The organism is Kocuria rhizosphaerae (assembly GCF_044462265.1).
Lineage (GTDB): Bacteria > Actinomycetota > Actinomycetes > Actinomycetales > Micrococcaceae > Kocuria > Kocuria rhizosphaerae.
The window spans coordinates 1-111,606 of record NZ_JBISWL010000021.1 but is presented as its reverse complement, the minus strand read 5'-3'; the positions used below and the strand labels follow the sequence as shown (position 1 = coordinate 111,606).

Below are 111,606 nucleotides of genomic sequence, written 5' to 3'. Positions count from 1 at the left end.
ACGTGGTGCCCGGGCGACGGGGACACGGCGTGGGCCGGGCGCTGCTGAGCGCCGTTCTCGAGCGGGCCCGCGCGGCCGGCGCCGATCTGGTGGACGTGGCGACGAGCGAGGACGACGTCGCGGCCCGGGCGCTCTACGAATCGGTGGGCTTCACCCGCTTCGAGGGCGGGGACGGCGGGCTGACCTTCTCCTACGAGCTGGAGCTCTGAGCTCTGACGCGACGCCTCAGGCGAGCCGCACCACGGTGCGGGCGTCGGCGTCCCAGCGCCGCACGGCCACGGCCCGCAGGGGCGCGGGGTGCGGCTCGAGGACCTCGAGCGCCGTGGCCACCTGCTCCGGACGCATCCGCCGGGCCAGGGTCACGTGCGGGGTCCACGCGCCGGGGTAGGAGGTGCGGACCTGCCCGCGCACGGTGCCCACGGCGGTGCAGACCCGCCGGTGCAGCTCGAGCAGCTCCGGAGTGGTCACGACCTGGCGCACCACCACGTAGCCGCCCCGGCCCGGCCCGAACAGCAGCACTCCCGCGGTGGCCAGCGGCAGGTCCACGAACCCGGCGGCCGCGGCGACCCGCTCGTCGATGCCGGGGACCGTCTCCGGCGCGAGGGAGGGCGCCGCCACGAGGGTGATGTGGGGCCTGTTGGTGTCGGAGCGGTGCCGCCCGGAGCTGGGCAGTCCGGCCTCGACCAGCCGTTCCCAGTCGGCGCGCACCGACGCCTCGGCCGCCTCGCCGAGCAGCAGCTCCAGGCTGTGCATCGCCCACCTCCTCCGTGCGCGCCGGGCCCGTGTGCGGGCCGTCCCGGTGGACGCGAGTCTAGCGGGGGGCTCCGGAGGCGCGCGCCTATACTGGCCGGACGCCGAGGGGAGGATCTCCATGACCGACATCGCGATCCGCTTCGACGGCGCCGGCAAGACGTACCCCGACGGGACCACGGCCGTCGACGCCCTGGACCTCGAGATCCCCCGGGGGTCGCTCACCGTCTTCGTCGGTCCCTCCGGCTGCGGCAAGACGACCTCCCTGCGGATGATCAACCGCATGGTCGAGCCGACCTCGGGCACGATCACCGTGGAGGGCCGCGACATCGCCTCGGTGCCGGCCCACGAGCTGCGCCGTTCCATGGGCTACGTGATGCAGCAGTCCGGGCTGCTCCCGCACCGCACCGTGCTCGACAACATCGCGACCGTTCCCCGGCTCAACGGCGTCCCCCGGAAGCAGGCGCGGGAACGGGCCCGCGAGCTGCTGACCACAGTCGGTCTCGACGCGGCGCTCGGCGGGCGGTACCCGGCCCAGCTCTCCGGCGGGCAGCAGCAGCGTGTCGGGGTGGCCCGGGCGCTCGCCGCGGACCCGCCGGTCCTGCTGATGGACGAGCCGTTCTCCGCCGTGGACCCGGTGGTGCGCCAGGACCTGCAGCGCGAGCTCCTGGACCTGCAGCAGCGCCTGCACCGCACGATCGTCTTCGTCACCCACGACATCGACGAGGCCGTCCTGCTCGGCAACCGGGTGGCGGTCTTCGCCACGGGCGGTCGCCTGGCCCAGTACGCCACCCCGGAGGAGCTGCTGCGGGCGCCCGCCGACGACTTCGTGGCGGACTTCGTGGGCCGCGACCGCGGCTTCCGCTCGCTGACCTTCGACCCGGCCCACGACATCCCCGTGCGGCCGGTGGCCACCGTGCGCCCGGACGGCGGCCACGGCGTCGCGGGGCCGGGCGCGGACCCGCTCCCCGGGGGGTGGGTGCTGCGGGTGGACGACGACGGCGCCCCGCGCGGCTGGGTGCGCGGCGGCGCCGAGGACGAGCCCGTGGTCGGGGGCACGCTGCACCGGCCCGGAGGCTCCCTGCGCAGCGCCCTGGACGCCGCGCTGTCCTCGCCCTCGGGGCTGGCGGTGGTCGTCGACGACGACGGCCGGGCCGCCGGCGTCATGGAACCGGCGGAGATCGTGGCGGCCATCGAGGACGCGCGGCTCGGCGGGCGGACGCCGCGATGACCTGGACGGCCCGGAACTGGCCCTACGTCCTGGAGCTCACGGGCACGCACCTCGTCCAGTCCGTGCTGCCGCTGCTGTTCGGGGTGCTCGTCGCGGTCCCCGTCGCCCGGCTCGCCACGCGAAACCCGGTGCTGCGCCCGGTGCTCGTCACGGGCTCCTCCCTGCTGTACACCATCCCCTCACTGACGCTGTTCGTCGTCCTCCCCCTGGTCCTCGGCACGCAGATCACGTCGGTGGTCAACGTCGTCGTGGCACTGACGGTCTACGTCGTGGCCATCCTCGTCCGGTCCTCCGTGGACGCCTTCGAGTCGGTGGACCGGGACGTCCTGCAGGCGTCCACCGCGATGGGCTACCGTCCCCTGCGGCGCTTCCTGGCCGTCGAGCTGCCGCTGGCCGTCCCGGTGCTCGTCGCCGGGCTGCGGGTCGCCTCCGTCAGCAACATCTCGATGGTCAGCGTGGGCGCCGTGATCGGCGTCCGCTCCCTCGGCACCCTCTTCACCGACGGGTTGCGCCGGTCGATCCTCGAGGAGATCGTGGTCGGCATCGTCCTGACCGTGGTCCTGGCGGTGCTCGTCGACCTGGTGCTGCGGGGCACGGGACACGCGCTCACCCGATGGCAGCGGGCGGGGACCGCCCGGAGGCCCCTGCCCCGCGTGCGGCGGGGGGCGGAGAGATGAGCTTCCTCGGCTCGGCGGTCGCCTGGCTGTCGGACCCCGGGAACTGGTCCGGGTCGGGTGGCATCCCGGTCCGGCTGCTCGAGCACCTGGGGTACAGCGGCGTGACGCTGGCCGTGGCCCTGGCCGTGGCCGTCCCGCTGGGCCTGTGGGTCGGGCACACCGGGCGCGGCTCCGGCGTCGTCGTCGGCCTGGCGGGGGCCCTGCGGGCGCTGCCCACCCTGGGCCTGCTGACCCTGTTCACCCTGCTGCTGGGCCTGGGGGCCGTGCCGCCGATCATCGCGCTGGTGCTGCTGGCGATCCCGCCGATCCTCTCGGGAACCTACGCGGGGATCGCGAACGTGTCCCCGGCCCTCAAGGACGCCGGCACCGCCATGGGGATGACGGGGGCCCAGGTGCTGGCCCGCGTCGAGCTGCCGAACGCGCTGCCCGTGATCCTCGGCGGGATCCGCAACGCGGCCCTGCAGGTCGTGGCGACCGTGACCGTGGTCGCCTACATCAACCTCGGCGGACTGGGCCGCTACCTCATCGACGGCCTGGCGGTGCGCGACTACGACCGGATGCTGGGGTCCGTGGTGCTCGTGGCGCTGCTCGCGCTCACCGTGGACGCGGCCCTCGCCCTCGCCCAGCGGCTCGCCACCTCACCCGGCCTGCGCCCGGCCGCCTGACCCCCGACCCACCCGACCGACAGGAGAACCACCATGACCACGCCTTCCCCCACCGTCCTCCGCCGTGCCGCCGCACCGGCCCTGGGTGCCGCCCTGGTCCTGGGGCTGACCGCCTGCGGCGGCGACCCCCTGGCGGAGGACGGCGGCACGGCCGACGGCACCACCGGGACCGTGACGGTCGGCTCCGCGGACTTCCCCGAGAGCCAGATCGTGGCTGAGCTCTACGCCGGGGCCCTGGAGTCCGCGGGCATCGACACGGAGACCTCCCTCGGCATCGGAGCGCGGGAGGCCTACGTGGGGGCCGTGCAGGACGGGTCCGTGGACGTCGTCCCGGACTACTCCGGCAACCTCCTGCTCTTCGCGGACCCGGAGGCCACGGCGAGCTCCGCCGAGGAGATCATGGACGCGCTGCCGGACGCGCTGCCGGAGGGCCTCACCGTCCTGGAGCCGGCCGAGGCGCAGAACAAGGACGCCATGGTCGTCACCGCCGGGACCGCGCAGGAGTACGGGCTGACCAGCATCGCGGACATGGCGGAGGTCTGCGACGAGCTGGTGCTCGGCGGTCCCCCCGAGTTCGCGGAGCGGGCCTACGGGCTGCAGGGCCTCGAGGAGAGGTACGGGTGCGTGCCGCAGTCCTTCGAGCCGATCAACGACGGCGGCGGGCCCCTGACGGTCCAGGCGCTGCTGGACGGGGACGTGGACGTGGCGGACATCTTCACGACCACCCCGGCGATCGCCGACAACGACCTCGTGGTGCTCGAGGACCCCGAGAACAACTTCATCGCCCAGCAGGTGCTCCCGCTGGCCTCGGCGGACCGGCTGCCGCAGGAGGCCGTGGACGCCCTGAACGAGCTGTCCGCCGCGCTCACCACGGAGGACCTCCTCGAGCTGAACCGCAAGGTCAGCGGGGACGACCCGGTCAGCCCGGCCGACGCCGCGCAGGAGTGGCTCTCCGCCAACGGGTACTGAGCCCTGCCGCAGGTGACGCCCCGGGACGCGAGCGTCCCGGGGCGTGTCCGTGTTCCAGGGGCGACGTCGTCGTCGGGCCACCTCGGCAGCCGTCCTGCACAGGGTTCTCCACACCCGTCGAACGGGTCCCGCGGGCCCCCTCGACGCACCGGGCCTGCTCGGGCGGGGCCGGGGGCCGGAACTCACCACGCGTTCCCGGGAGCCTGTCCACACCTGTGGACAACTCTGTGCACAGGGATGTGGAGCACGGCATCGGTCCTGTCGGAAAAGCCGTGGGCGCATCAGTATGCTGTGGTGCGGAGCAGTCCCGCCGTCCGGCGGGGCGGTGTCCGTGACCATCCGAGGGCTCGTCGTCAAGGAGGATCTCGAGCTCGGAGACCGCGCCCGCCGCTGGTGCGGACGACCGAGGGAGCTAGTGTGTCCAACACCGTTACGCCCGGGATCCCGGGCCTGTCGCCGGAGAACCAGGCGCGTGTCGTCACGGCGAGCGTCCGCGACCGGATGCGTGAGCGACGTCCCGAGGCGCCCGGACGAACCGGGTGGGAGGACTTCGACCGGCGGTTCGACGAGCACTTCCCACGGCTGACGCTCCTGTTCGCCGAGATCTACGGGCACCGTGAGGACTTCCTGGACCAGCTCGCCGAGCTCGGGCTGCAGCTGGCGCGCTCCTGGGCCGAGCGCCCGGAGGACCTGAAGGCCCTCGACGCCCGGCGCGAGCAGGATCCGTCCTGGTTCGGCTCGCGGCAGATGCTCGGCGGCGTCTGCTACGTGGACCGCTACGCCGGCGACCTCCAGGGCATCCGGGACCAGATCCCGTACTTCCGGGAACTGGGCCTGACCTACCTGCATCTCATGCCCCTGTTCGAGGCGCCGGAGGGCAACTCGGACGGCGGTTATGCCGTGTCCTCCTACCGTCGCGTGGACCCCCGGCTGGGCACCATGGAGGAGCTGGCGGACCTGAGCCGGGAGCTGCGCTCCCACGGGATCAGCCTCGTGCTGGACTTCGTCTTCAACCACACCTCCGACGAGCACGAGTGGGCCCGGCGGGCCGCGGCGGGGGAGCAGGAGTTCGAGGACTACTACTGGATCTTCCCTGACCGCACCGTCCCGGAGCAGTTCGAGCGCACCACGCGCGAGATCTTCCCCGACGACCACCCCGGCTCCTTCACCCGCGTCCGCGCGAGCGAGGACGACCCGCGCTGGGTGTGGACCACGTTCTACTCCTTCCAGTGGGACCTCAACTACACGAACCCCGCGGTGTTCCGGGCCATGGCCGCCGAGCTGCTGTTCCTGGCCGCGCAGGGCGTCGAGGTGCTGCGGATGGACGCCGTGGCCTTCATCTGGAAGCAGCTCGGGACCGCGTGCGAGTCCCTGCCCCAGGCGCACGTGCTGCTGCGCGCCTACAACGCCGTGTGCCGCATCGCCGCGCCCTCGGTCCTGTTCAAGTCCGAGGCGATCGTCCACCCGGACGAGGTCGTGCGCTACATCGAACCGGGCCAGTGCCAGCTCTCCTACAACCCGCTCCAGATGGCCCTCACCTGGGAGGCCATGGCCACCCGGGAGCCGAAGCTGCTCGCCCAGGCGCTCGCGGAGCGCCACTCGCTGCCGCCCGGCACGGCATGGGTCGACTACGTCCGGGGCCACGACGACATCGGCTGGACGTTCTCCGACGAGGACGCCGCCCGGCTCGGCCTCCAGGGGCACGACCACCGGCGCTTCCTCAACGCGTTCTACACCGGGCGCCACCCCGGCAGCTTCGCCGACGGCGTCCCGTTCCAGGAGAACCCGCGAACGGGCGACTGCCGCGTCTGCGGGACGACGGCGTCCCTGCTCGGCCTGGCCACGGACCCCGGCCCCGCGGTGGACCGGATCCTGCTCGCGCACTCGGTGGCGATGAGCACCGGCGGCGTCCCGCTGCTGTACCTCGGGGACGAGGTGGGCCAGCTCAACGACCCCGCGTGGGACCAGGACCCCGCCCACGCCGGGGACGCCCGCTGGGTGCACCGGCCGCTCCGACCGGCCGAGGACTACGAACGGCGGCACGAGCTGTTCTCGGTGCAGGGCCGGATCTTCGGCGGCATCCGCCGGATGGTCGAGCTGCGCCGCAACGCCCCGGAGTTCGACGGCAACGCCCTGATCCCCTTCGACGCCCGCAATCCGCACGTGCTGGGCTACCAGCGGCCGGGGTCGAACACCATGGTGCTGTGCCTGGCGAACTTCTCGGACTGGTCCCAGTTCGTCACCGGGGAGACCCTCTCCGGCTTCCTGCCCCTGGCCACGGAGCTGCAGGGGGACGACGAACTGGACCTGCGCCACGGTCTGCTCCTGGACGCCCACGGGTTCCTGTGGATCCGCGTCGTCCCGAAGCACTGACCCCGTGGGGGCGTGGACCGTGCTCGTGCTCTCGGGCGTGCTCGAGGCGGTCTGGGCCTCCGCGCTGGCCGCCTCGGACGGCTTCCGCCGGCCCGGCCCGGTCGTGGTGTTCCTCGTGGCCGCGGCCGCGAGCCTGCTGGGCCTCGCCCACGCCATGACCACGCTGCCCACGGGCACTGCCTACGCCGTGTGGGTGGGCATCGGTGCCGCCCTGACCGTGGCGTGGTCCATGCTGACCGGCCGCGAGGCCGCGACGCTCGTCAAGGCGCTTCTGGTCCTCGGCATCGTCGTCTGCGTGATCGGGCTGCGTCTTGCCGGTTGAGCGGCCGCCGGCCGGGTCGTGCCGGGACGAGCGCTCCCGGGCCTGGGGGCTGCTGGTGCTCAGCGGGGTGCTCGAAGCGGTGTGGGCCACCGCGCTCGGGGCGTCGGCGGGCCTCGGCCGGCCCGGTCCCACGGCCCTCTTCGCCGTGACGCTCGTGCTGAGCATGCTCACGCTGGCCCGTGCCGCCCGGGTCGTGCCGATGGGCACGGCCTACGCCGTGTGGACCGGGATCGGCGCCGTGCTCACGGTGGCCTGGGCGGTGGGGACCGGGCAGCAGGTCCTCTCCTGGCTCCAGGCGGTGTTCCTGGCGGGGATCGTCGCGTGCGTCGTGGGCCTGAACGCCGCCGAGCACCGGGGTGCCGCGCAGCACCGGGTCGTCGGCGAACGCCGGAGCGTCGAGGAGCCGCCGTGACGCCGGTGTCCGGCGCGGCCGCTCCGAGGGCCCCCGGCGCCAACCTGATGCTCGTGCTCGTCTCGACCATGGCCGTCGGTCCGGTCCTGACCCACAGTCTCTCGGCCATGGCGCCGCTGGTCATCGAGGACCTGGCGATCACCGAGGCGCAGTTCGGTCTCCTCGCGGCCGTGACGTTCTTCGTCGCCTCGGTCACGGCCGTGCGCACGGGCCGGTGGGCCGACCGTCTGGGCGCGCGGACCCTGCTGGCCGTCATGTTCGGCGGCGCCGCCCTGGCGATGCTCGTCTCCGCCGCGGCGCCCGGCTACGCGGTGCTGCTGGTCGCCATGGTCCTCTCCGGGCTGGGCCAGGTCATGGCCAACCCTGCCACGAACCGGCTCATCCGGCTGCACGTGCCCGCGTCCCGGCGTGCGAGCTGGCTCGGGATGAAGCAGGCCGGCGTGCAGGCGTCACAGTTCGTGGCCGGACTCGTCTTCCCGGTGCTCGGGCTGGTCCTCGGCTGGCGGATCGCCGTCGCCCTGGCCTCGGTGGCCGTCCTGGGGCTCCTCGTGCACGGCTGGTTCACGGTCCCGGTCAACCACGGCGGCACCCCGGCGCCGACGTCCGCCCGCGGCCGGGCGGCGACCCGGGGCCTGCCGGCGATCCTCGGGGGCCGGACGGCCTCCGACCGGGGCCGGGCCCGGATGCCCGGTGTGGTCCACGCGTACGCGGCCGCCGCCGCGCTCATGGGCCTGGGCATGCAGGCGTCCAACGTCTACCTGCCCCTCTTCGCGCACCGCGCCCTCGGCCTCGACCTCGTCACGGCAGGGGCCACGGTCTCGGTGGCGGCGCTGCTCGGCATGGCGTCGCGGGTGCTGTGGGCGCGCGTCATGGACCGGCCGGGGGCGGACGGCTTCGTGCTGCTGCTCGTCATGGCCCTCGGATCCGGGGTGGGAGCGGCGCTCATGCTCGTGGCACCGCTCCTCCCGGTCCTGGCCTGGACGGTGTGGCCGGCCGCCGTGCTGCACGGGAGCGCCGCCCTCGCCGCGAGCGTCGTGGTGATGTCCGGGGCGATCCGGGCGGTGAGCGCGGAACGGGTCGGCGCCTCCTCCGGCGTGGTGACCATGGGCCTCTACGCCGGCTTCTGCACCGGCCCGCTGGTCATGGGCGGTCTGCTCCAGGCCACGGGCTCGTTCGCCGTGGGGTGGGGCGTGGTGCTCGTCTGCTACCTCGCGTGCGCGGTGCTCGCCCTGTTCGTCCGTTCCCGGTCGAGGAAGCGCGGCGGCTGACCTCGGCCCGGAGGTTCCCGCCGCGGGGCCCGGGTGGCCGCGCGGGATGTTGCATGACATGTCGATGCTGCTTCTCAACAGGTTCTCCACAGCCCTTGTCCACAGCGTGGAAAACTTCCACGGGTGGAATTACGTACCTCCCGCACCTTTTCGCCCGGTGGTGACCAGGGGCGACAGCGGAGGGCACCGATCAGGGGTACACACGTTCTATTTCTTCACAGGATCGTCCACACCTGTGGACAACCTTCTCCACCGGCTGTGCACCACCGGCTCCCGGCTCCGGTGTCCGGGCCGCTCACTACAGTGGTGCGTGCGGCAGGAGAACATCCCCACTCCGCCCGTGCCGCCGGCCCGTTCCGGGCAGGGCCCTGGGGACACGGAAGGAACGAGAATGACCGGCTCCCCGACGTTCCGGCTGGTCGACACCGTGGTCGTCGCGGCGGACCCCCGGCTCGTGGAGCGGTTCCTGCTCGATCCCGGGTGCTTCGCCCGGTGGCACGGCATCCGGGACGAGAACTTCCACGTCAGCACGTCCGCCCTGCAGATCGGCACGTCGATCGAGTCGGTGGTCCGGCTGGGGCCACTGCGCTTCGGCTACGTGAACATCGTCTCCGAGCACGTCCCCGGCCGTCGACTGGGGATCCGCACCACGCGCGGGCTCGCCGACCTCGACGCGTGCATCTCGTGGGAGCCGGCCGAGGGCGGGACCCGGATCGAGAAGGTCGTGGACGGGCGTTTCACCGAGGCGAAGGCCTGGCTCTGGCCGCTGCTCGCTCCCGCGGTCCGGCACCGGGCCCGGAAGGTCCTGGAGGACCTCAAGGTGCTCGTCGAGACGGGCGACTACGTCTTCACGGTCCCGTCCCAGCTGACTCCGCACCCGCCCCGCTGTCCGCACGAGCACCCGCCCGACATCATCTGAGACACGCGCGCCACCGTCTCCCCGCGGAACCGTACGCTGGTGGCGGAACCTCCTTGACCCCCGCGCGCGCGTGGGACGAGTGTGGAACCACACGACAGCTATCGAAAGGATTCTCCTATGGCCGAGAAGTTCACGCTTCCCGATCTTCCCTACGACTACGCGGCGCTCGAGCCCCACATCTCCGCGAAGATCATGGAGCTGCACCACGACAAGCACCACGCCACGTACGTGGCCGGTGCCAACACCGCCCTCGAGAAGATGGCGGAGGCCCGGGCGAACGGCGACGGCGCCGCCGCGGCCAAGCTGTCCAAGGACCTGCAGTTCAACCTGGGCGGTCACGTGAACCACTCGGTGTTCTGGCAGAACCTCTCCCCGGAGGGCGGCGACAAGCCGACCGGCGAGCTCGCCGCGGCGATCGACGAGTTCTTCGGCTCGTTCGACGCCTTCCGCAGCCATTTCACGGCCGCCGCCACCACGATCCAGGGCTCCGGCTGGGCGATCCTCGCCTACGAGCCGGTCGCGGGCAACCTGGTCATCGAGCAGATGTACGACCAGCAGAACGGCGTCCCCGTGGCGACCATCCCGCTGCTGCAGCTGGACATGTGGGAGCACGCCTTCTACCTCGACTACCAGAACGTCAAGGCGGACTACGTCAAGGCCTTCTGGAACATCGTGAACTGGGCCGACGTCCAGACGCGCTTCGAGAAGGCGCGCAGCGGGGCCTCTTCCATCATCTGATCCCGCTCCCGCCCGGCCGGCGTCCCGCGCCGGCCGCACAGGGCCCCCGGACCGCACGCGCGGACCGGGGGCCCTGTGCTGTCGCGGAGGGGTCGTGCCCTCGCGGGGGAGCCCTGTGCCGTCGCGGAGGGGGATCCACCGGCCGCGCACGATGCCCAGTCACCCGCCCACCGGCTCCGTGGGGCACAATGTCGGGGAACCTGTTCGCACTCAAGGACGAGAGCACGAGGACCACGCATGAGCGACGACACCCAGCAGCCCGGCCCGATCACGCACGAGGAGATCTTCCGCAACCACGAGGGCGGCAAGCTCACCGTGGTGTCGAAGTTCCCGTTGAAGACCCGCCGCGACCTGTCCATCGCCTACACGCCGGGGGTCGCCGAGGTGTCCCGCGCCGTCCACCAGGACCCCGCCATGGCGAAGACCCACACGTGGGCCGGACGCCTGGTGGCCGTGATCTCGGACGGGTCCGCCGTCCTGGGCCTGGGCGACATCGGCCCCGCGGCCTCCCTGCCCGTGATGGAGGGCAAGTCGGCGCTGTTCCGGGAGTTCGGGGGCCTGGACTCCATCCCGATCGTGCTCGACACCCAGGACGTCGACGAGTTCGTGCGCACGGTCACGCTGCTGCGCCCGACCTTCGGGGCGGTGAACCTCGAGGACATCTCCGCTCCGCGCTGCTTCGAGATCGAGCAGCGGCTGATCGAGGAGCTCGACATCCCCGTGATGCACGACGACCAGCACGGCACCGCCGTCGTCGTCCTGGCCGCCCTGCTCAACGCGGCCCAGCTGGTGGGCAAGGACCTGGCGGGCCTGAAGGTCGTGATCGCCGGGGCCGGAGCGGCCGGGATCGCGATCACGGAGATCCTGCTGGCCCAGGGCATCGCCGACGTGGTGCTGATGGACTCCCGCGGGATCGTCTCGAGGGAGCGGGACGACCTCAACGCGATCAAGGCAGACTACGCCGCGCGCACCAACCCGCGCGGGCTGATCGGCGGGCCGAAGGACGCCCTGGAGGGCGCGGACGTGTTCGTGGGGGTCTCGGGCGGGAAGATCCCCGAGGAGTTCCTGACCGAACTGGCCGAGGACGCGGTCGTGTTCGCCCTGGCCAACCCGGACCCGGAGATCATGCCGGACGTGGCGGCGAAGTACGCCTCCGTGGTGGCCACGGGCCGGTCGGACTTCCCGAACCAGATCAACAACGTCCTGGCCTTCCCGGGCATCTTCCGCGGCGCGCTGGACGCCGGGGCGCGGCGGATCACCGCGGCCATGAAGCTCGAGGCCGCCCGGGCGATCGCGGCCATCGCCGCCGAGGACGGACTGAGCCCCGACTACATCGTGCCCTCGGCCCTGGACGGGCGGGTCGCACCGGCCGTGGCCCAGGCCGTGGCCCGGTGCGCGCAGGAGGACGCCAGGTCCTGAGGATCCGGCCGGCCGGCCACGAGATGCCGTGGCCGGCCGGGACGGACGTGGTCGCTCGCGGGGCGGGCCGCCGGCCGCGGCGGCTCAGGCGTAGAAGCGGTTGAGGAAAGTCGCGACGACGGCGGGCCGCTCCTGACCTTCGATCTCGATGGTCCCGTCGGCCACCAGGTGCAGGCCGTTGCCCTTGACCTCCTGCACGTCGGTGATGGTCACGGTCATCCGGATGCGCGAGCCCACCGTGACGGGAGAGGTGAAGCGGACCTTGTCGAGGCCGTAGTTGACCTTGGTCTTCACCCCGGTCACGTCGAAGAGCTCGGACCACATGGGGATGAGCAGGGACAGGGTGAGGAAGCCGTGGGCGATCGGGGCGCCGAACGGGCCGTCCTTGGCGCGCTCGGGGTCGACGTGGATCCACTGGTGGTCGTCGGTGGCGTCGGCGAAGGTGTTGACCTGCTCCTGGGTGATCTCCCGCCAGGCGGAGTGGCCGAGGTCGGTGCCGATCAGGTTCTTGACCTCGTCGAAGGCGACGACGGTCCGGGGCTGGCTCTGTGCGGTGGTCATGGCATGTCCTTCGTGTGCTGTGGGTCGGTCGGTACTGGTGGAGCGGGCGGGCCGGTCGGCGTTCAGACGAACGCCCCGGTGCCGGTGATCGAGCGGCCGACCACGAGCGCGTTGATCTCGTGGGTGCCCTCGTAGGAGTACACGGCCTCGGCGTCGGCGTGGAACCGGGCGACGTCGTGGGCCAGGGTGATGCCGTTGCCGCCCACGAGCTCGCGGGCCAGCGCCACGGTCTCGCGCATGCGGAGGCTGATCCACATCTTCGCCAGGGCGGAGTCCTCGTCCCGGTAGACGCCCTCCTCCTGGCGCTCGGCGAGACCGGCGACCATGGTCAGCGACGCCGTGACGTTGCCGAGCATGCGGGCCAGCTTCTCCTGGACCAACTGGAAGCCGGCGATCGGGCGCCCGAACTGCTCGCGGGCCCGCACGTAGCGCAGGGCGGCCTCGTAGGCTCCGGCCTGGATGCCGGTGGCGATCCACGCGACGTCGGAGCGCATGGCGCGCAGCATGGCCGCGACGTCCTTGAACGAGTTCACGTTGCCGAGCCGCTGGGACTCGGGCACGCGGGCGTCGTCGAGGCGGATGTCCGCGTTCTGCATCATGCGCAGGGAGGTCTTGCCGTGGATCTTCTCCAGGCGCACCCCGGGGGCCTCGCGGTCCACCAGGAAACCCTTGACCTGCCCGTCGGCCTCGTCGCGGGCGAAGACGGCCAGGTAGTCGGCGGTGAAGGCGCCCCCGATCCAGCGCTTGGCGCCGTTGAGCACCCACCCCTCGCCCTCGCGGCGGGCGGTGGTGGCCAGGCCGCCGGCGATGTCGGAGCCGTGCTCCGGCTCCGTCAGGCAGAACACGCCGGTCATCCCGAAGGAGCGGATGCCCGGGTCCCACTCGGCGAACTGCTCGGGCGTCCCGCCCACCCGGCAGGCCGTGCGGAACAGCCCGGCCTGGGCGGTGTAGAACGTGGCGATCGACGCGTCGGTGCGGGCCAGCTCGAAGATCCGGAACCCGTGGTAGAGCGAGCGGGGAGCCCCGCCCTCGGCGGTGAGCTCGGGCGGGGCCATGAGGTCCAGGCCGTACAGGGCGGGGGCGATCTGGTACGGGAACTCGCCCGCCTCCCAGTACTCGGCGAGCAGGGGCCGCGCCTCGTCCTCGAGCACCCGGCGGAGCCGGCGCAGCGGGGCCTTCTCCGCCTCGGTCAGTTTCCCCTCGATCCCGTACGGGTCGCAGTCGGGGTACAGCCGGGCGCCCTCCGCGGCCGCGCTCATGCCCGGTCCAGGCCGAGCAGGCGCACGGCGTTGTCCTTGAGGATCTTGGGGCGCACCTCGTCGGTGAAGGACTGGTGCTGGAAGTCCCCGAGCCACTTCTGCGGGGTGATCAGCGGGTAGTCGGTGCCGAAGAGCACCTTGTCCTGGAGCATCCGGTTGGAGGCCTTCACCAGTGACTCGGGGAAGTACTTCGGGGACCAGCCCGAGAGGTCGATCCACACGTTGGCCTTGTGGGTGGCGATGGAGTTGGCCTCCTCCTGCCACGGCACCGAGGGGTGGGCCATGATGACCTGCAGCTGCGGGAAGTCCGCGGCGACGGCGTCCAGCAGCAGCGGGTTGGAGTAGGCGAGCTTGATGCCGCCCCCGCCGGGCAGGCCCGCGCCCATGCCGTTCTGCCCGGTGTGGAACAGGGCGGGCACGCCCAGGGCCTGGATCGCCTCGTAGAGGGGGTAGAACGTCCGGTCCGAGGGGTCGAAGCCCTGCAGGGAGGGGTGGAACTTGAACCCCTTGACGCCGTGGCCCTCCACGAGCTTCTTCGCCCGCTCCACCGCCGCGGTCCCCTGGTGGGGGTCCACGGAGCCGAAGGGGATGAGCACGTCGTTGTTCCGGGCCGCGCCGGCGGCGATCTCCTCGATCGAGTTCGGCTCGTGGCCCAGGGCGGTGGTCGCGTCCACGGTGAAGACCACCGCGGCCATGTTCCATTCGCGGTAGCGGGCGGCGATGGTGTCCAGGGACGGGGAACGGTCCTCGCTCTTGAAGTACTTGGCGGAGGCCTCGGTGAGTGCTGCGGGCAGGGACGGGTGCCCGTGGTCGGAGCACTCGATGTGGACGTGCATGTCGATCGCGTCCAGGGACGCGAGGTCGAGACCGTATTCGTAGGCCATGGTGGTCCTCCTGGGTGGTGGGGCGGTCTACTGCGCGGCGGACTCGGACTTGAGCTCCTCGGGCAGCGGGGGCAGCTTCTCGCCCACCGGCTGGAGGTTGCCCTCGATGATGGCCGGGAACTCCTGGCGCAGGGCCTGGAAGGTCCATCCGCCGTCGCGGTACTCGGTGACCACCGGGCGCGGGTGGCTGAACACCTGCAGCCGGTCCCCGCCGGCGCCGATGGCCTGGCCGGTGATGCCGGCGGCGTCGTCGGAGGCGAGGTAGGCGATCAGGCCCGCGACGTCGGCGGCGTTGCCGAAGCCGAGGTCCTTGCGGAAGAAGTCGGGCATGGGCTCACCCCGGCGGTCGGCCTCGACGGCGGAGCGGAAGAACGGGATGGTCTCGGTCATGGCGGTGGCCGCGACGGGGATGACGGCGTTGGCGGTGACGCCGGCCTTCTTCATCTCCAGGGCCCAGGTGCGGACCATGCCCACGATCCCGGCCTTGGCGGCGGCGTAGTTGGTCTGGCCGAAGTTGCCGTACTGGCCGGTGGGGGAGCCGATGGTGATGATCCGACCGGCGACCTCGTTGTCCTTGAACCACCGGAACGCCTCGCGCACGCAGGTGAAGGTCCCGCGCAGGTGCACCTGGACGACGAGGTCGAAGTCCTCGTCGGTCATCTTCAGCAGGGACTTGTCGCGCAGCACCCCGGCGTTGGTGACGAGGATGTCCAGGCGCCCGAACGCGTCCACGGCGCCCTGCACGAGCGCGGTCGCGGTCGCGGTGGAGCCCACCGGCGCGACGACGGCCACGGCCCGTCCGCCGGCGGCGGTGATGGCGGCCACGGCGCGGTCGGCGACCTCCTGGTCGACGTCGTTGACGACGATGTCGGCGCCCTGACGGGCGAGCTCCTGGGCGTAGGCCAGGCCCAGGCCCTGACCGGAACCGGTGACGACGGCGACCTTGCCGGTCAGGGGGGCGGTGCTCTCGGAGGGGGTGCTGTCCTGTGCCATGGAAGTGCTCCTTCGGTCTCGGGGTCGGTCTCGGGGTCGGTCTCGGGGTCGGTCTCGGGGTCGGTCTCGGGGTCGGTCTCTGTGGGCGGGGCGGGGTGACGGCCGTCACCTTCCCGTGGTCTCCTCATCATTCCACCGGTATTCGTTGATAATGTCAATGGTTAAGAAAGTCCATCTATGCTGGGGTCACGGGTTCCGTAGACTGGGACCCCCGGCTTGAGGAGCGACGTCATGACCCCATCCCCCGATCCCCCTGCCGGTCTCGAGCGGCTCCTCGGGACCGACCTGACGGCGGAACCGGTGTTCCTCATGGCCCGTGCCGCCTCGACGGGCTCCTCGGCGGCCAACAAGCAGCTCGCGGAGCTGGACCTCAAGGTGCGGCACTACTCGGTGCTGGCCCTGGCCTGCGGCGAGGAGCGGCTCACCCAGCGCGAGCTCAGCCAGTTCCTCGTGCTGGACCCGAGCCAGATCGTGGCGATCCTCGACGAGCTGGAGCGGCGCGGGGCGGTGGAGCGCCGCACCGATCCGCGCGACCGGCGTTCGAAGGTCATCGCACCCACCCCGGCCGGCCGGAACCTGTACGCGCAGGCCAAGGCGCTGGTGGGGGTGTCGACGTCGGAGTCGCTCTCGCCCCTCTCGGACGAGGAGCGGCAGGAGCTGTCCCGGCTGCTGCGCAAGGTGGCCTTCTAGTCCCTCCCGTGCTGCCGGCAGGGCTCCCGGTCGGCCGGGCACCCTGGACAATGTGAGCCAGATCTCTCTATCCTGGGCGAAAGATAGTAGAATTTTTCAACTATTGGGTTTGAAGACTACTGGCTCGACGCCTGAGGAGGCGACCGCATGCGCAATCAGGGAATCGGATCCTGGCTGGTCCGGAGGCTCGAGAAGTCCGGGCCGAAGGTCGCCGTGGTGCACGGCGAGCGGACGCTGACCTACCGGGAGCTGCACGACCGCTCGCACCGCCTCGCCACGGCGCTGTCCGGCCGGGGCGTCGGACCCGGCGACAGGGTGGGCTTCCTCGGGGAGAACAGCCCGGCATACCTCGAGACGATGTTCGCCGCGGGCATCCTCGGAGCGGTGCTCGTCCCCCTCAACACGCGGCTGGCCGTGCCGGAGATCCGCTACCAGCTGGAGGACGCGGGGGTGTCCGCGCTCGTCCACGACGCCGCCCTGACCGGCCTCGCGGAGCCCGCCGCCCGGGAGCTGGCGGACGTGACCCGCTGGGTCGTGGCCGAGGAGTCCGCCGACGGGACGCCCACGCTGGAGTCCGTGATCGCCGCGGCGGAGCCCTGGACCCAGGACGTCCCGGTGACCCTGGACGACCTCGCGGTCATCCTCTACACCTCCGGAACCACGGGCCGGCCCAAGGGCGCGTGCCTGACCCACGGCAACTTCACCTGGAACTGCTTCAACGTGCTCGTCGACTACGACGTGGCGGCGGACGAGGTCGCCCTGATGATCTCCCCGATGTTCCACGTGGCCTCCCTCGGCATGGGCGTGCTGCCCACCCTGCTCAAGGGCGCGACGCTCGTGCTGGAGTCCAAGTTCGAGCCCGGCCGCGTGCTGCGGCTCATCGAGCAGCACCGGGTCACGTGGCTGTCGGGCGTGCCGACCACGTACCAGCTGCTGTGCGAGCACCCGGACTGGGGATCCACGGACCTGGGCTCCCTGCGCAAGCTCACGTGCGGCGGCTCGGCCGTGCCGATGCGGGTCCTGGACGCCTACGAGGACCGGGGCCTGGCGTTCACGGCCAGCTACGGCATGACCGAGACCTCCCCGGGGGCCACCAACCTGCCCGCGTCCAGGTCCCGGGAGAAGGCCGGCTCCTCGGGCCTGCCGCACTTCTTCTCCGACGTGCGCATCGTGGACCCCGCGGGGGAGCCGCTGGGTCCCGGCGAGCAGGGCGAGATCCTCCTCTCCGGGCCCAACGTCATCGGGCGGTACTGGAACCGCCCGGACGCCGCGGACTCCTTCGAGGGCGAGTGGTTCCACTCCGGGGACATGGGCTACCTGGACGAGGACGGCTACCTGTTCGTCTCCGACCGGATCAAGGACATGATCATCTCCGGAGGGGAGAACGTGTACCCGGCCGAGGTCGAGGCGCTGATCCTCGAGCTGCCGGAGGTCGCCGCGGTGGCGGTGATCGGCGTGCCGGACGAGAAGTGGGGCGAGGTGCCGCACGCCGTCGTCGTCCCCCGGGACGGGGCCGAGCTCACGGCGGAGAGGCTCCAGGAGCACCTGGCCGGACGGCTCGCCCGGTACAAGATCCCCAAGACCCTGACCCTGGTGGCGGAGATGCCCCGGACGGCCTCGGGCAAGATCCGCAAGAACGTCCTGCGGGACGAGATCGCCCGCTGACGCGGGCGGGCCCCGGGGACGCCCGCGGAGGCCGGACAGCGGCGGTACGGCGGCGGTACGAAGGCAGGACGACGGCGGGGGCGCGCGGGTAGTCTGTCCCCACCGCGAGCCGCCGGCACGTCCGGCGGCCGGGACGAAGCCGCCGACCCCGCAGGAGCGCACGATGTCCCCGACTCCCGGATCCTCCCGTGCAGGTCTGCGCACCGCTGCCGTTCTCGTGGCGGCGTCCCTGGCCCTGTCCTCCTGCGGCGTCGACCCGGCCCCGCCGCCGGCTCCGGAGGCCCGGACCGGGGCGACCCCGGACGAGGACCGGGCGACGTCGGAGGCCCCCTCGCCCCCGGGCGAGTTCGCCGGCGTGTCGCTGGAGCCCGTCCCGGGCTCGGACGGAGCGGTGCGCCGGACCGTCCTGGACTCGTCGAACGAGGGCGCGGTGGACCCGTACGACGCCGAGGTGCAGCAGGCGGTCGCCGACACCCTCGCGGAGCTCGCCGCGGAGGAGGAGCCCGCCCCGGACGCCCCGCTGCTGGTGCTGAATCCCTACGGGACGAGCACCACGGGCATCTGGGCCCGGTTCGCCACCCCGCAGGACGGAACCCTGACCTACACGGTCTCCGCTCCCGGCACGGAGGACTGGACCCGGACGGCGGTCGACGCGTCCGCCGATCCGGGCGTCTTCGAGACCCAGCTCGTCGGCGTGGTCCCCGGCGCGGAGAACACGGTGACGACGAGCTTCCGCCCTGCGGACGGGTCGGCGCCGGTCGAGCACGAGGTCCGCCTCACCGCTCCGGCGGCGCGGTCGGGCCACCCCGGCACGCTCGAGCGATCCGGCGGGGAGGCGGACGCCCGGGAGCTCACCGAGGGCCTGTTCGTGCTCTCCGGCCTGGACGGCAGCAAGGGCTCCAACCTGCTGGTCGACAACTCCGGCACGGTCCGCGGGGAGATCACGGGCCGGAGCTACCGCGCGGACCGCATCGAGTTCCACGACGGCACCATGGTGGTCCCCGTGGACCTGTCCACCCTCGCGCAGATCGACCCCCTGGGGCGGGCCGTGCGGATCCACGAGCTGGACGGCCTCAAGATGCACCACGACTTCGTGCTCACCGGCGCCGGTGAGGCGATCCTGCTGGTCGACGACGGGTCCAAGGACAGCGTCGAGGACGTCGTGGCCGTGCTCGACCTCGGGACGGGCGAGTCCCGGGTGCTGCTGGACTTCGACGACCTCATGGGCTCGTACAAGGAGCAGACCGTCGAGTGGGCGTGGGGCGAGGACGACGAGGAGAAGGACATGGACTGGCTGCACTTCAACTCCGTCGACCTCCTCGACGAGGACTCGCTGGTGCTCAGTGCCCGGGAGACCTCCTCGGTCATCACCGTGGACGACTTCCGTGGGGAGCCGACCGTCGCCTACCTGCTGGGCGAGGACGATGTGTGGAAGGGCAGCGACTACGAGCACCTGGCTCTCGAGAAGCGGGGTGACTTCCCGGACCACGGGGGCCAGCACACGGTCGTCGGCGTCCGGGACGAGTCCCTCGGGGACGGGCGCCACTGGGTGGAGCTGTTCGACAACAACTTCTGGCAGATGCGCAGCCGTCCGGACTACGAGGGGGAGATTCCGGCGGGCGCGTCGACGTCGTTCACCGGCGAGGACGGCGACGTCTCGCGGGTGCGCCGGTACCTCGTGGACGAGCGGGCGCGCACGTACGAGCTCGTGGACGAGTTCGAGGTCCCCTACTCGTCCATCGTCAGCAGCGCGCAGCGCCACGACGGCAACCTGGTGGTGGCCTCCGGGATGGCCAAGGTCTTCGGGGAGTACGACGACGACGGCACGCTGCTGGCGCAGTACACCGTCGACACCGAGGAGCTGTTGGTCTACCGGGTGCTCAAGTACACCTTCGAGGACTTCTGGTTCGGGACGGAATAGGCGCACGGGCTCCGCGTCACCTGACCTGAAGATGTCGCCCCAGGTCGGCCCGGGGTCACAGATCAGTCACGGTCCGCCTCCCGCCCCCGCTCGTGCATTAGCGTTCGGGAAGGCGGTCGTGGGGGCCGCTCCGGGGATCGGACGACGGGGAGCACATGCAGAGGTTGATCGCGGTCCTGGCCGCTCTGGCGGCGGTGGGGGCGACGATCGGGCTGTCCGGCCCGGTCTGGCCGGTCTCGGCGCTGCACGACGACGGGACCGGCTTCGTGTCCGGCGCCGACGTCCAGGCCGCGACGGGCTGGGACGGAGCCACGCTGCAGGCCAACGCGGCCGCACTGCAGTTCGTGGCCGAGACCGGATCGGTGACCGAGATGACCTGGGACTGTGTCGACACCGGGACCTCCACGGTGCTGTCGCAGCGGACGGATCTGCTGGTCACCGAGTCCCGGGGGATCGCGGCCTCGCCGAAGGTCCTGTGGTGGGGCACGGTCGTCGGCTTCCGGCTGGAGGGCTTCGACGGCACCGGCGCCTCGAGCGCCGCTCCGGAGGGACCGGCCCCGAACTCGTGCCCGCCCGGGCCGTGGACGCTGGCCCCGGGAAGCGCGCAGACCGTCGAGACGACCGGTGGAACCGTCCTGATGGCCGTGCACGGGGGCCTCCAGCACCCGGTGCCGATGCCCTGAGCGCTCAGGCGTTCGGGCCGCTCAAGTGTTCCGTCCGTTCAGCCGCCCGACGACGTCGCGCGTCGCCTCGACGACGGCGTCCACCTGCTGCTCGGTGATGTCGGCCGGGAGCGTGAAGCGCACGGCGGTGGTGGCGACCTCGGGGGGGAACCCCATGGCGGTCAGCACGTGGGAGGGCTCGGTGTCCCCGGCCGAGCACGCCGAGCCCGAGGAGACGAGCAGGCCCCGGGCCTCGAGGTCCACCAGGACCGTCTCGCCGTTGACGCCGGGGAAGCAGAAGGACGCGTTGCCGGGCAGCCGCGACCCCGGGGCTCGCCGGGGGTCCGGCCCGGTCAGGATCGCGGAGGGCACGGCGGAGAGGATGCCGCCGATCAGGCGGTCCCGCTGGGCCGCCACCCGTGCCGTGCGGCTCTCCCGCTCCTCGGCGGCGATCCGCAGGGCCGTGGCGAGACCGACGGCCCCGGCCACGTCCGAGGTCCCGGAGCGGCGTCCGCGCTCGTGCCCGCCCCCGCTGAGCAGCGGCCGCAGGGGAGTGCCGCGGCGCAGGTAGAGCACGCCGACGCCCTTGGGTGCCCCGATCTTGTGACCGGCCAGGCTCAGCGCCGCCACGTGGAGCGCTTGTACGTCCAGATCCAGCGACCCGGCTGCCTGGACCGCATCCGTATGGAACGGGACGTTCCGCGCCCGAGCCACCGCAGCCATGTCGGCGATCTCCTGGACCGCACCCGTCTCGTTGTTCGCATACATCACGGATACCACTGCGGTGTCCGGACGAACAGCCCCCGCCAGCGTTCCGGGGTCCACCAGGCCCTCGCCGGAGACGCCGAGCTCGGTGGCCTCGAAGCCGTCCCAGCGCGCCAGGTCGCGCGCGGAGTCCAGCACGGCGTGGTGCTCCACGGCGCTCGTGACGACGTGCCGCAGCGCGGGGTCGCGGTCGCGACGGCCCAGGGCGATGCCCTTGACGGCGAGATTGTCCGCCTCGGTCCCGCCGGACGTGAAGATCACCTCGGCCGGCCGGCAGTTGAGCACGGCGGCGACCGTCTCCCGCGCCCGGTCGAGGCCGGCCAGCGCACGCCGGCCGGCCTCGTGGTGGCTCGCGGCGTTCCCGAACTCCTGCGTCATGTACGGCCACATGGCCTCGAGGACCTCGCGGCGCACCGGCGAGGTCGCGGCCGTGTCGAGGTAGAGCACCGTCAGCCTCCCGCGGGGTGGGGACCGGAGCCGGTGGCCGGCCCGGCGGCGGGAGCGCCGTCGTCCCCGGTCGCTGTACCGGGCGATGTGCTGGGCGATGTGCCGGGTGCCGCGCCGAGCGCGATGTCGAGTCCCAGGTCCAGGCTGCGCGCCGAGTGGGTGAGCGCGCCCACCGAGATGACGTCCACACCCGTCGCGGCGATCTCGCCGACGGTCTCCAGGCTCACGCCGCCGGAGGCCTCGACGGTCGCGCGGCCGTCGATGATCGCGACCCCGCTCACGAGGTCGTCCACCGAGAAGTTGTCGAGCATCACCGTGTCCGCCCCGCCGGCGAGCACGGCCTCGATCTGGTCGAGCCGGTCGACCTCGACCTCGAGGTGCACAGTGTGCGGCAGGCGACGGCGGAGCTGCCGCAGCGCGCCCGTCACGTCGGTGCCGTCGGCCGTGAGCAGGGCCAGGTGGTTGTCCTTGGCCATGACGGCGTCCGAGAGGGAGTGCCGGTGGTTGTGCCCGCCTCCGCTGCGCACGGCGTGCTTCTCGAGGACGCGCAGGCCCGGGGTCGTCTTGCGGGTGTCGGCCACGCGGGTGCGGGTGATCGTGCCGTAGGGGAGGTCCGCGGCCTTCTCGACGCGGGCGACCGTCTCCTCGACGGCGGCGACGTAGCGGGCGGTGAGGGTCGCGATGCCGCACATCCGCTGGGTCAGGTTCAGGGCGACGCGCTCGCCCGTCAGCACGGCGCGGGCGGGGCCGGTCACCACGGCGAGGGTGTCCCCGGCCTCGAAGCGCTCGCCGTCCTGCTCGACCATCTCCACGGTCACGGCGGGGTCCACCGCGGCGAACGTGGCCGCGAAGACCTGCCCGCCGGAGAACACCCCGGCCTCCCGGGCGACGAGCTCCGCCCGGGCCGAGGCGTCGGCGGGGATGAGGTGCTCCGAGGTGATGTCCCCCCAGGGGGCATCCTCCACGAGCCCTCGTTCCACGACCTCGGTGATGGCGGCTCGGGTCAGCATGCGGGGATCCTCTCGAACATGTCGTTGACGGCATATGTGCCGGTGGTGCGGGAGTCGAGCGTCGGGGCGACGGCCCGCTCGAGGCGCCAGGCGGTGCGGCGGGCCTGCTCCGGGTCGGGTGCCGGGAAGTCCTCGCGGAAGTGGGCGCCCCGGGACTCGGTGCGGTGGAGCGCGGCGGCGACCACGGCGCGACCCACGGTCAGCAGGTTCCGGTTCTCGAGCTCGGCGCGGGCCGGGGCGGGTGCCCCGGGGACCGGGCGTGCGGCCGGGGTGCGCAGCCCGGCCAGGTGGCGGTCCAGCGCCTCGAGTCCGGCGCGGTCCCGCAGCACGCCGGCACCGGCCCACATCGCGGCCTGGAACGTCCCGCGGTCGAAGTCGGCGCCCTGCTCGGACGGAGCGGCCAGGAGGCCGGGCTCGGCGCCGCGCACCACGAGGCGGGCGGTGCCGGCCACGGGACGGCGGAGGTCGGCGGCGAGGACGTCGGCGGTGCGCGCGCCGAACACCGCGCCCTCCAGCAGCGAGTTGGAGGCCAGGCGGTTGGCGCCGTGCACTCCGGTGGCCGCGCACTCGCCCACGGCGTAGAGCCCGCGCACACCGGTTCGCCCGCGGTCGTCGGTCGCCACGCCGCCCATGACGTAGTGAGCCGCCGGCGTGACCGGCACCGGCTCCCGGGACCAGTCGATGCCGTGCGCCCGGACGGCGGCGTCGATCGTGGGGAAGCGCCGGGCCAGGAATTCCGCGGTCGTCCCGTCCCCGGCCACGCCCTCCCTGGCCATTCCGGTGCAGTCCAGCAGCACGGGGCTTCCCTGGGCGAGCGAACGGCGGAAGTTCTCGCGGGCCACGACGTCCCGCGGGGCCAGGTCCGCGAGCGGGTGCACCTCCTCGAGGAAGCGCCGGCCCGTGCCGTCGCGCAGGACGGCGCCCTCGCCGCGGACAGCCTCGGAGACGAGGAAGCACCCGGGCACCGCCAGGGCGGTGGGGTGGAACTGGACGAACTCGAGGTCCGCCACGGCTGCGCCGGCGCGCAGCGCCGCGGCGATGCCGTCGCCGGTTGCCACCCGGGGGTTCGTGGTGTGGGGGTAGAGCTGCCCCGCGCCGCCGGTGGCGAGCACCACGGCGTCGGCGGGCAGCGGGCGGACCGGGCCGCCCGCAGCGTCCACCACGAGGGCGCCGGCCACCCGGCCGTCGGGGGTCAGCAGCAGGTCGGCGAGCATGGTCCCGCGCAGGATGCTCAGCCGGCCGTCGGCCTCGGCCGCCAGCGCGGCGCTCACGAGGGCCCGCTGGATCTCGCGGCCGGTGGCGTCCCCGCCGGCGTGCAGGATCCGGGGCACGGAGTGGGCTCCCTCGAGTCCCTCGACCCAGGGGGAGCCCGCTCCGCCCGTGCGGTCGAAGCCGACACCGTGCTCCACGAGCTCGGTGATCGCGGCGGCCGAGTCCCGCACGAGCACGCGCACGACGTCGTCGTCGCACGTCCCGGCCCCGGCCACGAGGGTGTCGCGCACGTGCAGGTCCACCGAGTCGCGGGCCTGGCCGCCGGGCAGCGCGGCGGTCATGGCGGCGATGCCGCCCTGGGCGTAGGTCGTGTTCGCCTCGTCGAGGGCGTCCTTGCTCAGCAGCACCACGTCGAGGCCGCGGCGGACGGCCCGCAGGGCGGTGGTGAGCCCGGCGATGCCGCCGCCCACCACCACGGCACGGACGGGCGCCCCCGGCCTCGTGCCGGCCTGCGCTCCCAGGTGCGTGCTCACCGCGGCAGCGCCGCCAGCATGCGCTCGAGGGCCACCTCGGCGTCGCCGGCGGTCTCCGTGTCGACCGTGATCTGGTTGATCACCCGGCCGGCCACGAGCTCCTCGAGGACCCAGGCGAGGTAGCCGGGGTGGATCCGGTACATGGTGGAGCACGGGCAGATCACCGGGTCGAGGCAGAAGATGGTGTGCTCCGGGTGCTCGTCCGCGAGCCGGTTGACCATGTTGATCTCGGTGCCGATCGCGAAGGTGCTGCCGGGTTCGGCCGCCTCGATCGCCTTCCGGATGTAGTCGGTCGAGCCGTTCTCGTCGGCGGCGTCCACGACGGGCATGGGGCACTCGGGGTGCACGATCACGCGGACACCGGGGTGCTCGGCGCGGGCCTGCTCGATCTGCGCCACGGTGAAGCGGCGGTGCACGGAGCAGAAGCCGTGCCACAGGATCACCTTGGCGTCCTGCAGGTCCTGCGCGGTGTTGCCGCCCAGGTCCTTGCGCGGGTTCCACATCGGCATCTGCTCGAGCGGGATGCCCATGGCCTTCGCGGTGTTGCGGCCCAGGTGCTGGTCCGGGAAGAAGAGCACGCGCTGACCCCGCTCGAAGGCCCACTCGAGGACCGTGGCGGCGTTGGAGGAGGTGCACACGATCCCGCCGTGGCGGCCGCAGAAGGCCTTGAGCGCGGCGGAGGAGTTCATGTACGTGACGGGCAGGACGGTCTGGAGACCGTCCTCGGTGGTCTCGCCGAGGAGGTCCATGAGCTGCTCCCAGGCCTCCTCGACGGAGTCCTCGTCGGCCATGTCCGCCATGGAGCACCCGGCGGCGAGGTTGGGCAGGATCACCGACTGGTGGCTGCCGGAGAGGATGTCGGCGGTCTCGGCCATGAAGTGCACGCCGCAGAACACGATGGCCTCGGCCTCCGGCTTGGACCTCGCGGCGCGGGCCAGCTGGAAGGAGTCGCCCAGGAAGTCGGCGTGCTTGACGATCTCGTCCCGCTGGTAGAAGTGGCCGAGCACCACTGCGCGCTCGCCCAGGGTCTCCTTGGATGCGGTGATCCGCCGGTCCAGCTCCTCGGCGGACGCCCGCTGGTACTCCTCGGGAATGACCGGCTGGGCGGGTGAGCCGGTGGGGACGGCGTCGTCCTCGGACGCGCCGGGACCGTAGCCGGCGGACACGGTGGGCGCGAAGTCCCAGGGGTCCGTGGCGAGGTCGGTGCTGCACGTGCTCGTGGCCGGCGCGGTGCCGGGCAGGTTCGCGGGCGGTGCGCTCAGCAGCTCGATGCGGGTGGCGACGGAGGTCATGGCTTCTCCTGGGTGGTGCGGCCGGCCGGGAAGAGGTCGGCGAGGTCGAGGTCGGTGTTGTAGCGGTAGAGGCGGGGAGGGCGGTGGGGCGTGCCCTCCAGGCGGGTGCCGGTGTCGAGAACGGCGCCGGACGCCAGGACGTGGCGCCGGAAGTTGGCCGGGTCCAGCGGGGTGCCGAGGATGGCCTCGTGGACCTCCCGCAGCTCGGCGAGGGTGAAGGTCTCGCCGAGGAACGAGTAGGCGACCCGGCTGTAGATGACCTTGTTGCGCAGCCGGTACAGCGCGTACTCCACGATGTCGCTGTGGTCGAAGGCCAGGGGCGGCAGCTCGGAGACCCGCATCCACGCGACGTTGAGGTCGGCGTGGAGGTCGGAGGTCTGGTCGGCGCGGATCGAGGCCCAGTAGACGATGGAGACGACGCGCTCGTCGGCGTTCGCCGACCGGGTGAGCCCCCCGAACGCGTAGAGCTGCTCGAGGTAGCCCGGGTGCAGGCCGGTGGTCAGCTGCAGGGCGCGGGCGGCGGAGGCCTCGAGGTCCTCGTCCTCCAGCAGGGGTCCGCCGGGAAGCGCCCACATCCCCCCGAAGGGTTCGCGGATGCGGCGCACCAGCGGGACCCAGAGCTCCTTGCGGCCGTCCGGACCGGTGTCCCGGGCGGCGAAGATGACGGTGGACACGGCCAGGGCCACGGTCTGTCCGTTCATCGTCACCTCCCGGTAGCTCGTACATCTTCTGGTGCAGTTGACTATAACACTCTTCGGGTCAGTGTGACATTAACGAGGTCGTGACAACGAACGCCCTGACCAGGCCTCATGCAAACGCGTATTGAGGGCTGTCCACAGGCGTTGCTCTTCCGTGGGGCAACGCCCTTACGATCTGACGCATTCACCCGGCCCGTCGGGCCGCGGCAGAGCGAAGCGGGGAACTCCATGGTCCGGTCCTGGTCAGTCGGTGCGTCGATCGGGGGCGCCGCCCTGGCGGTCACCCTCCTCGCGGGGTGCGGAGCCGGAGGCGACGACGCCGCGGCGTCGCCGTCCAGCACCGGGTCGGCCGGCTCGTCGGGAACCGCATCGGCGACGACGGAGCCCAGTCCCGGGGAGACTCCCGCGGACTACGTCCCGGCCTCGCTCGACGGGCCCGCTCAGAACGTGCCGAAGCCGGTCCTGCCGGAGCTGGCGAAGGAGGAGTCCCGGGACGGGGCGCAGGCGTTCCTCGACTACTGGTCGGACGCCATGTGGTACGCCTACCAGACCGGTGACACGTCGCATGCCCGCGAGATCATCAGCCCAGCTTGTGAGGTCTGCATTCAAGAATTGGGCGAAGTCGAGCAGGCGTACAAGGCAGGTCAGTGGCTAACCGGCGGGCGTCAACAACTGGAACTGCAAGATTTCGCTATAACGAGGGCTGCGGACGGCGTTTACAAACCTGTTGTGAAGTATCGAAACGACGAAGTGCAGCTAATTGACGCAAGCAGGATAATGGACACTGTGCCCCCCGATCCCAATTTCAACGAACCAATTCAGGTCTACATGGACTATTCCGATGGTTCGTGGGTATATATCACTATGGCTCCATTGTCAGGGGGATGAGATTGTCCAGGCTATTGGTGCCAACGGCCTTTTTGGTGACGATGCTCTGGGCTGCGGCGGCGGGATCTCAGCCCTCAGCGGCTACCAATCAAGAAACTGGCCTGACTTCTTTGAAGTCAATTAATCGGGGACGTGAACTTTCTTCGCGAGCTTCCACGTCGGCCGAGGCCGACCAAAATCGGATCGATCTAAAACTCGTCGATGATGGGGCGCCGTCAAGACTGGAATCATCTGAGCCTGAAGACATTGGCAATTTGCCAATCAGCGCCGCCCCGGTCGCCTACGACCCCGACGAGGATCCCGAATTCCAGAAGGCCCTCCGCCAGTACCTGGCGGACCAGGGGATCGATCGGCCCTACAGCCCCGAGTCGATCGCGCGGTCCAGGGAGCAGACCTTCGGGCTGCAGAACCCCTGCACCAACAGGACCGGTGAGCGACTGGAGACATGCCTCGCGGAGCGGGTCTGCACGACGGACGACGGCGGCACGGGCGTCTACATGAACGTGGTCGTCAACCAGGGCACCGACATCAACACCCCGTGGGGTGAACCGATGTGCGTGTCCACGGCCGAAGCAGAGGCGGGGGAGGAGGTCATCGAGCTGCCGACCTTCACCCTGCAGGACTTCCGTACGCTCAACGTTTCCCCGGCGGCCGGCGTGGTGCAGCCCGCGCCGGACACCCTCCGGGGCTTGAACACCAACGTGTACGCCGAGGCGGTTCCCCAGCAGTTCGCCACCGAGCTCGGTGGATTCCCCGTGCAGGTGCGGGCGGTGCCCGTCCAGTACCTGTGGGACTACGGCGACGGGAGCACCTTGGGCCCCACCGAGCTCACCGGCACGCCGCTCGAGCCCGGGGCATGGGACGTGCCGACCGACACCAGCCACGTCTACACCGAGACCGGGGACTACGCCGTCGTGCTGACGACCTTCTTCTACGGCGAGTACTCCGTGGCCGGCGGCCCGTGGCTGCCCGTAGCGGGGCTCAACGACGTCGTGAGCGAGCCCGTGCCGATCAGCGTCTGGCGCTCGACCGTGCGCAACTACGCGGACAACTGTCTCGAGAACCCGCAGGGTGCCGGCTGCTGACCTCCGGCGCCGCGGGCCGCTTCGGGGATCTGTCATGAGGGGCCGTGCGTCGCGCGCCGTCACCGACCCGGAATCCGCGGGAAGCACAGGAGAAATGCCGGACGTGGACCCGGCCCCCCGCCGAGGGGCGACGGGGAGCCGGTGACTGTGGGGGCGGAACTGGTCCGCCGGTCATCCGCACCACGTCGTACGATCCCTCTACGGTACGCCTGGGAGTTTGGTTCTGACCAGAGCCGGGCCCGGAGGAACGGCCGGGCCGTCTCGTCGTGACATGCTTCGTCCGCGTGCGCTCGGACGGGGACGTCGTCGTCGCCGGGGGCCCGAAGATCACCGGCCGTTTCGGGTGCCGCGGGAGGCACCGACTACCCTGCCTGGGAGACCGCATCCCACCCCCTGGCCGGGGTCGTCACCCGGGCCCGTCCCGAGGAGTCCGATGACCGACCTGTTCGCACCGCTGACCGTCGGGAGCGTGGAGCTCCCCAATCGCGTGATCATGGCGCCGCTCACCCGCGTGCGCTCGGGCCGCGACGGCGTGCCCAACGCCCTCAACGTCGAGCACTACGCTCAACGTTCCTCGGTGGGGCTGATCGTCACGGAGGGCACGTATCCCTCCGTGGTGGGCCAGGCCTTCCCGTACCAGCCGGGCATCGCGACGACGGAGCATGTCGAGGGCTGGCGCCGGGTGGCCGACGCGGTGCACGGTGCCGGTGGCCGCCTGTTCATGCAGGTGATGCACGGCGGCCGGATCTCCCACCCCGGATTCAACGGCGGGCAGCGGCCGGTCGCGCCGAGCGCAGTGGCCGCGCCGCAGAGCACGTACACGTACGAGGGCAAGGAGCCGCTGCCCGTCCCGCGGGCGCTGGCCGCCGAGGAGCTGCCCGGCGTCGTCGAGGACTTCGTGCAGGGCGCCCGGAACGCCGTCGAGGCCGGAATGGACGGCGTGGAGATCCACGGCGCCAACGGCTACCTGCTGCACCAGTTCCTGGCCCCGGGGGCCAACCTGCGCACCGACGAGTACGGCGGCACCCCGGCCAACCGCGCCCGGCTGGTGGTCGAGGTCGTGCGCGCGGTCGCCGCGGCGGTCGGCCCCGACCGCGTCGGGCTGCGGATCTCTCCGGAGCACAACATCCAGGGAACGGTCGAGGAGGACCACGACGACGTCGTAGCCACCTACGGCGCGCTGCTGGACGGCGTCGCGGATCTCGGTCTGGCGTACCTGTCGGTGCTGCACGACGAGCTGGAGGGTGACTTCGTGCAGGGGCTGCGGCGGCGGTTCGGCGGCGTCGTGCTCGTGAACCGCGGGCGACGCTGGGGCGAGATGCACCACGCCGAGGCGCAACGGCTGGTCGACGGCGGGCTGGCGGACGCCGTGGTGATCGGGCGGGCCGTCATCGCCAACCCCGACCTCGTGCGGCGCTGGCAGGAGGGGCTCCCGGTCGCGCCGGCGGATCCGTCGACCTTCTACACCCAGGGCGCGGAGGGCTATACGGACTACCCGTTCGCCCGGGTCTGAGTGGGCGGACGAGACCCTCGTACGTGACTCACGTCACTCCTTAGGATGTCCGACCCGGTGGGGATCATGAAGCATGACCACCACCGCTCAGGGTCCGCGGGACCCGGAGGAACGTCTGCTGGGGGAACTCCCCCCGGAGGATGCGGTCCTGGCTGCCATCTACCGGAACTACGGGTGCTCGGTGGAGGAGCTGCTGGGTGATGCCCGGGCGGAGGCTTCGGCGGCCGGCCGGCAGTTTCGGGTGATCCACCGGATGTGGGTGCTGCAAGGGCAGGCCAACCAGCGGCACCGGGTGGTCCTGGCCCGCTGGCTGGCCCGGCGTCCCCGCCGGGCCGGGCGGCTGGCCGCGGACCCGCCGTACCGACCGCTGCTGGAGGTGGCTGAGGAGATCGGTCCGGCCCTGCACCTGCCGTCGGTCACGGCGGTGCGCCGGGTGGAGACCGCGATCCTGCTGGCTGAGTCCCTGCCTCAGGTGCTGGAGGCCCTCGAACGGGGGGAGATCGGGGTGCGTCAGGCGGAGGTGATCGCCCAGGCGTGGCGGGACCTGGCCGGCAGCGCCCTGCACCCGGCGCCTGAGCCGCGGCCGCCGGTGGAAGCCGCGCGGCGGCTGGCCGCGGAGCTGCTGGAGCGGGCTCCGGAGGTGACTGCGGCGCAGTTGCGGGCGCTGTACCTGCGGCGCCGTGCCTCTTTGGTCCGTGGCACGGAGGAGGCCCGTCACCGGGCCGCCCGGGCCGCCCGGCGGGTGTGGGTGGAGGCGGATCAGGACGGGATGGCGCGGTTGTGCGCGCTGCTGGACGCGGCCACCGCTCACGCCGCCCTCCACCGGCTGGAGACCATCGCCGGGCGGGTCAACCCCGACGACATCCCGGCCCTCACCGGAGACGACCGGAACGACGACCAGGACCCCTGCAACGACGAGCACTCCGGAAACGGCCCGGACGGTGGTCCGGACGGCGGCCCGGACGCCGGCCAGGGCGCGGGTGAGGCCCGGCCGCGCACCCGGGCGCAGCTGTGCGCGGACGTGCTGGCCGACCTCGTGCTGGAGGGCGAGCCGGAGGGAATGCCCGAGCACCTGCGCGGGATCCGCGGGCAGGTGACCGTGACCGTTCCGGCCCTCACCCTCCTGCAACGCTCCGGCGCGGAGCCCGGGGACGCGGCGCCCGGAGACGCGGAGCTCAGCAACCACGAGCCCCCGGCCGCCGCAGCTCCCGACGGCAACCCGGTGCCCGGCACCGGGCTCTCCGGCGACGTGGCTTCCGGCGGGGTCGCCGTCCGGTGGCCGGGGGCCCTCGCGTGCGCGGAGCTGGAGGGGTACGGGCCGATCCCCGACAGCCTGGCCGCCCGGATCGCGGCCGCCGCCCCGTCCTGGACGCGTGTCCTGACCCACCCGCTGACCGGGGTGGTGCTGGCCCACGACCGCACCACCTACGCGGTGCCGGCGGATCTGAAGCGGCGGCTGCGGGCACGGGACGGGACCTGCCGGTTCCCCGGGTGCCGGCGTGCGGCGGCCCGGTGCGATCTGGACCACACGGTGGCCTGGGCGGAAGGAGGCACCACGGAGGCGGGCAACCTCGCCCACCTGTGCCGGGCCCACCACCGGCTCAAGCACCGCCAGGGCCCGCTCGGGCGGTGGCGGGTGGAGCAGCCGGAGCAGGAGGGGGTGCTGGTGTGGACCTCACCGGCCGGGCGGGTGCACGTGAGCTATCCCGCGCATTACCACCACCCCGTGCTGTCCTCGGTGCGGATCCCCGCGGGGCCGCTGTCCCCGGACGACACGGCGCAGGAGCCCGGCACGGCGCAGGAGCCCAGAGCGGCCCAGGAGCTGAGGCAGGCCAGTGAGCTGGCACGGTTCTGGGGCCCGGCCTGGGCCTGGAACCGCGCCCGAGCCCGCGGCCTGCTGCCCGACGACCCGCCACCCTTCTGAGCACTGCGCACGGGGCCGCTCACCCTGGTTGTTCCTTCGGAATCCGCCGCACGTGCCGACGACGTGTCTCGACACCGGTCGCGGGTAGCGTGTCGACCATGACCAACGCACCGTTCAGCGCACGCCTCGGCTCCGTGGCCCGCGCGCCGTTCGCCGTCCTGAAGCAGTTCCGTCCGGACCGCCCCATCCACACGGTGGGCGTGGGGCTCGAAGGGGTTCTCACTCGCACGGGCACCGGAGCCAGCGGCATCAGCTGGATCGACGAGTCCGGCCAGGACACCGTGCGGGCCCGGTTCTCACGCTCTGCGGGCTTCCCGCACGGCTGGCCGGACATCCTGGGGCTGGCGCTGCGCTGCCCCGCCCCTGTGGCGGAAGGTACCGACGGATCTCCGTCGGAGCGCACGGACGGGGCCGCGGGGGAGCACACCGGCGCGCCGGTGGGGGACTGCGCCGACATCCTGCTGGCCACCTCCGGCAGCGGCCGGCTCACCCGTTTCGTCCCCACGTTTCACCGGCGCGTACCGGACGGAGCCTTCACGTCGTTCATGCCCTACCGCGGCACGAACGGTCCCGTGCTGGTGGCTGCACGCTCCCTGCCGAGGGCGGAACCTCTGCCGTCACGCCCCGACCTCTTCCTCGCATCCATCGCCGCCGAACCGTGGAGCCTCGATCTGCACTGGGCCACGCCGCTCGGCGGATGGCGCCGGTTCGGCACGGTGGTCATGCGCCCGGGCCGCCCCGTCGACCAGACCGAACGATTCGACCCGCTCCGGAACGTCCCGGTCGGGGCCACCAACTACGGATGGACGCACTGCCTGCGTGAGCCGTCCTACGAGCTCGCCCGCACCTCTCCGGAGCCCCGGCACCGGGCGTAGACTCGGCGCATGGGACTGAGACTGAGCCCGCCGGCCACCACCAGCACCGCCGCCCGGCGTCGCCACGCCGTCGTCGACTCGCCGATCGGCCCGCTGGCTCTCGTGGAGGAGGACGGTGCGCTGACGGCCCTGTCCGTCGAGGGCGCCCGGCAGGGCCCGGTCCCGGCGTCCTTCGGTGAGCGCGACGACGACGTCCTGCCGCACGTGCGCGAACAGCTCCACGAGTATTTCGCCGGGCGGCTCCAGGAGTTCGACGCGGACATCGTCCTGCACGGCACGGCGTTCCAGGTGCGGGTGTGGAACGCGCTGGCCGGGATCCCCTACGGGACGACCGGAACCTACGGGCAGATCGCGCGCTCGATCGGGGTGCCGCGGGCCGCGCAGGCGGTCGGCGCCGCCAACGGCCGCAACCCCGTGAGCCTGCTGGTCCCGTGCCACCGGATCATCGGCGCCGACGGCCGGCTCACCGGCTACGCCGGGGGCATGGAGCGCAAGGAGTTCCTGTTGCGCCTCGAGGGTGCGCTGCTCTGATTCCGCACGCCTGACGCTCCGGGAGGACCCATGCTCCACCTCGACGATCTCGCCGCCGCCAACCTCGAGAGGGCGCACGCGGCGGTCGGCGGAAACAGCGCTGAACTCGTGATCCGCGACGGCGTACTCCGGCAGACCGTCATCGCGCTGTGTGCCGGCCGGGAGCTGGCGGAGCACGTCTCCCCGCCCGCTGCGACGCTCCAGATGCTCCGCGGCCGGATCCGGGTGCTGAAGCGCGGTCAGCTCACCGAGGAGCTTGTCGCCGGGGAGCTGCTGTCCCTCACCGACTCCCGGCACTCGGTCGAGGCGCTGGAGGACTCGGTCTTCCTGCTGACCTCGGTCTCCCGGCCCTCGGACGGCAGCAACCCCCGCGTGGCCTGACTGTGGGGAATCCGGTGCTCCCAGGGCGCCCGGGAGCACGGGCTCGGGTCCGTAAGGCTCGGGTCCTTCCGGAGGTTCACCCGGTTCAGAAGGCGTAGCGGACGGTGCAGTACGGCAGCTCGCGGTGCAGCAGGTCGAGGAACTGCTCCAGCCAGCGCTGCTTGTCACAGAACCGGTAGCGCACGTTCAGCGCCCCGTTCTGGGAGCGCTTGGTCTCCTGCAGGTCCGGCCGCCACAGCACCTCCTCGGCCTGGGGGTGCCACCGCGTGTTGACCTCGTGCAGCTGGGCGTTGTGGGTGAGGAAGATGACCTCCGCGGCGAGCTGCTCCTTGGCCGCCGGACCCAGGCCGGCGTCGAGCTGCCGGAAGAGCTCCGCCCAGTCCTCGAGCCAGGTGTCCGTCACGATCACGGGTGAGAAGTTCACGTGGACCTCGTACCCGGCCGCCACGAAGTCGTCGATCGCCGCGATCCGTTCGGGGACCGGGGACGTCCTGATGTCCGTGAGCTTCGCCAGGTGCGCCGGCATCAGGGAGAACCGCATCCGCGTCCGTTCCCGCGGGTCCCAGTCCAGGAGCTCGCGGTTGACGTACTTGGTGGCGAAGGAGGCCTTGGCCGTGGGACGGTCGCGGAACAGGTCCACGAGATCGCGCACGTTGTCGCTGAGCAGTGCGTCGGCCGAGCAGTCGCTGTTCTCCCCGAGGTCGTAGACCCACGCGGAGGGGTCGCACTGGTTGGGTTCGGCCTTGATCCCCTGCCGGCGGATGTGCCGGTCCAGGTAGCCGGTGATCTGCTCGATGTTCGCGAACACCGTCACGGGATTGCTGTAGCCCTTCCGGCGCGGCACGTAGCAGTAGGCGCACGCCATGGCGCACCCGTTGGCCGTGGACGGCGCGATGAAGTCCGCTGACCGGCCGTTGGGCCTCGCCGCCAGCGACTTCTTGACCCCGAGCACCAGTGCCTCGCGCTTGATCCGCACCCACCGCCGGACGTTGGCCTCGTCCCCGTGAAGCTCCGGGATCTGCCAGTGGCTCGGGACCTCCACCAGGTGCGCGTCCGGCCATCTCCGCAGCACCTCCTGCCCGCGGGGCAGCTCGGCCGCCGCCGGCTCGTAGTAGATCCGGGTGATGTCGACCAGGGGCGGTTCGGGGGGCATGACGGGAATGGTAGGGGTCACCTCCGACAATCCCGGGCGGTGCCGGGCGGTGCCGGGCCGTGCCGGGCCGTGCCGGGCGGTGCGCGGCGATCTCGCGGAGGCCGTCTGTGCCACCTCGTGCGCCACTTCGGCCGGGACCGGCTCCGCGGATCAACAGTGGACGTGCCATCTCCGGGCCGCCAGGATGGCACCATGACCGCCCGTCAGCCGTTGCTCGCCGACCACGAGGGAGCGTCCGCATGAAATCCGTTTGGCTCGACACGTATCAGGCGCCGTCCGGCACGGCGGACGAGTTCGTCCCGGGCGCCCACTACGACACCGTCGTCGCCGGCGCGGGGCTCACCGGGCTGACGACGGCGGTCCTGCTCGCCCGCGCGGGTCAGCGCGTGGCCGTCCTGGAGGCGCGCACCGTGGGCGCCGTGACCACCGGCAACACGACGGCGAAGCTGAGCCTGCTGCAGGGCACCACGCTCTCCCAGATCCGGCGGCACCAGCCGGAGGGAGTGCTGCGCGCCTACGTCGAGGGCAACCGGGAGGGCATCGCCTGGCTGGTGCGCTACCTGGAGGAGCGGGGAGTCCCGTTCCAGCGGCGCATGGCCTACACCTACGCCACCACGGCGCAGGGCACCTCAGCCCTGCGCAAGGAGCTGGAGGCGACACGGGCGGCCGGTCTGCACGTGAACTGGACCCGCGACACGGGCCTGCCCTTCAAGGTCTCGGGAGCCATCTCGCTGCCGGAACAGGTGCAGTTCCACCCGATGGAGGTGCTCGGCGCCCTGGCCGCCGAGCTCAAGGAGCGCGGCGGCACCCTGGTGGAGGGCGTGCGGCTCACGGGCGCCGGGGTCCGTTCGCCGATCACGGTGCAGACCTCCGAGGGCACGGTCCGGGCGGACCGCCTGGTGCTCGCCACCGGCATCCCGGTGCTGGACCGGGGCGGATACTTCGCGAAGCTGTCCCCGAACCGTTCCTACGCCCTGACCTACCGGGTTCCCGGGGCCCCCTCGTCCCTCCCGCAGGGGATGTACCTCAGCGCCGACAGCCCCGCGCGCACCATGCGCACCGTGCCGGTCGGCGAGGAGGAGCTGCTGCTCGTGGGCGGCAACGACCACGTCGTCGGGCGCACGCCCTCGACGCAGGCGGCCGTGGACGACCTCGAGGCCTGGACGCGGCGGTGGTTCCCGGAGGCCGAGCGCACCCACGCGTGGGCGGCCCAGGACTACCGGTCGGTCAACCTCGTCCCCTTCATCGGCACCCTGCCCCGCGGCGGTGGCCACATCTATCTCGCGACCGGCTACAACAAGTGGGGGATGAGCAACGCCGTCGCCGCGTCCCTCGCGCTGAGCGCGGAGATCCTCGGCGGCACCGTGCCGTGGGCCGAGAAGCTGGGGCGCAAGGCCACCACGCCGGCGGATCTCCTGGCGGCCCTGCGGGTCAACGCCGGCGTGGGCTTCAACGCCCCGAAGGACTGGCTCCGGACCGAGCTGAACGAGCTGCCGGCCGAGGCGCCCGCGGAGGGGCAGGGCGTCGTCGGGCGTGAGTGGGGGCGGCCCGTCGCGGTGTCGACCGTGGACGGGACCACGTGCAGGGTCTCCGGGGTGTGCACCCACCTCGGGGGCGTCCTGCGCTGGAACGACGTCGAGCGCTCCTGGGACTGCCCGCTGCACGGATCCCGGTTCGACGCGGACGGTACGCGGCTCGAGGGGCCCGCGGTGCGTGATCTCGCCCGGCGCGGCGGCTGATCCGTCCCGGACGCGGCCGAGGCCCCCACCCGTGCGGGTGGGGGCCCCGCCCACGTCCCCGAGCGATCGGGGAGCTCGTGGCCTACTTCTTGGAGGAGGCGGTCTCCTCGAGCTTCAGGGCGACGCCGATGGCGAAGAACGTCGGCGCCCACTCGCCCACGAACAGGCCCCAGCGGTCCGCCTGCGCCTTGTCCTTGGTCTTGCCCAGGTCGATGGCCCAGGAGGCGAACGAGAGACCGATGGACGCGAAGCCGGCCGCGTAGGCGTGCTCGCTGCGGATGCCGAGATCTTGGAGCGTGCTGATCATGGAGCTACCTCTTTCCTGTGGTGGACACCGTGGACGGTGGGCGGATCGAGCCGCGTGAGCCCAGTCTCACACGATCCCGCCCAGAAGAAAAGCAGACTGACGATACAGGTGCGGACCGGGACGGGGCGGTGCTGAGACGTCCGGTGGGGAACCGCCTGTAGGCACATGTGGGGTCCGGATATCCCCTCGGGGCCGATGCAAAATCCTGTTCCCTCATGCAAACTGATGAATATCCGGGACGGTGGTCGCACCACTGTTCCCGGGTGGACGTCGGACCGGTCGGGGGGCCGGTGACGTCGAAGGCGCCGGGCGAGGGAGCACCGGTGCCGGGTCGAAGAACTCTGGGGGGAATCATGTTGCTGTCCGTCTTCGGCGCTCTCTTGAGCGCTGTGGTCCTCGCCTACGTTCTGCCGAACGCGGCCGGCACGCGCCACACGCGGTTCGTCGTCGGCGCCCGACGGCTTCGCAGGGCGGTCATCGTCGTGTACTCCATGCTGCTGGTGCTCAATCTGTGGTGCGCGTGGGCCATGCCCCTGGCCATCGTGTGCGACGCGGTGGCCGTGACGACGCTCGTCGCCACCGGCAGCTTCGCGTTCGTGGTGGCCGAGCGGCGGATCCCCGCCGCCACCGTGGTCCAGCGCCGCCGGGTGCTGGCCGTGGGCGCGCACCCCGACGACCTGGAGCTGGCCTGCGGCGCCACCCTGGCCAAGCTGGTGGACGCCGGTCACGAGGTCCGCGGGCTCGTCATGAGCTGCGGCGAGGTCGGCGGCAGCCAGAACCTGCGACCGGAGGAGGCCCGCAGCGGCGCCTCCTTCCTCGGCCTGGGGGCCCTGCGCGTCCACGACTTCCCGGACACCCGGCTGGAGACGGCCGGCCAGGACATGGTGCGGGCCATCGAGGACGCGATCCGGGAGTTCGAGCCGGACCTGATCTTCACCCACTCCGCCCACGACCAGCACCAGGACCACTACGCGGTGCACCAGGCGACCCTGCGAGCGGCGCGGGCCCACCACTCCATCCTGTGCTTCGAGTCCCCGTCCGTGACCCGTGACTTCGACCCGTCCGTGTTCGTGGACATCGACGGCTACGTGGACGTCAAGGTCGCCGCCGTGCTCTCCCACCGGGACCAGTCGGGCAAGCCCTACATGACGCCGGGGAGGGTCCGCGGCATGGCCGCGTTCCGCGGCGCCCAGGCGAAGAACACCAACGCCGAGGCCTTCGAGCCGGTCCGCCTGCTGGGCTCGGCCGTCGGCGACCTGTAGGCCACCGGCCGCGGACCGGTCCCGTCCCCGGGCAGGGCGGGGCCGGGGTCAGACCGGCCCGTCACTGCCGGCCGGGTACTCGAGCAGCGGGACGCGCCCGTCCTCGAAGGCCTCCAGCACCTCCTGCACGATCCGCCACCCCTGCTCGGCCGCGTCCCCGCGGACGCCGAACGTGTGGTCTCCCGCGAGAATGCCCCGCAGCACGCTCCCGTAGGCGCTCAGCCCGGGTTCGGCCATCCCCGAGGACAGGGTCACGCGGGTCGTGCCCCGGGAGTCGAAGGGGCCGCCCATGTTGGCCTCCAGCATCAGGTGCTCCTCCTGGAGCCCCATCCGCAGCACGTTCGGGGCCACCTTGCCGCCGTGCGGGAACTGGGCGTACTCGTGCGGCGGGGGTCGGAAGGTGATGATGATCTCCTGGCGCGGGTCGCCCACGGCCTTGCCCGAGCGCAGCGTCACCGGCACGCCGTTCCAGCGCCAGGTGTCGACCTCCAGGACGACCTGCGCGAAGGTCTCGGTGCCGCGCCCCGGGTCCACGCCCTCCTCGGCGGCGTAGTCGGGCAGCTCCCCTCCCCCCACTGTGCCGGCGGTGTACCGGCCGCGGGCGGCGGCCCGGACGGGGTCTCCGAGCCACAGCTTGGTCGCGCGCAGCACGTGGCTCGTGAGCGTGGGGATCTCCACCTGGTCGAACGAGGAGGGCGGTTCCATCATGACGAGGGCCATGACCTGGAGCAGGTGGGACTGGACCATGTCCCGCAGTGCGCCCGTGGTGTCGTAGAAGTCGGCGCGGCCCTCCAGGCCCAGCGTCTCGTCGAAGACGATCTCGACGGAGGCCACGTGGTCCCGGTTCATCAGCGGCTCCAGCAGGCGGTTCGCGAAGCGCAGCCCCACGAAGTTCAGGACGGCGGGCAGGCCCAGGAAATGGTCCACCCGGAACGTCCGTTCCTCGGGCACGATCCGGCCCACGAGCCGGTTCAGCTCCCGTGCGGTCGCCGCGTCCGAGCCGATCGGCTTCTCGAGGGCCAGCACCAGGTCCTCCGGAAGGTCCAGCTCCGCCAGGGCCGCGCAGGAGCGCGCCGTGACCGCGGGCGGCAGGGCGAAGTACAGGCACACGGGGCCCTCGAGGTCCCCGAGCAGGCGCCGGAGGTCCGCGGCGTCCGTGGCGTCGGCCGGGACGTAGCGTGCCGTCTCCCGCGCGTGCGCCACCGCGGGCCCCGTGGCGGCGACGTCGTCGAAGGCCTCCGCCACGACCCGTGGCCACCGCTCGGCGGGCTCGCGCGAGGAGCCGACGACGTCGATGCGCAGGTCCGGCGAGGAGCTCAGCAGCGTGCCCAGCCCCGGCAGGAGCAGGCGGGACGTGAGGTCGCCGGTGGCGCCCAGGATGACGAGGGTCCGGATGCTGTCCATACCGGCACGCTATCCCGGTGCGGGGCCCCGACACGGTGCCCCGGCACGGTGTCCCGCTGCCCTGTCGCGCTGTCCCGGGGTGGTGCGTCCGCGGTCGCTCGGGGCTGCTGGTTGAATGGGCGCATGAGCGCCGACGCCGACCGGGTCCCGTCGACCCCCCTCGAGGACTACGCCCTGCTCTCCGACCTGCACACGGGACCGCTCGTCTCCCGGGACGGGAGCATCGACTGGCTCTGCTTCCCCCGGTTCGACTCGCCGTCGGTCTTCGCCGCCCTGCTCGGGACCCCCGAGGACGGGCGCTGGCAGGTGTCCGTCGTCGACGGCGAGGTCGCCTCCCGGCGCTACCTGCCGCGCACGTTCGTGCTCGAGACCACGTGGCGGAGCCCCACGGGCACCGCCGTGGTGACCGACTTCCTGCCGCCCGGGGAGGCCGACGACCACCCGGACCACGCCGACCTGGTGCGACGGGTCGAGTGCATCTCCGGATCGGTCGAGGTGGAGCACGACCTGCGGATCCGCTTCGACTACGCGCGCGCCCTGCCGTGGAGCCGGCGCGTCGAGGTCGGCGACGACGGGGAGGAGGCACTGCTCTCCATCGCCGGCCCGGACGCCCTGCTGCTGACGGGTCCCCTGCTGCACCCCCGGGAGTCCCCGCAGGTGGACCCGTTGAAGGAGGCGGCACCCGGGGAGCCGGGTCACCCCGACGACGACGAGGGCGCCGTCTCGGGCCGGCTGGGCGGGTGCTTTCCGCTGTCCGCCGGGGAGAGCCACGACTGGGTGCTGACCTGGCACGAGTCCCACCACCCGCTCCCGGTGCCCGTGGACCCCGGCAGGGCCCTCGACCGCTCCGTGTCCTTCTGGACGGACTGGTGCTCCCACGTGGGCACGCACAAGCGGCACGAGCAGGCCGTGCTGCGCTCGCTGCTCGTGCTCCGGGCGCTCACCCACCGCGGCACCGGGGGGCTCGTCGCGGCGCCCACCACCTCCCTGCCCGAGGAGTTCGGGGGAGAGCGCAACTGGGACTACCGCTACACGTGGCTGCGGGACGCCGCCCTGACCATCGAGGTGATGGTGGCCCACAACTTCACGGAGGGCGCGCTGCACTGGCGCAACTGGCTGCTGCGGGCGGTGGCCGGGGATCCGGACCAGATCCAGATCATGTACGGGCTGGCCGGGGAGCGGCAGCTGCCCGAGATGCAGCTGGACCACCTCGCCGGGTACGAGGACTCGACGCCCGTGCGCATCGGCAACGGGGCCGTGGGCCAGTACCAGGCCGACGTCGTCGGGGAGGTCATGCTCGCCCTCGCCGCGCTGCGGGACGCCGGGGTCCCCGAGGACGAGTACTCGTGGGGGCTGCAGAAGAACCTGCTGCGCTTCTGCGAGCGCAACTACGGCCGCGCCGGCCACGGCATCTGGGAGATGCGCGGGGCCTCCACGTGCTTCGTGCACGGGCGGGCCATGATGTGGGCGGCCTTCGACCAGGGCGTCCGGGCGGTCGAGGAGCACGGGTTCTCCGGACCGGTGGAGCGGTGGCGGGACCTGCGGGGCCGGCTGCGCACGGAGATCCTCGAGCACGGGTTCGACGCGGAGCTCAACTCGTTCACCCAGACCTACGAGAACTCCGAGGTGGACGCCTCCCTCCTGCAGCTGCCGCACACGGGCTTCGTGGCCTACGACGACCCCCGGATGCTCGGCACCGTCGCCCGGATCGAGGCCGACCTGCGGGGTCCGCACGGCTTCGTGCACCGCTACCGCACGGCCTCGGGAATGGACGGCCTGGCGGGCGGGGAGTACCCGTTCCTGATCTGCACGTTCTGGCTCGTGGAGCAGTACGCGCGCAGCGGCCGGGTGGACGACGCCGGGGAGCTGCTGGAGCGGCTCGTGGACTGCGCCAACGACCTGGGGCTCTACGCCGAGGAGTACGACCCGGTGAGCGGGCGGCTGGCCGGGAACTTCCCGCAGGCGTTCAGCCATCTCGGCTTCATCCGCGCCGTCGACGCCGTCGTGCGGGCGCGCGCCGGTGAGCAGGTGGAGGCCCGGACGGGGCGCTGACGGACCGGCCCGTCCGTCAGGGGCGCCGCGCGGAGCTCGGCTCCCGCCGGGAGCGGAGGAACGCCGTGGCGGCCACCACGAGGCCCGCCGCCACGGCCGCGCCCCAGGCCACCGTGGCGGAGCGTGGCTCGTCCGCGGCCCGGCCCACCGTGATCCAGGCCAGGCCCCACGCCGACCCGGCGGCCACCGCCCAGCGTGCGCCGATCCGCTGCTGGATCGCGGCGACGACCGCGGCGAGTCCCAGCAGCACCAGGACGCCGATCCACTCCGCGCCCCGCCCCGTCTGGGACACCCCGGAGGCCACGATGGCGGCCGCCACGTTGGCCGCCGTGGCGACCGAGACCCACCCCAGGTACAGGCCGAAGGTGCCGTCCACGACGAGCCGCTCCAGCGGGCCGCCCCGCGCCGGCAGGTCCGCCAGCCGGTGCACCAGCACGCCCAGCACGAGGGCCAGGACCACGATGACGCCCACGCTCACCGCGATCCAGCCCCGCTGGGTGACCAGCAGCCAGCCGGCGTTGAGCAGCAGGGACGCCGCCGCGAGCGCGCCGGTGGCCCGGGCACGTGGGTCCGCGGCGCGGGACGGCAGCCACTGCCAGACGGTGTAGCCGAGGAGCCCGAGGTAGATCACGGACCAGATCGAGAAGGCCGGGCTCGCCGGGGCGATCAGGGTGGCGTCGGCCGCGAGGGCTCCTCCGGAGGACTCCGCCACGCGGGTGCCCAGCACGCCGAGGCCCACCAGGGTGCCCAGCGCGCACGCGACCGCGCTGACGGTGACGACCGCCTGCCGTGCCCGGTCGGACGGTGCGGCGGTGTGCGCGACGGTGACCGGCGCCGTCACGGGCTCCGCTCCGGGACCGGTGCCCGCTCCTCCCGCAGCTGCGCGAGCCGCAGCCGGAGGTACTTGTTGAGCAGGTACAGGGTCCACAGGACGAAGAGCGACGCTGCGATGAGGACCGTCCAGGAGAGGATGCTCACGAGGAGGAACATCATCCCCTCGGCGCTGACCACGGCGAGCACGGCGGCCTCCCGACCTCGAGAAATGGTGGGACCAGAATACGCCTGCCGGCGCCGGCGCGCGCGGTGACCGGCGGCCCCGGCCCTACAGTGGTGCCATGGACCCCGCCGCCCGCCCCGTCGTGGGCCTGCTCGGCGCCACCGGCATCACCGGGCGCACCGCGCTGGCCCATCTCGTGGCCCGGGCCCCCTTGGAAGGGGCCGGCGTCGTCGTGGGTGCGCGGGACCCCGGCCGGGTGCGCGATCTCTGCGCCGAGCGGGGTCTGCCCGTGCCGGAGGTCCTGCCGGTGGACGTCACCGACGAGCGGTCCCTCGACGCGTTCGTGCGCCGGGTCGACGTGGTCGTGAACCTCGCCGGGCCCTACACGCGTCTGGCGCCGCCCGTGCTCGCCGCGTGCGTCGCCCGGGGCGCCCACTACGTCGACCTGACCGGGGAGGCGCCGCTGGTCCTCCGCACCGACCGGGACCTGCACGCACCGGCCCGGGCCGCGGGGGTCGCGATCGTGCACACGGCCGGTTTCGAGGCCCTGCCCGCCGACGTCCTCGTGGACGCCGCCCGCCGTGCCGCCGCGGCGCGGGGCGAGACCCTGCGGGGCGCCGACCTCGTGACGACGGTGCGCACCCCGCCCGGCACCGGCTTCCGCGACGCGGTCTCGGGCGGGACCGTGCAGAGCCTGCTCGAGGTCCTGCGCGACCCGGACCGGTGGCGCACGGGCGACGTCGCGGCGCGCCTGCCGGACCCGGCCCCGGGCAGCGGCACCGCCGCGGACCCCGACGCCGTGCGCCGGACGAGTCCGCTGCGCCTGCCCCCCCGCGTGGCCGGAGGACAGGTGCTCGCGCCCATGAGCCCGCTGGCGGCGATCAACCCGCCCGTGGTCCACCGCACCCAGGCCCTCAGCCCGGTGCCCGGCGCCCCCGCCCGTCCCGTCGCCTTCCGCGAGGCCATGGCCGTGGGACGGTGGGCCGGCCTCGGCGGCCCCGCTCGCCTGGCGGCGGCCACGGGTGCCTCGGGGTTCCAGGCGCTCGCCGGCCTGGTCACCCGGTTGCCGCGCCCGGTGCGCTCGGGGCTGGCCGACGCGCTGTCCCGGATCCTGCCCGCGGCGGGCACGGGTCCGCAGGGGGACGTGCTCACCGGCTGGTCCTGGACGACCCGCGGCACCTTCACGACGCACGAGGGGAGCACGTTCGGCGCCGTGCTCGAGGCCCGGGGCAACCCGGGCTACGGCACCACCGCGTGGCTCGTGGTCGAGCTCGCCCTGCGCATGGCCGTGCGCGGCGTCCCGGACGCCGCCCTCGGCTCCTCGACACCGGCCCTCGCCCTCGACGGCGACCTCGCCGCGCTGGTGCCGGCCCGGGTCCGGATCACCGTGGACGGGCGTCCGGCCGACCGCTGAGCACAGAACGGAGCCCGGCCCCCTCGGGGACCGGGCTCCGTCGCGGTGCCTACGGCTTGAGGACCACCTTGATGCAGCCGTCCTCCTTCTTCTGGAACTTCTCGTACATCTCCGGCGCCTGGTCCAGGGACGCCGTGTGCGTCCTGAGGTCCAGGACGCCGAGGGGGTCCGAGGGGTCCTCGACGAGCGGGAGCAGGTCGTCGATCCAGCGCTTGACGTTGCACTGGCCCATGCGCAGCTGGATCTGCTTGTCGAACATGGTCAGCAGCGGCAACGGGCTCTTCGTGCCGCCGTAGACCCCGCTGAGCGAGATCGTGCCGCCGCGGCGGACGGCGTCGATCGCGGTGTGCACGGCGTTGAGCCGGTCGACGCCCGCGGTCTCCATGGCCTTGCGTGCCACGGCGTCCGGCAGCAGGCCGAGCGCCTGGTGGGCCACCCCCGCGACCGGGGAGCCGTGGGCCTCCATGCCGACGGCGTCGACGACGGCGTCCGGCCCGCGGCCGTCGGTGACCTGCCGCAGCCGCTCGGCCACGTCGTCGTCCAGGTCCAGGGTCTCTATCCCGTGCCGCTCCGCCATGGCCCGGCGTTCCGGGACCGGGTCCACCGCGAGCACGCGGTGACCCAGGTGGCGGCCGATCCGGGCCGACATCTGGCCGATGGGACCCAGGCCCAGGACCGCGAGGGAGCCTCCCTCGGGCGGGTCGGCGTACTTGACGGCCTGCCACGCGGTGGGCACGACGTCGGAGAGGTACAGGTACCGCTCGTCCTCACCGGTCTCCGGCACCTTGACGGGGCCGTAGTCGGCGTGCGGGACCCGCAGGTACTCGGCCTGACCGCCGGGCACGGAGCCGTACATGCGGGAGTAGCCGTAGATGGCGCAGCCGCTGCCGTACTCGCGGACCTGCGTGGTCTCGCACTGCGACTGGAGGCCCTGCCGGCACATCCAGCAGCGGCCGCACGAGATGTTGAACGGGACCACCACCCGGTCCCCGGCCTTGAGGTTCGTGACGGCGGAGCCGACCTCCTCGACGACGCCCATCGGCTCGTGGCCCACGACGTCGCCCTTGTCCATGAACGGCCCCAGCACCTCGTACAGGTGCAGGTCCGAGCCGCAGATCCCGGTCGAGGTGATCCTGACGATCGCGTCCGTGGGCTCCTGGATCCGCGGGTCCGGCACCTCCTCGACGCTCACCGAGCGCTTGCCCTGCCATGTCAGAGCCTTCATCGGTCCTCCTTCTCAGGGCCGCCGACCGTGCGGAACGACAGCTTGCTGATCTGTTCGGTCCGGATCAGCCTACTCGGCGTCCTCCGGGCCCGCATAGGTGGTACCGGCCCCTCCTGCGGTGCTGCCCGGGCCCGCACCTGCCGCGCGGTCCTCGCGCAGGAAGTAGGCCCCCACCGATCCGGCCAGTGTGGCGAACACGCCCACCGAGTAGATCGCCAGCACGACCTCCAGCACGCGGGGGAAGACACCCTGCGCTCCGAGCTTCTCTCCCGTGATCGTGGACATCGCCGCCTGCGAGAGCGCCGGGCCGTACCCCGGGTAGTGGCCCAGGAGGTAGAGCAGCTGGCTCGAGACGAGCACGACGACGGCGGTCACCGCCGCGAGCCAGCCGATCCGGCTGGACAGCAGCCGCCCCGCGGAGCGCGATCCCCGCACCCCGGCCGAGAGCACGCTGCCGGCCCGTGCGAGCCGGGCGACCCGGAGCAGCCGCGCGGCCCGCAGGACGCGGAGGAAGCGCAGGAACGGCAGCAGCAGGAACAGCACCTGCCACCAGTTGCGCCGCCAGAACCGCCTCGAGAAGCGCGCGATCCAGGCCCGGAGCAGGAACTCGGCGACGAACACGGCCCAGAAGAGCCAGCCCACCACGTTGAGAGCCGCCACGAGCCCGGGTTCCTCGGCGAGCAGCTGGCCCAGCACCACGAACAGGAACAGCACGCCGAGCACGCCCATGGGGCGGTCGAGGCGGCGCGCGAGGCCCTCCGCCAGACCCAGCTGCTCCTCCTGCCGGGCCGCGGCCTCGACGGGATCCTGTCGCCGGGTCCCGTTCTGCGTGCCAGAGGTCCCCTCGGGGTCCCGGCCCTCGTCCTGCTCCGTGGTCATCACCTGCCGCCTGTCCCGGGCGCCGTCCGTCCCGCCCGTTGTCGCCGAGGTCCACGGTAGGCGACACGGCCCGTCGGACCGCCGGACTTGCCGAGGCCACCGCGGCCGGGCCAGAGTATGCGCGACGGCACCATGCAGCCGTCCCTGACCGGACCGGGCCGGGAATGCGGCAACCGGGTGCCGTCCCAGCACCCCGCCGGTCGCAGGCGGATCAGCAGGCCCCGGCGGAAGGACCGACATGGTGGCGGAGCTCGACGACCTGCAGCGGCGGATCGTCGCGGCACTGCAGATCGACGGTCGTGCGCCGTGGCGGAGGATCGCCGCGGCCCTCGGGGAGCCGGAACGCAGTGTGGCCCGCCGGGGTGCCGAGATGCTCGAGAGCGGGGCCGTCGGCGTCGTCGCGCTGCGCCCTCGGTCCGCGCACGTCGTCGTGAAGACGACATGCGTGCCCGGGACCGCGATGGTGGCCGTGGAGGCGTTCGCCCGTCGCCCGGACACGAGCTTCGCCTACGCGGTGACGGGCTCCGCCGACTGCGTGGCCGAACTGCTGGTGGACCAGGAGCGGGTGGGCGACGTCCTGTCCCTGGAGATCCCCTCGATCGCGGGGGTGTCCGGCACCATGAGCTACCCGGTGCTCAAGTACTTCCGGACCATCCGTTCGTGGCGGGCCGCGGCCCTCACCGCGAGCCAGGTGTCGGCCCTGCAGCCGCCGTTCGCGGCCGAGACCTGGCCGCCGACCGCGGTGCCCTCGCTCACCGCGCAGGACGAGCAGATGCTCGACGTGCTGCGCGAGGACGGGCGGGCGAGCTACGAACGGATCGCCCGCCGGGCCGGGGTCTCGGAGAGCACGGCACGACGACGGGTGGACTGGCTGCTGGACCGGCAGGTCGTGCAGATCCGGACGGTCGTCGAACCGGCCGTGCTGGGTCTTCCCGTGGAGGCGCTGCTGTGGATCCGGGCGGCCCCCGGCCGTCTCGAGGACATCGGGGCCGGCCTGGCCCGGGAGTCCTGCGTGCGCTACGCCGCGGCGGTCGCCGGCGACTGTCAGATCCTCGCCGACGTGACCGTCGGCGGGCTCGGCGACCTGTACCGTTTCGTCACCGGGTCACGCTGGTCCCAGGTGGTCGAGGGCGTGGAGATCTCCGTGCTGTTCACGGCGCGCAAGCGGGGCGGCAGGATCATGCCGTCCGGCTGACGACGCCACCTTCTGCAGCAGGTCGGGCCGTCGCGCGGCCCAGCCGGTGCACTCCTCGAAGGCCTTGCCGTACCTCAGCAGCTGCACGTCCTGATAGTGGTCCACCGCCAGCTGGAACCCCACGGGCAGTCCCTCGGGCGTGAAGCCGGCCGGGACGCTGAGCACCGGCAGGGACGTGGCGGACAGCACGCACGCCGAGCGCATCCAGTCCAGATAGGTCTCCGAGGGCTGCCCTGCGACCTCGGCCGGGTAGCGCAGGCCGGCGTCGAACGGGACGACTTGGGCGGCCGGGCTGAGGAAGAGGTCGAAGCGGTGGAAGAAGGAGCGGACGTGCTGCTGCAGCCGGGTGGCGGCGGCGGTGGTGTCGATCCAGTCCTGGGCCGTCAGCGCCCACCCCTGCTCCACGTTCCACACGACCTCGGGCTTGATGAGGTCCCGGTGCCGGCGCACCAGGTCCCCCAGCCCTGCCGCGAAGGTCATGGCGCGGTGGGCGCGGAAGACGGCGTCGGCCTCCGCCAGGTCGATGGACGCCTCCTCGACGGTGGCCCCCATGTCCTCGAAGACCGACAGCTGCGCCTCGAGGACGTCGAGCACGGCACGCTCCACGGGAATTCCGATGCCGAAGTCCGGTGACCACCCGATGCGCACGCCCTCCATGGTGGTGTCGAGGGGGGCGGTGAAGGCGTTCCCGTCCAGCGGGGCACGGGGGGTCACCTCGGGGGCGGGGCCCGCGACGGCCGACATGAACAGGGCGATGTCGTCGACCGTGCGGGCCATGGGCCCGGTCCTCCCCAGCCACTGCCAGGCGTCCACCGGGGAGGGCATGGGAATGACGCCGTAGGAGGGACGGAACCCGACGACGTTGCAGAAGGAGGCCGGGATCCGGAGGGAGCCGCCCATGTCGCTGCCCTCTCCGAGCGGCTGGATCCGGGCGGCGACGGCGGCGGCGACCCCGCCGCTCGAGCCGCCGGCGCTGCGGTCCGGGGCGTAGGGGTTCCTCGTGGTCCCGAACACCTCGTTGAAGGTGTGGGAGCCGGCGCCGAACTCCGGCACGTTCGTCTTCCCGGTGGAGATCACACCGGCCCGGCGGAGCCGTCCGATGATCAGGTCGTCCTCCTCCGGAACGGCGTCCTGGAGAACCGGCGAGCCCTGGGTCGTGCGCATGCCCCGGGTGCGGTGGGTGTCCTTGTGCGTCATGGGCAGCCCGTGCAGCGGACCCACGGCCGCGCCCGCGGCCGTGAGCCGGTCGGCGTCGTCCGCGGCCTCGCGCGCTCCGTCCGCGTCCAGGGTGACGACCGCGTTGAGGGTCGGGTCGACGGCGTCGATGCGCTGGAGGTGGGCCTCGACCAGTTCGCGGGAGGAGAGCTCCCTGCTGCGCAGGAGGGCAACCATCTCGGTGGCGCTGAGTTCGAGCAGATCGTCCATTGTTCGGCTCCTGTTCGGCTCCGGAAAGGGGCGGGAAGGGGTGTGCTCAGAAGTCTTCCGCGCGGGGACCGCCCGGAGAAGAGTGATGCAGATCTCCACCCTGAATGACGGAAACAGCCACGCTCCTGGCCGTTTCCGTCTTTCGTTGCCGCCCCGGAGCGGTTTGACGAAGGTTGTCGCTAACCCCGGGCGCCGGGTGTCAGCCAGATCACATCGTCAATGCTCCGTCGGAAAGGTGCGTCCTCATGGATACTCCGCCCACTGCCGTCCACGTCGCCGGCTCCTCGACCGACATCCTCGCGGTGGCGAACTCCCCGTTCCTGTGGCTCTGCGCCCTCGGGGTGTTCGCGGTCATCGCCGTGCAGTCGCTCGTCTACGTGAGGGCCGCCCGCCGGGCCGCTCCGTCCATCGGCATGAGCGCACGAGAGCTGAACCGGTCCTTCCGGGCGGGGGCGGTGGCGTCCATCGGCCCCTCCCTGGCGGTCGTGCTCGTCGCCATCGCCCTGCTCGCCCTCTTCGGGACCCCCGCGGTGCTGATGCGGATCGGGCTCATCGGTTCGGCCGCCGCGGAGACGGCCTCGGCCGGCATCGCGTCCTCCACGATGGGCGCCACCCTCGGTGGCGCCGACTACACCCAGCAGGTCTTCGCCGTCGCCTTCGTCGCCATGAGCATCAGCGGTGGCATGTGGATGCTCGCCACCCTGCTGTTCACGCCCGTCCTCAAACGCGGTGGACACAGGCTCTCGCAGGTGAATCCGGCGTTCATGCTCGTCATCCCGGCGGCCGCGCTGCTGGGCGCCTTCAGCGCGATCGCCGTCACGGAGCTCCCGAAGTCGGGCGTGCACGCCATGACGGTGCTCACCTCCGCCGCGGTGATGGGGGGACTGCTCCTCCTCGCTCGCCGGCTCCACGCGCCATGGCTGAAGGAGTGGGCCCTGGGGATCGCGATCTTCGTGGGCCTGACCGTTGCCTTCGTCAACCACACCGTCTGAAACGCAGCGACCTGAAGCGCAGAGAAAGGACCCACACCATGAGCACAGCGACCATCACCGCGGTCACCGGCATGGAAGTCTTCGACCGGACCACCTCCACCTGGGGGCGGATCACCATGCTCCTGGGCCTGGCGCTCTCGCTCGCCGGCCCTCTGTACCTGGTGTTCATCGCGGACCTGGGGGTGACTCCCGCCCACGTCCTGACGGCCTACGCAGCCGTTGCCGCAACGTTCCTGGTCTTCGCCGTCGTCGAACCCCTGACCTACTTCCCGGTCCTGGGCCAGGCGGCGATGTACCAGGCCTTCATGATCGGCAACATCTCCAACAAGCTGCTGCCGGCGGCCGTCGTGGCCCAGGACTCGATCGGGGTGCGCCCCGGCACGAAGAAGGCCGACCTGGCCTCGGTCATGGCGATCTGCGGCGCCGCCCTGGTCCACCTCACCTCGTTGCTGGTGTTCGTGGGACTGCTCGGCACCTGGTTGCTGGGCAACGTGCCGCCCCAGGTCATGGAGGTCGCGCGCCTGTACATCCTTCCCGCCATCGCGGGGGCCGTGCTGGTGCAGGCCGTCGCGACCGTGCGGCAGCCGCGCACCGCCGTCATCGCCATGGGCGTCGCCCTGTTCCTGGTGCTCGTCGTCGTGCCCGTGGTGCCCTCCCTGGGCATGTACGGCACGGCGGTGGCCGTGGCCCTGACGATCGCCCTGTCGTGGACACTGCGCGACCGCCGGGGCCGGTCCCTCCAGGAGACGTCCGCCGAGACCGCCCCCGTCGACCAGGAGGTCCGATGAGCACGCCGCTGAACACCACCGCCCACCGCGCGCCCAGCGGCCCGCCGACCGGGCCCCTGTCCGGGCTGACGGTGGTCGACCTGAGCCGTGCCCTGGCGGGCCCGCACGCGACGATGATGCTGGCCGACCTGGGGGCTCGGGTCGTCAAGGTCGAGTCGGCCGTCGGTGACGACACCCGCGGCTGGGGTCCGCCCTTCGTGGGTCCGGAGGACGATCAGCACTCCACCTACTTCCTGTCCTGCAACCGCAACAAGCAGTCGGTGGTCCTCGATCTGAAGTCCGAGCAGGGCGCCGAGGTGCTCACCGGCCTGGTGCGCGAGGCCGACGTCCTGGTGGAGAACTTCCGTCCCGGGGTCCTGGACCGGCTGGGGTTCCCGGTGCCTCGGCTGCACGAGCTGAACCCGGCCCTGGTGGTGCTGTCGATCTCGGGGTTCGGCCACGACGGGCCGGAGGCCCACCGCAGCGGCTACGACCAGATCCTCCAGGGCGAGGCCGGGCTGATGTCCCTGACCGGGCCCGATGCCGAGCACCCGCAGCGGGTCGGGGTGCCCATCGCCGATCTTCTGGCGGGAATGTATGGGGCCTACGGGGTGCTGGCGGCGCTGCGTGAGCGTGAGGCCACCGGCCGGGGACAGGTGGTGCGCACGTCCTTGCTGGCCTCGGTCATCGGGGTGCACGCCTTCCAGGGCACCCGGTGCACGGTGGCCGGAGAGGTCCCGGTGGCCCAGGGCAACCAGCATCCCTCCATCGCCCCGTACGGGTTGTTCGCCTGCCGGGGCGGGCACGTGCAGATCAGCGTCGGCAGCCAGAAACTGTGGTCGGCCTTCAGCGCGGCCTTCGGGCTGGACGCGCTGCCCGGGTTCGACACCAACCAGGAGAGGGTCCGGCGCCGACCGGAGCTGACCGCCGCGATCGAGGACGCGTTCGCCGACTGGACCCCGGACGAGCTGCTGGAGCGGTTGGAGCGGATCGGGATTCCGGCGGGGCGGGTCCGCTCGCTGGACGAGGTCTACGCCTGGGACCAAGTCCGCGCCCAGGGCCTGCTGGTCGAGGTGGACCACCCGGTCCTGGGGCCGGTGCGCCTTCCGGGCCCGCCGCTGCGGTTCTTCAACGCCGCCGACGGGGCCGAGAGGACGGGACGGGACCATGCGCCCCCGCCCACCCTGGACCAGCACGGGCCGGACATCCGGAGCCGGGCGACCTCGGGGCGTCCCGTGGCGGCCGGCCGATGAGCGCCACGACCGTGCCCGATCGCGCACGCACCCGACGGCTCGGGGCCCGGGAGCTCATCGGGGAGCTGGTCGAGACGGGGACCTACGACTCCTGGGACCTCCCCGTGGACCTGGACGGGACCGACGCCGGATATCGGGCGGAGCTGGCGGACGCCGCGGCGAGCAGCGGGACGGACGAGGCCGTCGTCACCGGCGCCGGGACCATCGGCGGCCACCGTGTGGCACTGATCGTCTCCGAGTTCCGGTTCCTGGCCGGGTCGATCGGCCGGGCGGCCGCCGCCCGCGTGGTCCGGGCCCTGGAGCGGGCCACCGCCGACGGCCTGCCCGTGCTGGTCTGCCCGGCCTCCGGGGGGACCCGCATGCAGGAGGGCACGCCGGCCTTCCTGGCCATGGTGCGCATCACCGCGGCCGTGCGGGCCCACAAGGACGCCGGCCTGCCCTACCTGGTGTATCTGCGCCACCCCACCACCGGCGGGGTCATGGCCTCCTGGGGGAGCCTGGGGCACATCACGGCGGCCGAGCCCGAGGCGCTGCTGGGGTTCCTGGGCCCCAGGGTCTACGAGGCCCTGCACGCGGAGCCGTTCCCGGCGGGCGTCCAGCGCGCGGAGCACCTGCAGGCCCGGGGGATCCTGGACACGGTCCTGCCGGTCGAGGAGCTGGGGCCCTTCGTCGGGGGGATCCTGGACGTGGTCCGGGCCCGCGGGACGTCCGCGGGAACAACCGTCGCCGGGGCCGGCCCCCGGCAGGCCGTCCGGTCTCCGCGGGCGTCCGTGTGGGAGTCGGTCACCATGACGCGTGCGCCGGGCCGTCCGGGGATCCGGGAGCTGCTGGCCGCCGGTTCCGGCGCCCAGGTGCGGCTCTCCGGAACCACGGCCGGGGAAGCGGACCTGCGCGTCCTCCTGGCGCTCGCCACCGTCGGCGGTCGCGGGTGTGTGGTCGTCGGTCACGACCGGCGGGCCGAGCACGGCGGACCCGGTCCCGGGCCGGAGGCTCTCCGCACGGCCCGGCGCGGCATGCGCTTGGCCGAGGAGCTGGGCCTGCCCCTGGTCACCGTGGTGGACACCGCCGGCGCCGAGCTCTCCCCGGCGGCGGAGGAGAACGCCCTGGCCGGGGAGATCGCCCGCTGCCTCGCCGACCTCGTGGGCCTCGGTGTCCCGGTCGTCTCCGTTCTGCTCGGCCGAGGCACCGGCGGAGCGGCCCTGGCCCTTCTGCCCGCCGACCGCACCGTGGCCGCCGAGCACGCCTGGCTGGCCCCCCTGCCCCCGGAAGGGGCCAGTGCGATCGTGCACCGGGACCTGGAGCATGCCCCGGACATGGCCCGGGCCCAGCGCGTCGGCGTCACCGATCTGCTCGCGGCAGGGGTCGTGGACGACGTCGTGCCCGAAGGCCTCGTGCCCCTGGGGACCGACGCCCCCACCGACGAGACGTTCTGCCGGGCGATCATGGCCGCGGTCGGCACAGGGCTGGAGGAGGCGGCCGCGGTGCCGGAACCCGAACGCCTCCGGCGGCGCGTCGCCCGCTACGAGTCCTCCGCGGCGTGTCCCGGGTCGGGCACGTGAGGCCGCAGGGGTCCGGCGTGTCGGTCACGATCTTGACGTTCCGCGCACGTCGATTGCCGCACAGAGAACGAACCGCTCCTGCCGGGGGACAACCCGTGTTACCCAGATCACCATGGAGAAGAACCCCGAGGAGGTCGGTCCCCGGCCCCTTCCACCACACCTGGAGGTCCTCATGAGCGAGACCACGCACCCTGCCCGCCCGTCCGCGCTGGGCGTGAGCCATCCTCTGGACCTGTTGACGCCCGCGGAGATCGCCGCGGCCCGCAGGATCCTCGACGACGCCGGGCTGCTGGGCCCGCGCACACGGTTCCCACGGGTCCTGCCGGTCGAGCCCGCCAAGGGGACGGTGCTCGGGCACACGGACGGCGACGACGACTTCGACCGGTCCCTCGACATCACGCTGCTGGACACCGACACCGGGCGCACCCGCCGCGCCGTCGTCTCCGTGACGGCCGGGCGGGTGGTCTCGGTCGAGACGCTTCCCACCGGCGAGCATCCCTACGGGCAGGCCCAGTACCTGTTCGAGGAGTACGACCGGGCCGCGGAGATCGTCAAGGCCGACCCCCGCTGGCAGGCGGCCATGGCCCGCCGGGGCATCGAGGACACCACGCACACCTTCGTCTCCCCGCTGGCCCCCGGCTACTTCCCCCGTGCGGACGAGACGGGCAAGCGGATGATCCGGTCGCTGACCTTCCACCGCCGCTTCGAGGGCGACAACCCGTGGGGCCACCCCGTGGAGGGGCTCATCGCCCACGTCGACCTGACGGCCGGGGAGGTCGTCCGCCTCGAGGACGAGGGTGACGTGCCCGTGCCGATGGCCGACGCCAACTACACCCCGGAGCACATCGGCCCCGCGCGCACGACGCTGAAGCCGCTGGACATCGTCCAGCCCGAGGGCCCGTCCTTCCAGGTCGAGGGCACCCACGTCACCTGGGAGAACTGGAAGCTGCGGATCGGCTTCAACGCCCAGGAGGGCCTGGTCCTCAACCAGGTCACCTTCCGCGACGACTCCGGCGACGAGCCGGAGGACCGGTCGGTGCTCTACCGCGGCTCCGTGCCGGAGATGGTCGTGCCCTACGGGGACACCACCAACACCCGCTTCTGGATCAGCTACTTCGACGCCGGGGAGTACCTCCTGGGCAAGAACGCCAACTCCCTGAAGCTCGGCTGCGACTGCCTCGGCGTCATCCGGTACTTCGACGCGTTCGTGGCCGACGACCAGGGCCACCCCATGGAGATCCCGCACGCCGTGTGCATGCACGAGGAGGACTACGGGATCCTCTGGAAGCACACCGAGCCCAGGGAGACCCCGCAGGTGCGCCGCTCCCGCCGGCTCGTGATCTCCTACTTCGCGACCATCGGCAACTACGAGTACGGCTTCTTCTGGTACTTCTACCTCGACGGCTCCATCCAGGTGGAGGCCAAGGCCACCGGCATCGTCTTCGCCGGGGCGTGCGAGCCCGGGAAGCCGAACCGGCACTCCAGCGAGATCGCCCCCGGGATCCAGGCGCCCGTCCACCAGCACATCTTCTGCGCCCGGCTCGACGTCGCCGTCGACGGGACGGAGAACTCCGTGCAGGAGGAGAACCTCGTGGCCCTGCCCATGGGCGAGGACAACCCCTGGGGCAACGCGTTCACCTGGTCGCGCACCGACGTGACCCGCGAGTCCGAGGGCGTCCGGGACGCGAACACCGAGACCGGGCGCAAGTGGTTCGTCACCAATCCGAACCGCCGCAACGCCGTGGGCGAGCCCACGGCCTACCACCTGATCCCCATGCCGGGCCCGCGGCTGCTGGCCGCGGAGGGCTCCTCGGCCCGCAAGCGCGCCGAGTTCGCCACGCACCACCTGTGGGTCACGCGCTTCGACGCGGACGAGCGGTTCCCGGCGGGGGACTTCCCGAACCAGCACGCCGGCGGTGGCATCGGGGAGTGGGTGCAGCAGGACCGCGAGCTGACCGGCACGGACGTGGTGCTGTGGCACACCTTCGGGCCCACCCACATCCCGCGCACCGAGGACTGGCCCGTGATGCCCGTGGACTACTACGGGTTCTGGTTCAAGCCCTACGGCTTCCTGGACCGCAACCCCGCCCTGGACCTGCCCGACTGGTCCACCACCTGCGGCCGCTGCTGCGGCACCGAGGTCGGCCACGCCGATCCCGCCCCGGCGGTCGAGCACGCGCACGCCGTGACCGGCGCCGGCGACCACCCCACCTCCGCGCGCCCCGCCTCCGACTGCCACTGCGAGGGCTGAACCATGAGCACCCAGACCACCATCCGGGACGAGGCCTCCCGGCCCGTCCACCTCACCGAGGGCGCCGGCCTCGAGCGCCGGACCCTGACCGTGCCGTCCCTGGTGTTCCTCATCATCGCGGCCTCCGCGCCGCTCACAGTGCTGGCCGGCGGGGTCCCGTCCACCTTCGCCGTGACCGGGCTGCTCGGGGTGCCCCTCGGCTTCCTCGTGCTCGGCGCGATCCTCGCGCTCTTCGCCGTGGGCTACGGGGCCATGTCCGCGCGGATCACCAACGCCGGCGCCTTCTACGCCTACGTTGCCGACGGCCTCGGCGCCCGGCAGGGCATCGGCGCCTCGTGGCTGGCCCTGGTCTCCTACAACGCCATGCAGATCGGCCTCTACGGGATCTTCGGGTTCGTGCTGTCCTCCTTCCTGGAGGCACGGCTGGGCCTGTCGGTGCCCTGGTGGGCAGCCGCCCTGGCGGGGCTCGTGCTCGTGGGGCTGCTGGGCGTCAGCCGCGTGGACCTCTCCGCCAAGGTGATCGCAGTCCTCGTGAGCCTGGAGTTCCTCGTGGTCGTCGTCGTCGACGTCGTGTCCCTCGCCGTGGCCCCCGAGGGCGTCAGCGCCCAGCCGTTGATGCCCTCGGAGTTCTTCACCTACGGGATCGGCGCGGTGCTGTCCTTCGGGATCGCGGCGTTCATGGGCTTCGAGTCCGCCGCGATCTACAGCGAGGAGACCAGGGACCCCGCCCGGGCCGTTCCGCGGGCCACGTTCACCGCGGTGGCGATCATCTCGGTCTTCTACGCCGTCTCGGCGTGGGCCCTGGCCGTGGGTGTGGGGCCGGGCCGAGTGGTGGCCGCCTCACGGGAGCGCGGCCCGGACCTCGTGTTCGTGTTCCTGGGCGAGCACGGCGGGGTGCTCCTGGCCGACATGGCGCAGGTCCTGTTCATCACGAGCCTGCTCGCCGCCCTGATCGCCTTCCACAACGCGGTGGCCCGCTACTTCTTCTCGCTCGGCCGCGAGAGCGTGCTGCCCCGGTGGCTGGGCGTCGTGGGGGCCCGCAACCACGCACCGGTGGCCGGCTCGCTCACCCAGAGCGCGCTCGCGGTGCTCGTCGTGGCCGTCTTCGCCGTCGCCGGGCAGGGGTCCGAGCTCGGCCCCCTGTTCCCGGTGCTGACGCTGTTCACCTGGCTCGTCAACGCCGGTGCCTTCGGGCTGGTCTTCCTCCTGGCGGTCACGTCCCTCGCCGTGATCGGGCACTTCCGTCGTGACTCGGGCGGGCACTCGGCCTGGGTGCGCTGGATCGCCCCGGCGCTCTCGGCCGTGGGACTGGGCACCGTCCTCGTCCTGGTGCTGGCCAACTTCGACGTCCTCATCGGCGCGGAGGGCCCCGGCCTGCTCGCACTCGGCCTGCCCGCGCTCGTGCTGGGTGTGGGAGCGGCGGGCCTGGTCTGGGGCGGGGTGCTCCGGCGCCGCCGGCCTGAGGTGTTCGCCGCGGCCGGCTCGGGCCGCGCGGCGGCGGACCCGCGGTGACCAGCACCGTGCTGGCCACGGCGGGTTCCACGGGGAGGCGGACGGACGCGGCGACGGACTCCGGGGCGCCCTCGCTCACCCGGGACCCCCTGCGGATCGTCATGGTCGCCGGGACCGCCGCGTCCGTGGTCCTGCACGGCCACATGGCCCTCGCCCACGGCGGAGGCTGGGCCGTGCTCATGGCGGCCATGGCCGTCCTGTGCCTCGCGTGCCTGGCCGGTCTTCTCCGGGGCGGCCGGCCCGACGCCGCAGTGCGGATGACCACGGGCATGGCCCTGGCCATGGCGCTGGGCCACGTGCTCCTGCTCCCGCTGATGAGCGGGGACGGAGCCCACGCCCACCACGCGGCGACGGGCTCGGCAGCTCACCCGACCTCGCCAGCGCAGGACGCCGCCGCCGGTCACGGCGGGATGCTGCTGGTGGTGGCCGTCGAGCTGGCCGTGGCGGCGTGCGCCGTGGCCTGGAGCCGCCGGCATGAGGACCGTTCTGCTCGGAGGGAGACCTACCGATCGGTCTAGAATGGGGTCCGTTGTGTGACAGGAGTCATGGTGCGGACCGCTTCCGGCTCGCACCTGACGGACAGAGGGGGCGGACCGATGGTGCCGACCGGACCGGCCGCGGAGGCCGCACGCCCTGAGCTCGTGGAATCCATCCAGGATTGGGCGCACCTGACCTCGCGCTCCTTCGCCCCCCTGAGCTGCACGACGCCGGCTGCGCGCACCTTCCGGGCCGGGCTCGAGGACCGGAAGGCCGGGAACCTGCACGTTCTGCACCTGCGGTTCGGGCCCCACGCGGTGGAGCGCGTGCCCGGCGGCCCCGAGGACACCGGCGGCGGGCGGTTCAAGGTGAGCCTGCAGCTGGAGGGGCGGGGCGTCGTCGAGCAGGGCGGAAACCGCAGCGTCTTGGAGCCGGGCGACCTGGCCCTCTACGACACCTCCGCGCCGTACCGGCTCGAGTTCCCCGAGGACTCCCGGCTGCTGGTCCTGATGTTCGACCACCGCGTGCTCGACCTCCCGCCGGCCGCGGTCGCGCAGCTGCGGGCCCGTCGGCTGGGACCCGAGGGCGGCGTCCACTCCATGGTGGCGTCGTTCCTGGGCTCGATGGCCGACCACATGGACGTCCTGACCGGGATGAACGCCCAGCGGCTCGGCAACTCCGCCCTGGACCTGCTCACCACGTCCTTCAACCTCGAGCTCGACGACCAGGTGGCCGCCTCCACCCACGAGAAGGACCGCCTGCGGGCCCGGGTGCACGACTTCGTGGAGGCCAACCTCTCCCGCCCCGACCTCGACCCCACGACGATCGCCCGCGCCCACTACATCTCGGTGCGCCGGCTGCACCAGGTATTCCAGGAGGAGGGCACCACCGTCTCGTCGTGGATCCGCACCCGCCGGCTCGAGCGCTGCCGGCGTGCGCTGGAGGACCCCATGAGCGCCGGGGTGCCCGTGGCACGGATCGCCGCCCGCTGGGCCTTCCCGGACGCCGCGCACTTCTCGCGGGTGTTCAAGGCGGCCTACGGGGTCTCGCCGTCGGAGGCCCGGGGCCGCGCCCTGGCCGGCTGAGCGGCGGGCACCTCTGATCGGCTGTGGTCTGATGCGGCGGGTGTCGCAAGTCTGGGGATGCGAGAAGTCTCGTTCGGGAAATTTGCGCCCGCATGTTTCCGCGGTTCGGCCTGTCTCGCATCCTTGTGCTTTATCCCTGCCTCTAGAATCGGATGCTCAACGTGGGTTGCGAGACAGATGAGGTGGGCATGGGGAAGTTGATCGGGTACGCCCGGGTGTCGACACGGCAGCAGGACGCGGACCGTCAAGTGTTCGACCTATTGAGGGCCGGCGTGCGGCGCGATGACGTCTATACCGACCATGGAGTGTCTGGGAGCCGTGCATCACGTCCAGCCTTCGACAAAGCGGTGGCCGCCCTCGAGAAGGGCGACACCTTGGTCATCACCACGCTGGACCGGTTGGGTCGGTCGACGCAGAACATGCTGACTTTCGGCGAGGCGCTGCGGGGGAGAGGTGCCGGTCTGCGGGTGCTCAACCTCGGTGGGGGAGACGTGGACACGGCCACCCCGATGGGCTCGATGGTTTTCACGGTCATGGCGGCCCTGGCCCAGATGGAGCTGGAGATCAAGCGGGAGCGGATCACCGACTCCGTGGCCAAGCGCCGGGCCGCGGGTAAGGACCTAGGTGGGCGCCGCCCGACCTTCACCGACAGCCAGATTCGCAGTGCGCTGCGTCTCATGGAGGGCGGGGAGCCGGCGACGCAGGTGGCCAGGGACATGGGGATGTCCCGGGCCACCTTGTACCGGCGCATCCGGGAACTCCCAGGGCTGACCATCTGAGGTCGTCGTGGTCCACATCCCCTGCTGCCGGAGTCGCTCGTGGGCGAAGAGCTTGGATTTGCTGGTGATCCGTCCATTCTTGGGACAGACGGCATGTCACCGGTCGGTGCATCTGTCCCAGCATCGGGATGGGGAAGGTGGATTTCCGGCAGCCGGTGATGCCCCGACGGTCGCGCCGGACAGGTAGTAGGTCCGCACCGGGTGGCGCCGTGTCCGGGGTGGCTCAGCTGCTCGGAGTCACGTCCTGTGGCTCTGCCACGGTCACGTTATCGGCTCGTAGGAAGGGCTGGCCGTGGTAGTAGGCCAGTTCATCGGGACCTGGATCTCCTCCCACGTTCTCTTCGACCACCGGGGGGTTGAACACCTCGTGGATCGTGCCGGTGACAGAGATGGTGTCTCCGGCTTCGGGGCTGGCCTCTTCCGGGTTGTAGAACACCAGCAGCGGCGCCAGGGTGGTGTCCTCAGCACCGGTGATCGTGAAGCCCACTGGAGCGACGATCTCCTGGACCTGTCCGGTGACGATCACTTCCATGCCGCCGTAGTCCTCCCGCATGTCGACGAAGGCGCTGTCGTAGGGGCCGATGTACGGCTCCGTCGGCTCTGATTCCAGGATCCCGTCCTCCTGGGTGCTCTCGGTCTCCTCGACCGTGTCTGCCGTGTCTGCCGTGTCTGTCGTGTCCGCGCCGCAGGAGGTCAGTCCCAGCCCGGCGATGGCGAGAGCGGCTGCGGCGGTCGTGCGGAGTGTGGGGCATTGGGACGGTGTCACGGTGAACCTCCTGCAAGTGAGCTGCCAGCGGGCATCCCAGTGGCGTGCGGACCGGCTGATCCCCGACCGTAGGCACAGGTGAGGAGCAGAAACAACGAAGAGGCCGCTCCGGCACGGGCTCGGCGCACATCGTGACCATGCCGTGATCGGCTGGCCGGCGGACGGGTGATCAGGCCCGGCGGGTGGGACCGTGCGGTCAGTCCGAGCCGGTGGAGCTCTTGGCCTGCACGGTGTGGGTGAGGGTCATCAGCAGCAGCCCGCCGACGAGGTTCCCGGCGACCGCCAGCCCGAAGTTCTCCCCAAGGTCCCCAAAGGTCACGTCCGCGCCGAGCCAGAACCCGAAGAGCAGGTGCAGCCCGGAGACGACCACGTGATCGAAGGGACCCAGCGCGAGGAAGACCCCGACCAGGTAGGCCAGCACGATGCGGGCGGTGGCCGAGTCGGCGGCGTGCAGCAGGTAGGAGAGCAGGGTCAGCAGCGTGCCGGCGGCGATGGCCCGGGCGAAAGTCGCCCACCCGCTCTTGGCCGCGATCTCCTCGGCGACCGACACCAGGACCTCGTGGGCCCCGGCCGGCAGCGCACCCTCGACGGCGAAGATCGCAGCCATGACGGTTCCGCCCACCATGTTGAGCACCAGCACCAGGAGCCACAGCCGCCCCAACCGGAACCAGACCGAGGCCCCCTGCCGGTCGATGGCCGCGGCGACGGGGTCGAAGAAGTTCTCGGTGAAGAGCTCGGACCGGCCGATGACGAGGAACACCACTCCGGTGCCGAAGGCCAGGGCCCCAGCCAGTTTGCCCGGGCCGGCGCCGAAGCTGGGGGCGATCAGCTCCTCGGCCATGGACAGGGCGACGATGCCGAAGACGATGGTGACCCCGGCGATGAACCCGGTCGAGGCCTGCTCCAGGGGAGGCATGGACAGCCGTCGCGCCCCCTCGTCCTTGGCGCGGTCATAGATCTCGTCAGGGGCCAGTGCGCTCATGGACCACACCTACTCCACCGGTTGCCCAGGGGCAATGAGCCCTCTGGTCGTTCTCCGGTGGATCGGTGAGCCGGCAGAGTCCTCACGGGACACAGGAGGATGCGCTCGGCCGGGGGGCGGTCTCCGTGCGGTCCAGCAGCTCGGCGAGGGCATCGTTCACGGCCTGGGCGAGGGTGAGGTTGACCATGTGCCCGGCGCCGGGGACGCTCACGAAGCGGGTGCGGTCCCCGATGGTCTCGGCAATGAACCTGCCGCGCTGCCAGGGGATGGTCCGATCGCGGTCGCCGGTGAGGACCAGTGTGGGGATGCGCCGGAAGACGCTCAGGGAATCGGTGCGGTTGTAGGCCACCATGGCCGGGTAGAAGGCGGACACCACGGACTGCTGGGTGCGGGCCAACGTGTCCTGCACCCCCGAGGAGACCTCGGGCGAGGGCTGGTCGTCGCCGAAGAGCTGCTTGAGCAACCAACGGCGCCCCCAGGGCCGGCGGAACGGAGCCACCCGGTCGATGGCTGGAGCGAGAAGCCACAGCGACCAGGCTGCTGCCTTGGCCAGGCCGGCGCGCACGGCGACGTGCGCCACCCGGTCGGGCATCTCCATCTTCGGCAGGTGTCCTGCGGCCGTGGACAACAGAGCCACCCCGGTGATGCGGGGCCCGAAGAGTTCGGGGCGCTGACCGGCCAGTGAGATGACTGCCATCCCGCCCATGGAGTGGCCCACGAGCACGATCGGTCCTTCGCCCGCCGGCTGGTCGATGACTTCCCCCAGATCCTGGCCCAGCCGGTCGATGCTGGCCGACCGGTAGGTCCCCCAGCCGCTGCGGCCGTGGCCGCGCTGGTCGAAGACCACCACCCGGGCACGCCGTTCCAGGGCCTGGCACTGGTACCGGAACTCCTGGGCGTCGGAGGCGAACCCATGGGCGAACACCACGGTCACCGGGGCGTCCGCCCGGCCCAGGACCTCCGTCCACAACTCCACCCCGTCATCGGTGCGGACCCCGGCCGGGCCGTCCGCCGTGCGGGAAACCGGAACCAGGAACCGCACAGCACCACTGAGGGCTGCCACGGCCGCGCCGGACAGGAGCACCCACGGCGCGGTGGTCCTGCCACGGGGTACGGTCCCGCTGCTGAGTCTGCCGCTCATCCTCTTCTCCTTCTCTACAACGTGACTGGCGGGATGACGGGGGCGTCACGGATCTTCTCCGCCTGCACCTCAGGACGAATCCGCCCGGAGGCGCACGAACCGGTCGACCGGGACAGGGTGGTCGTCGTGGGGCATATCAGTTGTCGACGACGGGCGAATACTCAGCAGATGCGACCATGACGAGAAACCACCCCGTCGTTACTGCTCACTTCTCGACCGTCGTTGACAATCAGTGAGGGCTGACAGTCAGGTGGCCGCTCGAGGAAGCCGACGTCGTCCGTCCCCGAGGCTGCCGGCCACCGATGGTGGCGACTGGTGCAGCCACCACCGAGGCTGGCCGGCACCAGGTCACTCGGCCAGAGACGGTTCCGGCCACGCTAGCAGCGCCTCGTGAAAGTTCTGGTCCGCACCCTCCGGGCCGCCGCGTTCAAGAGCACGTCAGACAGCCGCGCGAGGTGTTTTGCTCTGCACTGGGGAACAGGGTCCTGCGGGTGGGGGGGCCCGTAGGGTGAGCGGATGGACATCGCGCATCTGTTGTGGAACTCCGTCCCGCCCTGGGCGACGATCGCGTTCTTCGCCGTGGACCTGGTCATCCGGCTGCTGGCACTGGGCACGATTCCGCACAACCGGCGTCCCTCCGCGGCCTGGGGCTGGTTGCTAGTGATCTTCTTCTTCCCCATCCTGGGCGGGCTGGTGTACCTGGTCCTGGGCCGGGCCGACCTGCCCGAGGCCCGCAAGGCCAAGCAGCGCGAGGCGGCGGGGCTGGTCGACGCGCACGGCCCAGGCACCGGTGCGCAGGAGGTCCGGGAGATGCCGGACTGGCTGGCCGAGACGGTGCGGCTGAACCAGCACAACGGGGCGTTCCCCGTGGCCGGGGGTCACCGGCTCGAGGTGCTCGACGACTACGACGCCTCGCTGGCCGTGATGGCCGAGACGATCCGGGGCGCGCGGCACTACGTGCACTTCGAGTTCTACATCGCCGTGGCCGATCCCACGACCGAGCCGGTGATCGCCGCCCTGGAGGACGCCCACGACCGTGGGGTCACCGTGCGGGTGCTCATCGACCACCTCGGCTCGGTCGGGTACCCCGGCTACCAGGACCTCGTGCGCCGGCTGGACGGTGTCGGGATCGACTGGCGGCGGATGCTGCCGGTGCGGCCCTGGCGCGGTGAGTACCAGCGCCCGGACCTGCGCAACCACCGCAAGGTCCTCGTGGTCGACGGGGTCGTGGCGTTCACCGGGTCGCAGAACGTCATCGACCGCAGCTACAACAAGGCCAAGAACAAGAGGCAGCACCTGCAGTGGATCGGGATGATGGTCCGCCTGCAGGGACCGGCGGTCGGGCACCTGGACGCGCTCTTCGCCACCGACTGGTACTGCGAGACCGACAAGATGGTCATGGGAACCGACCGGGCCCTGGGAGCGAACCCTGACCGGTCTTCCCCGGGGGAGCTGGTGTGCCAGGTGCTGCCCTCAGGGCCGGGGCTGGCCCAGGAGTCCAACCAGCAGCTGTTCAACCACCTCTTCGCCTCCGCCCGGGAGCGGATCACCGTGTGCAGCCCCTACTTCGTGCCCGACGACTCGATGTACAACACCCTGCGCACCGCGGTGGGCCGCGGGGTGCAGGTGCACCTGTACATGGGCGAGACCTCCAACCACGCCCTCACCCACCACGCCCAGCGCTCCTTCTACGAGATGCTCATCCGCGACGGCATCCGCATCCACCTCTACCGGTCTCCATACGTGCTGCACTCGAAGTTCGTGCTCATCGACGACGAGACCGCGGTGGTCGGATCCTCCAACATGGACATCCGCTCCTTCGTGCTCGACCACGAGGTCAACCTCATGGTCGTCAGCGCGGACTTCGTGGGCCGCCTGGACGAGATCGTGACCGGCTACCGGCGGAACAGCCACGAACTGGCCCTGGAGGACTGGCTGGCGAGGCCCTGGTACCAGAAGTACCTCGACAACACCGCGCGCCTCACCTCCGCCCTGCAGTGACCCAGGGGACGCTCCGTGGGCGGGCATCCAGGGCTTGACAAGGTAGTACCGACTTGCTGTCCAGTACTTCGTTATGCCTGTGTGACGGGTTTTGGAGATACGAAGGAGGCTGAGCTCTTAGGGTGGGGAAGTCCGTAGCGAACGATTTCCATCGAATGGAGAACATCATGTTGACCAGCTCGAAGAAGAGAATGTTTGCTCTGCCGGCCGCAGCTGCCTTCGCCTCGGCGCTGATGGTCGGCTGTGCTGAGGAGACCCCGGTCCAGGAGGCGCAGGAGGGCGACGCCTCGGCGACGGCGGCGATCCTCAACGAGACGGTCACGATGCAGAACGAGGTCACCGAGATCGTGGGCCCGAACCTCTTCACGGTCGGTGAGGACGACACCCCGGTGGTCGGGGGCGACGCCGCCGCTCAGGACCTGCAGGACGGGGACATGGTCCAGGTCACCGGCACCGTCCGCCAGATCGTGGAGACCGACATCGAGACCGAATGGGGAGTCGACTTCAACGACGACGAGACGTCCTACCTCATCGAGCGTGAGCTCGACCTCGGTGTGGTCGCCGACGACATCCAGGTCATCGAGGACAACTAGACCCTGGCCCCAGGACGTATGGAACCCTTCCCACCGCTGCGGCGGGAAGGGTTCCTCTCGTCGGGAATCCTGCCCTGCACCGGCCGCGGGCCGGACAGAGGGCAACTGCCGAGCGGGACTTCCTTGTCGTGGGTGGTCGAGTGAAGCGGGTACCTACTCGGCGATGGTGACGGTGGCCTCGGTGAGGTAGGGCTCGGACTCCCGGTTGACGAGGTAGTTGGCGTTCTCCTCGTCGGTGAGCTGGTACAGCCGCTCCCGGTCCCCGGGATCGCTGAAGAGATCACTGGCGGCCACGGTGCCGGTGGCCTCGACCTCGTCACCGGGGCGCAGATCGGCCGGCATCTCGCTCACGAAGACCACCGTCTGCTCATTACCCATGGTCAGGAACTCCTCCCCGTAGATGCCTTCTACATCGTTGGTGAGAGTGATCTCCTGCCCGACCAGTTCTTCGGTGGAGACCCCGGACTGGTCCAGGTGGGTCAGCCGGGTCTCGTCCTGGCACCCGGTCAGCAGCAGCGCCCCGGTCAGGCCGGCGGCGGCGACGGTGAGTGCCCGATGCGTCATCTGCGTGCTCCTTGGTGCTCCGGTGACGGTGGGCAAGGTGGCCGCTCCCCGACCTGTGTCGTCCCACCCTAGCGAGCACAGATGAGGGACGGGGTGAGAGGCCGGCCAGGCGGGGGTCGTGGTCCAAGAGTGCCTGTCGTCGCACGTCGCCCCACGGCCGGTCCGGCCCGTCCCGTGGGTGATCGCTAGGGTGGAGGACCACGACCCAGCAGTCGACGTGCTGCCTGCGAAACGGCGGAGACGTCCACCGGTTCGCAGTTCACAGCAGACAGGGTGTCGATGAACTCTTTCGCACACGCTGACGGCGCCAGACGGCACCGGCGTGGTCGTGCCAGGTCGTGGCTCACGGGTGTCGTGGCGGGGCTGGCCGTCTTGGGCCTGCTGGTGACCGGGTACGGGGTGACGGTCGAGCCGCGGTTGATCCTGGACGGGGAACGCATCCAGGCCCGTATTCCCGGACTGAGTCCGGAGTGGGAGGGGGCCCAGGTCCTGGTGTTCTCCGACCTGCAGGTGGGCATGTGATGGGACAACACCGGGATGATCGAGCGCGTGGTGGAGCGGGCCGTGGCCGCCGATCCTGCGGCGGTGCTGCTGCCTGGGCATTTCCTCTACCAAAGCGAGACCAGCATCCAGGAACGGGTGGACGACGTCACCGGGCTGCTGGACCCCCTGACTAAAGCCGAGATCCAGGTGTACGCGGTGATGGGCAACCACGACTACGCCGTCGAGGCCGTCGAGGAGCTCACCACGGCCTTCGAGGAGCGTGGCATCGAGGTCCTGGCCAACGAGGCCGTCCTGGTGCCCGCTCCCGGCGGCGGCCGCGGGTCGGGACTGTTCCTGGTCGGGATGGGGCCCTCCTCGGTCGGGGAAGCCGACCCTCAGAAAGCACTCGACGACGTACCGGAGGCCGCACCACGGCTGGTGATGATGCACAACCCCACCACGTTTCCCGAGCTGCCCGCCGACACCGCCCCGATGTCGGTGGCTGGGCACACCCACTGCGGGCAGATCGCCCTGCCCCTGCTGTCCCGGTGGTCGTATCTGGGGCTCACCGAGGAGGAGGAGGAGCTCGTGGCCGACGGCTTCGCCCCGGACGGGTACGGGGCCGAGGGCAACGAGATGTTCGTGACCTGCGGGATCGGGTTCAGCCTGCTGCCGGTGCGGATCAACGCCCCGCCCCAGCTGCTGACCATCGAGCTGCACCGGGCCTGAACTGGCCCGGTCACCACCCGTACAGGACTACTCGGCGCCGAGGCTGGCCTGGTCCAGGTAGGGCTGGCCGATGTGGCGGTCGTAGAAGCCGGCCTCGTTGTCCACGTCGTCCTGGTCGACCCTGGCCTGGAAGTTCGTCTGGAGGGTGCCGGTGATTTCCACGACCGCGCCTTCCTCGGCGTCGGGGAAGGCGTACTGGGCGCTGACCAGCAACGGGTCCAGGTCCGGGTTGTCGGGGTCGGTGAGGACCATCGCGGAGCGGGAGGGCACCAGGTCGGCGATCTCCCCGGTGAGGTTCACCTGCTGCCCGGCGTAGGAGGCCACGTTCGTGCGGAAGTCCTCGTCGTAGGGCCCGGTGTAGGCGACGGTGGCCTGCTCACCAGGGGTCTGCTCCGTCTGGGCCGGGCTGGACTCGGTCTCCGGGGCAGGCTCCGGCGTGTTGCCGGCACCGCAGCCGGTGCTCACCCCGGCGGCCGCGGCCACGGCCAGGGCACCGACCAGCTTCCGTGCTCGAAGACGGTGGTGGGTGGTGTTCATGGTGGTCCCTCTCGTCGTCGAAGCGGCGCACTGAGTTCTCGCCGAGGAGCTGTCCCCGCCGGGGGATCTGTCACTGGGCCGGCAGACGCGGACCGCATCATGGGCACGGTTCCTGCGGGGCGGTGCTGGTCGCCGCCGTGATCAGCCCAGCGCGGTGATCAAATCCATGCAGGCGACCTCGCACCGGCGGCAGGCCTCGGCGCAGATGCGGCAGTGCTCGTGCCGGTCCGCGTGCTTCTCGCACTCATCAGCGCAGGCCTTGGCCACCATCCAGCAGGCCCGCAGCGCGGCCAGGTTGATGTTGACGTCGTAGCCGGTGTGCCGGGAGAGCACGTTGCCGGTGGCCGCGCACAGATCCGCGCAGTCCAGGTTGGTGCGGATGCACTGCGTCAGCTCCGCCACCGTGTCCTCGGACAAACACGCGTCTGCACACGCCGTGCAGGTCTGGGCGCACTCGAAGCAGGCGGCGATACAGGCCGCCAGCTTCACTTCGTCCACCACCCCGAGGTCCTTCGGGTAGTGGGTCAGCATCGATGGAACGTGCATCATAGTCGCACTCCAATCTCTCCGACCCCAGCGTTCTGGGCACAACAGTTGGGTCCGAGCCGGTGGACCCCGCCACCCCGCAGGTGTTCGACCGTAACCCGCGGCGGCGGGGTATGGGAACCGCTGCCGGTCCAGGTCAGGGGACTGACAGACCCCGCTCAGGGAAACACGATATGGGGCCTGTGGAGCCACGGCACCCGCTACCAAAGCGCAGCTCGGGCACCGGATCACCGGGCCAACCACAGGCCAGGTGCGCCCGCTGTCATCATGCCGTGCGCGGGGCGGGGCGAGTGAGCAGACCGCCAAGGTCACCTCCGACGGCGCTGTGCTCAGCCCGACTCGACCGTGCTTTCCGTGCTCGTGCTGCCAGGCACAGACACCGGGACGTTGGGCCTCGGCCGGAGGGAGCAGCCGCAGATTGCGGCCGACCATCGTGTCCGATCCGCTACACCGGACAGAGCGATGTCACCGGGTGGCCAGGTGTCGCCGGGCACCGCAGCGTCTAGCCCGGGCCCAGAACGTGTGCGTGATCGAGGGATCGGGGGACCCCGTGCGTGTGACCGTTTTCGGGGCTGACAACGACATCGGCCAACAGGTCGTGGAGGAACTGCTGTGCCGCGGCTACGGGGTGCTGGTCTTCGTCACCGACCCCACCACGGTGCCGGTTACCTGGGGACCTCGGGTGCAGTTGAGCACCGGGCGGCTCACCGACCGGGCGGCCGTCAGCGCCGCCGTGGCCTGGGGTGAAGCAGTGATCAACGCCCTCGATCCCCGCCTGACCCGTCCGAGTGCGCACCTGGTCGAAGGCACCGGGGTCGTGGTGGCCGCGATGGCCCGGCACGGGGTGCGCCGGTACATCGGCCTTGGCAGCCCCGCCGTCGGGCGGTGCCCCACGGAACGCCCCACCCCGCGGGTTCGGGCCCACTGCGCCTACCTCAAGACCGTCCACCCGCGGGTGCACCAGCAGGTGCGGCAGATCATGACCACGGTCACCGGCACAGAGCTGGACTGGACGATCGTTCGGTTCCTGCGCCACACCCGCGGCCCCGGGCCCGGGCTGAAGTACGTAGGCTACGTCGGCCACGACGACCTGGGGTGCTGCGCGGCCGCCGGTGACATCGCCGCCTTCGCCGTCACCCAGCTGCTCGACACCCGCCACGTCACCGACGCCCCCGCCGTCAGCAACTGACCCGCACCGGCCCATCCCATCTCGGCTGCCTCGCCCACCATGCATACCCGTGGTCCACGAAAGTGCGGGGGCAAGCACTTTCCCGCAAGAACACGCCTGATTTGCCGCTGACCAGGCATAACGATCTCCTAACGGTGCGGTCGGAAGACGCGCAGAAGGATGGGATGTTCCTTGCATCACGATGAACAGCTTCCTTAGGGTCGATGGGCATCAGGCCGGGGCGCTGACCGATCAGCCCCTCGGCGACAGCCACCACGACGCAGGAGGCACACCATGAGGACACGAGATCGACGCAGCACACGGGCGGTGGCCGCGGGGATCGTCGCCGTCGCCGGCCTTGGGTTGGCAGGGTGCAACACCGAGGGTCCTGAGGAGGGCACCGACGTCGAAGACGTCACCGAGGGCGAGGTCCTGGAGTCCTCCCCGGCACCCCAGGAGACGGATCCTGAGGTCGGAGCGGGTTACGTCGGACCCTACGACCAGGCCTTCTACGACGAGAGCGAGACCTACGCAGGCCAGGAGGTCACCGTCTCCGCGGAGGTGACCGAGACACTGTCGACCGACACGTTCGTGATCGCCGGTGCGGCCGGCACGGCAGTGGATCCGCTGCTGATCGTCGAGGAGCAGGAGATCCCGCCCCTGGACGACGGGCAGGTGGTGGAGGTGACCGGCACGGTCGCCCAGGACTTCGACATCGCCGCCACCGAGGAGGAGCTCGGCATCGATCTGGAGGACGAGCTCTACGCCGACTACGTGGGCGAGCCCTACCTCATGGCCACTAGCGGGGAAATCCTCGAGCAGGAGTGAGGATCGGGGCGGCCGGGTCGCCCGGTCCCGGGGGCGGTCCAGCATGAGCGCATGCACGCGCAGGGCCGCCTCTGTCCATGTGCGGACAGGGGCGGCCCTGCGCTACGGGGTGTCCGATCATCAATTTGATGGGGGTTCTACTCCTCCGGCATCAGTTGCACGTCGGTGGGCTCGACACAGGGCAGCTGGTCGTAGTTGCCGATGAAGGTGTCCCAGCCAGAAGCGTGAACGGGCTATGGGTCTCCGGTGTGACTTCGCCGGATGTGCCGAGGAGCCACTCAGGCGCGGCGGAGGCAGCCCCTCACTGACGGCTTGTCCGCCTGTCTGGCGCCTCAGCCGCCGGCTGGGTCTGCCGTGGGGAGGACGTGGGCGACCCAGCGTGCCACCTGCTCGGCGACGAGCTGGGGGCGGGTCAGGGGCAGCATGTGACCCTCCTCGGGAAGGCTGAGGAGTTCGCCCTCGGGCAGCGCCCCCATCAACTTGCGCAGTTCTTCCTCGGACACCTCGGGGTCCGCGCTGCCGTGGATGACCAGGGTGGGCACCGTCAGGTCCGGGGCCATCCGACTGCCGTCGTGGCTGATGCTGGCCAGCGTGGTGCGGGCCAGTGCGCGGGGCCGGCTGTTGAGGAAGTCCTCCCGCACCCTGGCGACGAGTTCGCGCGGGGCGTCGGAGGTGAACGCGAACCGGCGGATGAGCCGGTCGGACAGGACCTCCAGAGACCGAATCCGCTTGCCGACCAGCACGACGGTGCGCAGCACCTTCATCCAACCCAGGCGCAAGCCGGCCTGCACCGGTGCCGGCAACCTGCGCGCCGGAAAGCCGGGGAAGGTGACGGTGGACCCGCCGGAGCCGGCGAACACGGCCCCGGCCACACGGTCGTTGCCGCAGTGGTGGGCGCGGGCGACGACGATCCCCCCGCCCAGACTGTTGCCGACCACCACGGCAGCAGAGCCGTCAGGGACCACCTCGCGCAGCACCGCGTCGAGGTCCTTCGCATGGGCCGCCATGGAGTAGTCGCCGTCGCGGGCGTCACCGCTCTGGGCGTGCCCGCGCAGGTCGTAGGCCACCACGCGGTGCTCCGCGGCGAGCAGGTCCGGGACCGTCCCCCACGAGTCGCTGGAGAGCCCGAGGCCGTGCACCAGCACGACGATCGGGGCGTCGGCGGGCCCCCAGATGTGCAACGCCAGTCGGGTCCTGTCGAAGGATGTCACGTCGGTCATCGCTGCACTGCTCCTCGGATCGGTGCGGGCTGCCTCGCCTGCGGCCATGCCCCACCCTAGAGGGGCCGACTCACCTCGCGGCAAGGGGGAGGGCCCGAAGGTCACCCGTCCGCCCGGGCGGCCCCGGTCAGGTCATAGGTTCCCGGGCGGGAGCACATGATGCGGTGCCGTCCTTGCCGTGGTTGCGCCGTCCTCTCTGGCATGAGGACCCCGAAGCCGGCAGCCGCGCAAGCCACCCGGTGTCTCCCACGCACCACCGGAGGCGCACCATGACGATCCACGACCGAGGCGCCACCCGCGTGCTGAACGCGACGCTGGCAGCTGTGACCGCACGGGGTCACGTCCGATGCAACCAGGACGGCCCGGTCCCGGCCGATCCCCTGCTCATCGTCGAGGACCAGGAGATCCCTGCGGTGACCGGCGGTGAATCCATGGAGAGCACCGGCATGATGCAGAAGAGCTTCCCGGTGGTCGAGGTCGAGGAACAACTCGGGATCGATCTGGAGGACGAGCTGTAGGCGGACTTCGAGGGAGAGAACTACATCATGGCCACCCAGGGACAGGCCGACGGGGAGATCCGCCGAGGGACCACAGGACCTGATCGGCTCACGACCGGCCGTGGGTGGTTCAGCTCCCGGTGTGCCTGCGCGCCCAGCGGAGCACGAGGAGGCCAGCGACCAGGGAGCCGCACATCCCCGCGAACAGGTCCACGACCGTGTCCGTGTAGCCCACCAGCATGCCTTGTGGGCTGATCTGCTCGACCACCCACTCGTAGTACTCCCACAGCACCGCTGCGGCCGAGCCGACCAGGGCCACCCACAGCACCGGTGCCCACCCCCGGACCGAGCCCGCGGTCCGACGGGCATCGGGCAGCAGTCCGGCGTCCACCAGCAGGAAGTAGGACACCGCCGCCAGGCTGCCCGGAGTCAGGACGTGGACGACCGTGTCGAAGTGCGGGATCTGCGCGTACCAGTGCTGCACGGACCCCCACATCGCCAGCAGTACCAGCACCGCGAAGGCCGCTACGAAGCCGGTCGGCACCTTCGCCCGCCGGGTCAGCAGCAGCACCACCGTCACCGCCGCGAAGCGCAGCATCCCGTCCCAGCGCTGCATCATCCCCAGCCCCACGGCGCTGGCCACGGCCACGGCCACCGCCGCGAGGAACACCCACGATCCAGCTCTGCTTCTCGTGCTCATCCGCCCACGCTACGGCCCTGGACCCGGGGACCGCCAACACCGGCTCCAGCGGCGCACGGCCTGCCGGTACCGCGCCTCCGCCGTGGGCCGTGGCGCGGTCGGCTCCGGCTCAGCCCAGGTCCACTGACTCAACGTCAGTGGATGCGGGCTCGGCGCACACCGAACCGGGGCGCCTCCGACACCGTCGGACGTCGATAGCCCTCTCTGTCAGTCTTGAGTGAGGCACCAGGATGGTCCTGATCAGTGTCTCGAGGGTGGGGGGAGATTCCCTGATGACGACGACAGTGACGCAGCCTGGTCCGTCCGGGCAGGCTGGAGTGATGAACGATGTACCCGACCCCGAGGTGCCCGAACGGGCGCGCCGGCGGACCTACACGGCGAAGTACAAAGCCGACGTGCTGGCCGAGTACGAGGCCTGCGACCGTGCCGGCAAGGGCGCGCTGCTGCGCCGGGAGGGCTTGTACTCCTCACTGATCAGTTCCTGGCGCGACCAGCGCGAAGCCGGTGCCCTGGAAGCGTTGGGCAAGTCCTCCGGTCCTGCTCCAACGGATCCTGCCACGCGCGAGGTGGCCCGGTTGGGCAAGGAGAATCAGCGCCTGGCCGCAGAGCTTGAGAAGGCCAAGGCGGTGATCGAGGTGCAGGGAAAGCTCTCGGCTCTGTTGGACACTCTCGCGACCGACAGCAGCGACAACGACAGCGAGCGATGACCGACGCCGCGATCACCGTGCTGACCCCCGTGGTGGGCGTCAAGGACGCCTGCGCGGCGGTGGGCCGCCCCCGTGCGACCCACTACCGGCGCCACCGGAGGGCACCGGCACCGTCACGGCAGCCCCGGCCGCAGCCACGGGCGCTGTCGGGCCCGGAGCGGGCCCCGGTGCTCCACGAGGAACGGTTCGTGGACCTGGCCCCGGCCGAAGTGCACGCGATCCTGCTCGACGAGGGCCGCTACCTGTGCTCGGAGTCCACCATGTACCGGCTGCTGCGCACCACCCACGGGCAAGTTCGGGAGAGACGCCGTCAGGCCGTTCACTCGCCGCGGGTCAAGCCCGAGCTCGTCGCCCGCGCCCCGAACGAGTGCTGGTCGTGGGACATCTAATGCCGACGTCGGCATTAGATGTCCGCTACCCACAACCGGTTCGGGGCATCGGCGGCGAACCGGCGTTCCACCAGATCCGCCGGCGGCGGGGCGTGCGCTCCCTCGCTCAGGGTGGTCTTGCGGGTCTTCTCCCGAGGAATCCCGCGCAGCCCCGCAGCGCGCATCAACCGCTCCACGGTGCACCGCGCCACGGGGACCCCCTTGCGCTTGAGCTCGGCGTGGATCTTGCGGGCCCCGTAGACCCCGAGGTTGTCCCGGTGCACGGTCGTGATCTGCTCGGTCAGCTCGGCGTCCCGCACAGCACGGGCCGAGGGGTCGCGGTGGCGGTGGGCGTAGTAGGTGCTCGGGGTGATCTGCACGCCGGCATCCCGCAGGACCCGGCAGATCGGCTCGACCCCGAACCGGTCCCGGTGGGCGTCGATGTAGGCGACGACCACGGCGGTGGCTACTTGGTCCTGCGGTTGAGCTCCGCGGCCGCGAAAAAAGCCGCGGAGGTCTTGAGGATCTCGTTGGCCCGGCGCAGCTCGCGCACCTCGCGCTCGAGTTCGGCGATCCGGGCCGTCTCATCGGTCGTGGCGCCCGGTCGGACGCCGCCGTCGACCTCGGCCTGCCTCACCCACGTCCGCAACGCCTCCGGATGGATCCCCAGCTGCTCGGCGATCCGCTTCATCGCCCCACGGCTCGTGGCCGGATCCGCCCGCGCCTCGATCGCCATCCGCGTCGCCCGCTCCCTCAGTTCCGGGCTGTACTTCTTCGGTGCTGCCATGACTCTCATCCTTCACTGGTTTGAGAGCCTCCACCGAACCCGGGGCGATTCACCCTGGCCGGTGTCCTGGGCTCGAACTTCGACAGCGACGAGGCCATCCGCGACGCCACCTACAGCCGGCGGGAGCACCAGCGCCGCCAGCTCGCTGACACCTACGAGGACTGACCTGGATCTGTGATGGTGTCGCACCGAGGCGCAGGCACCTCTCACCGCCCCGGTTGCAGCGATCACGGGCTCGTGGCGGGACACTGCGCACCCGCCTGGACAGGGCCAGGTGCCCCGGCCAGGCCCTGGCCGAGGAACAGGCTTGGCCACACGCGTTGCCTACTGCCCGCGCGCACCGTCGCCCTGGGGGAATTCAGTATTCGTCCTTGCCGTGGTGCCAACAGCATGCTTAGGGTCGAGCAGTGCACGTCGGATCGCGCCCACGTCGACAACCACAGCGTCGACGGTCAACGCAGAGGAGACCTCTCATGAGCACCTCAGCTCAGCGGATCACCCGACCCTTGGCCACTGTCCTGGTCGCAGCCAGCCTGGGCTTGGCCGGTTGCGGTACTGAAGGTCCAGAAACCGGCACGGATGTCGAAGACGTCACCGACGGCGAGATCGTCGAAAGTCCCGCGCAGGCCTCGGAAGGGGCTGGCGAGATGGCCTACGAGGGAGAGTACAACCAGCAGTTCCAGGACGAGGTCACCACCTATGTGGGAGAGCAGGTCACACTGTCCGCAGAGGTGAGCAGAGACCTGACATCGGACACATTCGAGATCGGAGGCCCCGTGGATCCGTTGCTCATCGTCGAGGAGCAGGAAGAACTGCCTCCCGTCGAGGAGGAGCAGGTCGTCCGCGTGATAGGCACCGTGCACGAAAGCTTCGATGTCACCGTGGTGGAGGAGCTCGGGATCGATCCGGTCGAGGAACTCGACGCGTACGAGGGAGAGCCGTACATCCGGGCCACCAGCGCCGAAATCATCGAATAGAACCGACCCGAAACGACCGGCACCTTCCGGAGGGGTAGCAAGGTCCGGAGGTGTGGCCGTGCAGTCGCTGGCCGGCCTGTGGGCGTCGGATACAGGGAAATCTCTCTCCTTGCGGTTTACATATGGCCTTGATATCGGCAGGTAAACAGGACGAGTACACACAGGTGCGACACCACGTCTCACCCTGCCTACGGGCATCTGCTCAGGCAACGACAGGGCGCATGGCAAATCGGCTTGGTTGCTGAGCCCGCGCGGCACGGTTTGTCCGTGCTGGTCAGCAAGGCGATCTCTCGTTTAATGAGAGATTTGGACGCACAGCCGGGCTATGGAACAGCTCCTGGCCGTGTTCCTGGACACTGTGCCGATGTGTTGGTCAGTCCTGGTGGCTGAAGGCGGCGTCGAAGGAGACCTGCGGCCGGTCCCAAAGCAGGGAGCGAACAAAACCGACGGCCTCGGCGGCGCCGTGGAGGCGGTCCATCCCGGCGTCCTCCCACTCGATGGAGATCGGCCCGGTGTAGCCGATGGCGCGCAACGCCCGGAAGGCGTCCTCCCAGGGCACGTCCCCGCGGCCGGTGGAGACAAAGTCCCACCCGCGCCGGGGATCCCCCCAGGGCAGGTGCGAGCCTAGGATCCCGGCTCGGCCGGTGGGCGGGCGCAGGCGGGTGTCCTTGCAGTCGACGTGGTAGATGCGGTCGGCGAAGTCGACGATGAACCCGACGGGGTCGATGCCTTGCCACATCATGTGGCTGGGGTCCCAATTGAACCCGAACGCTTCCCGCCGATCGATCGCCTCCAGGGCGGCCACGCTGGTCCAGTAGTCGTAGGCGATTTCGGAGGGGTGCACCTCGTGGGCGAAGCGCACCCCCTCCCCGTCGAAGACGTCCAGGATGGGGTTCCACCGGTCGGCGAAGTCCTGGTATCCGGCGTCGATCACGGACCGCGGGACCGGGGGAAACATGGCCACGTACTGCCAGATGCTGGAGCCGGTGAAGCCGACGACGGTATCGACCCCGAGCCTGCGGGCGACTTTGGCGGTGAGCTTGAGCTCCTCGGCAGCTCGTTGCCGCACGCCTTCGGCCTCCCCGTCGCCCCACACCCGGGAGCCGACGATGGCCTCATGGCGGAAGTCGACGGGGTCGTCGCACACGGCTTGGCCGGTGAGGTGGTTGGAGATGGCCCAGACTTTCAGCCCGTACCGGTCGAGGATCTCGGTGCGCCCGGCCAGATAGGCGTCGTCTTCCGCCGCCCGCCACACGTCGAGGTGATCGCCCGAGCAGGCGATCTCCAGTCCGTCGTAGCCCCACTCGGCGGCCATCCGGGCCACCTCCTCGAAGGGCAGGTCGGCCCATTGACCGGTGAACAAGGTGACGGGGTGGGAGTTCTCATGAGTCATGATGGGTTCCTATTCGAGTTCGACGACGTGTCCGTCGCGCTCCGGAAGCGAGCCGATGGGACAGGAAAGTGCTCCAGGACAGAGGATGCATCAGCCGATGTGCACCCATCGACCTGAGGCAGCGGACGAGAGGACGGCGTCGGTGAGAACGGCTGCGCGCAGGCCGTCATCGAAGGTCGGTAGCCCGTCCACCTCCGCGCCCCGAGCGGCCCGGTAGGTGTCGGCGACGAAGGAGGTGAACGCGTCGCGCCAGCCTTGTGGATGTCCTCCCGGCGACTGGTCGTAGGCGGTGGACAAGAGCGAGGCGTCCTCGTCGGCTCGATTCCAGATCCGGGTCTGCTCCCGCCCACCGATCCATAGGGTGTTCGGTTCCTCCTGGTGGAATTCGTAGGAATGCACGGGGGTGTCCACGGCGATGCGCAGGTCGTTCTTGTGCCCCGGCGCCGCCTGGGAGATCGCGACGCTGCCCAGGGTCCCACTGTCGAGCCGGAAGACGAGCATGGCCGCGTCCTCGGTTCTGACCGGCTCGGAGCTCGTCCCCCGGGTGTCGTAGACGGTGGACAGGTCGGCGATGAGGGAAGTGATGCGTTGCCCGGTGACGAACTCCAGGAGGTCACACCAGTGCACTCCGATGTCGGCGAAGGCCCGGGACTGACCGCCCTGGGCGGAGTCCACCCGCCAATTGGTATCCGTGGGGCGGGACAGCCAGTCCTGCAGGTAGGTGCCCCGCACCAGGTGAGGCGTGTCCTCACCTGTGGACAGACGGGCCCGCAGTTCACGGACAGAGGAGTAGAAGCGGTAGCCGAATGGCACGGTGGCCACCAGGTCGGTGGACCGCCAGTGATCGACCATGGCCTGTGCATCGGCCCGGTCGGTGGCCAGCGGTTTTTCGCAGATCACGTGCTTGCCGGCCTCGAGGGCGGCGCGTACGAGATCGGGATGGGTGTCGTTGGGAGAGCAGATGTGCACCACCTCGACACAGGGGTTTTGGATGAGTTCCAGGGAGGTGGAGTGCACTTCCTTGGCTCCCGTTTCCTGCCCTGCCCGCTGACCGGATGCCCGGTCTCGGCTGGCTGCGGCCAGCACCTCGTGCCCGGAGGCGCGCACCGCGTGGGCGTGGACGCGGGCGATCATGCCTCCGCCGATGATTCCTGCGCGCACCGGACTACTTCCTCCGCGCCAGGGCCACAGCGAGGATGATGATGACGCCGCGGACGATGTTCTGTTGGCTGGTGTCCAGGCCTGCCAGCACCAGACCGTTGTTGATCACCCCGATCAGCAGCGCCCCGATCACGGATCCGACGACGGCTCCGCGCCCACCGAACAGGCTGGTACCGCCGAGGATGACCGCTGCGATGACGGACAGTTCGTCCCCGCTGCCCCACTGGTAGCGACCGGACTCCAGGCGTCCGGCGTAGAGCATGCCGGCGATCGAGGCGGCCACGGCGGAGGCCATGAGGACGCTGAAGATGATCCGGCGCGTGCGGACGCCGCTGTAGATGGCGGCTTGCTCGTTGCCGCCGGTGGCCAGCACCCGACGGCCGTAGGCGGTGCGGTGCATGACGATCGCCCCGATGATGGTGGCGATGACGACCCAGATGAGCAGCGCCGGGACCGGGCCGATCGACCCACCGCCGAAGAAGGCGTTGAACCCGGGCGAGAGGATGGGCTGGGGGGCGGAACCGGTGATCCACATGGCCACGCCCAAAGCGATGCCCATCATGCCCAAGGTGACCAGGAACGATGGAATCCGGGCAAAGGCCACCAGGCTGCCAGTGACCAGGCCGACGAGCACGCCGGTGCCGATCCCGGCCAGGGCGCCGGTGACAGGACCGCCGGCGGCCACGCCCATAGCGGCGGTGACACTGGCCAGGCCGGCGACGGCGCCGACGGACAAGTCGATCTCGGCAGAGGCGATCACGAACGTGACGGCCACGGCCATGAAGGCGATCATGGCCGTCTGTCGGAAGATGTTCAGCAGGTTTTCGACGGTGGCGAAGCCTGAGTCGTGCAGGAAAATGACGCAGATCCCGTACACCAGGACCAGGCCGATGTAGATGATGTAGTTGCGCCAATCCACCGAGCTCTTGCGGGCAGCGGTGTCCGCATGAGCCGGGGCTGGGGTGGAGGTAGAGGTGGACATGGTCAGACTCCCTGAATGGTCAATTGGAGCGACTCTTCGTCTTCGATCTCGGAGCGGTCCAGGGTGGATTGGATGTGGCCCTGGCGCAGGACCAGGATGCGGTCGCTGACCGCCAGCAGTTCGGTCAGTTCCGAGGAGATCAGCACCACGGAGGTGCCGGTTCGGGACAGTTGTCGGATCAGCTCGATGACTTCGCCCTTGGTGCCGATGTCGATGCCGGCCGTGGGCTCGTCCAGGATGAGGATTTTGGGCTCGGTGGAGACCCAGCGGCCCAGGACGACCTTCTGCTGATTGCCACCGGACAGCAGCCGGATCTCGAGGCTGGGGGTCGCCCCTTTCACCTCGAACTTCTTCAGCACCTCTGTCACGAACTGTCGTGAGCGCCGTTCGTCCATGAGCGGGCCTCGACGGAATCGGCCGAGCAGCGGCAGCAGCAGGTTGTCGCGGATGCTGTGAGAAAGCACCAGTCCCTGTTCACGGCGGTCCTCGGGCACGAGAGCGAATCCCGCTTCCATGGCCGAGACCGGGTTCCTCACGGAGACAGGCTCACCGTCGACGAGGATCTCGCCGCTGCGGTGCGTGTCGATGCCGAAGAGAGCTCGTGCGAGCTCGGTACGGCCTGAGCCCATCAACCCGGCCAACCCGAGGACCTCCCCGGGGTGAACGGTGAACGAGATGTCCTCCAAGCCGTGTTCGGTGGACAGATCCTTCACCTCCAGTCGCGGAGTCCCGGAACGATCCACCCCGTGGGTCTCGTAGACCAGCGCGTTCTCCAGTCGACGCCCGATGATGGCCTCGACGAGATCCTCCGGGGTGATGTTGGCGGCGTGATCGGTCAGCACCACGGCCCCGTCGCGCATGACCGTGATGCGGTCGGTGACCCGGTAGATCTCCTCCATGCGGTGAGAGATGTAGACGATGCCGATCCCTTGGGACGTCAACCGTTTGATCAGCGCGAAGAGAATCTCAGATTCCTTCTTCGACAGACTTGCGGTGGGCTCATCGAGGATGAGCACCCGGGCGTTCTGGGAGATGGCCTTGGCGATCTCGGTCAGTTGCCAGTACGCCGTGCTCAACCGTTCTACGGACGCTTTGGGGTTGACCGGCAACTGGAAGGTCTCGAAGATCTTTTCCGTCTCACGCTCCATGGCCTCCTCATCGATCAGACCCATGGCATTGCGGGGTTCGCGGTTGAGGAAGACGTTCTGGGCGACGCTCAAGGTGGGGACCAGGCTGAACTCCTGGAAGACCATGCCCACCCCCGCCTCACGGGCAGCGATCGGGGAGTTGATGGTCACGGGATGTCCGCCCACGGCGATCTCCCCGGCGTCGGCGCTGTAGACGCCTTGCAGGATCTTCATGAGCGTCGACTTGCCCGCTCCGTTCTCCCCAGCGAGGGTGTGGACCTCACCGGCGAGTACTTCGAAGTCGACTCCCTGCAGCACCCGGTTGGCGCCGAAGGCTTTCTCGATGCCCTGCATGGACACGGCGACGGTCCCGGTCGTGGGCGAAGGGGTCTCGGTTTCCCTGGACATGGCTACTGCAGCCCTTCCACGGTCACCCATTGTCCGCTTCCGGAGGACTCCAGGATCGCGTCGGCGATCTTCTCGATCTGGTAACCGTCGGCGAAATCGGGGCTGGCTGGGGTGCCGTTGACGATGGCGTGGAAGAGGTCGTGGGCCTCGATGATCTTGGTCTCGCCGTAGCCGATGCCCAGGGCGGGGATGGGCCACAGCGCTTCCCCGTTCGGATGGGCGGGGCCGGTGTAGATCGTACGGAAGCCTCGCTCGGCGGGATCATCGGAGGCGAAGATCACCTGCAACTGGTCCCGCTTCTCGTAGTCGAAGGTGATGGAGCCTTCGGTGCCGTGGATTTCGAAGGTCAGGAAGTTGTTCCGGCCCCAGCCGTTGCGGGTGGCTTCGATGCTGCCGATCGCGTCGTTGTCGAAGCGGAGCATGGTCATGACCTCGTCATCGACGTCGACGGTCTCCTTCGGGGCGTTGGCATCACCGCCGGCACCGAGCTTGTCGACGGTGCCGCTGGGCACGGGACGCTCCGGGATCCAGGTACGGGCTTGGGCACTCACTGCGGAGATCTCCCCCACCAGGTACCGGGCGATGTCGACGACGTGGGTGCCGATGTCGCCCAGGGCGCCGCTGCCGGCGATGTCCTTGCGGAAACGCCAGGACAGCGGGGAGTCCGGGCTGGCCGACCAGTCCTGCAGGTAGGTGCCGCGGAAGTTGAGGATCTTGCCGATACGTCCGTCGTCGATGAGCTTCTTGGCGTAGGTGATCGCGGGCGTGCGGCGGTAATTGAAAGCCACCATGGTGGTGCGGTTCGAGGCCTGTGCCGCCTCGTGCACGGCCTTGGCTTCTTCGGCACCACGGGCCAGAGGCTTCTCGGAGATCACGTGTTTGCCGGCCTGCAGGGCGGCGATGGCGATCTCCGCGTGCAGATGGTTGGGAGTGGCGATGTCAATCACGTCGATGCTCGGGTCCTCGATGGCCGCACGCCAGTTCGTGCCCGAGCGGTTCCATCCGTAGCGAGCCGCAGCATCGGCCGCGGACTCTTCGTCCACGTCGATCAGCAGCTCCCGCACCGGCTGGGCGGGTGCCGGCCAGAAGAACATCGGCATGGTGGCGTAGGCTATGGAGTGCGCCTTGGCCATGAATCCGGCGCCGATAATGGCGATCTTCAGCTCTTGCATTGTGGTTGCTCCATTTCTTGTGCTGGCTCAGAGGTCAGGTCGTGGGCGGGGTGCACTCGACGTAGGACTCCCGGATGGGCTCGGGAACGTCCTGGTGATAGATGTCCTGCCAGGCCTCCAGCAGGTTGCCGTGGTGCACCGGCAGGGCGCCGAGGGCCACATAGGGCGGTGCATCTTTTCCGAGCAGCCCGTAGGCGGCCAGGGTGGCCTCGGCCACACCTTGGTCGTAGGGGCGTTGGGCGCCCAGCCCGGCCACCGCAGTGTTCTGAGCCATGGCGATCGCCACGTTCAAACCCAGATCCTCGGTGGTGATCTTGATGTCCTGACGTTCTGCCGTACGGACGGCGGCCATGATCCCTTCGGCGGGCACGTCCCAGACACCCCAGAGGCCGTGGATGTCGTCCTGGTGCCTCAGGAGCATGGCGTTGGCGGTGTTCTGGGCTTCTCCGGCCAGGTCGGCGCCGGAGATTCCCCGCTCGGCGATGATGTTGATGCCGGGGTATTCGTTCTGGATGGTGTCGGTGAACCCCTCATGACGCTGGTTGGTCACGAAGAAGTCGACCCCGTACTTGATCACCCCGATGTTCCCCTCCCCCTGGAGTGCCTGAGCCATCAGGTGGGCGGAGACGACCCCGTTGCCGTAGTTGTCCGCAGAGACCGCGGAAATGTAGTCCTCACCCGGAACGAACCCGGACGGGACGTTGTCCATGAACACCAGTTCGATCCCGGCTTCAGCAGCCCGGCGATAGGCTCCCGCCGTGGCCACGGCATCCGTGGGGATCGAGATCATGATGTCGGGTTGGCGAGAGATCATGTTCTCGATGTCCGAGACCTGCTTGCTCGGGTCCTGTCCGGCGTCGGTGACGCCGATGACCTCGATGCCGAGTTCGGCGAACCGTGTTCTCAGCCCATTGAGCTGTGCGGCGGTCCAGTCGTCGCCGGTGTAGTGCATGACGATGGCTGCGGTAGCCTTCTCGGCCTTGACCTCCTCGACCTCGTCGCCGGTCAGCTCCAAGGTATCGGCGGAGACCGGTTCCTCCCCTTGCGGTCCCTTGCTGAGGACCTGGCCTTCCATCTCCTGCAGGGCTTCCTGGGCCGGGGCATAGTCGGGCAGCAGACACGTGCTGTTCGCGGTGCTGGAAGCACATGCCGTCAGGGAAACCGATAGGGTCACCAGGCCGGCTGCCGCCGCCAGACGGCTTCGGCGGCTCACAGTCCCAGGCCTCTCAGGTACTGGCGGCTGCGCCGAGCGGCTTCCGCGGGGTCCCCGTCGTAGTAGTCCAGCTCCACGACCACCCAGTCGTCGTAGTGCGCCTCCTGGACGGCGTCGAGAATGCCACGGAAGTTCAGCTCCCCATCCCCCAGCGGCAGGAAACGACCGCTGGCGGAGTCGTAGTCCTTCAGGTGCACCAGCCTCAGGCGGTCGGAGTACTTGCGCACGACCTCAACCGGGTCTCCGCCGCCGGCGGCCAGGTGGGCGGTATCGGGGCAGAAGCCGATGCCGGTCTCGGCGAAGACAGTCTCCAGCTGTTCGGGGGACTGCACGATCGTGCCTAGATGAGGGTGGAAGCACGCACGCAGACCGTTGCTCTCGGCAATCTGCGCCACGGTGTCCAGCGCGTCACCAAGCCGCTTGTAGTCGTCCTCGCGGGTGCCGGTCGCCCGGATGGCGCCACCACCTAGGACGAGGTGACCGGCCCCGGCCGCCGCGGCGAGTTCGGCCGTGGAACGGACCTTGTACAGCTCGTCCTCCAAGGCGTCCGCATAGATGAAGCTTCCGCCGGTGTAGACGCTGACCAGTTCCAGTTCGTGGTCGGAAAGCTTGGACTGGAGGTCGCCCAGGTGGGAGGAGAAGTCGTGGAGGTTGCCCTCGAACATCTCCACCCCGGAGTACCCGGCCTGCTGGATGGGGGCGAACGAGTCGGTCACCGTTCCGGCCGATCGGTAGTAGAGGTCCTTGATGCTGGTGACGCCGGTGGGGTCGCCGATGACTCCGCCCCACGTGATCGAGTGGTACGCCAACTTCACTGTCTGCTCCTTGGGGTGTGAGGGAACTCACGTGTTATGTTGTTCATGTGCAGACTATTGCCGTTCATATACATAAGTCAAGGGTGTCTACCGCCCGTTCCGCCGGAAAGGATGTTGGATAGGACCATGCCCACTCCCGCTCTGCTGTCCGGTATGGACGCCAACCTCGCCCATAGCGCCGCCCTCACCCTGGGAATCATCCGCAGGGAAGGGCCCCAGACCCGGCCCGACCTGGCAGCCAAGACCGGTCTGGGGCGTACCGCCCTCGCCCAGCGCCTCACCGTCCTGCAGGAGGCGGGCCTGGTGATGGAGGGTGAGTACGGAGAGTCGACCGGTGGGCGAAACCCCCGCCTCCTGCGTTTCAACGCCTCGGCCGGGCTCGTCCTCGGCCTGGAACTCGGGGCCACCTCGTTCACGGTCGGTGCCACGGATCTGGCGGGCAACGTGCTGGCTCTCCGCAACGCAGTTCATGAGATCGCAGCCGGGCCCGAGCCCGCACTCTCTCGGGCCGAGGAAGTGCTCAAGGACCTGCTGGCCAAGGCGAATCTTTCGGAGAGAGACGTCTGGGGCGTCGGCGTTGGGCTGCCCGGACCTGTCGAGTACGCCACCGGGCGCCCCAGCGCACCGCCGATCATGCCGGGATGGGACAACTACCCCGTGCGAGAACGACTCACAGCTGTGTTCCGAGCCCCGGTATGGGTCGACAATGAGGTCAATGTGCTAGCCCTCGCCGAGCTCAGATCCAGGCGGGAGCTCTGGGGCCAGGACTTCATCTACGTGAAGATCGGCACCGGCATTGGAGCGGGGCTCGTCTCGGCCGGGCGGTTGCACCGCGGGGCGCAGGGCAGCGCCGGAGACATCGGGCACGTGGCTGTGTCCGGGGCCGAGAACGTGGCGTGTCGGTGCGGCAAATACGGGTGTCTCGAGGCCATCGCCGGCGGCGGAGCACTGGGGATCCAGGGGCTGCGCGCCGCCCAGGACGGCCGTAGCCCCATCCTCCATGAGCGACTCACCGAGACCGAGAACATCACAGCCCAAGATGTCATTACCGCAGCCCGCGATGGAGATCACTTCTCCGTGGAAGCCCTCACTCACAGCGGTAAGACCATCGGCTCGGTCCTGTCGACGCTCGTCAACTTCTTCAACCCATCGATCATCTTGATGGGTGGGGGTGTCATTTCAAGCGGCGGCCACTTGCTGGCAAGCATCCGTGAGACCGTCTATCAACGCTCTCTACCCCTGGCCACACGGGACCTGGTCATCCGCCCCGCTCACCTGAACAGCACCCGAGAAGGCGGCATCATTGGTGCAGCCCACCTGGCACTCGACGAGCTCTTCGATCCGGCCACCTTCCAGCGCCTCATCACTCATGGGCCGCCGCGCAGCGTGGAGGAACTGCAAGCCGCGACGGCTCTCGCTTAGGACTTGACCCCGGCGACAGCAAGTCCGTCTTCGCGTCACCGCTGACTGCTCGAGGCTTTTGCCGCGGGGCGTGGTGTCCGCCCACCGTGACTTTGACGCCTGGTGTTTGTCGGCAGCGATGGAAGTGGTGGTCCCGGGTGGACACCATCCGCCGGTCTCCACACCGGAGTTCCCAGATCCAGGCGACGTGCAGGTGGGCCATGGTGTCGTCGACGACTGCCTGGAAGGACGGGTGTCCCGGAGCGTGGACCTCGACGTGGTCGCCGGGGCGCAGAGCCGAAGGGGTGACGGCCGTGTCGTCGGATGGCGCTGTGTCCCCTGGCGGGGCGGTGTGAGTGGGCGTCGCGAGCAAGGATCTCTGGGGCGGTGAGGCGCTGTGACCAGTTCTGGCGCTGGTGGAAAGAGCCATGGTGCTACAGCCTTTTGCCGGCGGTGAGGGACTCTGCCATGAACTCCGCCACGACTTTCTGCGAGATGGCCACGTCCAGGACGTAGACCCCCTCGTCGTGGGTGTCCAGCCAGTCCTCGAGCACGGCCAGGTCGGCCAGGGTGTGGGCCTTGGTCCCGGCCGCGCCCATTGCCCGGCCCAGGGCCGCGAAGTCGACCTCGTCGATGAGCATCGCGGTGGGGTCCAGGCCCTTGGACGCGTACTGGTGCAGCTCGGCCCCGTAGGCGGAGTCGTTGAGCACCACGATCACCCCGCGGCGGGTGGCGCGGAGGAAGGTCTCGAGGTCGGCCAGGCCCATCAGCCCGCCGCCGTCGCCGGAGAAGAACACGGTGGTGCGCTCGGGGCGGGCCACCGAGACCCCGGCGGCGGCGCCGAAGCCCAGCCCGATGGACTGGAAGGCGGTGCCGACCAGGACCATGGCCTGCGGGTCCGGGACGGAGAGGTACATCGGGGCCCAGCCGATGAAGTGGCCCCCGTCCATCACCACCGACCGCTCATTCGGCAGGATGTCCTCGAGGGCCGCGACGACGGCGCGGGGGTTGAGCCGGCCGTCGGGGCCGAACTCGGCCGGGTCCTCCACCGGGGCGGCGGAGCGGAAGGCGTCCCCGGCCACCTCGGGGGCGGACGCCCGCCAGGTGGCCGTCTCCTCGGCGGCGGGGATGCGGGCCAGCAGCCCGGCCACGGCCGGGCTGAGGTCGGCGCGGAGGTATCCGGTGACCTGCGGGTGGGCGACCACGGGCTCGGGTTCGTTGTCGATGCGGATCACCCGGGTGTCGGGGCCGAAGAGCGTGCCGTAGCGGGACTGGAAGGCGTTCAGTGACGCCCCGGCCACCAGCACCACGTCGGCCTGCCGGGCCAGCTCCAGGCGGTGGTCGCGGGTGAAGCCCCCGGCGATGCCCAGGTTCCAGGGGGAGTCCACGGCGTTGGTGGCCATCACCGAGGTCATGAACAGGGCCCCGAGCCGGTCTCCGAGCTCGGCCAGCTCGGTGGTGGCCCCGGCCAGCAGGACTCCGCGCCCGGCCAGGATCAGCGGGCGGGTGGCGCCGCGCAGCTGGGCGGCGATGCGGTCGAGTTCTTCGGCCGAGGCATTCCAGACCGGCTTGCCCGGCAGCGGATCCAGCGCCACCTGCTCGGTGAGCGGGGCGGTGGCGTGGTCGTAGGGAATGGCCAGCACCACCGGCTGGACCGTCTGGGCAGCCAGGTCGAAGGCCCGGTGGGTGATCGCGGCCGCGTTGTCCGGGGTCGCGACCAGGGTCGTGACCCCCACCGCCGCGGCCGCGGCGGTCTGGTCGATGTCGAAGGGACGCGCACCCGTGGTCGGGGCGTCGCCGACGACCAGGACCAGGGGGATCCGGGCCAGCCGGGCCTCGGCGAGGGCGGTGTAGGTATTAGTGAACCCGGCCCCGTAGGTTGTCGTCGCCGCCCCGACCCGTCCGGTGGCCCTGTAGTACGCATCGGCCATGGTCACCGTGGCGACCTCGTGCCTGGCGGAGGTGAAGCCGAATCCGGCGGAGGTGAGGTGACTGATCAGGTGGGCGTTGCCGTTGCCCATCAGCCCGAACAGGTGGTCGGTGCGCGCAGCGATCACCTCTGCCACCGCAATGGAGACGTTCGCGGAACCAGGTGTGGCGGTCATGCCGTGCCTTTCGGATGCCGGATGAGGGTCGAGGCCGGGGTGCTCCGCCGCCCTGCGGTGGAGCACCCCGTGTTGTGGTGAAGGAGCCGCGGGCTCAGCCGGCCGCGACCGTCAGGAAGGGAACGGCCAGGGAGGTCAGGAACAGCGTCACGGCTCCGCCGAGGCGGGTGGTGAGGGCGGCGAAGGGCATCAGGTGGATGCGGTTGGCCGCGCTGAGCACGGAGACGTCGCCGGACCCGCCGGTGTCGGCCATGACCAGCCCCGGGGTGATGGAGGCTTCCACGAAGTTGAACTTCATCAGCCAGCCCAGGGTGCCGGCGGTGAGCCCGGAGATCAGCACGGTGGCGACAGTGAGGCCCATGAAGACGGGGTCGGACAGGGAGGTGATGACCTCGGCGATGTCGACGTAGGTGATGCTCACCCCGACCAGCAGGGCGGGGATGAAGTAGGTGGTGAGCATCTCGCCCCACTCCGAGCTGGCCTCTTCCAGTTCCCTCGGGAAGAGCCCGAAGATCTTGATCAGTGCGGCGGCCAGGATGGTCCAGGCGTAGGCGTGCAGGAACGGGAGGTACGTGGAGATCAGGGTGCCGAGCACGAGCAGCCCGCCGGCGATCGCGATGCCCTTGCCCAGGGAGAGGAAGCTTGCGGCGGTCTTCTTCGGCGGCAGGGACAGCTCCGTGGACCGGCCCTTGATGCGCATCAGCTCGCCGTGACCGTTGAAGCCCACGAACCACTGCTTGCCGCGCTTGCCCATGCCGTTGTACATGCCGGCGACCAGGATGCAGACGATGTTGGCGATCACGAGCGCGGACATGAGGTCGCCCATGAAGTTCGAGGGGTCGGTGCCGGTCTGAGCGGCGTACATCTCCGACATCGGCACCGCGCCCACGCCCAGGCCGCCGGCCATGATCGGGGCGGCGACGAAGAGAACGCCTTCGATGAAGCCGTAGCCGGTGATCGCCGCGAGCAGCCCGACCAGGACGAAGGTGAGGATGATACAGCCCAGCAGCGGGACGACGAAGCGGGGGCCGGCCTTCATGAGCAAGGTGCGGGGCATGCCCAGGATGGTTCCGGCGATGACGGCGACGACGAAGAAGTCGAGGAAGCCGTAGCCGGCCAGGAAGTTCTCCACCACGACCACGACGTTCTCGGGCATCACTCCGAGGAAGATCATCATGGCCGGCACAAAGGTGCACAGGATGGTCGGCAGGCCGTAGTCGCGGATGACCGGCACGAGGCGGCCGATGGCCATGAGCAGCCCACCCAGGACGACGGTGGTGGCGAAGCCCACGATCATGGTGTCCGGGAGACTGTCGGTCAGCGCGGCGACCAGCAGGGTCAAGAACAGTGCGCCGAAGTACAGCCCTGGCATGTCGGCGATGCGGAAACGGTCGCGCTTGCGGCCCGTCGGGGCACCCCCGCCGGGCGACTGCGGGGCCGGTGTGGGAGGGGGCACCGTCTCAGTGTGCCGCTCAGCGGCGTGGTCGGTGGTGTCACCGGCCGCCGTGGTCGGTGTGTTCGTGGTGCGAGAGGTAGCAGACATCGTTGTCCCCCAGGACAGTGTCGGGCACGGCGGACCGCGGGGCGGGTCGCCGGTGCAGGGTGTGGTGTGGGTGGGGCTGTTATCGGGTGGCGGGCTGGGCGGCCGGAACGGCCGGGGAGTGGGCGACGACGTCGCGGGCGAGCTGGACGGCTTCGTGGAGGCCGTCCTCGTCGATGCCGGTGTCGTGACCGGTGGTGTGCAGGTGGGCCACGAGCTGCTCGGTGGCGATATTGCCGTGGGCGCCGGGGGCGAACGGGCAGCCGCCGTAGCCGGCCAGAGCGCTGTCGAAGCGGGTGATGCCGAGGTGTTCGACTGCGGCGGTGACGGTCTCGAGGGCCTGGCCGTGGGCGTTGTGCAGGTGCAGGGAGTAGGCCAGGTCGGGTTCGGCCCCGAGCACATGGTCCAGGGAGGCCAAGACCTGGGCGGTGGGCGAGGTGCCGAGGGTGTCGGCCAGACCGATGTCGGTGATGCCCATGGCCTGGAAGGCCCGGACCACCCGGAGCAGGTGGGCGGGGTCGATCTCGCCCTCGAACGGGCACGTGAACGCCGTGGAGATCCCGGCGGAGAAGTGGATCTGCGGATAGTGGGCGATCTCCGCGGCGAGGTTCGCCAGGGCGTCCTGGATGGACTGCCCGGCGTTGGCGGAACTGTGGGCCTGACTGGCGGAGGTGACGACCTGGATGTCGGTGGCCCCCGCCTCGACGGCCCGGGCGATGCCACGACCGTTGAGCGCCAAGGCCGTGTAGGTCACTCCCGGTGCGGCGGGGACGCCGGCCAGGACATCGGCGGCGTCGCCCATCTGCGGGACCTTCCTCGGGTTCACGAAGGAGGCCACTTCGAGGCGGGTGATACCGGCGGCCACCAGCGCCTGGGCGACGGAGACCTTGTCGGCGGTGGGGACGACGACGTCCTCGTCCTGGAGTCCGTCGCGCAGGAACACGTCGGTGATCTGGATCTGCATCTCAGCGCACCCCCTGCAGGGTGAGATCGGCGATCTCCTCGGGGCTCAGACCGGCCAGGTCACGCAGGACCTCCTCGTTGTGCTGGCCCAGCTCCGGTCCCACCCACTGGACCCGGCCCTCGTGGCCCGGGATCTTGGGGACGACGCCGGGGAAGCGGATGAGTTCGGGCTCGTCCTCGACGACGACCTCGTGGGTCTGGATCATCTCCCGGGCCAGGTAGTGCTCGTCGGCGGCGATGGACGGGGCGTCGTAGACGGGGCCGGCCGGGACCCCGACGGCGTCGAGCAGCTCGAGCACCTCTGCCAGGGGATGGCTGGAGGTCCAGTCGGAGATGGCGCCGTTGAGCTCCTCCTCCCGGGCCCCGCGGGCCTCGGTGGTCAGCAGCGAGGTGTCGGCGGCCAGGTCCTCGCGGCCGATGGCCTTCATGAGACGGACGAACACGGAGTTGGAGTTGCCGCCGATGACGACCTCCAGATCGTCCTGCGTGGGGTAGGAGCCCGTGGGCACCACGCCGGGCAGGGCCCCACCGGTGCGCTTGCGGATCATGCCGTAGGCGTCGTAGTCGGGTACGAGGGACTCGAGCAGGCTGAACACGCCTTCGTAGAGGGCGACGTCGACGACCTGCGGGCCCTCGGAACGGGCCCCGTTGGCTTTCTGCAGCATGAGCATCAGGGCGCCGATGACTCCGTAGAGCCCGGCGACGGTGTCTCCCATGGACGCCGCGGCCCGGCCGGCGGGGCGGTCGGGCTCGCCGGTGATGTAGCGCAGGCCGGCGAAGGACTCGGCGGAGCTGCCGAAGCCGGCCCGGTTCTTGTAGGGGCCGGTCTGGCCGTAGCCGGAGATCCGCACCACGACCAGGTCCGGGTTGAGCTCGGTGAGCACGTCGGGGCCCAGTCCCCATTTCTCCAGGGTGCCGGGGCGGAAGTTCTCGATCACCACGTCGCACTGGGCGGCGATCTTCTTCACGGCCTCCCGTCCCACGTCCGAGCGAAGGTCCAGGGTCACGGACTTCTTGTTCCGGCCCAGGGTGCGAAAGAGCATCGAGGTGGCCCCGCGGGTCTTGCGCCAGTCGCGCAGCTCGTCGCCACCGTCGGGGCGTTCGATCTTGATGACCTCGGCGCCGAAGTCACCGAAGAGGCGGGCGGCGAAGGGAGCCGCGATGAAACTGCCCAGTTCCAGCACGCGGATACCTTCCAGCGGGAGGGTGTTGCCCTCGATGTGCAGATTCTCGGTCATGGTGCCTGCTTCCTTGGTCCGGACTCGCGACATCCCATATATCCCACTGAGTGGGATATCACTGTCGTTTAGCGGGAAGACGGTAGCAAGTGAGCCAGGACACACACAACCCCCTCGACGAGAAATGTCGAAGGGGTCGCGACGTAGGTGACGTAGGTGTGGTGGGGAATCAGGGGGTTGCCTGCTCGAGGTCGTCGCTGATGCGCCTGGCGGCGGCGGCGACGGCGTTCCCGAAGTCGGTACCTGGAGATACCTGCACGCGGGCCAGGGGCATGGCCAGGCACACCGTGGCGAGAGTCTGCCCCCGCAAGCACACCGGGGCACTCACCGAACCGAGCCCTGGGGTCCGCCGGCCGGAGGATTCCACCCACCCGTGGGCCTCCAGCTCGTCCAAGGCCTCCGGCTCGTTGGCCAGCAAACGCCCGCTGGAACCGGCCGGCAGGGCCAAGCGCGAGCCCGCGGGCAGGGTCGCCCGCAGCTCCTGCGGACTGTCGACGGTGACGAGGCAGATGCGGTCCTCGCCGCGACGTATCCACAACTGGGCGCTCTCGCCCGTGGCGTCCCGCAGGCCGGTCAGGACCGGAAGCGCGATCTTCTCCAGAGTCGACTGCACGAAGCGCTGCCCCAGCCGGAAGTCCCCGCTCTCGGTGCGGCGCAGGAATCCGTAGTCCACCATCGACAGGGCCAGCCGGTGCGCCGTGGACACCGAGAGTCCGGTCCGGCGGGCCAGCTCGCTTGCCGAGGCCGAGGACAGGTTCACGGCGTCGAGGATCGCGGCCACCCGTTCCAGGGTGCGGTTGCTGGCCGGTGACTCAGGGGATGACATGAAACCACCCTATGACCGGAGGCCCTCGTCGGTATGAAACCGGCCTAGGCCGGAGAACGCCTCAGTGGTGCCATCACCGCAATTGTTCTGGACTCCCTCGGCGGACGAGCCGATGCAAGCGCAGAAGGCGGACTTCGGGATCATCCGGATGACCCGACTGCTGGAGGTCTTCCGCTCCGGCTACTACGAGTGGGCGTCCCGGTGTGTGGCCGGCTCGGGCCCGCGGGTCGTGCGTCGGACACGGGCCGGTCAAGCGGTGCGAGCCGCCCACGAGAACGCCGACGGGGTGGATGGGGCACCGCGGATCACCGCTGTCCTGGCCCGGGACGGGCTGGTGGTGGTCCTCATCATCCGTCTGGTCGGGTTGGGGGTGGTGTCGCACAACCGATGTCGCGATGTCCACCACGATGAGCCGGGAGTCGAGGCCAGGGTGCCGCAGCGCCAGCACCATGGCCACCTGCCCACCCAGGGAGTGCCCGACGACGGCGACCCGTCCGACGGCGGTGGTGTGCAGGGTGCTCGTCTGGATCTCACCCAGCCTCCGGGTTCAGGCGGAAGCGGTCCCCACAGCCGTTTTCTGATGATCGGTCGAATGGCCGGCCACGTCCATCCGCCACGACCTGTTCTCGGGCGGGGACTCCCGCGATCGCAGCTGGGAGTCGCCTGAACAGCGCTTGACCGTGCCGCACAGGCTCGCTTGCTACGGTGCGCCAGCCATCTCCAGAAAGGACGGTCACGTCATGCGAAGGAAGTTGCTCACCAGTGTCGCGCTGGTCGGATCACTCATCGGGCTCAGCGCCTGTGGCACAACGGGCGCCGGGGACTCCGAGCCCACCACCGCCGGCACGGCCGGGGCCGGCGCCCAGCAGGACGGCGGTTCCCCCCGGGCCGGGGAGGCCTCGTCCGACGCCGAGGGCGGCCAGCAGGCCATGCCGGAGCCCGACCTCGAGGGCATCCCGGACGTCGTCGCCACCGTCAACGGCGAGGGGATCTCCGGGGACGACTTCACGGGCGTCTACGAGTCCCGGTTCCAGCAGGTGGCCATGCAGGCACAGATGTCGGGCGAGGAGATCGACCAGGACCAGCTGAAGAAGCAGACGGCCGACTTGATGGTGGGCAGCGAGCTGCTCGTGCAGGATGCACGGGACAAGGGCCACGAGGCCACGGACGAGGACGTGGACAAGCTGTTGAAGGAGGCCGCCGAGGCCCAGCAGCTCGGTTCCGTGGACAAGCTCCTGGCCACCTACGAAGAGCGGGGCTTCTCCGAGGAGCAGGTGCGCTCCGATGCGAGGAAGCAGGTCCTCATGACCGCGTCGATCGAGGAGATCGACGTTCCGAAGCCGACCGAGGAGGAGCTGAAGGCCCTCTACGACCAGGCGGCGGCCCAGCCCCAGAGCGGTCAGGGCGGTGAGGCCGGCGCCCCCGCCGAGACCCCGTCCTACGAGGAGCTCAAGCCGCAGCTGGAGCAGCAAGTCGCGGCTCAGAAGCAGGACGACGCCATCATGAAGCGCATGGAAGAACTGAAGGAGGATGCCGACGTCGACGTGAGGGTCTGATCCGTCCCAGGGGTGGGGAGCGGTCCGGAGCGACGCATTAGGCCGGCTTCTCCGGTTCGAGCTGTGCCGCCGAGGCCGGCACCCCGTCCTCGAGGTGGCCGACGTTCTCCTCCCGCCTCGCGGAGGACGGGCGCAACCGGGCCAGGGCTGCGGCCGAACGCGTCCCGGCCTTGCAGTTCAGGACGAGGTCGGTGCCGCGGGTGCCGGCGGGCAAGACCTCCTCACCGCCACTGACACCCAATGGCCAACCCACCAAATCGGCACGAGTCGGATCGTGGATGGCGACGCCTGCTCACCCTGGAGGGCCCCGGAACCGACGTGACGATCAAGCTCTGTGGCACCACGACCACGGTCACCAGCGACTCCGCCGGCATCATCGACGCACGGCTGCCGTTGGACAGCCCCTGGGAAACAGGCACCACCAGAGCTCTGTTGCACCCGGACGGCCCCGAGCAGGTTCCTGCGACCCTGCACGTCATGAACGCCGAACCGGTGCGTGGGGTGGTCTGCGACATCGACGACATCGTCTGGTTCACCGGTATCTCTCATCCAGCCCGAGCGGCCTGGCGCACCCTGCGCGGGTCAAGTTCGACCAGACAGTCGGCACCTGGCATGGCGCGCCTGCTTCGGACAGCTGTCGGGCGCCGGCTTTTCTGGAACCTCCCCATCACAGGCCTTCATGCTGACCCCCGGAAACCCGCCGGCCAGCTTCCATCACGGGGGAGTCGTCCAGGCCGGTGAATTCGCGCGTTGCGTACATAGGGCCGCTTCTCCTTCGCAACATCAAGAAATCGGACGTCACCAACCGAACCCGCTGAGATCATTCCTCCCGTGAAGCCGGCACAGGCCGGGCGTCGCTGCAGAGGCGCTGCGACAGAGGGAGGAGCCGTACGACCGTGGGAAGATCGATGCATGCGTGCCATGGTCATCGATGCCGTCAGAGGTCAGCCCCAGGTCCGTGACGTCGCCCAGCCCGAGGCGCCGCCCCAGGGGGTGGTCGTCCGCGTGATGGCCACGGGCATGTGCCGCAGTGACTGGCATGCATGGGCCGGACACGACGAGATCGTGCTGCCCCACGTCCCCGGGCACGAGCTCGCCGGAGTGGTCGCCGCGGTGGGCGCGGGAGTGCGCCGGTGGAAGGCCGGCGACCGGGTGACCGTCCCGTTCGTGTGCGGCTGTGGACGGTGCGACTGGTGCAGGTCCGGCAACGCGCAGGTCTGTCCCGATCAGGAGCAACCGGGCTTCACCCACTGGGGATCCTTCGCCGAGTACGTCGCCCTGCACGCCGCGGACACGAATCTCGTGGCCGTCCCCGAGCACGTGGACTTCGCCACCGCGGCCGCTCTGGGGTGCCGGTTCGCCACGGCGTACCGGGCCCTGGCCGGACGGGCCCGGGTCGCCGACGGAGAGTGGGTGACCGTGGTCGGTGCCGGCGGTGTCGGGCTCAGCGCGGTGATGATCGCCCGGGCGCTCGGCGCCCGTGTCATCGCGGTCGACCGCAACCCGGAAGCGCTCGCCGTCGCCCGCGACCTCGGGGCCGATCACACGCTGCGCGCGGACGGGACCGACATTCCCGCGGCCGTCGCCGAGCTCACCGGCGGCGGCAGCCACGTCGCCGTCGACGCCGTGGGCAGCGAACGCACCTGCGCCGACGCCGTCCTCAGCCTCCGCCGACGAGGACGGCACGTCCAGATCGGTCTGCTGCCGCCGGTCGACGGTCACCCGCGGGTGCCGATGGCGCGGGTCATCGGCTGGGAGCTCGACCTGCTCGGCAGCCACGGGATGGCGGCGGCCGATTACCCCGGCATGATGTCGCTCATCGAACAGGGCGCCCTGCAGCCCCAGCGGCTCGTCGAACGCACCATCGGACTCGAGGAAGCAGCGGCGCTGCTGCCGGCGTTCGACCGGGCGACGGTCGCCGGCATGACGATGATCGATCCCGCGCTCCGGTAGCACCTCGTCAGGACGGTCCCCGCGGTCGATCTCCCGTGACCGCGGCGGCCTCGCGCCCGCGCCGGCCGACAGCGTCGGGCACCTGGGTCGACTACGCGGCGGGAAGGCCCACGACGACGACGCCGTCCTCGACCCGCACCGGGTGGACGCCCAGGCGCAGGCCGGCGTCGGTGAGGCACCGGCCCGTCGCGAGCGCGTAGACCTCCTTGTGCAGCGGGGAGGCGATCGTGGCCGCCTCGCCGCGGGAGCCCACGATGCCGCGGGCCATCACGTGCGCCCCGGTGGCGGGGTCGGCCTGGTCCACGGCGTGGACCTCGGTCGCGGACAGGCGCAGCAGCGCCACCTGGCGGCCGTCCACCAGCGCGGCCTCGCCCCAGCCGACCTCCAGGGCGTCGATCTCGCAGACGGGGTGCCAGCGCAGGCCGGCCGCACGGGTGTCGTTCTCGGGGGCGGTCAGGATGGTCATGGGGCACCTCGTTCGTCGCAGGGATGGTTCGTGACAGGACTGTCGGGTCGTGGACCCGACGCTAGGGACGCTCTGTTTCGGGGGAGGCCGGCCGCCGTAACGCCGAGGTAAAACGCGCTTCACAGCCCCTGCCCGCCGCTGTGATGGGCGGCGGCCGCGGGCCCGTCGTCGTCGGGCCCCCGGTCCTCCGCGGAGCCGCCGGCGGGAATGTTGCCCGCGTGTTTCGGGCGCCTCACGGGCCGCCCCGGCCGCCGCCGGGCAACGTCAAAGCACCCGAAACGTCGGGGCAACGGGGAGGCAACCGGGACGCCCTACGTTCGGTAGCACGGGCCGCTCCACCTCCCGCTCCGATGGCTCCGAGCGCCCGTCCCGGAACCGACCCACGCGACCCGAAGGCCTGCCATGAACCAGAACCCGTCCCGCAGAATCGTCGTCGTCGGTGGCGGCCCCGCCGCCCACCGGTTCGTCGAGTCGATGTGCTCCCGGAGCACGGCCGGCACCTCGATCACCGTCCTGACCGAGGAGGTGCACCTGCCCTACGACCGCGTGGCGCTCAGCCGCGCGCTCACGGCGCCGGACGCGGACCTGACCCTGGGCGAGCGCACGCTGTGGGACCACGAGGCCGTCACCCTGGTGACCGGCGCCCGGGCCGTGGACCTCGCCCTCGGGACCCGTGAGGTGGTCACCGAGAACGGCGACCGCCACCCCTACGACGAGCTCGTGCTCGCCACCGGCTCCAACGCCGCGCGGCTGCCCATCCCGGGCAACGAGCACACCTACGTCTACCGCACGCTCGAGGACGTCTGGTTCCTGAACCGCGAGGTCGCGGCGCTCTCCGAGAAGCTGGGCCGCACCGTCAACGCCGTCACCATCGGCGGCGGTCTGCTCGGCCTCGAGGCCGCGGCGGGGCTGCAGCAGCTCGGCGCCGAGCCGATCGTCATCGACGGCGCCCCCTGGCTCATGAGCACCCAGCTGGACGAGGGCGCCGGGCAGGCCATGGGCCGGCTCGTGACCGACAAGGGCCTGACCGTGCACGGCGGCGTCTTCCCGAAGGAGGTCCGCACGGAGACCGGTCCCGACGGCGAGCCGGTCGTGACCGGGGTCGAGATGGCCGACGGCCGGTTCATCGACGCGGACCTCGTGGTGGTGGCCATCGGCGTCCGCCCGCGCGACGAGCTCGCCCGGACCGTCAACGAGGCCGCGGGCCCGGAGGCCGAGCCGGTGTTCCGGATGGGCGGCCGCGGCGGCATCGTGATCGACGAGGGCTGCGCGACCGACGTCGAGCACGTGTGGGCCATCGGCGAGGTCGCGAACTTCGACGGCATGTGCCTGGGCCTCGTGGCGCCGGCCAACACCATGGCCGAGATCGTCGCCGACCGGCTGCACGGCGGGGACGCCTCCTTCCCCGGCTTCGACACCGCGACCAAGCTCAAGCTCTCCGGGGTCGACGTCGCGAGCTTCGGCGACGCCTTCGCGAGGACCGAGGGCGCGCTCGAGGTCGTGTACGCCGACCCCGCCCGCGGCGTCTACCAGAAGCTCGTGGTCACCGACGACGCCCGCACGCTGCTGGGCGGCATCTTCGTGGGCGACGCCGCGCCGTACACGTCGCTGCGACCGCTGCTGGGCCGCGAGCTGCCCGCCGAGCCCGGGGCCTTCCTCACCGCCGCCGGCGGCGGCGAGGCGCCCGAGACCGAGCTGCCCGACGACGCCGTCCTGTGCTCCTGCAACAACGTGTCCGCCGGCTCGATCCGGGACGCGATCAACGGCTGCGGCGCGTGCGAGGGCCAGGATCCGGTCCAGGAGCTCGGCGCGCTGAAGGGCTGCACGCGGGCGGGCACCCAGTGCGGGTCCTGCGTGCCCGTGCTGAAGAAGCTGCTCGAGTCCGAGCTGACGAAGTCCGGGATCACCGTCTCCAAGGCGCTGTGCGAGCACTTCGAGCTCTCCCGCGCGGAGCTGTTCGAGGCCGTCCGTGCGCTGCAGCTACGGTCCTTCGAGGACATCCTGGCCCGCTTCGGCACCGGCCGGGGCTGCGACGTCTGCAAGCCCGCGATCGCCTCGATCCTGGCGTCCCAGTACTCCGGGTACGTCCTCGACGCCGGCCTCGGCACCCTGCAGGACACCAACGACCGCGCCCTGGCCAACATGCAGAAGAACGGCACCTACTCGGTGGTCCCGCGCATCCCCGGCGGGGAGATCACGCCCGCGAAGCTCGCGGTGATCGCCCGGGTGGCCGAGAAGTACGGCCTCTACACGAAGATCACCGGCGCCCTGCGCATCGACATGTTCGGCGCCCGCCTCGAGCAGCTGCCGGAGATCTGGAAGGAGCTCGTGGAGGCCGGTTTCGAGTCCGGCCACGCCTACGGCAAGGCGCTGCGCAACGTGAAGTCCTGCGTGGGCTCGACCTGGTGCCGCTTCGGCGTGCAGGACTCGGTGTCCATGGCGATCCAGCTGGAGCTGCGCTACCGCGGCCTGCGCTCCCCGCACAAGCTGAAGATGGGCGTCTCCGGCTGCGCCCGCGAGTGCGCCGAGGCCCGCGGCAAGGACGTGGGCGTGATCGCGACGGCCGACGGCTGGAACCTCTACGTCGGCGGCAACGGGGGCGCGAACCCCGTGCACGGGAAGCTGCTCGCCAAGGACCTCGACGACGACACGCTGATCCGCTGCATCGACCGCTACCTCATGTACTACATCCGCACCGCGGACCGGCTCCAGCGCACCGCGCACTGGCAGGAGGAGCTCGAGGGCGGCCTGAAGCACGTCGAGGACGTGGTCGTGAACGACACCCTCGGCATCGCCGAGGACCTCGAGGCGGCCATGGCCCGCCACGTGGACGCCTACCAGGACGAGTGGGCCTCCACCCTCCAGGACCCGGAGCGGCTGCGCCGCTTCCGCTCCTTCGTCAACGCCCCGCAGGAGGCGGACACGTCCATCGTCAACGTCGTGGAGCGCGGCATGGAGCGTCCCGCGACCGCTGAGGAGATCGCGGCGGGCGGCCCCGCCGGGCCGGTCCTGATCGGCTCGACCATCCCCGTGCGCGTCCCCGAGGGGCAGCAGTGATCGGGGCGGGCGCGGACCTGGCCGGCACCACGGTCCTGGTGGCCGGCGCGGCCGCGGCCGCCCGGCGCGCCGTCCGCCGCTACCGCGCGGCCGGGGCGGCCGTGCGGACGGTCGGGTCCCCGGCGGAGTACCACAGCGTGCTCCTCGGGCGCGTGGTGCTCGTGGCCCTTGTCGAGGACGGCGAGCCCGGCTGGGAGCGGCTCGTGGCCGACTGCCGCACGTGCACCGTGCTGCTGGTCCGCGAGCCCGCCGCGGCCCCCGGCGGGCGGGTCACCCTCGTCGGCGGCGGCCCCGGGCCCGAGGACCTGCTCACGGGCCGGGCGCTGAGCGCGCTGCGGGAGGCCGACGTCGTGCTCTACGACCGGCTCGGCCCGCACCGCGAGCTGGAGCGGCTCACCGGGGGAGCGGAGCTCGTCGACGTCGGCAAGCGCCCCGGCCACCATGCCGTGCCCCAGGACGAGATCGAGCGGCTGCTGGTCCGGGCCGCTCTCGAGGGCCACCACGTGGTGCGGCTCAAGGGCGGGGACCCGTTCGTCTTCGGCCGCGGCGGCGAGGAGGTCGCCGCGTGCGTCCGGGCGGGCGTCGAGGTCTCGGTCGTCCCCGGCGTCACGAGCGCCGTCTCCGTGCCGGCCGCCGCGGGGATCCCGGTGACCCACCGCGGCGTGAGCCACCTGTTCACCGTGGTCTCGGGCCACGCGCCGCTCACCGACGCCGAGCACCGGCACCTCGCCGGTCTCGGCGGGACGATCGTCGTGCTCATGGGCGTCGGCACCCTGCCCCAGCTGGTCGCCGGCCTGTCCGGGGCCGGGATGGACACCACCACGCCGGTGGCCGTCGTCGAGCGCGGCTGGAGCGACTCCCAGCGCACCACGGTCTCGGACCTCGCCGGCGTCGTGACCGACGCGGCTGCCGCCCGGTGCACGTCACCGGCGGTGCTCGTGATCGGCGACGTCGTGCGCCAGGCGCACGGCGGCCGGTGCGCCGAGCCGCTGGCCGGCATCATCCGGGCCGCCGGCGGCGCCTGACGGGGAGTCCCGAGGTCTCTCCGCAGGCGGGGGCCTCGGGGCAGCGGGCGTGCTCCACCCTCAGGAGATGCCGTTCTCCTGCAGCCACATCTCCAGCAGTCCCAGCTGCCACAGCACGTTGGAGCGCAGGGGCGTGTGGTACTTGTTCGGCTCCGTGAGCAGCTTCTCCACGACGTCCGAGTTGTAGAGGCCCCGGCGCGCGGCCGCGGGGTCCGTGAGCGCGGCCTCGACGCGGTCCAGGGTGGCGCCCTCGAGCGTGCGGATCGCCGGGACGGGGAAGTACCCCTTCTTCCGGTCGATCACCTCGTCCGGCACGACGCCGCGCGCCGCGCGCTTGAGCACCCCCTTGCCGCCGTCGGCGAGCTTGAGCTCGGGCGGGATGGTCCCCGCGAACTCCACGAGCTCGTGGTCCAGGAACGGCACCCGCGCCTCGAGCCCCCAGGCCATGGTCATGTTGTCCACGCGCTTCACGGGGTCGTCCACGAGCATGACCGTGGAGTCGGTGCGCAGCGCGGCGTCGACGGCGGTCTCCGCCCCGGGTCGGCCGAAGTGGCGCTCGATGAACGCCGAGGGCGCGTCGTGGGTCGCCATCCACTCGGGGGAGAGGACCTTGGCGAGGCGGGACCACGGGCGGTCGAAGAACGCCTCGGAGTAGGCCTTCTGGGCGTCGTCCCGCTCCACCTCGGCCAGCGGCGGGTACCAGTGGTAGCCGCCCAGCACCTCGTCGGCGCCCTGGCCGGACTGGACGACCTTGACCGACTTCGAGACCTCCTCGCTGAGCAGGTAGAACGCCACGCAGTCGTGGCTGATCATGGGCTCGCTCATCGCCGCGACCGTCCGGTCGATCGCCGGCACGAGGCGGGCGTCGTCGATCGCGATCTGGTGGTGGTCCGTGCCGAAGCGGCGGGCCACGAGGGAGGAGAACTCGAACTCGTCCCCGGACTCCTCGCCCACCGACTCGAAGCCGATGCTGAAGGTCTTCAGGTCCTCCTGACCGGACTCGGCCAGGAGCGCGACGACGAGGCTCGAGTCGATGCCGCCGGACAGCAGGACGCCCACGGGCACGTCCGCGACCATGCGCCGCTTGACCGCGGTGCGCAGCCGCTCGACGAGGCCGTCCTCCCAGTCCTGCTCGGTCCACTCCGAACGGTCCTCGTGCCGGGTGAAGCTGGGGTTCCAGTACTCGTGGTCGGAGGCCGAGCCGTCCGGCTCGACCGTGCGCACGGTGGCCGGGGGCAGCTTGCGGATCCCCCGCAGGATGGTGCGCGGGGCGGGCACCACGGAGTGGAACGTCAGGTAGTAGGACAGCGCCGTGCGGTCGATCGAGGTGTCCACGTCCCCGGCGGCCAGCAGCGCCTGGACCGTGGAGGCGAAGCGCAGCCGGGTGCCCGTGTGGTCGAGGTAGAGGGGCTTGATGCCCAGCCGGTCGCGGGCCAGGACCGTGCGGCCGCTCGTGTGCTCGGTGACTGCGAAGGCGAACATCCCGTGGAAGTGCTCGACGCACTCCCGGCCCCAGCGGTGGTAGGCCTTCAGCGCGACCTCGGTGTCCGAGGTCGAGAAGAACTCGTAGCCCATCCCGCGCAGCTCCTGCCGGAGCTCCTTGTAGTTGTAGACCATGCCGTTGAACACGATGGTCAGGCCGAGGCGGGAGTCGACCATGGGCTGCCCGCCGGACGGGCTGAGGTCGACGATCTTCAGGCGGCAGTGGCCCATGGCCACCGGCCCCTGCGCCCACGCGCCCGAGCCGTCCGGGCCGCGGCCGGCCTGGGCGCACGTCATGCGGTGGATCGTGCCCGGGTCCGCGGCCGCGCGGTCGAACCGGACCTCACCGGCGATGCCGCACATCAGCGCCCACCCCCGCTCACCGGTCGCTGGACGGACAGGGGCGGGGATCCCGGGCGGCAGTGCATGCTCCCATGCTACGCGGGAGTCGCGACGTCGCGCGGGCCCGCCGTCCTGCCGCCGGGCTCACCACTGGTCCCCGATCCGCAGTGTTCCGCACGGTGGTTCCCGTTCGCGCTTCGCAGGAGTAACGTCGGATCAAGTCGCTTCGTGAACAACCGCCCGGACGGCACCCCGGTGCCCGGTGATGGGAGCATTCCGATGGAATCGTTGTCCGACGTCGTGAACATGCCGGTCCTGTGGTTCTCCGCGCTCGCGGTCTTCGCGGTGATCATCGTGCAGACCGTCATCTACGTGGGGGCGGCCCGCCGGGCGGGCCCGGACGTCGGCTTCACCAAACGCGACCTCCGTGAGTCCTTCCGCGCGGGGGGAGTCGCCGCGATCGGGCCCTCCCTCGCCGTCGTCATCGTGGCCATCGCCCTGCTGCCCCTGTTCGGGGCCCCCGCGGTCCTCGTCCGGATCGGCCTCGTCGGCTCCGCGGCCACCGAGACCTCCTCCGCCAACCTGGCGGCCGGCACCATGGACGCCCAGCTCGGTGGGGCGACGTGGACGCCCGAGGTGTTCGCCGTGGCGTTCACGGCCATGAGCCTCTCCGGCGGCATGTGGATGCTCGCGACGCTCATCCTCACCCCGATGCTCAAGCGCGGTGACACCAAGCTGCGCGCCGTGAACCCCGCCCTCATGGCGATCGTTCCCTCGGCCGCCCTGCTCGGCGCGTTCGCCTCCCTGGGCATCGCGGAGCTGCCCAAGAGCAGCGTCCACATCATCACCGTGGTCGTCTCCGCGGTGGTGATGGCCGGGTGCCTGCTCCTGGCCAAGGCGCTCCACGCGCCGTGGCTGCGGGAGTGGGGACTGGGCTTCGCGATCATCGTCGGCCTGGTGGTCGCCTACTTCGCCCACGGTGCCGGCATGGGCCCCGCGGCCTGAGCCCCGAGAGATCCGAGGAGTTCACATGTCCAACCAGACCGGAACATCCGCCGCGGCATACGCCCAGTACGACCGGACCACCTCACGGTGGGGCCGGTACACCATGCTCACGGGCCTGGTGGTCTCCTACATCGGCCCCCTGTACCTGGTCTTCTTCACCGACCTGCAGATCCCCGCCGCCGACCTCCTCACCGGTGTCCTCGCGGTCGCGGCCGTCTTCGCGGTCATCTGGGTGATCGAGCCCATCACCTATTTCCCGGTGCTCGGTCCCGCCGCCATGTACCAGGCGTTCATGATCGGCAACATCGCCAACAAGCTGCTGCCCTCGGCCATCGTCGCGCAGGCCGCCATCGGGGCGAGGCCGGGAAGCCGCCGCGCGGAGTTCGCCGCCGTCATGGCCATCTGCGGGGCCGCGGTCGTCCACATCTTCTCGCTGCTGCTCTTCGTGGGACTGCTCGGCACCTGGCTCGTGAGCGCCGTGCCCACGGCGATCACGGACATCGCCCGGCTCTACATCTTCCCCGCCATCATCGGGGCGGTGATCGTCCAGCTGGCCGCCTACGTCAGGTCGCCGCGGATCACGATCATCGCCCTCGCCGTGGGCGCCGTGGTCCAGCTGCTGCTCGTGCCCGTCATGGGGTCCCTCTTCCGGAGCTTCGCGACCGCCGTGGTCGTGCTGCTGACCATGGTGCTCGCCTGGGTGCTGCGCAACCGCAAGACGGAGCACCCCGTGGCGGAATCGGAGCACGGCGTGCTGTGACGGCCCGCTCCACGACACCGGTCCCGCCCGCGGCACCGGCCCACCCCGCTCCCGACCTCGAGAGGACGTCATGACCATCGCACCGCCCGAGCTGCCCACCGAGCTCCGCGAGGACCTGCACGAGCTGTACCGGCACCTGCACGGCACCCCGGAGCTGTCCATGCAGGAGCACGCCACCGCCGAGCTCATCCGGCAGCGGATGGAGACGCTCGGCTGCGAGACCTTCCTGTGCGGCGGCACGGGCGTCGTCGCCGTGCTGCGCAACGGTGAGGGCCCGGTCGTGGGGTTCCGCGCGGACACCGACGGGCTGCCCGTGGCGGAGGCGACCGGACTGGACTACGCCTCCACCGCCCGGGGCGTGATGCCCGACGGCGCCGAGGTGCCGGTGATGCACGCGTGCGGCCACGACACCCACATCACGTGCGCCATCGGGGCGGCCGCCATCCTGGCCGCGGACCGGGACACGTGGGCGGGCACGGTCGTCTTCCTGTTCCAGCCCGGCGAGGAGACGGCCGAGGGCGCCCTGGCGATGCTCCGGGACGGCCTGTGGGAGCGCACGCCACGGCCCGAGGTCGTCTACGGCCAGCACGTGTGGCCCGGGCGCGCCGGCCAGATCGAGATCAGCACCGGGCCCGCCATGGCGATGTCCGACGGGTGGCGGGTCACGGTGCACGGCCGCGGCGGGCACGGCTCCCGTCCCGAGGACACCATCGACCCCGTGGTGCTGGCCGCGCACATGGTGGTGCGGATCCAGAGCATCGTCTCCCGCGAGGTCCCGGCCCAGCAGTCGGCCGTGGTCACCATCGCGACCTTCCACGCGGGCCTCAAGGAGAACATCATCCCCGCGACGGCCGAGTTCACGGTCAACGTCCGCAACCTCGACGTCGGCGTCCGCGAGAAGGTGCTGGGCGGACTGCGGCGGGTGATCCGGGCCGAGGCGGAGGCCTCCGGCGCCCCGGAGCCGGAGATCGAGGAGATCTACACCTTCCCCCTGCTGGTCAACCACCCGGCGGAGACGGCCGCGATCACGACCGTCCTGAAGGGCGTGCTGGGGGAGGAGAACGTGCTCGACCGGCCCGCCCAGATGGGCAGCGAGGACTTCGGGCACCTGCCCGACGCCATCGGGGTGCCGGGGGTCTACTGGTTCTTCGGCGGGACGCCCGCCGAGCGGGTCGACAGCGACGAGCCGGTGCCGACGAACCACTCGCCGTTCTTCGCCCCCGCCATGGAACCGACGCTGACCACCGGGACGGCCGCCGCGGTGGCCGCCATCATGTCCCGCGTGGGCACCCACCGGTGAGCGCCCCGGCCGGCGACGACCTCCTCGGCCGGTCCGCGCGGGAGCTCGTCGCCGCGCTGCGCGCCCGCACCGTCTCGGCGCGGGAGGTGCTGGACGCCCACTTCGCGCGGATCGACGCCGTGAACCCGGCGGTCAACGCCGTGGTCACGCAGGTGCGGGAGGCCGCGTACGAGACGGCCGCGCGCGCCGACGAGCTCGCGGCCGCCACGCCCGCCGGCGAGCTGCCGCCCCTGCACGGGCTGCCCATGACGCACAAGGACACCCACGCCACGAAGGGCATCCGCACGACGTCCGGGTCCCCGGTGTACGCGGAGCACGTGCCGGACCACGACGACCTGATCGTGGAACGGTTCCGCGCCGCCGGGGTTATCAGCACCGGCAAGAACAACGTCCCGGAGTTCGCGGCAGGCTCCCACAGCTTCAACGAGCTCTTCGGCACCACCGCCAACCCCTACGACCTCACCCGCAGCGCCGGGGGCTCCAGCGGCGGGGCCGCCGCGGCCGTGGCGACCAGGATCCAGCCACTGGCCGACGGCTCCGACATGGGCGGGTCCCTGCGCAACCCGGCGGCGTTCTGCAACGTCGTCGGCTTCCGGCCCTCCGCCGGGGTCATGCCCCTGGCCCCCACCCCGAACGCCTGGGCGTGGCTGGCCCGGACCGGCGCCATCGCCCGGACCGTGGACGACGTCGTCCTGGCGATGTCCGTTCTCGCCGGTCCCGATCCCCGGATCCCGCTCGCCTGCCCGGTGGGCCGGGAGCCGTTCCGGGCGCTCGCCGCCGAGGGGACGACCGACGCCGCCCGGCCCCTGGCCGGCGTCCGGGTCGGGCTGAGCACCGACTTCGGCCTCGGCGTGCCCGTGGAGCCGGCGGTGACCGACGTGCTCACCGCGCAGGCCCGGGTCTTCGAGGAGCTCGGCGCGGTGGTGGAGCCCGCGTGCCCGGACCTGCGCGACGCCGACGAGGTCTTCGACGTCACTCGGGCCTTCGACATGGCCACGGCCCTGCGCGAGGTGGTCGCCGAGCACCGCGAGCTGGTGAAGCCGGAGATCCTCTGGAACGTGGAGAAGGGGCTGGCGCTCACCGCCGACCAGCTCATGGACGCCGCCCTCGCCCGCACCCGCCTGCACGAGGCGGTGCGGGAGTTCTTCGGCCGCCACGACGTCCTGCTCGCCCCGACGACCCAGGTGCTGCCGTTCCCGTCCGAGGACCGCTGGCCGCGGGAGGTCGCCGGCGTGCCGATGCGCACGTACGTCGAGTGGATGCGCTCGGTGTGCCTGGTCTCGGCCACGGGGTGCCCGGCGGTCTCGGTCCCGGGCGGGTTCAGCGCCGGGGGACTGCCCGTGGGGCTGCAGCTCGTCGCCGCCGACGGGCAGGACGTGGCGCTGCTGCGGATCGCCCGGGCCTACGAGACGGCCACGCGGTTCGCGGACACCCCGCCGCCGCTCTGACCGGGTCGGGTTCCAGCGTCCTGCGGGCACGTGGTCCGGGGTGATGACGTCGATCGTCGTGCCCGTCCGGCGTCGTCGACGGCGGCCATGATGCCGCTGCCGCTGCTCTGGCCGCAGTGCGTGAACCTGTTCACCGAGAACCCTGCACGGACCAGCCGGTACGGACGCGACTGTTCGATCCGGCCCCACGGGCAGAAACACGTCCTCGCCCGGCCAGGGAGCGGCGGATGCGGGTGGTCGGGCACCAGTTCGGGCCGGCTCGATCGGGCCGGCTCGCGAGTTGCTGCCTCAGCGATCCGCTGTGCGGCTACCATTCGGCCACAGATCCGTCGGCGTGCCGCCAGACGGGGTTGCGCCAGCGGTGACCCTCGCGGGCCTTCTCCACGACAAAGTCCTCGTTGACCTCGATGCCCAGTCCCGGCCCGCTGGGGATGAGGACCATGCCGTCGTCGTAGTCGAAGACGGACGGGTCGTTCAGGTAGTCGAGCAGGTCGTTGCTCTGGTTGTAGTGGATGCCCAGGCTCTGCTCCTGGATGAAAGCGTTGTGGCAACCGGCGTCGATCTGCAGACATGCCGCCAGGGCGATCGGTCCCAAGGGGCAGTGCAGGGCCAGTGCGACGTCGTAGGCCTCCGCCAGGTGGGCGATCTTTCGGGCTTCGGTGATGCCGCCGCAGTGGGAGGGGTCGGGCTGGATGATGTCCACGGCACCGGTGGCGAGAACGTCCTTGACGTGCCAGCGGGAGAACAACCGCTCCCCGAGGGCGATGGGAGTGGACGTGTTCCGCAAGGCGTCCAGGAAGCCGCCGACGTTCTCGCTGAGGACCGGTTCCTCGATGAACATGAGCCTGTAGGGCTCGAGTTCGCGCAGCAGGACCTTGGCCATGGGCTTGTGCACACGGCCGTGGAAGTCCACGCCGATGCCGATGTTCGGCCCGACCGCTTCGCGCACGGAGCGCACGCTGTCCAGGCACAGGTCGACCTTGTCCCAGCTGTCGATGTACTGGAGCTCCGCGGTGCCGTTCATCTTCACCGCGCTGAAGCCGCGCTCCACCGCGTCCCGGGCCGCGGCGGCGGTCTCGGTGGGGCGGTCCCCGCCGATCCAGGAGTACACCCGGATTCGATCACGAACCTTGCCGCCGAGCAGTTCGTTCACCGGCACCCCGAGGGCCTTGCCCTTGATGTCCCACAGCGCTTGGTCGATGCCGGCCAGTGCGCTCATCAGGATGGGGCCGCCGCGGTAGAATCCGCCGCGGTACAGCACCGTCCACAGGTCCTCGATGTTCCGCGGGTCCTGGCCGATCAGGTAGTCCGAGAACTCGTCGACGGCGGTCGCCACGGTGGCGGCTCGTCCTTCGACGACGGGTTCGCCCCAGCCCGCGATGCCCTCGTCGGTCTCGACCTTCACGAACAGCCATCGCGGGGGAACGGTGTAGGTGGTCACTCCGGTGATCTTCATGTGTTCTCCTTGCTCAGTGCTCCTGGCGGTCGGTCGCCGACTGCCAGGCCCGGACCAGGGCGGCGGCGCGGGCGGACAGGTCGTGGCCGGTGATGCCGGGCCGGTAGAGGGACGAGCCGATGCCTGCGCCGGTGGCGCCGGCCGTCACCCAGTCCCCGAGGTTGCCGGCATCGACCCCGCCCACGGGGATGAACTCGATGCCTGTCGGCAGCACGGCCTGCCAGGCTTTCATCCCTCCGATTCCGACGGCGTCGGCGGGGAAGAGCTTCAGGCTCCGGGCCCCGGCTCTCACCGCTGCGAAAGCCTCGGTGGGGGTGGCCACGCCGGGATAGCTGCGCATGCCGAGGCGGACGGTTGTCGTGATGACCTCCGGATCCATGGCGGGGGAGACGATAATGCCGGCTCCTGCGTCACGGGCGGCACGGACCTCCTCGACGGTCAGTACCGTTCCCGCGCCCACGGCGCAGTCGTCCGGGAGCCCCTCACGCAGCAGTCTGATGGAGGCCAGGGCGTCGGGGGAGTTCAGCGGCACTTCCAGGGCACGGAAACCCGCCTCGTAGAGGCGTTGTCCGACCTCGGGGGCCTCCTGGGGGCCGAGGCCCCGCAGGATCGCGACGAGACCGGTTCGGGGGAGATTCATTCCATTCCTTTCCCTGGACGATCGAGGAGGCCGGCGGACAGGGCAATGCGCCGTAGGCCGCGCGTGACGACGTCCCCGGCGACGATCGCGGCGTCGACGTCGAGCGTCCGCAGGACGCGCTGATACCGTCCGCACAATTGAGGTTCTCCGCACAGCAGGACCTCTGGTCGATCGGAACCGGGGGAGTGGTCGGGGCTCGAAGGGAGCCAGCCGCGGACGCAAGAGGCAACCTCCGCGCCGATCATCAGCCCGGAGATGTAGTCGTCCACCTGCTCGGCGGCCAGGCGTCGGGTCAAGGGCAGTGTTCGTGCCAAGAAGAGTGTGCTCAGGATCCCCGCATCGGGGTCGGCGTTCAGCGACGTCTGGACACCGCGGTCAAAGGCCTCCATGTCGGGCGTTTCCGGCCGCCGGGCGAGCCGGGCCAGGATGCTGTGCTGGGTGAGCAGCCCGTAGATCTCCCCGGTCATGACCGTCAGGAAGTCGGTCACCTCAGATCCTCGGAGGCGCACCCACTTGGTGTGGGTCCCGGGAAGGGCAACCACCCTCTCCGCCCGGGCGTCGAGGTTCTCGGGATCTACCGCGAGTTCCAACACCCCCAGAATCTGGGTTTCTTCTCCCCGCATCACTTGAGGCAACGGCCCGTCGGACAGCAGTCCCGGCACGATGTGGACAGGTCCGCGGCGGGTCGGGACTTCAGTCAGTGCGTCCGCCAGGGAGGTCAGGTCCTGGGGCAGGTGCTGATAGGGAACGTCGGCCCACCCCTGGTTGCTGCCCACCATGCCGCTGGCGAGTGCGACTGCCTCCGGGTATTCGTCGAGCCACCGTCCGCACATCCGCTCGAACTCTTCCTCGAAAGCGGCCCGGCGCTCCTGGGCGGTGATCGCCTGGGCCGTGACCTCGAGGATGCCGCGGCCCCACGGAGCGTCGTCCAGGACCGTGCCCAAGGCATCGAGCAAGTACGCCCGTGCTGAGCTGGTTCCCCAGTCCAGCGCGATGAGCCGGGGATCGTGCCGGGCGGGGTAGTCCGTCGGGAGGTGAGACACATGTTGAAGTCTTCCCTTTGCATCTCATGATGTCGAATGAGGTCGTATATAGTGGGATAAAGCAATGTGCCGAGCAGACCTCAGGAGGCCGGGAGGCGATGCCACAGAGAAGGTGCCCTGCCCGATGGCAGTCCAGGAAGGACATCACTGTCGGCGGGCCCGAGCGTATTGGGCACTCCATCGGCACGGTCCCGAGGCCATTTCTGGACTGCTCGCCATGACGGCCGAGAACGATCCTTCCGCCTCCCCCCTGCCGCAGGGGACTCGTACCCTGGCACGGGGCCTTGACGTCCTGCGTGCGATCGCGGATGGTGCCCAGGACCTGAAGACCGTGACGGAGACCACCGGCATCGGCCGCAGCACGGCGCATCGACTGATCCAGATGCTGGAGCTCCGAGGATTCGTCCGGACCGCCAATGGCAGGTCGTACACCCTGGGTCCGCAGCTGATCGACTACGGCTATCGTGCCCTGAGCCAGATCCCTCTTCCTGCCCTCGCGCGTCCCGTTCTGGAGCGTCTGGCCGCCACCGCTCAGGACACCGTGCACCTGGCGGTGGAAGATGCCGGGCAGGTGTTCTACCTGGACAAGATCTCCGGTACTCGCGGCGCCGAGATGCGGTCACGCATCGGGCACCGGATGCCGTTGACCACCACCGGGATCGGCAAGTCTCTGTTGCTCGACCAGCCCGAACGGTGGGCCGACCAGTACGCGGCTGAACATCCGTGCTCGGACCATCTCTCAGCGGAGACGGAGCGATTTCTGGGCATGATGCAGGAATACGTCACCCAGGACAGCACGATGGACCTGGAGGAGAACGAGCCCGGCATCCGCTGCGTCGCCGCGCCGGTTCGTGATGCTCGGGGGCTGACGGTCGCCGCCATCAGTGTCTCGGCCACGCAGCCGTACATGCCTTCGGATCGGATGCAGGCCCTCGTCCCGGTCGTGCGACAGACGGCCCAGGCCATCGGGCGCGAGCTCGGCAGGAGCGCGTGAGTGCGAGCAGGTCGACCGAAGGGGCATGCAGAACGTCAACGACCAGCCCTGTGCCAGGACACGTCGAGGGCTGTCTGCCGGTGCGGAGCCGATGAGGTTAGGCCAAGAACGCGTCCTGGAGCATAGGCGCTGACGGCACAGCCTCCTGACTCCCGACGACGTGCGGAGGTCTCCGCGAGTCGTTCAGGAGACAGCCCGCGTCGATCCGCGCACGACGAGTTCGGGCTGAAAGCTCACGTGGCGGTGGTGGTGGTCGAGGTCGGTGATCTCGTCCTCGAGAAGCTCCACCGCGGTACGCCCGATCTGTCGAGCCGGTTGGCGGATGGAGGACAGCGGCACGACCGCCGAGCTGGCGAAGTCGATGTCGTCGTAACCGATCAGGGCGATGTCCTCGGGAATCCTGAGCCGGTGGGTGAACACGAACGCCTGCAACAAGCCCAGAGCCAGCAGGTCATTGGCGGCGAACACCGCCTCGGGTAGTTGCGCGGTGGGGCGTGCCAGGATCTGTTCCCCGGCCTGCCGACCCTCCAGAACAGTCAGGGCCGTGGTCCTGACGACCTCCAGGGAGGCCCCGTCCACGGCTGCCACGGCAGTTTCCGCCCCGGCGTGCCGGTCGACGACCTGATGCAGGGAACCCGGCCCTCCCACGAACGCGATCCGGCGCGCGCCGCCGGCCATCAGGTGCTCAACGGCCACGCGTCCGCCCTCGACGTCGTCGACGGCCAGGGAGCAGTACTGCGCGGGAGGGGCATGCTCGTCGACGAGCACGACCGGAGTGCCGCGCGAGCGCAGCGCCTTCAGGCGGGTGGGCTCTGGCGACTGGGGAGTGAGGAGCACCCCGCGCACGCGCTGTTCCTCGAACAGGTCCAGGTACAGGTTCTCCCGGGCTTGGGAGAGTCCGGCGTTGCCGATGATCACGGCCCGGCCCAGCTTCTCGGCAGAGGCCTCGGCACCCAGGGCGATTTCGTTGTAGAACGGATTGGCGGTGTCCTGCACCACCAGCCCGATGGTGCGGGAGTGGCCGGCCTTGAGCTGTCGGGCGACGTCGTTGCGAATGTAACCCAGGTCCTCGATGGCCTGCAGCACCCTTCGGCGGCGGTCCTCCGAAACCGTGTCGGGCCGGTTCAGCACGTTGGAGACCGTGCCGATCGACACGTTCGCCTCTCGGGCGACGTCCTTGATGCTCACCGGTGATCGCGCGGTGCCCATGCTAGTCCTCACTCCCGGATCCCCTTGTGGACTGCTGATTTTAACGGTTCAACTTTCGTCCACGGTGCAACGGGCCACGAGGACGTGATTCTCGGCGGCCGGGCTCTTCCGGACGGGGAGGCAACCAGGCAATTCGGTCTCGACGGGCTGCGGCGGGACGCAGGCAGCTTCACAGTTCTGCGAAGCGAACGCCTTCTCCGAACCGGGCGGACACGACCGACCCGATGACTGATCATCCTCCTTCCCCGCAGCGCCGTCCCTTTCCTGTCGCCGATGCGCACCCGCCGGTCCGCCGCCCATTCGCGTCCGTGGTCGTGTTCTTCTCGTGTGGTTGTGTCCGCCCCGGTGCCGGTGTTGGCCTTCCGTGACCGCCCCTGTCCGCCACGTGTGACCACGCGATTCCGTAGTCACACGTGGCGAACGGGATCGGTCGGCTAGGGATGGGTGGGTGAGCCGCGGTGGGTCGGCGCAGGTGGGCGAGCCGGGGTCAGTCTGGGAGGCGATGACCGGTGGCGGCGTCGAAGAGGTGGACGTGGTCGAGGTTCGGGGCGACCCAGATCGTGGATCCGCCCTTCGGCGGGGTGCGGCCTTCGACGCGGACGATGAACTCGTGGGCGTTGGGGTCGTCCTCGGCCCCGGTGGTGTTGTCCACCGGGACCACGGTGTTGGCCGC

The 111,606-nt window shown here is 70.9% G+C and carries 106 protein-coding genes and 1 pseudogene (1 of these 107 only partly in view); 58 read left to right on the top strand and 49 right to left on the bottom strand.

Features of this window, described 5'->3' with window-relative positions:
• Nucleotides 1-209, top strand: the final stretch of a protein-coding gene (locus ACH9EU_RS03035; protein WP_396412456.1) for a GNAT family N-acetyltransferase. 247 nt of this gene lie to the left of the window's left edge; 209 of the gene's 456 nt are visible here — the last part of the coding sequence; the start codon falls outside the window, past its left edge; its stop codon occupies nt 207-209.
• 16 nt (nt 210-225) lie between these two features.
• On the opposite strand, the gene ACH9EU_RS03030 is transcribed toward ACH9EU_RS03035, so the two are convergent.
• Nucleotides 226-753: a 2'-5' RNA ligase family protein gene (locus tag ACH9EU_RS03030; protein ID WP_396412455.1), complete on the bottom strand. Its 528-nt coding sequence runs from the start codon at nt 751-753 to the stop codon at nt 226-228.
• Between the two features lie 118 nt (nt 754-871).
• On the opposite strand from ACH9EU_RS03030, the gene ACH9EU_RS03025 reads away from it, so the two are divergent.
• From ACH9EU_RS03025 to ACH9EU_RS02975, 11 genes are all read left to right on the top strand, one after another.
• On the top strand, nt 872-1,981 hold the full coding sequence (locus ACH9EU_RS03025) for an ATP-binding cassette domain-containing protein (RefSeq protein ID WP_396412454.1): 1,110 nt from the start codon (nt 872-874) through the stop codon (nt 1,979-1,981).
• Nucleotides 1,978-2,658, top strand: a complete 681-nt coding sequence (locus ACH9EU_RS03020; protein WP_396412453.1) for an ABC transporter permease subunit — start codon at nt 1,978-1,980, stop codon at nt 2,656-2,658. The genes ACH9EU_RS03025 and ACH9EU_RS03020 overlap by 4 nt, the downstream gene beginning before the upstream one ends.
• Nucleotides 2,655-3,323, top strand: a complete 669-nt coding sequence (locus ACH9EU_RS03015; RefSeq protein WP_396412452.1) for an ABC transporter permease subunit — start codon at nt 2,655-2,657, stop codon at nt 3,321-3,323. Before ACH9EU_RS03020 ends, ACH9EU_RS03015 begins: the two co-directional genes overlap by 4 nt.
• Nucleotides 3,324-3,356: 33 nt before the next feature.
• A complete protein-coding gene (locus ACH9EU_RS03010; protein WP_396412451.1) occupies nt 3,357-4,292 on the top strand; it encodes a glycine betaine ABC transporter substrate-binding protein in 936 nt (311 codons plus the stop codon).
• Nucleotides 4,293-4,793: 501 nt separating this feature from the next.
• Nucleotides 4,794-6,665, top strand: coding sequence for an amylosucrase (locus ACH9EU_RS03005; RefSeq protein ID WP_396412480.1), 1,872 nt, complete (start codon nt 4,794-4,796; stop codon nt 6,663-6,665).
• Nucleotides 6,666-6,669: 4 nt separating this feature from the next.
• On the top strand, nt 6,670-6,987 hold the full coding sequence (locus tag ACH9EU_RS03000) for an SMR family transporter (protein ID WP_396412450.1): 318 nt from the start codon (nt 6,670-6,672) through the stop codon (nt 6,985-6,987).
• The gene (locus tag ACH9EU_RS02995; protein ID WP_396412449.1) at nt 6,977-7,399 is read left to right on the top strand and encodes an SMR family transporter; all 423 of its coding nucleotides are present in this window, start codon (nt 6,977-6,979) and stop codon (nt 7,397-7,399) included. The genes ACH9EU_RS03000 and ACH9EU_RS02995 overlap by 11 nt, the downstream gene beginning before the upstream one ends.
• A complete protein-coding gene (locus ACH9EU_RS02990; protein WP_396412448.1) occupies nt 7,396-8,667 on the top strand; it encodes an MFS transporter in 1,272 nt (423 codons plus the stop codon). The genes ACH9EU_RS02995 and ACH9EU_RS02990 overlap by 4 nt, the downstream gene beginning before the upstream one ends.
• Nucleotides 8,668-9,058: 391 nt before the next feature.
• Nucleotides 9,059-9,586, top strand: coding sequence for an SRPBCC family protein (locus ACH9EU_RS02985; RefSeq protein ID WP_396412447.1), 528 nt, complete (start codon nt 9,059-9,061; stop codon nt 9,584-9,586).
• A gap of 117 nt (nt 9,587-9,703) precedes the next feature.
• The gene (locus ACH9EU_RS02980) at nt 9,704-10,324 is read left to right on the top strand and encodes a Fe-Mn family superoxide dismutase (RefSeq protein WP_396412446.1); all 621 of its coding nucleotides are present in this window, start codon (nt 9,704-9,706) and stop codon (nt 10,322-10,324) included.
• Nucleotides 10,325-10,561: 237 nt separating this feature from the next.
• Nucleotides 10,562-11,743, top strand: coding sequence for a malic enzyme-like NAD(P)-binding protein (locus ACH9EU_RS02975; protein WP_396412445.1), 1,182 nt, complete (start codon nt 10,562-10,564; stop codon nt 11,741-11,743).
• 84 nt (nt 11,744-11,827) lie between these two features.
• Here ACH9EU_RS02975 and ACH9EU_RS02970 read toward each other — a convergent pair whose 3' ends face one another.
• The 4 genes from ACH9EU_RS02970 to ACH9EU_RS02955 all read right to left on the bottom strand — a co-directional run bounded on the left by ACH9EU_RS02970 (nt 11,828) and on the right by ACH9EU_RS02955 (nt 15,440).
• Entirely contained in the window at nt 11,828-12,304 is a 477-nt protein-coding gene (locus ACH9EU_RS02970) for a MaoC/PaaZ C-terminal domain-containing protein (protein ID WP_396412444.1), read from the bottom strand.
• 62 nt (nt 12,305-12,366) lie between these two features.
• Nucleotides 12,367-13,563, bottom strand: a complete 1,197-nt coding sequence (locus ACH9EU_RS02965) for an acyl-CoA dehydrogenase family protein (protein WP_396412443.1) — start codon at nt 13,561-13,563, stop codon at nt 12,367-12,369.
• Nucleotides 13,560-14,447, bottom strand: coding sequence for an amidohydrolase family protein (locus ACH9EU_RS02960; protein ID WP_396412442.1), 888 nt, complete (start codon nt 14,445-14,447; stop codon nt 13,560-13,562). The genes ACH9EU_RS02965 and ACH9EU_RS02960 overlap by 4 nt, the downstream gene beginning before the upstream one ends.
• 27 nt (nt 14,448-14,474) lie before the next feature.
• On the bottom strand, nt 14,475-15,440 hold the full coding sequence (locus ACH9EU_RS02955; RefSeq protein ID WP_396412441.1) for an SDR family oxidoreductase: 966 nt from the start codon (nt 15,438-15,440) through the stop codon (nt 14,475-14,477).
• Between the two features lie 231 nt (nt 15,441-15,671).
• On the opposite strand from ACH9EU_RS02955, the gene ACH9EU_RS02950 reads away from it, so the two are divergent.
• The 4 genes from ACH9EU_RS02950 (at nt 15,672) to ACH9EU_RS02935 (ending at nt 20,399) form a co-directional block, all read left to right on the top strand.
• Entirely contained in the window at nt 15,672-16,130 is a 459-nt protein-coding gene (locus tag ACH9EU_RS02950) for a MarR family transcriptional regulator (protein ID WP_396412440.1), read from the top strand.
• A gap of 147 nt (nt 16,131-16,277) precedes the next feature.
• Nucleotides 16,278-17,795: a long-chain-fatty-acid--CoA ligase gene (locus ACH9EU_RS02945; RefSeq protein ID WP_396412439.1), complete on the top strand. Its 1,518-nt coding sequence runs from the start codon at nt 16,278-16,280 to the stop codon at nt 17,793-17,795.
• A 163-nt stretch (nt 17,796-17,958) separates the two neighbouring features.
• Nucleotides 17,959-19,716 carry an aryl-sulfate sulfotransferase gene (locus tag ACH9EU_RS02940; RefSeq protein ID WP_396412438.1) on the top strand — a complete coding sequence of 586 codons (1,758 nt, stop codon included), beginning with the start codon at nt 17,959-17,961 and terminating at the stop codon, nt 19,714-19,716.
• Nucleotides 19,717-19,871: 155 nt separating this feature from the next.
• Nucleotides 19,872-20,399, top strand: a complete 528-nt coding sequence (locus ACH9EU_RS02935; RefSeq protein ID WP_396412437.1) for a hypothetical protein — start codon at nt 19,872-19,874, stop codon at nt 20,397-20,399.
• A gap of 21 nt (nt 20,400-20,420) precedes the next feature.
• On the opposite strand, the gene ACH9EU_RS02930 is transcribed toward ACH9EU_RS02935, so the two are convergent.
• Genes ACH9EU_RS02930 through ACH9EU_RS02910 form a run of 5 tightly spaced genes read right to left on the bottom strand, consistent with a single transcriptional unit; the run spans nt 20,421 to nt 26,338 of the window.
• Nucleotides 20,421-21,590, bottom strand: coding sequence for an aminotransferase class V-fold PLP-dependent enzyme (locus ACH9EU_RS02930; protein WP_396412436.1), 1,170 nt, complete (start codon nt 21,588-21,590; stop codon nt 20,421-20,423).
• A 2-nt stretch (nt 21,591-21,592) separates the two neighbouring features.
• A complete protein-coding gene (nadC, locus tag ACH9EU_RS02925) occupies nt 21,593-22,600 on the bottom strand; it encodes a carboxylating nicotinate-nucleotide diphosphorylase (protein ID WP_396412435.1) in 1,008 nt (335 codons plus the stop codon).
• The gene (gene nadB / locus ACH9EU_RS02920) at nt 22,594-24,345 is read right to left on the bottom strand and encodes an L-aspartate oxidase (RefSeq protein ID WP_396412434.1); all 1,752 of its coding nucleotides are present in this window, start codon (nt 24,343-24,345) and stop codon (nt 22,594-22,596) included. The genes nadC and nadB overlap by 7 nt, the downstream gene beginning before the upstream one ends.
• Entirely contained in the window at nt 24,342-25,637 is a 1,296-nt protein-coding gene (gene nadA / locus ACH9EU_RS02915; protein WP_396412433.1) for a quinolinate synthase NadA, read from the bottom strand. Before nadA ends, nadB begins: the two co-directional genes overlap by 4 nt.
• On the bottom strand, nt 25,634-26,338 hold the full coding sequence (locus ACH9EU_RS02910) for an NUDIX hydrolase (RefSeq protein WP_396412432.1): 705 nt from the start codon (nt 26,336-26,338) through the stop codon (nt 25,634-25,636). The genes nadA and ACH9EU_RS02910 overlap by 4 nt, the downstream gene beginning before the upstream one ends.
• Nucleotides 26,339-26,446: 108 nt before the next feature.
• Here ACH9EU_RS02910 and ACH9EU_RS02905 point away from each other — a divergent pair, with 108 nt between their 5' ends.
• The 7 genes from ACH9EU_RS02905 to ACH9EU_RS02875 all read left to right on the top strand — a co-directional run bounded on the left by ACH9EU_RS02905 (nt 26,447) and on the right by ACH9EU_RS02875 (nt 33,532).
• On the top strand, nt 26,447-27,223 hold the full coding sequence (locus ACH9EU_RS02905; protein ID WP_396412431.1) for a DUF6318 family protein: 777 nt from the start codon (nt 26,447-26,449) through the stop codon (nt 27,221-27,223).
• A gap of 254 nt (nt 27,224-27,477) precedes the next feature.
• On the top strand, nt 27,478-28,308 hold the full coding sequence (locus tag ACH9EU_RS02900; RefSeq protein WP_396412430.1) for a hypothetical protein: 831 nt from the start codon (nt 27,478-27,480) through the stop codon (nt 28,306-28,308).
• Between the two features lie 433 nt (nt 28,309-28,741).
• Nucleotides 28,742-29,821 carry an oxidoreductase gene (locus ACH9EU_RS02895; RefSeq protein ID WP_396412429.1) on the top strand — a complete coding sequence of 360 codons (1,080 nt, stop codon included), beginning with the start codon at nt 28,742-28,744 and terminating at the stop codon, nt 29,819-29,821.
• A gap of 73 nt (nt 29,822-29,894) precedes the next feature.
• On the top strand, nt 29,895-31,745 hold the full coding sequence (locus tag ACH9EU_RS02890) for an HNH endonuclease signature motif containing protein (RefSeq protein ID WP_396412428.1): 1,851 nt from the start codon (nt 29,895-29,897) through the stop codon (nt 31,743-31,745).
• Nucleotides 31,746-31,843: 98 nt separating this feature from the next.
• The gene (locus tag ACH9EU_RS02885; protein WP_396412427.1) at nt 31,844-32,620 is read left to right on the top strand and encodes a hypothetical protein; all 777 of its coding nucleotides are present in this window, start codon (nt 31,844-31,846) and stop codon (nt 32,618-32,620) included.
• A gap of 9 nt (nt 32,621-32,629) precedes the next feature.
• A complete protein-coding gene (locus ACH9EU_RS02880; RefSeq protein ID WP_396412426.1) occupies nt 32,630-33,151 on the top strand; it encodes a methylated-DNA--[protein]-cysteine S-methyltransferase in 522 nt (173 codons plus the stop codon).
• Nucleotides 33,152-33,181: 30 nt separating this feature from the next.
• A complete protein-coding gene (locus tag ACH9EU_RS02875; RefSeq protein WP_396412425.1) occupies nt 33,182-33,532 on the top strand; it encodes a cupin in 351 nt (116 codons plus the stop codon).
• An 85-nt stretch (nt 33,533-33,617) separates the two neighbouring features.
• On the opposite strand, the gene ACH9EU_RS02870 is transcribed toward ACH9EU_RS02875, so the two are convergent.
• Nucleotides 33,618-34,685 (bottom strand): spore photoproduct lyase family protein, encoded by a 1,068-nt coding sequence (locus ACH9EU_RS02870; protein ID WP_396412424.1) that lies wholly within the window; start codon nt 34,683-34,685, stop codon nt 33,618-33,620.
• A gap of 239 nt (nt 34,686-34,924) precedes the next feature.
• Here ACH9EU_RS02870 and ACH9EU_RS02865 point away from each other — a divergent pair, with 239 nt between their 5' ends.
• Nucleotides 34,925-36,424 carry an FAD-dependent oxidoreductase gene (locus ACH9EU_RS02865; protein WP_396412423.1) on the top strand — a complete coding sequence of 500 codons (1,500 nt, stop codon included), beginning with the start codon at nt 34,925-34,927 and terminating at the stop codon, nt 36,422-36,424.
• Nucleotides 36,425-36,506: 82 nt separating this feature from the next.
• On the opposite strand, the gene ACH9EU_RS02860 is transcribed toward ACH9EU_RS02865, so the two are convergent.
• A complete protein-coding gene (locus ACH9EU_RS02860) occupies nt 36,507-36,731 on the bottom strand; it encodes a hypothetical protein (protein ID WP_396412422.1) in 225 nt (74 codons plus the stop codon).
• Between the two features lie 353 nt (nt 36,732-37,084).
• Between ACH9EU_RS02860 and ACH9EU_RS02855 the strand changes: the two genes are divergently transcribed.
• Entirely contained in the window at nt 37,085-37,993 is a 909-nt protein-coding gene (locus ACH9EU_RS02855) for a PIG-L family deacetylase (RefSeq protein ID WP_396412421.1), read from the top strand.
• Between the two features lie 48 nt (nt 37,994-38,041).
• Here ACH9EU_RS02855 and ACH9EU_RS02850 read toward each other — a convergent pair whose 3' ends face one another.
• Nucleotides 38,042-39,397: a glucose-6-phosphate dehydrogenase gene (locus ACH9EU_RS02850; protein WP_396412420.1), complete on the bottom strand. Its 1,356-nt coding sequence runs from the start codon at nt 39,395-39,397 to the stop codon at nt 38,042-38,044.
• A 123-nt stretch (nt 39,398-39,520) separates the two neighbouring features.
• Between ACH9EU_RS02850 and ACH9EU_RS02845 the strand changes: the two genes are divergently transcribed.
• Complete coding sequence (locus tag ACH9EU_RS02845) at nt 39,521-41,449, top strand: glycoside hydrolase family 15 protein (RefSeq protein ID WP_396412419.1); 1,929 nt, start codon at nt 39,521-39,523, stop codon at nt 41,447-41,449.
• A gap of 16 nt (nt 41,450-41,465) precedes the next feature.
• On the opposite strand, the gene ACH9EU_RS02840 is transcribed toward ACH9EU_RS02845, so the two are convergent.
• Both ACH9EU_RS02840 and ACH9EU_RS02835 read right to left on the bottom strand, forming a co-directional pair.
• Nucleotides 41,466-42,290, bottom strand: a complete 825-nt coding sequence (locus tag ACH9EU_RS02840; RefSeq protein WP_396412418.1) for a tryptophan-rich sensory protein — start codon at nt 42,288-42,290, stop codon at nt 41,466-41,468.
• A complete protein-coding gene (locus ACH9EU_RS02835; protein WP_396412417.1) occupies nt 42,287-42,469 on the bottom strand; it encodes a hypothetical protein in 183 nt (60 codons plus the stop codon). Before ACH9EU_RS02835 ends, ACH9EU_RS02840 begins: the two co-directional genes overlap by 4 nt.
• A 95-nt stretch (nt 42,470-42,564) precedes the next feature.
• On the opposite strand from ACH9EU_RS02835, the gene ACH9EU_RS02830 reads away from it, so the two are divergent.
• Nucleotides 42,565-43,860 carry a saccharopine dehydrogenase NADP-binding domain-containing protein gene (locus tag ACH9EU_RS02830; protein ID WP_396412416.1) on the top strand — a complete coding sequence of 432 codons (1,296 nt, stop codon included), beginning with the start codon at nt 42,565-42,567 and terminating at the stop codon, nt 43,858-43,860.
• A gap of 49 nt (nt 43,861-43,909) precedes the next feature.
• On the opposite strand, the gene ACH9EU_RS02825 is transcribed toward ACH9EU_RS02830, so the two are convergent.
• Nucleotides 43,910-45,085 (bottom strand): alcohol dehydrogenase catalytic domain-containing protein, encoded by a 1,176-nt coding sequence (locus ACH9EU_RS02825; RefSeq protein ID WP_396412415.1) that lies wholly within the window; start codon nt 45,083-45,085, stop codon nt 43,910-43,912.
• Between the two features lie 69 nt (nt 45,086-45,154).
• Nucleotides 45,155-45,964 carry a hypothetical protein gene (locus ACH9EU_RS02820; protein WP_396412414.1) on the bottom strand — a complete coding sequence of 270 codons (810 nt, stop codon included), beginning with the start codon at nt 45,962-45,964 and terminating at the stop codon, nt 45,155-45,157.
• A gap of 238 nt (nt 45,965-46,202) precedes the next feature.
• Here ACH9EU_RS02820 and ACH9EU_RS02815 point away from each other — a divergent pair, with 238 nt between their 5' ends.
• A complete protein-coding gene (locus tag ACH9EU_RS02815; RefSeq protein WP_396412413.1) occupies nt 46,203-47,159 on the top strand; it encodes an AsnC family transcriptional regulator in 957 nt (318 codons plus the stop codon).
• Here ACH9EU_RS02815 and ACH9EU_RS02810 read toward each other — a convergent pair.
• Nucleotides 47,070-48,584, bottom strand: coding sequence for an amidase (locus ACH9EU_RS02810; RefSeq protein WP_396412412.1), 1,515 nt, complete (start codon nt 48,582-48,584; stop codon nt 47,070-47,072). The two genes, ACH9EU_RS02815 and ACH9EU_RS02810, sit on opposite strands and share 90 nt — an antisense overlap.
• 245 nt (nt 48,585-48,829) lie before the next feature.
• On the opposite strand from ACH9EU_RS02810, the gene ACH9EU_RS02805 reads away from it, so the two are divergent.
• The 9 genes from ACH9EU_RS02805 to ACH9EU_RS02765 all read left to right on the top strand — a co-directional run bounded on the left by ACH9EU_RS02805 (nt 48,830) and on the right by ACH9EU_RS02765 (nt 59,259).
• The gene (locus ACH9EU_RS02805) at nt 48,830-49,576 is read left to right on the top strand and encodes a DUF5058 family protein (protein ID WP_396412411.1); all 747 of its coding nucleotides are present in this window, start codon (nt 48,830-48,832) and stop codon (nt 49,574-49,576) included.
• Between the two features lie 38 nt (nt 49,577-49,614).
• Nucleotides 49,615-50,364 carry a hypothetical protein gene (locus ACH9EU_RS02800; protein WP_396412410.1) on the top strand — a complete coding sequence of 250 codons (750 nt, stop codon included), beginning with the start codon at nt 49,615-49,617 and terminating at the stop codon, nt 50,362-50,364.
• A complete protein-coding gene (locus tag ACH9EU_RS02795; RefSeq protein ID WP_396412409.1) occupies nt 50,361-51,596 on the top strand; it encodes a CoA transferase in 1,236 nt (411 codons plus the stop codon). Before ACH9EU_RS02800 ends, ACH9EU_RS02795 begins: the two co-directional genes overlap by 4 nt.
• Nucleotides 51,593-53,155, top strand: a complete 1,563-nt coding sequence (locus ACH9EU_RS02790; RefSeq protein WP_396412408.1) for a carboxyl transferase domain-containing protein — start codon at nt 51,593-51,595, stop codon at nt 53,153-53,155. The genes ACH9EU_RS02795 and ACH9EU_RS02790 overlap by 4 nt, the downstream gene beginning before the upstream one ends.
• A 112-nt stretch (nt 53,156-53,267) precedes the next feature.
• Nucleotides 53,268-55,406, top strand: coding sequence for a primary-amine oxidase (locus ACH9EU_RS02785; protein WP_396412407.1), 2,139 nt, complete (start codon nt 53,268-53,270; stop codon nt 55,404-55,406).
• A gap of 3 nt (nt 55,407-55,409) precedes the next feature.
• Nucleotides 55,410-56,918 carry an APC family permease gene (locus ACH9EU_RS02780; RefSeq protein WP_396412406.1) on the top strand — a complete coding sequence of 503 codons (1,509 nt, stop codon included), beginning with the start codon at nt 55,410-55,412 and terminating at the stop codon, nt 56,916-56,918.
• Nucleotides 56,915-57,436 carry a hypothetical protein gene (locus ACH9EU_RS02775; RefSeq protein ID WP_396412405.1) on the top strand — a complete coding sequence of 174 codons (522 nt, stop codon included), beginning with the start codon at nt 56,915-56,917 and terminating at the stop codon, nt 57,434-57,436. Before ACH9EU_RS02780 ends, ACH9EU_RS02775 begins: the two co-directional genes overlap by 4 nt.
• A gap of 78 nt (nt 57,437-57,514) precedes the next feature.
• Complete coding sequence (locus ACH9EU_RS02770; protein ID WP_396412404.1) at nt 57,515-58,480, top strand: AraC-like ligand-binding domain-containing protein; 966 nt, start codon at nt 57,515-57,517, stop codon at nt 58,478-58,480.
• Between the two features lie 188 nt (nt 58,481-58,668).
• Nucleotides 58,669-59,259 carry a recombinase family protein gene (locus ACH9EU_RS02765; RefSeq protein WP_396412479.1) on the top strand — a complete coding sequence of 197 codons (591 nt, stop codon included), beginning with the start codon at nt 58,669-58,671 and terminating at the stop codon, nt 59,257-59,259.
• A gap of 223 nt (nt 59,260-59,482) precedes the next feature.
• On the opposite strand, the gene ACH9EU_RS02760 is transcribed toward ACH9EU_RS02765, so the two are convergent.
• The 3 genes from ACH9EU_RS02760 to ACH9EU_RS02750 form a co-directional block, all read right to left on the bottom strand.
• Entirely contained in the window at nt 59,483-60,025 is a 543-nt protein-coding gene (locus ACH9EU_RS02760; protein WP_396412403.1) for a hypothetical protein, read from the bottom strand.
• A 196-nt stretch (nt 60,026-60,221) separates the two neighbouring features.
• Nucleotides 60,222-61,007 (bottom strand): formate/nitrite transporter family protein, encoded by a 786-nt coding sequence (locus tag ACH9EU_RS02755; RefSeq protein WP_396412402.1) that lies wholly within the window; start codon nt 61,005-61,007, stop codon nt 60,222-60,224.
• Nucleotides 61,008-61,089: 82 nt separating this feature from the next.
• Entirely contained in the window at nt 61,090-62,148 is a 1,059-nt protein-coding gene (locus tag ACH9EU_RS02750) for an alpha/beta fold hydrolase (RefSeq protein WP_396412401.1), read from the bottom strand.
• A gap of 516 nt (nt 62,149-62,664) precedes the next feature.
• On the opposite strand from ACH9EU_RS02750, the gene cls reads away from it, so the two are divergent.
• Complete coding sequence (gene cls, locus ACH9EU_RS02745; protein ID WP_396412400.1) at nt 62,665-64,149, top strand: cardiolipin synthase; 1,485 nt, start codon at nt 62,665-62,667, stop codon at nt 64,147-64,149.
• A gap of 167 nt (nt 64,150-64,316) precedes the next feature.
• Nucleotides 64,317-64,742 carry a hypothetical protein gene (locus tag ACH9EU_RS02740; RefSeq protein WP_396412399.1) on the top strand — a complete coding sequence of 142 codons (426 nt, stop codon included), beginning with the start codon at nt 64,317-64,319 and terminating at the stop codon, nt 64,740-64,742.
• Between the two features lie 153 nt (nt 64,743-64,895).
• On the opposite strand, the gene ACH9EU_RS02735 is transcribed toward ACH9EU_RS02740, so the two are convergent.
• The gene (locus ACH9EU_RS02735) at nt 64,896-65,306 is read right to left on the bottom strand and encodes a hypothetical protein (RefSeq protein ID WP_396412398.1); all 411 of its coding nucleotides are present in this window, start codon (nt 65,304-65,306) and stop codon (nt 64,896-64,898) included.
• A 279-nt stretch (nt 65,307-65,585) separates the two neighbouring features.
• Between ACH9EU_RS02735 and ACH9EU_RS02730 the strand changes: the two genes are divergently transcribed.
• Nucleotides 65,586-65,828 carry a hypothetical protein gene (locus ACH9EU_RS02730; RefSeq protein WP_396412397.1) on the top strand — a complete coding sequence of 81 codons (243 nt, stop codon included), beginning with the start codon at nt 65,586-65,588 and terminating at the stop codon, nt 65,826-65,828.
• A 15-nt stretch (nt 65,829-65,843) separates the two neighbouring features.
• Nucleotides 65,844-66,518, top strand: a complete 675-nt coding sequence (locus tag ACH9EU_RS02725) for a metallophosphoesterase (protein ID WP_396412396.1) — start codon at nt 65,844-65,846, stop codon at nt 66,516-66,518.
• Between the two features lie 27 nt (nt 66,519-66,545).
• Here ACH9EU_RS02725 and ACH9EU_RS02720 read toward each other — a convergent pair whose 3' ends face one another.
• Entirely contained in the window at nt 66,546-67,055 is a 510-nt protein-coding gene (locus ACH9EU_RS02720; protein ID WP_396412395.1) for a hypothetical protein, read from the bottom strand.
• 141 nt (nt 67,056-67,196) lie between these two features.
• On the bottom strand, nt 67,197-67,604 hold the full coding sequence (locus tag ACH9EU_RS02715) for a four-helix bundle copper-binding protein (RefSeq protein WP_396412394.1): 408 nt from the start codon (nt 67,602-67,604) through the stop codon (nt 67,197-67,199).
• 523 nt (nt 67,605-68,127) lie between these two features.
• Here ACH9EU_RS02715 and ACH9EU_RS02710 point away from each other — a divergent pair.
• Both ACH9EU_RS02710 and ACH9EU_RS02705 read left to right on the top strand, forming a co-directional pair.
• Nucleotides 68,128-68,790, top strand: a complete 663-nt coding sequence (locus tag ACH9EU_RS02710) for an NAD(P)H-binding protein (protein ID WP_396412393.1) — start codon at nt 68,128-68,130, stop codon at nt 68,788-68,790.
• A 273-nt stretch (nt 68,791-69,063) separates the two neighbouring features.
• Nucleotides 69,064-69,597 (top strand): hypothetical protein, encoded by a 534-nt coding sequence (locus ACH9EU_RS02705; RefSeq protein WP_396412392.1) that lies wholly within the window; start codon nt 69,064-69,066, stop codon nt 69,595-69,597.
• A gap of 332 nt (nt 69,598-69,929) precedes the next feature.
• Here ACH9EU_RS02705 and ACH9EU_RS02700 read toward each other — a convergent pair whose 3' ends face one another.
• A complete protein-coding gene (locus ACH9EU_RS02700) occupies nt 69,930-70,817 on the bottom strand; it encodes an alpha/beta fold hydrolase (RefSeq protein ID WP_396412391.1) in 888 nt (295 codons plus the stop codon).
• Between the two features lie 269 nt (nt 70,818-71,086).
• On the opposite strand from ACH9EU_RS02700, the gene ACH9EU_RS02695 reads away from it, so the two are divergent.
• Entirely contained in the window at nt 71,087-71,335 is a 249-nt protein-coding gene (locus tag ACH9EU_RS02695; RefSeq protein ID WP_396412390.1) for a hypothetical protein, read from the top strand.
• Nucleotides 71,336-71,444: 109 nt separating this feature from the next.
• Here ACH9EU_RS02695 and ACH9EU_RS02690 read toward each other — a convergent pair whose 3' ends face one another.
• Entirely contained in the window at nt 71,445-72,014 is a 570-nt protein-coding gene (locus ACH9EU_RS02690; protein WP_396412389.1) for a hypothetical protein, read from the bottom strand.
• A gap of 320 nt (nt 72,015-72,334) precedes the next feature.
• On the opposite strand from ACH9EU_RS02690, the gene ACH9EU_RS02685 reads away from it, so the two are divergent.
• Nucleotides 72,335-72,721 (top strand): transposase, encoded by a 387-nt coding sequence (locus ACH9EU_RS02685; protein WP_396412388.1) that lies wholly within the window; start codon nt 72,335-72,337, stop codon nt 72,719-72,721.
• Complete coding sequence (locus tag ACH9EU_RS02680; protein ID WP_396412387.1) at nt 72,718-73,110, top strand: hypothetical protein; 393 nt, start codon at nt 72,718-72,720, stop codon at nt 73,108-73,110. Before ACH9EU_RS02685 ends, ACH9EU_RS02680 begins: the two co-directional genes overlap by 4 nt.
• 14 nt (nt 73,111-73,124) lie before the next feature.
• Here the strand turns inward: ACH9EU_RS02680 and ACH9EU_RS02675 are convergent, their stop codons facing one another.
• Together ACH9EU_RS02675 and ACH9EU_RS02670 are read right to left on the bottom strand one after the other, a co-directional pair.
• Nucleotides 73,125-73,547, bottom strand: coding sequence for an IS3 family transposase (locus tag ACH9EU_RS02675; protein WP_396412386.1), 423 nt, complete (start codon nt 73,545-73,547; stop codon nt 73,125-73,127).
• Between the two features lie 8 nt (nt 73,548-73,555).
• The gene (locus ACH9EU_RS02670; RefSeq protein ID WP_396412385.1) at nt 73,556-73,876 is read right to left on the bottom strand and encodes a transposase; all 321 of its coding nucleotides are present in this window, start codon (nt 73,874-73,876) and stop codon (nt 73,556-73,558) included.
• 473 nt (nt 73,877-74,349) lie between these two features.
• On the opposite strand from ACH9EU_RS02670, the gene ACH9EU_RS02665 reads away from it, so the two are divergent.
• The gene (locus ACH9EU_RS02665) at nt 74,350-74,853 is read left to right on the top strand and encodes a hypothetical protein (RefSeq protein WP_396412384.1); all 504 of its coding nucleotides are present in this window, start codon (nt 74,350-74,352) and stop codon (nt 74,851-74,853) included.
• Nucleotides 74,854-75,226: 373 nt separating this feature from the next.
• Here ACH9EU_RS02665 and ACH9EU_RS02660 read toward each other — a convergent pair whose 3' ends face one another.
• The 7 genes from ACH9EU_RS02660 to ACH9EU_RS02630 all read right to left on the bottom strand — a co-directional run bounded on the left by ACH9EU_RS02660 (nt 75,227) and on the right by ACH9EU_RS02630 (nt 83,124).
• The gene (locus ACH9EU_RS02660) at nt 75,227-76,246 is read right to left on the bottom strand and encodes a TIM barrel protein (protein WP_396412383.1); all 1,020 of its coding nucleotides are present in this window, start codon (nt 76,244-76,246) and stop codon (nt 75,227-75,229) included.
• Between the two features lie 90 nt (nt 76,247-76,336).
• Nucleotides 76,337-77,407 carry a Gfo/Idh/MocA family oxidoreductase gene (locus tag ACH9EU_RS02655; protein ID WP_396412382.1) on the bottom strand — a complete coding sequence of 357 codons (1,071 nt, stop codon included), beginning with the start codon at nt 77,405-77,407 and terminating at the stop codon, nt 76,337-76,339.
• A 4-nt stretch (nt 77,408-77,411) separates the two neighbouring features.
• Nucleotides 77,412-78,389 (bottom strand): ABC transporter permease subunit, encoded by a 978-nt coding sequence (locus ACH9EU_RS02650; protein WP_396412381.1) that lies wholly within the window; start codon nt 78,387-78,389, stop codon nt 77,412-77,414.
• Nucleotides 78,390-78,391: 2 nt separating this feature from the next.
• Entirely contained in the window at nt 78,392-79,870 is a 1,479-nt protein-coding gene (locus ACH9EU_RS02645; protein ID WP_396412478.1) for an ATP-binding cassette domain-containing protein, read from the bottom strand.
• Between the two features lie 56 nt (nt 79,871-79,926).
• A complete protein-coding gene (locus ACH9EU_RS02640; RefSeq protein ID WP_396412380.1) occupies nt 79,927-81,096 on the bottom strand; it encodes a levoglucosan dehydrogenase in 1,170 nt (389 codons plus the stop codon).
• Nucleotides 81,097-81,130: 34 nt separating this feature from the next.
• Nucleotides 81,131-82,309, bottom strand: coding sequence for a substrate-binding domain-containing protein (locus ACH9EU_RS02635; RefSeq protein WP_396412379.1), 1,179 nt, complete (start codon nt 82,307-82,309; stop codon nt 81,131-81,133).
• Entirely contained in the window at nt 82,306-83,124 is an 819-nt protein-coding gene (locus ACH9EU_RS02630) for a TIM barrel protein (RefSeq protein WP_396412378.1), read from the bottom strand. The genes ACH9EU_RS02635 and ACH9EU_RS02630 overlap by 4 nt, the downstream gene beginning before the upstream one ends.
• Nucleotides 83,125-83,250: 126 nt before the next feature.
• Here ACH9EU_RS02630 and ACH9EU_RS02625 point away from each other — a divergent pair, with 126 nt between their 5' ends.
• Nucleotides 83,251-84,546: an ROK family transcriptional regulator gene (locus ACH9EU_RS02625; RefSeq protein ID WP_396412377.1), complete on the top strand. Its 1,296-nt coding sequence runs from the start codon at nt 83,251-83,253 to the stop codon at nt 84,544-84,546.
• Between the two features lie 413 nt (nt 84,547-84,959).
• On the opposite strand, the gene ACH9EU_RS02620 is transcribed toward ACH9EU_RS02625, so the two are convergent.
• The 6 genes from ACH9EU_RS02620 to ACH9EU_RS18310 all read right to left on the bottom strand — a co-directional run bounded on the left by ACH9EU_RS02620 (nt 84,960) and on the right by ACH9EU_RS18310 (nt 91,711).
• Nucleotides 84,960-86,630 carry a thiamine pyrophosphate-binding protein gene (locus tag ACH9EU_RS02620; protein WP_396412376.1) on the bottom strand — a complete coding sequence of 557 codons (1,671 nt, stop codon included), beginning with the start codon at nt 86,628-86,630 and terminating at the stop codon, nt 84,960-84,962.
• 94 nt (nt 86,631-86,724) lie between these two features.
• The gene (locus tag ACH9EU_RS02615) at nt 86,725-88,086 is read right to left on the bottom strand and encodes a 2-hydroxycarboxylate transporter family protein (RefSeq protein ID WP_396412375.1); all 1,362 of its coding nucleotides are present in this window, start codon (nt 88,084-88,086) and stop codon (nt 86,725-86,727) included.
• A 166-nt stretch (nt 88,087-88,252) separates the two neighbouring features.
• Nucleotides 88,253-89,134 (bottom strand): hydroxymethylglutaryl-CoA lyase, encoded by an 882-nt coding sequence (locus tag ACH9EU_RS02610; RefSeq protein WP_396412374.1) that lies wholly within the window; start codon nt 89,132-89,134, stop codon nt 88,253-88,255.
• Between the two features lies 1 nt (nt 89,135).
• On the bottom strand, nt 89,136-90,371 hold the full coding sequence (locus ACH9EU_RS02605) for a CoA transferase (RefSeq protein WP_396412373.1): 1,236 nt from the start codon (nt 90,369-90,371) through the stop codon (nt 89,136-89,138).
• A gap of 169 nt (nt 90,372-90,540) precedes the next feature.
• Nucleotides 90,541-91,197: an IclR family transcriptional regulator domain-containing protein gene (locus ACH9EU_RS02600; RefSeq protein ID WP_396412372.1), complete on the bottom strand. Its 657-nt coding sequence runs from the start codon at nt 91,195-91,197 to the stop codon at nt 90,541-90,543.
• 73 nt (nt 91,198-91,270) lie between these two features.
• Nucleotides 91,271-91,711, bottom strand: a complete 441-nt coding sequence (locus tag ACH9EU_RS18310; RefSeq protein ID WP_449555789.1) for an alpha/beta fold hydrolase — start codon at nt 91,709-91,711, stop codon at nt 91,271-91,273.
• A gap of 226 nt (nt 91,712-91,937) precedes the next feature.
• Between ACH9EU_RS18310 and ACH9EU_RS02590 the strand changes: the two genes are divergently transcribed.
• Nucleotides 91,938-92,753 carry a SurA N-terminal domain-containing protein gene (locus ACH9EU_RS02590; RefSeq protein ID WP_396412371.1) on the top strand — a complete coding sequence of 272 codons (816 nt, stop codon included), beginning with the start codon at nt 91,938-91,940 and terminating at the stop codon, nt 92,751-92,753.
• Between the two features lie 37 nt (nt 92,754-92,790).
• Here ACH9EU_RS02590 and ACH9EU_RS02585 read toward each other — a convergent pair whose 3' ends face one another.
• Nucleotides 92,791-92,967, bottom strand: coding sequence for a hypothetical protein (locus tag ACH9EU_RS02585; protein ID WP_396412370.1), 177 nt, complete (start codon nt 92,965-92,967; stop codon nt 92,791-92,793).
• A 104-nt stretch (nt 92,968-93,071) separates the two neighbouring features.
• Here ACH9EU_RS02585 and ACH9EU_RS02580 point away from each other — a divergent pair, with 104 nt between their 5' ends.
• Together ACH9EU_RS02580 and ACH9EU_RS02575 are read left to right on the top strand one after the other, a co-directional pair.
• Nucleotides 93,072-93,494 (top strand): phosphatase domain-containing protein, encoded by a 423-nt coding sequence (locus ACH9EU_RS02580; RefSeq protein WP_396412369.1) that lies wholly within the window; start codon nt 93,072-93,074, stop codon nt 93,492-93,494.
• A 171-nt stretch (nt 93,495-93,665) separates the two neighbouring features.
• Nucleotides 93,666-94,706 (top strand): zinc-binding dehydrogenase, encoded by a 1,041-nt coding sequence (locus tag ACH9EU_RS02575; RefSeq protein ID WP_396412368.1) that lies wholly within the window; start codon nt 93,666-93,668, stop codon nt 94,704-94,706.
• Between the two features lie 91 nt (nt 94,707-94,797).
• Here ACH9EU_RS02575 and nirD read toward each other — a convergent pair whose 3' ends face one another.
• On the bottom strand, nt 94,798-95,172 hold the full coding sequence (nirD, locus tag ACH9EU_RS02570; protein WP_396412367.1) for a nitrite reductase small subunit NirD: 375 nt from the start codon (nt 95,170-95,172) through the stop codon (nt 94,798-94,800).
• Between the two features lie 402 nt (nt 95,173-95,574).
• Between nirD and nirB the strand changes: the two genes are divergently transcribed.
• Together nirB and cobA are read left to right on the top strand one after the other, a co-directional pair.
• Nucleotides 95,575-98,229, top strand: coding sequence for a nitrite reductase large subunit NirB (nirB, locus tag ACH9EU_RS02565; protein ID WP_396412366.1), 2,655 nt, complete (start codon nt 95,575-95,577; stop codon nt 98,227-98,229).
• Complete coding sequence (gene cobA / locus ACH9EU_RS02560) at nt 98,229-99,254, top strand: uroporphyrinogen-III C-methyltransferase (protein ID WP_396412477.1); 1,026 nt, start codon at nt 98,229-98,231, stop codon at nt 99,252-99,254. Before nirB ends, cobA begins: the two co-directional genes overlap by 1 nt.
• A 60-nt stretch (nt 99,255-99,314) precedes the next feature.
• Here cobA and ACH9EU_RS02555 read toward each other — a convergent pair whose 3' ends face one another.
• The gene (locus ACH9EU_RS02555) at nt 99,315-101,099 is read right to left on the bottom strand and encodes an N-acetylglutaminylglutamine amidotransferase (protein WP_396412365.1); all 1,785 of its coding nucleotides are present in this window, start codon (nt 101,097-101,099) and stop codon (nt 99,315-99,317) included.
• A gap of 258 nt (nt 101,100-101,357) precedes the next feature.
• Between ACH9EU_RS02555 and ACH9EU_RS02550 the strand changes: the two genes are divergently transcribed.
• The 4 genes from ACH9EU_RS02550 to ACH9EU_RS02535 all read left to right on the top strand — a co-directional run bounded on the left by ACH9EU_RS02550 (nt 101,358) and on the right by ACH9EU_RS02535 (nt 105,591).
• Nucleotides 101,358-102,083, top strand: coding sequence for a DUF5058 family protein (locus ACH9EU_RS02550; protein ID WP_396412364.1), 726 nt, complete (start codon nt 101,358-101,360; stop codon nt 102,081-102,083).
• Between the two features lie 25 nt (nt 102,084-102,108).
• The gene (locus ACH9EU_RS02545; protein WP_396412363.1) at nt 102,109-102,843 is read left to right on the top strand and encodes a hypothetical protein; all 735 of its coding nucleotides are present in this window, start codon (nt 102,109-102,111) and stop codon (nt 102,841-102,843) included.
• Nucleotides 102,844-102,913: 70 nt separating this feature from the next.
• Nucleotides 102,914-104,143 (top strand): amidohydrolase, encoded by a 1,230-nt coding sequence (locus ACH9EU_RS02540; RefSeq protein ID WP_396412362.1) that lies wholly within the window; start codon nt 102,914-102,916, stop codon nt 104,141-104,143.
• Entirely contained in the window at nt 104,140-105,591 is a 1,452-nt protein-coding gene (locus ACH9EU_RS02535) for an amidase (protein ID WP_396412361.1), read from the top strand. The genes ACH9EU_RS02540 and ACH9EU_RS02535 overlap by 4 nt, the downstream gene beginning before the upstream one ends.
• A 307-nt stretch (nt 105,592-105,898) precedes the next feature.
• Here the strand turns inward: ACH9EU_RS02535 and dgoD are convergent, their stop codons facing one another.
• Genes dgoD through ACH9EU_RS02520 form a run of 3 tightly spaced genes read right to left on the bottom strand, consistent with a single transcriptional unit; the run spans nt 105,899 to nt 108,730 of the window.
• Nucleotides 105,899-107,047 (bottom strand): galactonate dehydratase, encoded by a 1,149-nt coding sequence (gene dgoD, locus ACH9EU_RS02530; protein WP_396412360.1) that lies wholly within the window; start codon nt 107,045-107,047, stop codon nt 105,899-105,901.
• A 13-nt stretch (nt 107,048-107,060) separates the two neighbouring features.
• Nucleotides 107,061-107,687 (bottom strand): 2-dehydro-3-deoxy-6-phosphogalactonate aldolase, encoded by a 627-nt coding sequence (locus ACH9EU_RS02525; RefSeq protein ID WP_396412359.1) that lies wholly within the window; start codon nt 107,685-107,687, stop codon nt 107,061-107,063.
• A complete protein-coding gene (locus ACH9EU_RS02520; RefSeq protein ID WP_396412358.1) occupies nt 107,684-108,730 on the bottom strand; it encodes a 2-dehydro-3-deoxygalactonokinase in 1,047 nt (348 codons plus the stop codon). The genes ACH9EU_RS02525 and ACH9EU_RS02520 overlap by 4 nt, the downstream gene beginning before the upstream one ends.
• 217 nt (nt 108,731-108,947) lie before the next feature.
• Here ACH9EU_RS02520 and ACH9EU_RS02515 point away from each other — a divergent pair, with 217 nt between their 5' ends.
• A complete protein-coding gene (locus ACH9EU_RS02515; RefSeq protein ID WP_396412357.1) occupies nt 108,948-109,724 on the top strand; it encodes an IclR family transcriptional regulator domain-containing protein in 777 nt (258 codons plus the stop codon).
• A gap of 183 nt (nt 109,725-109,907) precedes the next feature.
• Here ACH9EU_RS02515 and ACH9EU_RS02510 read toward each other — a convergent pair whose 3' ends face one another.
• Both ACH9EU_RS02510 and ACH9EU_RS02505 read right to left on the bottom strand, forming a co-directional pair.
• Nucleotides 109,908-110,933: a substrate-binding domain-containing protein gene (locus ACH9EU_RS02510; protein WP_396412356.1), complete on the bottom strand. Its 1,026-nt coding sequence runs from the start codon at nt 110,931-110,933 to the stop codon at nt 109,908-109,910.
• Nucleotides 110,934-111,420: 487 nt separating this feature from the next.
• A pseudogene (locus tag ACH9EU_RS02505) lies at nt 111,421-111,606 on the bottom strand (sugar ABC transporter ATP-binding protein); the annotation flags it as partial.

Coding starts and splice junctions, on each gene's coding strand:
- ACH9EU_RS02515 (WP_396412357.1), top strand. CDS start 108,948: ATGACGGCCGAGAACGATCCTTCCGCCTCCCCCCTGCCGCAGGGGACT.
- ACH9EU_RS02875 (WP_396412425.1), top strand. CDS start 33,182: ATGCTCCACCTCGACGATCTCGCCGCCGCCAACCTCGAGAGGGCGCAC.
- ACH9EU_RS02905 (WP_396412431.1), top strand. CDS start 26,447: ATGCAAACGCGTATTGAGGGCTGTCCACAGGCGTTGCTCTTCCGTGGG.
- ACH9EU_RS02645 (WP_396412478.1), bottom strand. CDS start 79,870: ATGCAGGGCATCGAGAAAGCCTTCGGCGCCAACCGGGTGCTGCAGGGA.
- ACH9EU_RS02830 (WP_396412416.1), top strand. CDS start 42,565: ATGGACCCCGCCGCCCGCCCCGTCGTGGGCCTGCTCGGCGCCACCGGC.
- ACH9EU_RS02690 (WP_396412389.1), bottom strand. CDS start 72,014: ATGAGCACGAGAAGCAGAGCTGGATCGTGGGTGTTCCTCGCGGCGGTG.
- ACH9EU_RS02695 (WP_396412390.1), top strand. CDS start 71,087: ATGACGATCCACGACCGAGGCGCCACCCGCGTGCTGAACGCGACGCTG.
- ACH9EU_RS02950 (WP_396412440.1), top strand. CDS start 15,672: ATGACCCCATCCCCCGATCCCCCTGCCGGTCTCGAGCGGCTCCTCGGG.
- ACH9EU_RS02740 (WP_396412399.1), top strand. CDS start 64,317: ATGTTGACCAGCTCGAAGAAGAGAATGTTTGCTCTGCCGGCCGCAGCT.
- ACH9EU_RS02705 (WP_396412392.1), top strand. CDS start 69,064: ATGAGGACACGAGATCGACGCAGCACACGGGCGGTGGCCGCGGGGATC.
- ACH9EU_RS03010 (WP_396412451.1), top strand. CDS start 3,357: ATGACCACGCCTTCCCCCACCGTCCTCCGCCGTGCCGCCGCACCGGCC.
- ACH9EU_RS03005 (WP_396412480.1), top strand. CDS start 4,794: ATGCGTGAGCGACGTCCCGAGGCGCCCGGACGAACCGGGTGGGAGGAC.
- ACH9EU_RS02970 (WP_396412444.1), bottom strand. CDS start 12,304: ATGACCACCGCACAGAGCCAGCCCCGGACCGTCGTCGCCTTCGACGAG.
- ACH9EU_RS02725 (WP_396412396.1), top strand. CDS start 65,844: ATGATCGAGCGCGTGGTGGAGCGGGCCGTGGCCGCCGATCCTGCGGCG.
- ACH9EU_RS02940 (WP_396412438.1), top strand. CDS start 17,959: ATGTCCCCGACTCCCGGATCCTCCCGTGCAGGTCTGCGCACCGCTGCC.
- ACH9EU_RS02715 (WP_396412394.1), bottom strand. CDS start 67,604: ATGATGCACGTTCCATCGATGCTGACCCACTACCCGAAGGACCTCGGG.
- ACH9EU_RS02895 (WP_396412429.1), top strand. CDS start 28,742: ATGACCGACCTGTTCGCACCGCTGACCGTCGGGAGCGTGGAGCTCCCC.
- ACH9EU_RS02680 (WP_396412387.1), top strand. CDS start 72,718: ATGACCGACGCCGCGATCACCGTGCTGACCCCCGTGGTGGGCGTCAAG.
- ACH9EU_RS02810 (WP_396412412.1), bottom strand. CDS start 48,584: ATGGACGATCTGCTCGAACTCAGCGCCACCGAGATGGTTGCCCTCCTG.
- ACH9EU_RS02625 (WP_396412377.1), top strand. CDS start 83,251: ATGCCCACTCCCGCTCTGCTGTCCGGTATGGACGCCAACCTCGCCCAT.
- ACH9EU_RS02800 (WP_396412410.1), top strand. CDS start 49,615: ATGAGCACAGCGACCATCACCGCGGTCACCGGCATGGAAGTCTTCGAC.
- ACH9EU_RS02935 (WP_396412437.1), top strand. CDS start 19,872: ATGCAGAGGTTGATCGCGGTCCTGGCCGCTCTGGCGGCGGTGGGGGCG.
- nirB (WP_396412366.1), top strand. CDS start 95,575: ATGAACCAGAACCCGTCCCGCAGAATCGTCGTCGTCGGTGGCGGCCCC.
- ACH9EU_RS02700 (WP_396412391.1), bottom strand. CDS start 70,817: ATGACCGACGTGACATCCTTCGACAGGACCCGACTGGCGTTGCACATC.
- ACH9EU_RS02670 (WP_396412385.1), bottom strand. CDS start 73,876: ATGGCAGCACCGAAGAAGTACAGCCCGGAACTGAGGGAGCGGGCGACG.
- ACH9EU_RS02550 (WP_396412364.1), top strand. CDS start 101,358: ATGGAATCGTTGTCCGACGTCGTGAACATGCCGGTCCTGTGGTTCTCC.
- nadC (WP_396412435.1), bottom strand. CDS start 22,600: ATGCTGACCCGAGCCGCCATCACCGAGGTCGTGGAACGAGGGCTCGTG.
- ACH9EU_RS02790 (WP_396412408.1), top strand. CDS start 51,593: ATGAGCGCCACGACCGTGCCCGATCGCGCACGCACCCGACGGCTCGGG.
- ACH9EU_RS02910 (WP_396412432.1), bottom strand. CDS start 26,338: ATGAACGGACAGACCGTGGCCCTGGCCGTGTCCACCGTCATCTTCGCC.
- ACH9EU_RS02870 (WP_396412424.1), bottom strand. CDS start 34,685: ATGCCCCCCGAACCGCCCCTGGTCGACATCACCCGGATCTACTACGAG.
- ACH9EU_RS02735 (WP_396412398.1), bottom strand. CDS start 65,306: ATGACGCATCGGGCACTCACCGTCGCCGCCGCCGGCCTGACCGGGGCG.
- ACH9EU_RS02540 (WP_396412362.1), top strand. CDS start 102,914: ATGACCATCGCACCGCCCGAGCTGCCCACCGAGCTCCGCGAGGACCTG.
- ACH9EU_RS02750 (WP_396412401.1), bottom strand. CDS start 62,148: ATGAGCGGCAGACTCAGCAGCGGGACCGTACCCCGTGGCAGGACCACC.
- ACH9EU_RS02845 (WP_396412419.1), top strand. CDS start 39,521: ATGAGCGCCGACGCCGACCGGGTCCCGTCGACCCCCCTCGAGGACTAC.
- ACH9EU_RS02890 (WP_396412428.1), top strand. CDS start 29,895: ATGACCACCACCGCTCAGGGTCCGCGGGACCCGGAGGAACGTCTGCTG.
- cls (WP_396412400.1), top strand. CDS start 62,665: ATGGACATCGCGCATCTGTTGTGGAACTCCGTCCCGCCCTGGGCGACG.
- ACH9EU_RS02650 (WP_396412381.1), bottom strand. CDS start 78,389: ATGTCCACCTCTACCTCCACCCCAGCCCCGGCTCATGCGGACACCGCT.
- ACH9EU_RS02885 (WP_396412427.1), top strand. CDS start 31,844: ATGACCAACGCACCGTTCAGCGCACGCCTCGGCTCCGTGGCCCGCGCG.
- ACH9EU_RS02820 (WP_396412414.1), bottom strand. CDS start 45,964: ATGACCACGGAGCAGGACGAGGGCCGGGACCCCGAGGGGACCTCTGGC.
- ACH9EU_RS03015 (WP_396412452.1), top strand. CDS start 2,655: ATGAGCTTCCTCGGCTCGGCGGTCGCCTGGCTGTCGGACCCCGGGAAC.
- ACH9EU_RS02855 (WP_396412421.1), top strand. CDS start 37,085: ATGTTGCTGTCCGTCTTCGGCGCTCTCTTGAGCGCTGTGGTCCTCGCC.
- ACH9EU_RS02860 (WP_396412422.1), bottom strand. CDS start 36,731: ATGATCAGCACGCTCCAAGATCTCGGCATCCGCAGCGAGCACGCCTAC.
- ACH9EU_RS02825 (WP_396412415.1), bottom strand. CDS start 45,085: ATGAAGGCTCTGACATGGCAGGGCAAGCGCTCGGTGAGCGTCGAGGAG.
- ACH9EU_RS02665 (WP_396412384.1), top strand. CDS start 74,350: ATGAGCACCTCAGCTCAGCGGATCACCCGACCCTTGGCCACTGTCCTG.
- ACH9EU_RS02620 (WP_396412376.1), bottom strand. CDS start 86,630: ATGACCGCCACACCTGGTTCCGCGAACGTCTCCATTGCGGTGGCAGAG.
- ACH9EU_RS02955 (WP_396412441.1), bottom strand. CDS start 15,440: ATGGCACAGGACAGCACCCCCTCCGAGAGCACCGCCCCCCTGACCGGC.
- ACH9EU_RS02865 (WP_396412423.1), top strand. CDS start 34,925: ATGAAATCCGTTTGGCTCGACACGTATCAGGCGCCGTCCGGCACGGCG.
- ACH9EU_RS03030 (WP_396412455.1), bottom strand. CDS start 753: ATGCACAGCCTGGAGCTGCTGCTCGGCGAGGCGGCCGAGGCGTCGGTG.
- ACH9EU_RS02600 (WP_396412372.1), bottom strand. CDS start 91,197: ATGTCATCCCCTGAGTCACCGGCCAGCAACCGCACCCTGGAACGGGTG.
- ACH9EU_RS03025 (WP_396412454.1), top strand. CDS start 872: ATGACCGACATCGCGATCCGCTTCGACGGCGCCGGCAAGACGTACCCC.
- ACH9EU_RS03020 (WP_396412453.1), top strand. CDS start 1,978: ATGACCTGGACGGCCCGGAACTGGCCCTACGTCCTGGAGCTCACGGGC.
- ACH9EU_RS02555 (WP_396412365.1), bottom strand. CDS start 101,099: ATGTGCGGCATCGCCGGTGAGGTCCGGTTCGACCGCGCGGCCGCGGAC.
- ACH9EU_RS02770 (WP_396412404.1), top strand. CDS start 57,515: ATGGTGCCGACCGGACCGGCCGCGGAGGCCGCACGCCCTGAGCTCGTG.
- nadA (WP_396412433.1), bottom strand. CDS start 25,637: ATGACCTCCGTCGCCACCCGCATCGAGCTGCTGAGCGCACCGCCCGCG.
- ACH9EU_RS02785 (WP_396412407.1), top strand. CDS start 53,268: ATGGAGAAGAACCCCGAGGAGGTCGGTCCCCGGCCCCTTCCACCACAC.
- ACH9EU_RS02960 (WP_396412442.1), bottom strand. CDS start 14,447: ATGGCCTACGAATACGGTCTCGACCTCGCGTCCCTGGACGCGATCGAC.
- ACH9EU_RS02685 (WP_396412388.1), top strand. CDS start 72,335: ATGAACGATGTACCCGACCCCGAGGTGCCCGAACGGGCGCGCCGGCGG.
- ACH9EU_RS02730 (WP_396412397.1), top strand. CDS start 65,586: ATGAACTCTTTCGCACACGCTGACGGCGCCAGACGGCACCGGCGTGGT.
- ACH9EU_RS02765 (WP_396412479.1), top strand. CDS start 58,669: ATGGGGAAGTTGATCGGGTACGCCCGGGTGTCGACACGGCAGCAGGAC.
- dgoD (WP_396412360.1), bottom strand. CDS start 107,047: ATGAAGATCACCGGAGTGACCACCTACACCGTTCCCCCGCGATGGCTG.
- ACH9EU_RS02525 (WP_396412359.1), bottom strand. CDS start 107,687: ATGAATCTCCCCCGAACCGGTCTCGTCGCGATCCTGCGGGGCCTCGGC.
- ACH9EU_RS02575 (WP_396412368.1), top strand. CDS start 93,666: ATGCGTGCCATGGTCATCGATGCCGTCAGAGGTCAGCCCCAGGTCCGT.
- ACH9EU_RS02640 (WP_396412380.1), bottom strand. CDS start 81,096: ATGCAAGAGCTGAAGATCGCCATTATCGGCGCCGGATTCATGGCCAAG.
- ACH9EU_RS02605 (WP_396412373.1), bottom strand. CDS start 90,371: ATGACCGAGAATCTGCACATCGAGGGCAACACCCTCCCGCTGGAAGGT.
- ACH9EU_RS02965 (WP_396412443.1), bottom strand. CDS start 13,563: ATGAGCGCGGCCGCGGAGGGCGCCCGGCTGTACCCCGACTGCGACCCG.
- ACH9EU_RS02660 (WP_396412383.1), bottom strand. CDS start 76,246: ATGACTCATGAGAACTCCCACCCCGTCACCTTGTTCACCGGTCAATGG.
- ACH9EU_RS02805 (WP_396412411.1), top strand. CDS start 48,830: ATGGATACTCCGCCCACTGCCGTCCACGTCGCCGGCTCCTCGACCGAC.
- ACH9EU_RS02980 (WP_396412446.1), top strand. CDS start 9,704: ATGGCCGAGAAGTTCACGCTTCCCGATCTTCCCTACGACTACGCGGCG.
- ACH9EU_RS02985 (WP_396412447.1), top strand. CDS start 9,059: ATGACCGGCTCCCCGACGTTCCGGCTGGTCGACACCGTGGTCGTCGCG.
- ACH9EU_RS02850 (WP_396412420.1), bottom strand. CDS start 39,397: ATGGACAGCATCCGGACCCTCGTCATCCTGGGCGCCACCGGCGACCTC.
- ACH9EU_RS02720 (WP_396412395.1), bottom strand. CDS start 67,055: ATGAACACCACCCACCACCGTCTTCGAGCACGGAAGCTGGTCGGTGCC.
- ACH9EU_RS02780 (WP_396412406.1), top strand. CDS start 55,410: ATGAGCACCCAGACCACCATCCGGGACGAGGCCTCCCGGCCCGTCCAC.
- ACH9EU_RS02880 (WP_396412426.1), top strand. CDS start 32,630: ATGGGACTGAGACTGAGCCCGCCGGCCACCACCAGCACCGCCGCCCGG.
- ACH9EU_RS02545 (WP_396412363.1), top strand. CDS start 102,109: ATGTCCAACCAGACCGGAACATCCGCCGCGGCATACGCCCAGTACGAC.
- ACH9EU_RS02590 (WP_396412371.1), top strand. CDS start 91,938: ATGCGAAGGAAGTTGCTCACCAGTGTCGCGCTGGTCGGATCACTCATC.
- ACH9EU_RS02510 (WP_396412356.1), bottom strand. CDS start 110,933: ATGGGCACCGCGCGATCACCGGTGAGCATCAAGGACGTCGCCCGAGAG.
- ACH9EU_RS02795 (WP_396412409.1), top strand. CDS start 50,361: ATGAGCACGCCGCTGAACACCACCGCCCACCGCGCGCCCAGCGGCCCG.
- ACH9EU_RS02755 (WP_396412402.1), bottom strand. CDS start 61,007: ATGAGCGCACTGGCCCCTGACGAGATCTATGACCGCGCCAAGGACGAG.
- ACH9EU_RS02610 (WP_396412374.1), bottom strand. CDS start 89,134: ATGCAGATCCAGATCACCGACGTGTTCCTGCGCGACGGACTCCAGGAC.
- ACH9EU_RS02815 (WP_396412413.1), top strand. CDS start 46,203: ATGGTGGCGGAGCTCGACGACCTGCAGCGGCGGATCGTCGCGGCACTG.
- ACH9EU_RS02975 (WP_396412445.1), top strand. CDS start 10,562: ATGAGCGACGACACCCAGCAGCCCGGCCCGATCACGCACGAGGAGATC.
- nirD (WP_396412367.1), bottom strand. CDS start 95,172: ATGACCATCCTGACCGCCCCCGAGAACGACACCCGTGCGGCCGGCCTG.
- ACH9EU_RS02945 (WP_396412439.1), top strand. CDS start 16,278: ATGCGCAATCAGGGAATCGGATCCTGGCTGGTCCGGAGGCTCGAGAAG.